Origin of the sequence: Rhizobium sp. Nf11,1 (assembly GCF_050587665.1) — a bacterium.
Taxonomy (GTDB): Bacteria; Pseudomonadota; Alphaproteobacteria; order Rhizobiales; family Rhizobiaceae; genus Rhizobium.
In genome coordinates this window covers 1-92,274 of sequence record NZ_JBOBHU010000023.1, presented here as the reverse complement: position 1 = coordinate 92,274, position 92,274 = coordinate 1, and the positions used below count along the sequence as shown (strand labels likewise).

Sequence of the window (92,274 nt, the reverse complement as noted above, 5' to 3'; positions counted from 1 at the left end):
GAGGCCAACGGCCGAAGCCTCGAAGGACGGGGGCGGGTGATGAGCAGCACCCCGCTTGCGGAGGAAGCACCGGTGGCCGACCCTCGTCCTTCGAGGCCCCTGCGGGGCGCCTCAGGATAAGGGCGGAGAGAGGTGTGGTCTCACGATGGCGGAGAGAGGGATGCGGCTTGCCTCGCCGGAGGCGGAGAGAGGGTGCGGCTTGCTTCAACGGAAGACGGAGCGGCGCGCCGAAGACGGCGGGCGCGTAGATAATGGCACAGTCCACCCCCTTCCCCGAACGCCGCTGTTTCCGCTTGAAACACTTCGTCAAGCATATTGGCATAAATCCATGGAGTACGGGTTTTTCTTTCACCCGCCCGCGACATTGCCGCTCGACACTCTTCTCGCAAAATCGGAAACGGAACAGGGATGAAAAAGTGCGCATGCGCGAAGCGTGATTCCATCCGGCCGCGGCGCTGATTGCTGCCCGGCCGGGCCTCTCATGTCGGGGAAAGCCTCACACCGCCCGCCGGGGCGGGCCATGTCAGAAAGCGTTGTTTTCCTGGCACAGCGCCCGGTGGACCTCGGTCCAGAACAGCGCCAAAGGGGTGTCGCCGTTGCGTTCGGCAACAAGGGCACGGATCAACGCTTCGGAACCTGCCATGTCCTGCCAGCTGGATTTCAGGCCTTTGGCGGCCTGTCGGCATTCGGCAATCTCGAACGGTCTCTTGCTGTCCATATGAGGTCTCCTCATGAAAGGCGCTAGCAGGCGGCGGCCGGATTGTCATTCCCCGCATATGTGGGGATGCCTTGTATTTATGACGGTGCTCGCGGTAAGATTGAGAGAACTGGGACAATGGAAATGACCGAGAATACCTACAGCGACAAGTTCGAACCCGCTTTCGAACAGATCAAGGCTGCAACCAATGTGGATGCCGCCATCCGTATTCTCCAGGCGGAATATGGTCTCGATTTCGTGACCTACCATCTCGCCCAGACGATCGCGAGCAAAATCGATTCCCCCTTCGTGCGCACCACCTATCCGGATGCCTGGGTCTCCCGCTACCTCTTGAACAGCTATGTGAAAGTCGATCCGATCGTCAAGCAGGGCTTCGAGCGCCAGCTGCCCTTCGACTGGAGCGAGGTCGAGCCGACCCCGGAAGCCTATGCCATGCTGGTCGACGCCCAGAAACACGGCATCGGTGGCAACGGCTATTCCATTCCCGTCGCCGACAAGGCGCAACGCCGCGCGCTCTTGTCGCTGAACGCCCGCATCCCGGTCGAGGAATGGGCCGCGCTTGTGCGCCGCTGCCGCAACGAATGGATCGAGATCGCCCATCTGATCCACCGCAAGGCCGTCTATGAACTGCATGGCGAGCATGATCCGGTGCCGACATTGTCGCCGCGCGAGATCGAGTGCCTGCACTGGACGGCGCTCGGCAAGGATTACAAGGATATCTCGGTGATATTGGGCATATCGGAGCACACGACGCGCGATTACCTGAAAACCGCCCGTTTCAAGCTCGGCTGCGCCACGATTTCGGCGGCCGCCTCGCGGGCGGTGCAGCTGCGCATCATCAATCCCTGAGAATCGAAATCGATTTTCCGAGGATCCGACGTGTCGCTTCAAATGCCGGAGGATCGTGATCCTTCCCGGCCGCGCCTCGTCTTCGCCTGCCGTGACCCAATACTCATACTTTTGGGCTAATCCCCCCATCTGAGGGGGCCCATCTGAGGGAATTTCCGATCCGGCACGCCTGAACCATTCTGCTCTCCACGAACTGCAAACGCTGGAGGGCAAAATGTTCGTTATCATTCAGGCACATGAATATCAGAAATACGCCGCCGTACTCGAGCAGATGTTCCGCCTGCGCAAGAAGGTCTTCGCCGACCAGCTCGGCTGGGACGTTCCCGTCATCGGCCCCTACGAACGCGACAGCTATGATTCGCTTTCTCCGGCCTACCTCGTCTGGTGCAACGACAGCCGCACGCGCCTTTATGGCGGCATGCGCCTGATGCCGACGACCGGTCCGACTCTTCTCTACGACGTCTTCCGTGAGACCTTTCCGGCCGCCGCCGATCTCGTGGCTCCGGGTATCTGGGAAGGCACGCGTATGTGCATCGACGAAGAGGCGATCGCCAGGGATTTCCCCAACATCGATGCCGGCCGCGCCTTCTCGATGATGCTGCTGGCGCTCTGCGAATGCGCGCTCGACCACGGCATCCACACGATGATTTCCAATTACGAACCCTATCTCAAGCGCGTTTACAAACGCGCAGGCGCCGAAGTGGAAGAACTCGGCCGCGCAGACGGCTACGGCAAGTATCCCGTCTGCTGCGGCGCCTTCGAAGTGTCTGACCGCGTGCTGCGCAAGATGCGCGCCGCCCTCGGCCTGACCCTACCCCTTTATGTCAGACATGTTCCGGCCCGCTCGGTCGTGACGCAATTCCTGGAGATGGCAGCATGAAACGCCTCATTGAAACCGCAACACCGAAAGACATCTCCGCGCTGGAGCGCCATGTCCTCGCATCCCGCGACATCGCCACGCAGATAGGGGATCCCTTCCTCTCCTATCTGCTTTCGATGGCGCTGTTCACGATCTACGAAAAGAAGGCTCAGCATGAGAATGAGGCGCTGAAGAGCAGCTTCGGCTGAGGGCGCGGGTCCCCTCCGCCGCGCCTGAAGAGGGGCACGCCTCCCAGCGCCTCGCGCGCGGCCGCAAAACCTGTCCCCGTTTTGCGGCTGCGCGCCCCCGGTCACCTCGGTTCGTCAACGCCTCAAGGACGTCAAGCCATCAGGGAATCGATCGTCGAAATCAGCGTATCGTGCAGATAGGGCTTGGGCAGGAAGGCGGTATTGGCAGGCAGGGCCATCGGATCGAGCCGCACCATGCCCGAGGTGATGATGATGCCGATATTCGGCCGCATCGCCCTCACCCGCTTGGCAAGCTGGATGCCATCCATCGATCCGGCCATGTTGACGTCGGTGAACAGGATATCGACATCCTGCCGACCCTTCAGCACCACCAGCGCCTCATCCGCATTCGCCGCCTCCAGCGCCACATGGCCGACATCCTCAAGCACATCGAGGATATTGAACCGGATCAGCGGCTCATCCTCAACGATGAGCACCACGGCACTGTTCGAAGCCACCATCTGCAATCGCCCTTTTCAGCGGAATATGATTCGAATAAGTGTTTCCGCCGTGCGAAGGTTCCAGTGCCTCTGCCCACGAAATATGCATCATCCACAGATGTTGCCCTGCCCGCTTGTGGCTCCCTGCAATTTGGGCTAGAGCGAACCGATGCCGTGGGAACCATTGCCCCGGCATCCAGGTGCCGGCTTCCGGCACCACGGCGTCGGACACCCGACGCTGAGGGCCTGTAGCTCAATGGTTAGAGCCGGCGGCTCATAACCGCTTGGTTGGGGGTTCGAGTCCCTCCGGGCCCACCATTTCTCTGGTTCGTTCCGGACGGAGCGACGGAACTCCAGTTACTCTTCTTCCGCTCCCCGACGTTTGGAGAGACGCTTAATCTACGAATCGGCAAGAGCTGATCGTACGCCTGTATCCACTTTTCGCGCCATCTGCTTAAATAACGACGCCAAACGCTGGAGATACGCCTCATTAATATCACGATTCAGCAATCCCTCCGTCGTTTTGCCATTGCGATGCACGCAGTCATGTCGCTTACGAACGGCGACTTCCAAGAACGATGTATCATCAGGAGCAGTCGGAAGCATCTCAAGACTGATCGCGTGATCGTAGTATTTCGCCACTTTCTTGAAATCGTGAAACGACTCCTCCTTGATCCTTTTAACCACCTGCTCCAACAGGATGTTCGAAGCCTTTGCAACATCCCGAAGAGTCCACTTTTGCTCATTGAATGAATTCATTCGTGTGCACAGCCGACGTCGCGCACGCTCTCCCGGTTCCCCCAGATGACTGACAACACTGAGAAGCCGGTCACTGAGAAACGCCTCTAGAATTGAGAACATTTGAACCAGGAGCATCCGATCGGCATCTGCCTGGTGTTCATAATCGCCGCCTAGCCGGGCGCGGACCCAAAACACCTGTTCCATTGCCGCATCGAAGACCGAGAGCGGATCAGGAGGCAGATCAAGTCCTTCAACATACTCGCTCGCTCTCTCCTGAGGGCTTCGTCGGTATCGCTCAGTGATAAATCGCACCAAGTTTTCGAGGAGTCCTGCCGCAAACACATACGTGTATGTTTCCGGAGGTTGGCGCCCGAGCAACTGAAGTGCTGGGTGAATTCCCACGTGAGCCGTTAGTGACCCAGCATCGTCCCCAAGCAATTCGGCGCGAGAGCGGATGCTCGATGAGCGCCAAACCCATCCAAGCAGCTTGATTTCGGCGTCATGGTCGCGCTCCCGCCCGCTAGGGGCTTTTCCATTCTCGGTAAAATTTCGGAGCAGAAACAACAACTCGGTGTCGTTAGTGCCAGTGAGAAGTATGTCGGCGAGATCCTGAACAACAGCAATGGCACTCGCCAGGCTCGCATCGCCAAGGCATTACGCGCGCCTAACAGTTCCCGCTCCAGCTGTGTTGCCTGAGGACGAACGCCGCGAATGAACCTGCACATTTCGATAATTAACTCGGTAGCCTCAGCTACCGAGAAAATCTTCCGCGGCTTTTCTCCTAGCAAGGATGCATTCATTTCTAAAAAGCCGGCCCTGAAACGCTTCTCAAGGTCGTCAGAATGCATAGCGGCAACTGTCTCCGATAGCATTCGTTCAACATCTGCTATGGCGACATCGTCGTCTTGGCCGATCTCATCAGTCGGTTTTCGAGCAATCTTGCGAAAAAGCTCCAGTGCATCATCAAAATAATTCGGACAAAAGGCGACAAGCTCACCAAAACCCATACCCGCATAAGCTAGCCAGTAACCCAAGCCCTCTGTACCATAATCTTCACGCAATCACTTTCTCCCTAAACGCTGCCCCCTACTGGCCAGACGCTTTGGTGCGTCTGTGATGAACCGCCTTCACTGTTTACTTAATCCCTAACTCCACACCTTTAGTAGCCTTGGGCCGACCGATTGTGTTCTTGAGCCAACATTCGGATTTTTTGGGAACATAGGAGAATGCTTTGCAAGTGTTGTCGCCGATACAAGCGGTGAAACACTGCAAATAGTTGCTGCCTCGTAGGCGCTTGTAGTCACCGCCGGGAAGATCAATGCCAGAATAACTGGTGCAATCAGACACGATCACATCGGCTGCCTTTGACGATGCATAGGAGGCCAACGCATCCGAATTCCGTATCAGGGCGACGACATTATCCTTCAGAAAGCAAACGCCGTGCTTGGTGTTGTAGGTAATCGCCTTACACTGGCTATCGCCTTCGCAAATCTCGTGGCACCCCGAATAAGTGACATCCTTAACGGCGCGGTAGTCGAAGCCGATCGCGTCGTAGCCGCGAGCATCGATGAATGAAGTCGTTGGCTGTGCGGGCAGATTGGTCGCCGCGCTTGGCATGCTGGCTGACACCTGTTCCTCTTTATCGCCGTAGCAGAGAATTTGGAACACTGAAGGGGTGATTTTATCCGCTAGGTCGGCTGTCGACAGCGGCTGCTGGTCTGCCGCCCTGTCGCCGGATTGGCCAGCGATTCCTGAGACTGCAGGAAGAGATCAGCAACCGAGGCGCGGATAGCAAAGTTCACGTTCTGTGCCGTGATGCCGATTTCGTCTGCAATGCCTTTCGACAACGTCGCACTGGTGATGCCCATAAGAAGGCCATCGCGGTCGACGACCGGTCCGCCGGAATTGCCCGGCTGGATCGGTGTCGAAATCTGGATGTAGCGTGTGTCGTTTCGAAGCCCCGCAAGCGCGTTGACATTGCCTGTGGTGACCTTAACCGAATCCGACAGCAGCGTTGCCAGCGGGAAGCCTATGGCTAGAATATCTTCGCCGAGCCGCGTCGGCGCACGACGAAAGACAAGTGGTTGCAACGGCTTCGCCGCGTCGACCCTCACCAGAGCTAGATCGTTGATGGCGTCAATCCGGGGGTCGGCGGCGTCACCCCTCCCCTTTATTTCGATGCGCTTGCATGCCTGCACGACATGCGCGTTGGTCAGCAGCCAGCCATCCGTAGTTACTGCGAAGCCGGTACCTGACGACGTCGGGCCGTCGGCGAGACATATGGAAGCAAGGGCAGCAGAAAAGAAGGCACTCAAGATTGAGCGGCGCACGGTTGTCATTAGTATATCCCCAGTTGTCTGGAGATTAGACCCTTGAGCGAGCGCATTTCAACCATCTCTTGCAGTCAAGCTTAATGGCATTGCCATGAAACGCAAAAGCCCCGCTGTCCTCGCGGGGCTTCTTTTCACCGACCAACGGGCCAGTTCTCAGAACTTCACGCCGATCCCGAACTTGAGTTCGTGCTGGTTGAGATCGACATCGACACCGAGAATGTCTTTCTCGCCGAAGTCATTATACCGATACTCGCCGCGGGCGAAGATGTTGTTCGTGATGGCAAAGTCGACGCCGGCGCCGACGGTGTAGCCGTTGAAGGTCTCCGTTTCCTTGTCTAGCCCCGGCAGGTCAACGTATCCGCGCGTAGCGGTCCAGCCAGCCGCGCCATAAAGCAGCGCTCTGTCAAAGGCGTAGCCCACACGACCACGAACAGCGCCGGCCCAATCGGTGCCGACGTCCGCCCCCAGCGCTTCCTCTTCGTTCCAATTGTATTCGAGGTTGCCCTCGATGCCGACAACGATGTTGTTGTCGAACTGGAAATTGTAACCTGCAAATGCACCGAAGACGCCGCCGTTGAAATCCTGGGAATCGCTGGCGCCGCCGGCGCTGAAGTCACCGTTTAGCCAACTGGCGCCGCCATCGATGCCGAGATACGGGCCTGACCAGGTGAAAACTGGCGCAGCCGCAACAGGGGCGGCTGGGACGTCCTGCACTGCATCCGCTGCAAAGGCGCTCGTTGCGACGAGTGCTAGAAAAGTGGTGGCGATCGTGAGCTTCATGTTCGTGACCCCATGTCTTGCAACACAACTGGAGGATACAGCCTCTTTCAACAAATAGCTGTAACGCCAAAGACACACTCGCATAACTGCACGGTAGAGAACATATCCGCCGAAGCGATCATGGCAAGTATCGCACCCTCTAATAACTGCACGAACGCCCATCGCTTGGCCTGAACCCACCACCGCAGGCCGGGTTGAGCGGCTGACTCTCGTAGTAGTAACCGCCGTCGATCGACGAAGTCTGGTCGATGTATCCTGATGATGTGCAGGCCGAAATGAGCGTGGCAAGGCTGATCAGCGTTCCGGTCGCGATCAATGCGAAAAATCGGTTCATCTGAGCTTCTCCTCGGGCATGGCTTCCACCTAAACCGTACAATTTACACGCCGCGGTGCAGAGAGCATTGATCTGCGGCAATCGACTGCCTCCGGCGGGTTCTTGTCACGCCAAAGTGATCGCTTTTCTACCCGCTTTTTCATGACCATCCGCTGTCACATAACTGTCATGCAAAATTGCCCGTTGTTAAGGCAGCCTGCGCAAAATATATGCCGCCAGCTAACAAAAAAAAGAATGAGTGAACTGCCATGAGCCTACAGAAACTTTTCAATCGCAATCTCCTGACCCGTTTTGTTGCCGGTCTCGGTGCGGTTCCCCAGCGCATTCGCGAAGCCCGCGAAGAGCGTAAGCCCGCGATCCATCCCTCCTTCATGGATGATTTCGGCGCCTGAGGCGCGGCGGGTCCTTCGATCCGCTCCCGGGCTTCGGCCGCTGGTCTTGCAGGATTTTATCCCAAGACCGTTTCACAGATCTGCGCGACAGCGTCAGCCGCCCAATGCCCCGGCCGCCGGGTGAGGTACAAGACCTCGCCTGGGCTGCCGCGCATTCTCAGTTTATCGCAGGTGCAGACGGTTCGCCCCAGCTGGAAATGGGTTGACCGGCCTTGGTCGCCACCCTGGCGTCGTAGAGTGCCAGCGAAGCCTGGAGCTGGCGCATATCATTGCAGCGGTTGATGATGCCGCCGATATATTGCACGCAGTCGCTGGCGCTGCCCTGCACCGAGCCCGTGGCCCAATCCTTGACGATCCCGTCGGCGCCGACCAGGAAATAGGAAAGCCGGTTATTCTCTGAAATCGTGGAGCTGCCGACCAGGCCGACGAAGTTCGTGCCGGTCTCGGTCCTGGCGGCGGGCGCCATATGTCGGTAGATCGTCATGCCGTTCTTCAACGGTGTTGCGCCGATCATCGGCCCGAAGCTTGCTTCGGAGCCGGAGAGCCGCGCCATCGGCGATTGACCGAGATTGGCGACCTCCACATAGGGTTTGCCCAGCGCATAGCTGGTGTATGAGCGGTTGGCGGCGTTTTCGGCCTTTTCTGCCACTTGGCTGCAGCCCATCAAACACATGGCGAGGCCGATCGAAAAAATTGTCATAAAGCGCATGCTGCCCCCTTGCCGGACATGGCGTGTCCGGAAGCCCCTGTTGCTTAACCCGCCGTCATTGCTAGCAGCTTTGCGGGATTTGGGAAGGTGAGCGTTGGAAGATGCAGGAATGCAGGCCTTCCGTGCCACGCCCCTTTGCCCTGCCGGGCATCCCCCCCACAGGTGGGGAGATCATAAGTGGCGAAATCTTCGCGTCTCTCCAGCGTTTCGCCGGGCTGAACGCTGATCGTTTGGCGGGCGATCGCACACCCAGCCAATCCCCCGCTTGTGGGGTAGATGGCCGGCCAGAGCGGGCGGCCACGGAACGCCTACTCCTCCCACGCTCACATTTTTCTCCCGATCCGTCACCGCCCCCTTCCCTTCCGCCGCAATAGCTTCACAATCAACCGACAGAAAGCTCATCGGGATACGACAACTAGGGAATGAAACATGGCGCCGATTCTGTCCAAGACACTTGTGATGACTGCCCTTCTGGCCCTGCCGCTCGGCAGTGCCGCGCCTGTATTGGCGCAGGAAGCAAAGCCGCGTGAGGCGGTGATTTCGGTGACGGGCGATGGCGAATCGTCCTTGGCGCCCGATATGGCCGTCGTCAATCTCGCCGTCGTCAAGCAGGCGAAGACCGCCCGTGAAGCGCTCGACGAGAACAACAAGGCGATGAATGACGTGCTGAAGGCGCTGAAGGACGGCGGCATCGCCGAGCGCGACCTGCAGACCTCGGGCTTCTCCATCCAGCCGCAGTTTAATTATCCGCAGCCGGTCGATGGCCAGCAGCAGCAGCCGCAGCTGATCGGCTACCAGACTATCAATTCGGTCACTGTGCGCCTGCGCGATCTTTCCAAGCTCGGCCAGGTGATCGACCAATCGGTGACACTCGGCATCAATCAGGGCGGCGACATCCAGTTTACCAACGACAAGCCGGATGCGGCGCTCGAAGAGGCGCGCAAGAACGCCGTCGCCGAAGCCGTCAAGAAGGCGAAAACGCTGAGCGAAGCCGCCGGCGTCAAGCTCGGCCGCATCATCGAAATCAACGAGAATGAGCCGCGCCCGCTGCCGCAGCCCGTTTATCGCGCCACGATGATGAAGGAAGCCGACGCTGCCGTTCCCGTCCAGGGCGGCGAGAACAATTACACTGTCAGCGTCACCGTGACCTTCGCCATCGAGCAGTAAACGGAAGCGCGGCGCGTCTTTTGACGCCGTGTGCTGACTGCTGGCGGCCGCCTGCTAGCGCCGATGCCCCTCACCCTAACCCTCTCCCCGTTCTGACGGGGAGAGGGGACGTGCCCTACGAGAGCTCAGCGGGGAACAGAGAGCTAGCGAGATATCCCCTTCGCCCCGCCGGAGCGGGGAGAGGTGCCGGCAGGCGGATGAGGGCTGATCTCGTTATTTTCATCGACAGGACAGCCGCGGCACAAGGCCCAGGAAACGGAGCTCCTGCCTTTAAACTGAACGCCGCGCGCCCTTCCAGGCGCGCGGCTTTGGAATCTCACAAAGAAACCGCCCGTGCCGGCTCAGCGAGACGGGCGCAGGACAATCAGCGACGCAAAGCGGGGCAGCCGCGGACGTTGGCGAAGCTCATTTCATCGGGGCCGCGGCGGGTCCAGCCCTGAACGATGACGCGGCGCGGGGTGATGTCGACGACGCGCGGGCGGCGGAAGCCCCAATCGCGGGCGAGATCTTCCGCCAGCCGCGGATCGCAGCCGCGCGGGCGCCGGCCGAAGCCCGGCGGCGGAGGCGGACGGCGATAATCGCGCGGCGGATCACGATCCTGATCGCCGATAATGATACTAAATTGAGCGGCCGCCGGGACCACCGTGCCGGCAAGAGTGCCTGCGGCAAGCATGGCGGCAAGACCCGCCTTTGCCAGAAACTGCATCATCGAAAAACCTTTCGTTCCATAGTCGGTGCGGTCGAGCCGCCCTCCCCACTCTCCGCATCACGCCGAGGCGTCAGTGGAATCACTTATACAAATCGGAGAAGAGACGGCTGAAAGTGTCGCCGTCAAGGCGAAAGGGCAAGCGCACATAGGCGCTTGCCGTGCAATATTCAACGCCGGATCAGCGGGCAGCCGCGGACATTGGCGAAGACCATCCTGTCCCAGCCGCGACGATCGCGCCCGGCGACGACGACGACACGCGGCGACATGCGGGTGATGTGGGCTCTGCGCAGGCCGTAATCGCGCGCCTTGCGCACGGCGTGCATCGGCGAGCAGCCGCGGATTGGACGATAATATTGCGCCTCGACGATGAAGTTCGTCTGCGGCCCTGCGGCTGCCGCCGTGGAAACAGTGGCCGGAATGGATGAGAGGGCGAGCACTGCGGCAAGGCAAGCCTTGGTGAGGAAATGCGTCATGGAGTGTCTCCGTCGATTGGTCTTTTAAGCTCTCCCATAAGGGATTGCCTCGACACTAAATGCGGCAAGCTGAATGCTGTTCGAACCGACCATTCAGTTTGCATTCACAAGAAGATGAGCGGTTTTTGACGGCTCTTCTTTCGATCGGGATTCGCGTGATCTCTCGTCTGAAGGAGATCGCTCATCACCCGCCCCCTCCTTCGAGGCTCCGGCCTATGGCCTACGCGCCTGAGGATGAGGGCTGATCGTGGTGCCATGGGGCTGGTGGGCTGATCGGTGTGCCGCGTGGCCGATGGCTGATCGCCGTGCCATAGCCTCGGCAAGGACGCACGGCGCTCTCAGGCCCCGAGATGCAGCACGATTTCGCGCTGGTGCGGCCGGTCGCGGTGTTCGAAGAGATAGAGGCCCTGCCAGGTGCCGAACGTCAAGCGTCCCCTGGCGACCGGAATGCCGATCGACACCTGCGTCAGCGCCGCTTTGATATGCGCCGGCATGTCGTCCGGCCCCTCGGCCCTGTGCACGACCCAGCCCATCGAGGGGTCGGAGGCCGGCGGCACGAGCCGACGGAAGAAGGCGAGAAGATCGGTGCGCACGTCGGGATCGGCGTTTTCCTGGATCAGCAGTGAACAGGATGTGTGGCGCACGAAGACGGTGAGAAGCCCCTCCTCCCGTCCCGAGGCGCGGACGAAGGCCTCCGCCCGATCGGTGAATTCGTAAAGTCCCTGGCCGCGCGTGGACAGGGTGAGGATTGTCTGGGGCACGGGCGCTCTCCGTCTCGCAATGACATTGCCCGCGAGTTGGAGCGCCGTGACGGCCAAGTCAATGGCCCACGAATGGGCAGATCGATGCCCGCCATCGGTTAAGGCCCATTCACGAGCTTGAGGATGAGCTGCTGGATGTTGCCGCCGTCGCCCATTTCGACCTTGTCGAAGTCGCGGCCGCGCTGGCGCTGCTTTGCGGAAATCTCGCCGAGGCGCCGGGTCAGCTCGACCCTGATCTTCTTGCAGTCGGGGTCGTCGGCAACGGTGAAGCCGACGCTCATCGACTCGATTTCCCTAACCATGTCCTTGATGGTTTCGCCGTGCACCCGCTCATGCGCGGCAACGCCTGAAATGAAGCCATCCCAGCTGCTCTTGACGGCTGGCGGCAGCCCGGCCGAGGGCTGCGGCAGTGTGTAGGTGATGATGAGCTTCGGCCGATTGGTGACGATGGCGCAGGCATTGCCCTGCGGCTCGTACTTGCGGGTCCAGGTGAGCTTGAACGTTGTATGCGCGATGACCCTGCCCGTCACGCCGGCTTTGGGGCCCTGTGCCCCGATCGATTGATAAAGTTCGGCGCCGGTCTTGCCTGAAATCGAATAGGGCCGCACCTCCTCGATCGCCTGCCATTCGCTCTGCGCCGCGGCCGGTAATGCGGAGAAAACTGCCGCCAACAGGTTGGGTAGAAAAGTCTTCGTCACGCATCGTCCCGCCAAGTGATTCCCGCCACCCTAACGGCGCCGTTCCTCCCTTTCAACGCGCATGCGATGCGGCAGATATCAGCGCGGCTCTCTGGAGATGCTGAGATAGGCGGGGTCGAATTCGGCGATCTCCTGCAGGCGTTCCCAATCGACGATGGTGATCGTTCGGTTCTCCCAGGTGAAGGCGCCCTCGCGCCTGAGAGCCTGCAGCGTCTTGTTGAGGTGGACCACCGATATGCCGAGCACGTCCGCCATCTCGATCTGCGTCAGCGGAAACTGAAAGCTTTCGCCCCGGGTGCGCCTGACGACCTTCAGCCGCATGAAGAGTTCGCAGACGAGATGGGCGATCTGGGCGCGTTTGGAGCGCCGCCCCATGGCGACGATCCATTCCCGGTGAATGGCGCCGTCGACCAGCGTGTCGAGCCAAAGCAGCCGCGTCAAATGCGGCATGCGCTCGGTGATCGCCCTCAAGTCGGCATGATCGGCCAAAGCGACGTGGCAGGGTGAGAGCGCAACGATGCCATGATCCATTACCTTGACGGGAAAAGCATGGAGGTCGACAAAGTCGCCGGCAACATGAAGTGCGGTGATCTGCCGGCTGCCGTCCGCCATCACCTTGTAGCGCGCCGCGAACCCATCGAGCAGCAGCGTGCTGAAGGGCGGCCGGCTGCCTTGGGAAACGAGATCTTCTCCGACGGCGAATTGCCTGTCCTTGACGAGGATCGACCGAAGAAGGTTTTCCTCCTCGTTTGATAGCACATCACGGCTTCCAAGGTTCAGCAACAAGGGTTCAATCACGGTCCTGTCTCCCGCTATCGCAAGGGCTCCGGGCCGTCTCGGTGCAACCTGTATTTTCTATAGGAATCAAGGCCTAGCCTCGGGAACAATTGTCTTCATTGGTTATTTCCTCTCTGACGCGCAGGAAAGAACATGGCTCGCTACTATTTCGATCTACACAACGGGGAAGGTCCGACCCGCGACGAGCACGGCACCGAGCTCAAATCTCGTGAAGACATCCCCAAAGAGGTGACCCGCATCCTGCTGGACGTGGCGCGAGACGAATTGCCGGCAGGTGACCGCATGACGATTGCCGTTACCGTCCGCGACGAGCGCGGCGATCCTGTCACAGTCGCCAGTCTCGTCTTCAGCAATGAATGGGTCGACGTCATTCGATGACGGCCTCTGGATGCCGGCGGGTCCCATATAGGCATCAATCCAACTGTTCGATGGATGCGCTCTAGCTCCTTGCTTTCATGCATGTCGTCATCCGCACACTTCCGGGAGCGACATGCATTAAGACCCACCCCGGCGGGCGGCAATTAAATTTGACATAGTTCCGCGAGTGGCCCGAAAGCGTCGACGGGCATTTCTCCGGTTGAGGTCCGATCGCTTCTATTTCGCGATCTCTTCCAGAATCAGCCGAATTTCCGCAAGCGGTTTGCGGCTTTCGTCGAAAAGTTCGACCGAAAGCATGTTCAAAGGCGCAGTGGGCAGGCCTTCGGCTGCCATTTCCGCGAGGACCCTTCGCGCCTCTGCCTTGGCAGCCTCGACGGATTCGAATTCGTATCCGGTCTCGGTGCCGACACCATCGCGATCGAAGAGCTGGAAGTGGAATTTCGGCACGGCATGCTCCTTCGATGATGCCCCTAACGATGCTGAAGGCGACAGGTTCCGGCCGAACGATTTTCAGCGCCCGCCATCCGGCGATCCTCAGAAAGCGCCGGCCTCGGGCGAAGCCAATTCCTCGATTGCGTCGACACGGTCGGGATAGAAGGCGAGATGGTCCTTGATGTTGCTGACGGCGGCATGCGGGGCTTCGTAGGTCCAAACCGCGTTCTCGGAGCGTTTGCCGCCCAAAGCAATACTGTAATAAGAGGCATCGCCCTTGTAAGGGCAATGTGTGGCGTGATCGGTGCGCTGAAGCAGCGACATGTCGACATCCCTGCGAGGGATATACTGGACCGGCGGATAGGAAGCCTCGCGCAGCGTCAGCGCGTTGCGGCTGTCGGCAATCGTCCGGCCGGCGACGGTGACGACGACGCGGCAGGGATTGTGCTCGACGGTGATCGGATGGTCCGGCCCCGGAATCTTGATCGACTTGTCCAACATGGGTTCGTCTCCAGAAGATAAGGATGCCCCTGAGATAGGGCGCGCATGCCGCCGGCCCAAGCCCCGAGCGTTTCCTTCCCTTACACCTGGAATGCGAAACGCGGCGATGCCTGACTGAGGGCGGCGGTCGCCGCTGTCACCGACCAGTGACGCGCGAGCGCATCCGCGAGCGTCGCAACCAAGCTGGCGGTATCCTCGCCGGCCCCGGCATGCAGCGCCTCGGCGACGATCAGCACCGAGCGCGTCGTCTCCCGCACCGCCGACAGGCCGCTCTGCCGGTGCGTCCAGCGGCGGGCATGTGCTCTGCCTTCGTCATCCGCGAAGATCACCTCGTCCGGCTCCGGATGTTCGCTTTGACCGCTGAAGGTGAGATATGTCTCATGCCCCGTTGCATGCCGCACCTGAAGATCGCCGGCAATGTTTTCCGTGTCGAAGACGGCGACAGGAATGGCAAAGGCGAGCGAAATCGCATTGCAGAGATCGATGAGCGGATGAAGGCGCGGCAGGGCGTGCTCCTGGCGGAAGCGACGCAGAAGCGCCTCGGATGCCGCGCGATACTGCGTCGGCTTCAAGCCCATGCGGGAAAAGCCGCGCCGCCATGCCTGGATCTCCGGGAATTCGCTTTCCTGGGCTTCCGCGAGGCGGGCCTCGGCAATCGCGCTGAAACTTGCGACCGCCTCTTCGACGTCAGCTACCGCATCAATGCCTTCGGCAAAAAGCGCGCCGGCGCGAAGCTCCGGAAAAACCTGCCATATCGCGTTGGAATGGCTGAACTGCATGATCATTTCCCTTCGATGAATTTCCTGTGGCTTCCTGCAAAGGCAAGCCCGAACACGGCCGCCAGCACGCAGGCAATGCCGGCAATCTGGTTGAAGCCGATCGGCTCGCCGAGAATGACGAAAGCGAGCATGACGGCCGAAATCGGCGCAAGCGCGGTGAAGAGCGCGGCTTCCGTGCCGCTCACCCTCTCTGCCCCCGCATACCAGAGCAGAAAGCCGCCGACGGTCGGCACCAGAGCATAATAGACGACGGCAGCGGCAGCACTGGCTGAAAACCCATGCGTGAGGGGCGCCTCGAAAATGGCCGGAACGATCGAGACGGCGAAGCCGATGCCGGTCATCAGCGTCGACTGGGCAAGCGGCGGAATGTCGACGGTCAGCCGCTTGTTCAACAGAATGAACAAGCCCTCGCAGATGACCGCGAGAAAAATCAGCAGATTGCCGGCAAGCGAACCGCCGGTCGCCTCCGGTGTGAAGGCGATCGAAAACACGCCGACGCTCGCCAGCGCCACGGCCAGAAGCAGGGCGCGCCCCGGCCGTTCGCGCAGCAGCAGGATCGAAACCGCCGCCGAGACCACCGGCAGCGTGCCGATGATGACGCCCGCATCGGCGGCCGAGGTGAGGCTGAGGCCCGATATCAGCAGCGTCGTATAGCCGACACTGCCGGCGCCGGCCTGAATGACGAGGATGAGACGGTCATACCTGGAGAGCTTCGGCAACCGGGTTCCGCTTGCCCGCATCAGTAGGAAGAAGACGGGAAGAGCGAGGGCGAAGCGCAAGGCGGTGGCGGTAGAAGGCGGCAGTCCCGAAGCAATGATCTTACTCGCGATGACAGTGCTGCCGACCGTCAGCATGGCGAGCGCCAGATAGAAATAACCTTGAACCTGTCTCGACATTCCGCGCCTCCGATTGGATGCGCCGAAGAAACAGCAGCGGTCGGTCGGGGTCTTGAACGAAATTGCAGGGCGTATGAATCGAAGCAAGGCGGCCAGCGCCGTCCTTCGAGGCCGGAGAGAGGTGGGAGCCTGCGAAGCCGCGGGCATCCACGATCAGCCCTGATCCTGAGGCGCGTAGACCAAGGGCCGAAGCCTCGAAGGACGAGGCGGGTGGCTGCGTCTCGGACCTCAGAGAAAAGCGCCGGCGTAAAGCCGGGGCGACAGGCCGTATTTGCGCACGAAGACACGCGTCATATGGCTCTGGTCGGCAAAGCCGCTGGCAAAGGCGGCTTCGGCAAGCGGCGTGCCCTGAGCGATCAGCCGCCGGGCGATATGGATGCGGGCCTGGATGAGATAGGCATGCGGCGTCAATCCGGTCGCCCTGGCGAAGCCGCGCAGCAGCTGGAAGCGGCTGAGGCCGCTCTCCCTGGAAAGGTCGGCAAGTGAGACGGCGGCAAGAGGATCGTCGTCGATCAGATCCCGCGCCGCACGGATGGATGACGGCACCGGCGGCCTCTCTTCGCTGCCGCCGCCTTCGCGCATGACGTCGGCGACGAGTTGCAGCAGCAGTTCCTCGCAAAGCAGCCCGTCGGCAGCACTCGCGGTCGCGTAAAACAGCGTTTCGAAGCGGCCGGCCATAGCCGCATCGCGAATGACAGGATGCGGGATTTCCGAGCGCCCTGGACCGATCTCCTGCGAGAGGCCGGTGACGATCTCGGGATCGAAATAGAGGATGCGCCACGACCGGCGCTCGCCGATCGGCGCGCCATCATGCACCTCATTCGGATTAACGGTGATGATATCGCCGGCCTCCGCCTCCACCATGCCGCGCCCGCTGAGCGATTTCTGCGCCCCCGACGACACGAGGCCGATGCCGAACTGCTCATGCGTGTGCCTGGCGAAACTGTGAGGCGTTTCGGCTTCCACCGCTTCGACGCCTGGAAGCGCCGAGCGCAGCATCCTGAACTGGTTTTTCGGCATTTGACATCCGCAGGTTCGATGCCGGCAACTCTGCCAGCCAAGCCCTGATGACGCAACCGTCTAGAAGAACTCGTCGAGCAACTGATAGTAACCGAGCCTTGCCGGATCAGGCGCCGGAAGGCCGTAACAATCGAGAAATGGCTGCACCAGCGCCTTGCCGAAATTATCGGCGATGCTGCGGCAGGCGAGCGCGATATCCTGATAGCGGTCGGCGATGCCGAGGCGGCTGCAATCGATATAGCCTGAGAATTGGCCGTGTAGAGCGACGAAGTTCGGGAGGCAGGCGTCGCCATGGGTGACGACGAGATCCTCGCTGCCCGGCCTCATGCTCTCGAGCTCAGCAAAAAGCTCGGCGGCGCTCTTTCCCAGCCGGGCCGGATCGAAATCCTCCTCATCGACGATTCCAGCTTCCATACGGGCCTTGGCCGCCGGCAGGCGTTTTTCCAGGCGGTGATCGAACGGACAGGAAGTGATTGGCAGGCGATGAAGATCGAGCAGTGCCTCCGCCAGCAATTCGATGCGCGCCAGGGGCGCCAGCGCCGAAGCACTGGCGAGATCGGTTCCCGGCAGAGCGCTGAGCAGCAGCCAGTTACGTTCGTCGTCGCTTTCACGGGCGATCACCTCCGGGCAAGGCAGGCCGGAGGCCTTGAGCCAGGCGAGCCGGGCCGCCTCATCGGCAAGTTCGCCGAACGGCCCTGCCGCCTCGACCTTCAGATAAAGCGCCGGCAGGTTCTCGCCTTCCAGGCGGAAGACGCTCGCCGCCGAACGGCCGAGCGTATCGCGCTCTATCCGGTAGCCGGACAAGCGGGCGCCGAAAGGTCCTGCAGGCAATGTCTTGAAAGATGTCAATGAATCGTTTCGGCTGGGGCTGCTTCGAGCAGGATCTCGAACGCCTCTTCGAGCGCCGCCACCAGGATATCGGTCAGCTCGTCGCCTTTGTTTTCCAGGAACAGCACGCTGACGGCTTCGTCCTGGCGCTCAAGCAAACGCTCGATCTCGTTCGACATATCATTGTCCCTTCTTCACCGTACCATCACGGGCATGGTGAGAGGCTAGATGCGGTTCCTTGCGTGTAGCTTGGTGCTGGAGCAGGCTTGTGCCACGTGAACGTCAGTATTTCAGAAAGCCCCGGCTTTTCCATTGGCTTTTTGGAATCTTGTCTCCAACGTCGAAGCGGAAGGATATTACCTTCCTGGCATCATTGTCGACTTCGCATATCAAGGTAACGTCGTACCATGAGCCTGAACTTTGGAAGGCGCCGCCCGTGCCGTTAAGAATATTCCCTTTGATGGCACGCGAGAAGGAAGGCAGGAAATCCGGCTTATACCGCCCCGGAGCATGGATCAGTTGCTGTTGAAGTTCGGTCAGGCAGAGCGCATTGATTCGGGTGCCTCGAGGCAGATTGTTGATTGCGGTCTTAATCATCGGATCGGAAGTGACCCTGTCCGAATATAGCACCTCAGCTTGGGTAAGCTCTTCGGCTTTCTTTCCAGCTTCCGTCACAGGAGGTGGCGCTGACGCAGATTCGTTTGTGCGTTCCGCTTGCTCGAATTTCGTCTTTGCTTCGTCCGGTTCTGTGGCAGCCGGCCCTTTCTTTTCAGGATTGATTTCAGCGGTTTGCACCTGAGGGAGCTCGATATCCTTAGGCATTGGATTCGCCGCAGGAACCGTCTTCTGAACTTCAGACTTTTCGGATTGCCACGGCTCAACGGGCGCGTTCGCTGACTTCACGCCGGCAATGGATGGCTTTCGTGTTTCCGCGTGCTGCGGCAACGCCTGTTGCCTCTGTCCCAACACAGTATCCTTGTCCGAAAACTCAAGAACCGAACGAGAGATGCTTTGCATCGGGGTGTTCAGCTCAGGTTTTGCAGCTTCCGTTTGAGGCGGCGGCGGTGGAGGCGGCGGAGGCGCCTTCTTAGCCTCTTGCGGCGGCTTCGGCTCCGGCGGCTTTTCCTCGGCCTTTTTCTCCTCCGGCTTCTTCTCCTCCGGCGGCGGGACGAGCTCGACCTTCACGCTCTCGTCCTCCGGGGGCTTCGGCTCGATCTTTGGCAGGCCGAAAATAAGGAGGGCAACGACCGGCACATGCAGAAGCACGGACACACCGATACCCCAGCGGATTTCGGGCCGCCGTTTTACCGTTTCGTGAGTCGTCTCTGCCAGGTCCACGTCGTCTGTCACAGCAGCGATGTGCCCTTTAAAGCCGGCAGCATCAAGCCGCAAAAGCAAAAAACCTCGTGATCGCGCCGAAGCCATCCGCTGGCCGGCGCGCCATCCGTTCTCTTCTCGGACTTGGACAACGGGCCACTCACGAGCGGGGCCGAGGCCGCGCCCTTGATCGGGAGAGGCGCTGAAATTCTGCATGCGTTAGCTGAGCGAGCCGATGATCTCTCGATAGGCAGCCTCCGGGAATGCCTTCAGTGTCTGGGTGCGGACATTGCCGGCCATCGCCAGCGAAAGGCCAAATCGCGCCATGACGGCATCGTCAGGCGCTTCGCAGACAGCCACCATGTCGTGGCCGCCCATCGTCAGAAAGAACTGGTTGAAGGAGCCGCCCATGTCGCCTAGCAGTTTCTTCGCCGCATCCAGCCGTTTTGACGAGTCGCGAACAGTGCGCACGCCTTGGTCCGTCCAGTTGATCAACACAATGTAAGTGGTCATTTTGCACCTCCCAACGGAGGATTCGCCCGACACGGGCATACATCGGTCCTCGCTCGCGCATCGCGATCGATTTCCTCCCCCGTGACCGGACTATAATCTTGTCACCACTGAGCGACAAGAAAGCCGCCGGGATCATTGGTATTAATCACAAAAGCAAAAGCCGGGCACGACGCCCGGCTTTCCAATCATGACGGCAATTTCGAAGCCTCAGCTGTCGAGGAACGAGCGCAGCTTGCAGGTTCTTAGCTGTCCAGAAAGCTTCTCAGCTTTCTCGAGCGGCTCGGATGCTTGAGTTTGCGCAGCGCCTTCGCCTCGATCTGGCGGATACGTTCACGGGTGACCGAGAACTGCTGGCCGACCTCTTCGAGCGTGTGGTCGGTGTTCATGCCGATGCCGAAACGCATGCGCAGCACACGCTCTTCGCGCGGCGTCAGCGAGGCGAGAACACGCGTCGTCGTCTCGCGCAGGTTCGCCTGGATGGCGGCGTCGATCGGCAGCAGCGCGTTCTTGTCCTCGATGAAATCGCCGAGATGCGAATCTTCTTCATCGCCCACCGGGGTTTCGAGCGAGATCGGCTCCTTGGCGATCTTCAGGACCTTGCGGACCTTTTCGAGCGGCATGGCGAGCTTTTCGGCCAGTTCTTCCGGCGTCGGCTCGCGGCCGATCTCGTGGAGCATCTGGCGCGAGGTCCGGACGATCTTGTTGATCGTCTCGATCATATGCACCGGAATGCGGATCGTGCGGGCCTGGTCGGCGATCGAGCGAGTGATCGCCTGACGGATCCACCATGTCGCATAGGTCGAGAACTTGTAACCGCGGCGGTATTCGAACTTGTCGACCGCCTTCATCAGGCCGATATTGCCTTCCTGAATGAGGTCGAGGAACTGCAGGCCGCGGTTCGTGTACTTCTTGGCGATTGAAATGACGAGGCGAAGATTCGCTTCGACCATTTCCTTCTTGGCGATGCGGGCCTCGCGCTCGCCCTTCTGCACCATGTGCACGATGCGGCGGAATTCCGAGATCGAGATGCCGGTTTCCGTCGCGAGATTCTGGATCTCCTGGCGGATGTCGCGGATCGTCGTATTCTCGGCCTTGGCGAATTCCTTCCAGCCGCGAGCGGCCAGATTGCCGATCGACTTCATCCAGTTCGGATCGAGCTCGGCGCCCTGATACTGCTCCAGGAAGGAGTCGCGCTTGACGCCGTAGGATTCGGCCAGACGCAGCAGGCGGCCTTCGTTCTGCACGAGGCGCTTGTTGATGTCATAGAGCTGCTCGACCAGTGCATCGATGCGGTTCTGGTTGAGCGACAGCGACTTGACCGCCTTGATCAGCTCGTCCTTGAGCTCCTTGTAGCGGCGCTCCTGGGCGGACGACAGCGTACCGGTGGCGGCAAGGCGCTGCTCGACCTGCTGGTCCTGCAGCTTGCGCAGCTTCTTGTAGGTCTCGGCGATGATGTCGAGCGTTTCCATGACCTGCGGGCGCAGCTCGGCTTCCATCGCCGCCAGCGACAGGTTGGATTCGTCCTCGTCCTCTTCCTCCTCTTCCGGAGGCAGGCCTTCGCCGCCGACATCGGTAATGTCGTCGTCGCCGGAGCGGGCGCGCCGGGTCTTTTCCTTCTCTTCCGCCGCCTTGCGGTCGGCCTCGATCTTCTCGGGGCTCTGGAACTGCGGCGCGGCCTTGGCTTCCGGACCGGAGTAGGTCGTCTCGAGATCGATGATCTCGCGCAGCAGCGTCGTGCCTTCGTTGAGTTCGTCGCGCCAGATGATCAGGGCCTGGAAGGTCAGCGGGCTCTCACAGAGGCCCGCGATCATCGTCTCGCGGCCGGCTTCGATCCGCTTGGCGATAGCGATTTCGCCTTCGCGCGACAGAAGCTCCACCGAGCCCATCTCGCGCAGATACATGCGCACCGGGTCATCGGTACGGTCGGTCGGCTCTTTCTTCTTGGCGGTCGCAAGCGCGGTGCCGGCCGAAGGCGCGAGTTCGCCGCCTTCGCTGTCCTCATCGCCGCCGGCGTCGTCGTCATCGCCACCGCCGGAAGCACTGGCCTCTTCGGCTTCCTCGTCCTCGATGACGTTGATGCCCATGTCCGACAGCATCGACATCGTGTCTTCGATCTGCTCGGAGGTCACTTCTTCGGACGGCAGGACGGCGTTCAGCTCGTCCATCGTCACGTAGCCGCGCTTCTTGGCGGCCTTGATCATCTTCTTGACCGCGTCGTCGGAAAGATCGAGAAGAGGGCCGTCGCTTGCGCCGTCGCGTTCGACTTCCGCGTCTTCGTTCTCTTTGACCTTGGTTGCCATTTATATCGTCGCCTTCCTGACGCTATCCAATCTCGCTACGGTGAATGGGCCGTCTCAGGGCCTGACGCGCCGCTCGCGTCGCCCTTGAATCACCTGAGCCCACCTAACGGGATGACATTTAAAGTCTGATTAACCACGATCGCCGGTACCGGACAGCAAAGCTTTCTTGCCTTTGGATTTCCGGCCATGGTTGCGCGATCCGCCTTGACCCTGTTCACCGTTTCAACAAGTCGAACGGTGATTCCCACATTTTTTGTTCTCGTCAAGCTTTTCCAGCAAAAAAGCCCGCGAAAACTCGGAAAAAGCCTTATCCACAGGCTTTGAACCGCGGCTGCGATTGCGAACCTTATTTAAGAAGCAGCAAACAAAAGACAAGGGCGGCCTGAATTTTGCCCGCCGCCCCAGTTGTTCCGGCCATTTCCTGAAATTGTGCCGACGGTATATTCGCCCGATCCGGGCAAATATTGGCTAACGAGCCTGGCCGTCGTAAGGCGTCACCTTCAGCGCGCCGAGATCGATCGCGGGAATGCAGCGCAGATTGATCGAAGCCATCACGGCACCGCTCGGCGCCACGCCCTCGCCGAAGGGGGCGATGCCGCAATTGGCGCAGAAAATGATGAGAGCATGTCGTCTTCCCTCACATCCAGTCCATCACGACCTTGCCCGAATTGCCCGACCGCATCGCCTCGAATCCGTCGCGGAAATCGTCGATTTTGATACGATGAGTAATAATGGGTGAAAGATCGAGGCCACCCTGTACGAAGGCGATCATCTTGTACCAGGTCTCGAACATCTCGCGGCCATAGATGCCCTTGAGATTGAGCATCTTGAAGATCACCTTGTTCCAGTCGATCTCGAAACCAGCCGGCGCGATGCCGAGAATGGCGATCTTGCCGCCATTGTTCATCTTGTCGATCATGTCGCGGAAGGCGGGTGCTGCGCCCGACATTTCGAGCCCGACGTCAAACCCTTCCGTCATGCCGATCTCCTTCATGACGTCGGCGAGGTTTTCCGTCGATGCATCGACGACATGGTCGATGCCGAGCTTGCGCGCCAGATCCAGGCGGTGCGGATTGATGTCGGTGATAACAACCTTGCGGGCGCCGGAACGCTTGGCGACCAGTGCTCCCATGATGCCGATCGGCCCGGCGCCGGTGACGAGCACGTCCTCGCCGACAAGATCGAAGGAAAGTGCGGTATGCACGGCATTGCCAAAGGGATCGAAGATCGCGGCGATCTCGTCTGAAATATCGTCCGGGATCGGCACGACATTGCTTTCGGGAATGCAGACGAACTCTCCGAACGAGCCCGGCCGGTTGACGCCGACGCCGAGCGTGTTGCGGCAGAGATGCCCCCTGCCCGCCCGGCAGTTGCGGCACTTGCCGCAGACGATATGCCCCTCGCCGGAAACGCGCTCGCCGACATGATAGCGGGTGACCGCCGAACCGATCTCGGCGATCTCGCCGGAAAATTCATGGCCAACCACCATCGGCACCGGAATGGTCTTCTGCGCCCACTGGTCCCAGTTCCAGATATGCACGTCGGTGCCGCAGATCGCCGATTTCTTCACCCGGATGAGCACATCGTTCGGCCCGACTTCCGGCACCGGCACATTCTCCATCCAGAGCCCGACTTCCGGCTTCGACTTCACCAGCGCCTTCATCATGTTCGACATATCTGTATTCCTTGGCTCCGTATCTGTCGCAGCCCTTCATCCGCCTGCCGGCACCTTCTCCCCACGCGCGTGGCGAAGGAGGTATGCTGCACCGGCTTCCTTACCCTCGACGCTGCGTTAGGCAGGTCCCCTCTCCCCGCCAGCGGGGAGAGGTTTAGGGTGAGGGGCAACAACGATCATTCTCAAATCACACCCAATTCCCGCCCGGCCTCGGCAAAAGCCGCAATCGCCCGCTCCACATCCGCCTTCGAATGCGCCGCCGACATCTGTGTGCGGATGCGGGCCTGGCCCTTCGGTACGACAGGGGAGGAAAAACCGATCACATAGATCCCCTTCTTCAGCATCAGGCTTGCCATGTCCTGCGCGAGCTTGGCATCGCCCAGCATGACGGGAATGATCGGATGGCCTTCGCCGGCGAGCTTGAAGCCGAGCCTAGTCATCTCGCTGCGGAAGAGATCGGCATTGTAGGAAAGGCGCTGGCGCAGGGCATCGCCGTTTTCGATGAGGTCGAACACCTTGAGCGAGGCGGCGGCGATCACCGGCGCCAGCGTATTCGAAAACAGATAGGGCCGCGAGCGCTGCCGCAGCCATTCGACGATCTCGGCCTTTGCCGAGGTATAACCGCCGGAAGCACCGCCGAGCGCCTTGCCGAGCGTGCCGGTGATGATGTCGATCCGGCCCTCGACGCCGCAATATTCCGGCGAGCCGCGGCCATTCTTGCCGACGAAGCCGACGGCATGGCTGTCGTCGACCATGACCATCGCGCCATATTTTTCGGCGAGGTCGCACACACCTTGCAGATTGGCGATGATGCCGTCCATCGAGAAGACGCCGTCGGTGGCGATCAGCTTGAAACGGCTGCCCTCGGCTTTTTTCAGCTCTTCTTCCAGCGCTGCCATGTCGTTGTTGGTGTAGCGGAAGCGCCTGGCCTTGGAGAGACGCACGCCATCGATGATCGAGGCATGGTTCAGCGCGTCGGAGATGATCGCATCCTCTTCGCCAAGCAGCGTTTCGAACAGGCCGCCATTGGCGTCGAAGCAGGAGGAATAGAGGATCGTGTCTTCCATGCCGAGGAAGGCGGAGATGCGCGCTTCGAGCTGCTTGTGCTCCTCCTGCGTGCCGCAGATGAAGCGCACCGAGGCCATGCCGTAGCCATAGCGGTCGAGCGCCCTCTTGCCGGCCTCGGCCAGCTCCTCGTTGTCGGCGAGGCCGAGATAGTTGTTGGCGCAGAAATTCAGCACCCGCTCGCCGGAAACAACGGCGATTTCGCCTGATTGCTTTGAGGTAATGACGCGTTCGGACTTGTAGAGGCCGGCATCCCTAAGAGAGGCAAGCTCAGCTTGCAGGTGGGAGAGAAATGCTTTTGTCATTGTAAACGCCCTTTTCCCCAAACATCGTCCGATGGGCGCTGCAATTAACACAAAGCAAGTGCAGATGTCGCCGATCCGGTACGAAATATTTTCACAACGAAAGGTCCGCGGCGAGAGAAATTGAAATGAATATTCAAAAGTGATATCTGTATATGCAGAAGGAATATCAACATGGCGCTTTACATTCGAGATCCTGAAGTAGACGAGCTTGCGAGTGAATTGCAGCGCCTGACCAAGGCCGCGACAAAAACCGACGCCGTGCGAACGGCCCTCCATCATGAGCTTACGCGCGCGCGGCAAAGCCGGCCGCTGCATGAACGCCTCATGCGCGCAAAATCGCTGGCGGATGCGATGGGAGCAAACGACCCGTCATTCGACATGAAGAAATTCAGCGACGAGATGTGGGGTCGCTGATGTTTATCGACGCATCGGCGATCGTCGCCATTCTCGCGCGAGAGCCCGGTCATGAAGAACTCGAGAAAGCCTTGGCGGCATCGGACGATTCCATCATGCACATCTCGCCCCTTGTCCGCTTCGAAGCCATCCAGGCGCTCGCACGGCAGAAGACGCCGACAGGCCGGAAGACAACACCCGAACTCCTGCGGGCATCAGCCGAAGCGGTTGATGCATTCGCCGAAGATCTGCTTCTCGAAGAGATTTCGATCTCGCATGAGGTCGGCGAAGATGCACTGTCTGCAAGCATGCGCTATGGAAAAGTCATCGGTCATCGGGCAGACCTGAATTTCGGCGATTGCTTTGCCTATGCTTGCGCCAAGGCGCTGAAAACGCGCCTTCTCTACAAAGGCAACGATTTTCTCTACACAGACCTTGCCTGAACCCAATTTCTCAAAGATCGGAACCATCGCCGATCTCCACGAGACCATACTGCTCCGGATAACCGGGCTATTCATCGTGCGAGAGAATGATCTCCAGGAACGCGTCGCCATAGCGCTCAAGCTTCGATTGCCCGACGCCTGATACGCCGAGCAATTCCTTGCGGCTGCGCGGCCGTTCCGTCGCAAAAGCGATCAGCGTCGTATCGGGGAAGACGACGTAAGGTGGCACGCCGAGCGATTTGGCGATCGCCATGCGCTCGGCTCTCAACGCCTCGAAAAGCGTGCCGTCGGCGCCCGACAGGCCCGACTTGCGCTCGCTGCGCTCGGCCTTCTTCGTACGCCGTTCCGATGCCGGCCGGTCCTTGCGGAAGAAGACCTGCCGTTCATGCTTGAAGACGGCGCGCGCCTCCGGCTCCAGCTTCAGCGCCCCATAGGCCTCATGATCGATACGGATCAGCCCCATGGCGAGCAGCTGGCGATAGACGGATTGCCAAGTCCGCGCCGGAATGTCCTTGCCGGCGCCGAAGACCGGCATATCGACATGACCGAAACGCTCGGTCTTTTCGTTGATGTTACCGACCAGCACATCGATGACATGACCGGCGCCGAACCGCTCGCCGGTGCGGTAGACCGCGGCCAGCGCCTTGATCGCCGCTTCCGTGCCATCCCAGGTCTCGACCGGCTTCAGGCAGGTGTCGCAATTGCCGCATTGGCCGGCATGCGCCTCGCCGAAATGGGCAAGGATCGCCTGCCGACGGCAGGAGGCGGTTTCGCAGATCGCCAGCAAGGCGTTGAGCTTGGCGCGCTCGACCCGCTTGATTTCGTCTGCGGCGTTGCCCTCGTCGATCATGCGGCGGCGCTGGATAACGTCGGCCATGCCATAGGCCATCCAGACCTCGGACGGCAACCCGTCTCGGCCGGCGCGCCCGGTTTCCTGATAATAGGCCTCCACCGAACCCGGCAGGTCGAGATGGGCGACATAGCGCACATTCGGCTTGTCGATGCCCATGCCGAAGGCGACGGTCGCGACCAGGCAGAGGTTTTCCTCCTTGAGGAAAGCGTCCTGATTGGCGTCGCGAACCGCCCGGTCCATGCCGGCGTGATAGGGCAGCGCGCGGATGCCCTGCCCGTTCAGCCACTCGGCCGTATCCTCGACCTTGGCGCGCGACAGGCAATAGACGATGCCGCTGTTGCCCTTATGGCCGGAGAGGAAGCGCAGCAGCTGCTGGCGCGGCTGGTCGCGCTCGACGATTTCATAGGCAATATTCGGCCGGTCGAAGCTGGTGGTGAAGATTTCGGCATTGCCCAGCCCCAGCCGCTCGATGATATCGTCACGCGTGTGCGGGTCGGCCGTTGCCGTCAATGCCACGCGGGGCACGCCGGGATACTGTTCGCCGAGCCGGCCGAGCTCGCGATATTCCGGGCGGAAATCATGGCCCCATTGCGAGACGCAATGGGCCTCGTCGATCGCAAACAGCGCAATCTTCTCACTGGCGACCAGCTCGCGAAAACCGTCCGTCAGGATGCGCTCGGGCGTGACGTAGAGAAGGTCGAGCTTTCCAGCCGAAAGCGCACGGCGAACCTCGACGAACTCCTCGCGCGACAGCGACGAATTGAGTGCCGCAGCCCTGATGCCGAGCTGCTTCATCGCCTCCACCTGATCGCGCATCAGCGCAATCAGCGGCGAAACGACGATGCCGACGCCGTCACGGCAAAGCGCCGGGATCTGGAAGCAGAGCGATTTGCCTGCACCTGTCGGAAAGAGCACCACGGCATCGCCGCCTGAAACCACGTGCTCGACCACCTCCTGCTGCTTGCCGCGGAAGGAGGAATAACCATAGACCTGTTTCAGGATGTCGAGCGGCGAGCGGCCGGCGGAAAACAGCGTATCGGAAGCGGAAAAACCGGGCTCATTGCGTTTGCTGAGCGGCATCAGTGGTTCGCCGCCCCTTTGACACGGCCGGAAAGCACGCCGAAGCCGTCGATAATCGCCTCCTGGTTCTCGAGGCGTACGCCTTCGAGATGCACTTCCTGCTGCGCCCGTATCAGCTGAATGATTGCCTCGCCGTCGCCGGCTTCGGTCGCCAGCGCAATCTCGCGTTCGAGTTCCATCTTCTGCCGGCGCAGCGCCTTCGCCCGTTTGTGGAAGGCGAGCGCCTGACGATAGCCTTCACGAGCATCCTCCATCGCCGCCTCCTCGGTTGCCGTCCAGAGCCTCGCATTGCGCACCTGCTGGTCGAGACTCTTGATGAGCGGACCGAAACCTTCGAATTCCAGCCGCTCAGTCAGATATTCGCGCGTCAGATGCGGACCGGCGACGGCAGCGGCTGCGCCAAGCATCGCCGACCAGAGCCGCTGCAGCTCGCGGCTGTCATATTCAATCGCGGCGATTTCATCATAATCATCGATCATCAGGGCCGGATGATTGACGATGGTGAGCGCAAGCACGCTTTCGCGCAACGCCGTATTGTCCCGGTGTCCGCGCACGGGGCCCGAGCGGGCGAGCCGATCGGAAATCAGGCTGGGGCTTTTCGGTCCTGCCTTGGCCGCATTGTCGCGGGCGTTCCGGGGGCTGCTGCTGAAACCGCGCCGCCCGCCACCGTTGCGGTTCTGGAACTGCGGCTGGAAGAAGGCATTCAGCCGGTCGCGAATATCCTGCTGGTAATGACGGCGCACATTCTCGTCGGCGATGACGGCGACGAGCTGCTTCAGCCGCGCTTCGAGCTCGGCGCGCGCCTCGGGCGTATCGAACTTGCCGGTGTTGATCTCCCGGCTCCACAGCATCTCCGAAAGCGGCTTTGCCTGACTCATCACCTTGTCGAAAGGCGCGCGTCCCTCGTCGCGCACGAGGTCGTCCGGATCCTTGCCGTCAGGCAGAAGCGCGAAGCGGACGGAACGGCCGGGTTTCAGATGCGGCAGCGCCAGCTCGGCGGCGCGATTGGCGGCGCGAATGCCGGCGCCGTCGCCATCGAAGCAGAGCACCGGCTGCGGCACCATCTTCCAGAGCAGCTCGAGCTGGTTTTCGGTGAGCGCAGTGCCGAGCGGCGCAACGGCGTTTTCGATACCGGCCTGATAGAGCGCGATCACGTCCATATAGCCTTCGACGGCGATGATGGTGCCGCTCGCATTGTCATCCTGATCGCCGCGGCCAAGCCCTTGTATGGCGCGGCGCGCTCGGGCGAAATTGTAAAGGACATTGCCCTTGTGGAAGAGCTCAGTCTCGTTGGAGTTCAGATATTTCGCCGGCGCATCTGATGACATAGCGCGGCCGCCGAAGGCGATCACCTTTTCCCGGGACGAAAGAATCGGGAACATGATGCGGTCGCGGAAACGGTCGTAGGAGACCGGCACGTTTTCATGAACAACCAGGCCGCAGGCCTCGATCTGCTCCTTGGAAACGCCTTTGCCCGCGAGGAATTCCTTCAGCGCATTACGGCTGTCAGGCGCATAACCGAGTCGGAAGGTCTCGATGGTACGCCCCGTCAGCCCGCGATCGCGCAAATAGGCGCGCGCCTTTGCGCCATTGGCCGTCTGCAGCTGGTCCTGGAAGAAGCTGGTCGCCATTTCCATGACGTCGATCAGCGAGCCGCGCTCCTTCTCGCGCTTCTCCATCGCGGCATCGGCAAGCGGCATCGGCACGCCGGCCATGTCGGCGATCTGCTGCACCGCCTCAGGAAAACTCAAGCCCTCCAGCTCCGTCAGAAAGCGGAAGTGATCGCCGGTGACGCCGCAGCCGAAGCAGTGATACCGACCCTTTCGGTCCTCGCAGTGGAAGCTCGGCGATTTCTCGCCATGGAAAGGGCAGCAGGCCCAGTAGTCGCCCCGCGAGACATTGGTCTTACGCTTGTCCCAGCTGACGCGGCGCGCAATCACGTTCGAAATCGGAACGCGGTCGCGGATCTCATCGAGAAAGGTGTTCGAAAAGCGCATTTATCCCTCTTGGCCAAGCTCCATATAAGCTGCTTTGCCGCACCATGCCACGAAACTCGTCAGGAAAACCCGCTATTCACAGGCAAGTGCACCCGACGTCCGCGGCGCCAGTTATCCAATCAACAACTCGTGACCGACCCCTGCGACAGGGTGCGACATTATTGTCGCCGAACGTCTGTGAAGCCGGGCACTGGAGGTGCTTCGGCATGAGCGAGATCGTTCGACCGAGTTGAATTAAATCTTTCCAAAACAGTCACTTATCGCAGCCGCCGCTTGGGCGCCCTTATCCTCGCGGCGCTTGTCGAACCTTCGCTTCGAAGTCCTCTCGAAGCGCCTTTTTCGGCAATCATTATTTTTTTGTAATTTGAACAGACGGCCGCACCGCAATAGGTTTGATCTCAACAAAGCGATCCCCGAGCGAAGCACCATCCCTACCCCCGGCGCCGCTTCGCAAGGGTGCCTTTGCAAATACCCTCCGGCTTGGGCCTCAGCCCTGCGTTGCCGGCGGAAGCAAAGAGCAAGAAGGCAGGAGCGCCCCCAGCTCCTGCCTTCTTAAATTTTAGGCTCAGTTGCCAACTCTCCCTTTGAAATTAACCGCTTATCGACGGAACCGTTGACAGACGGCGCGTGAATGAAAGATGTTGCGCCGAACTCCTGGACCCTTCCCAATGGCTTTCACCGCGGAAAATCTTGCAGCAGACGATCGCTTTCTCGCTGCGATCCTCCATTGCGCCAATCAACTGCTTGCGATCTATCGCGAGAGCCCGCGCATCGCATCGATTTTCGCCGCGCAGCAGCGCTGGTTGATGGCCCATGCCGGCTTCGCACTTCATTACGGTCATCCTGACGACGGCCAGAGCGGTAGCCTCTATTCCGGCCGCTTTGTCGATTTCGCAGTCAAGAATGACATCGCCAGCCGCAACACGGCCGCGGCCTTCATGCAGGAAATGCTGGCCTATCGTTTCCTGCGTGTGGTGCCTGGACCTGACAAGCGCACACGCTATCTGGAACCGACCGAAATCGCCGAACAGCATTTCATCCGATGGCTCGTCACCCATATGATGATCCTCGACAGCCTCGACGGCGGCGAACGCGCCGACCAGATCACCGCCGACCCCTCCGCGACAATGGCTGCGATTCAGCCGCGGATCGCAAGGGCGATCATCGGCAGTGAGTACGTGCGCAATCCGGGCCCCACCTTCAACCTCTTCAACTGGGCGAATTCCGGCGGACTGGTGATGGATTACCTGATCTCCCGCCTTCCGCAATTTCCTCGGGCGGCCGAGCGCGTCGTTATCGGCCCACTGTCGCTCCGGGAGCTCCGCGAGCAATTCATGATTTCCAATACCCACCTGAAGCGGCTTCTGACCCAGGCCACGACCATGGAAAGCGTCGGCTGGACAGAACCTTCGCGCAAGGGCGACTTCTGGCTGTCCCGGCGCTTTATCCTCGAATATTGGAACTACCAGGCGGCGAAGTTTGCGATCGTCGATGCCGCCGCCGAGGCCGTGCTCGGACCTGCGGTCCGTGAAGAGCCGCAGGCGAGACGGGCCATCTGAGGCTTATCCGTTCAAAAGCTCCTTGACGGTTGCCGATGCCTTGGCGAAATCCATCTGGCCGGCATAACGCTCCTTGAGCGCCGCCATCACCTTGCCCATGTCCTTGACGCCGGCAGCACCCGTGTCGGTGATGATCGCCGAGATATTGGCGCGCACTTCGCCGTCGGAAAGCTGCTTCGGCATGAAGTCCTGAATGACGGCGATTTCCGCACGCTCCTTGGCAGCGAGCTCCGGTCGGGAATTCTCCTCATAGATCTTTGCCGATTCGTCGCGCTGCTTCACCATCTTGGCGAGGATCTGCAGAATCTCGTCGTCGCTCGCCTGCTCCTTGCCGGTACCGCGATTGGCGATGTCGCGGTCCTTGATCGCCGCCTGAATCAGCCGAACGGTCGACAGCCGCTCCGAATCCTTGGCCTTCATCGCCTCTTTCAGATGGGTGGCGAGTTGATCGCGCAGCATGTCTTCACTCCTTTTTTGATGCCGCTTCATAAACCACGCCGATGCGACGGATCAAATAAATTGCGCGATCGGCGCGATAAAGCGCAAGAAAACGGCCGCAATCCCGGCTACAAAGATTGACGCTCAGCGATTGCGTGGCTATTTACCGCCACCTGCACCAAAATTCGTGATCAGGCCTGAAGCGCGCGGCATTGCCGTGCCGACACGTCTGCGAGATCAAATGGCGACGAGCGCGGCTAAGCGCATCGGCCGCCGGAAACGGGATGAAGATGACCGCAACAGCACCCTGGACAACCGAAAAGCCGACCGCCCTGCTCGTTCTTGCCGACGGCACGGTGATCGAAGGCAAGGGCATCGGCGCCACCGGCAAGGTCCAGGCTGAAGTCGTCTTCAACACGGCGCTGACCGGCTACGAAGAGATCATGACCGACCCCTCCTATCTCGGCCAGATCGTCACCTTCACCTTTCCCCACATCGGCAATATCGGCACCAACGACGAAGATATCGAGGACCTGACGCCTGCCGCCCGCCACGGCGCCGTCGGCGTCATCTTCAAGGCCGACATCACCGACCCCTCGAACTACCGCGCCGCCAAGCATCTCGACCAGTGGCTCAAGGCCCGCGGCATCATCGGCCTTTGCGGCATCGACACGCGTGCGCTCACCGCCTGGATCCGCGAGAACGGCGCCCCGAACGCGGTGATCGCCCACGACGCCAACGGCGTCTTCGACATCGAGGCGCTGAAGGCCGAAGCCAAGGCCTGGAGCGGCCTGGAAGGTCTCGATCTTGCCAAGATCGCCTCGTCCGGCCAGTCCTCACAATGGGCGCAGACGCCGTGGGTCTGGAACCAGGGTTACGGCGAACTCGGTGCGGCGGATGCGAAATATCACGTCGTCTGCCTCGATTACGGCGTCAAGCGCAACATCCTGCGCCTGTTTGCCGGCCTCGACTGCAAGGTGACCGTCGTGCCGGCAACAACGAGCGCCGAAGACGTGCTCGCCTTACAGCCGGACGGGATCTTTCTCTCGAACGGCCCCGGCGATCCGGCGGCAACCGGCGAATATGCCGTGCCTGTCATCAAGACGCTTGTTAAGACCGATATTCCGGTCTTCGGCATCTGCCTCGGCCACCAGATGCTCGGCCTCGCCTTGGGCGCCAAGACCGAAAAGATGCACCAGGGCCATCACGGCGCCAATCACCCGGTCAAGGATCACACGACGGGCAAGGTCGAGATCGTCTCGATGAACCACGGCTTCGCGGTCGACTCGAAGTCGCTGCCCGACGGCGTTGAAGAGACTCATATTTCGCTTTTCGACGGCACCAATTGCGGCCTGCGCGTGCTTGGCAAGCAGGTCTTCTCCGTCCAGCACCATCCGGAAGCCTCTCCCGGCCCGCAGGACAGCCATTATCTCTTCCGCCGCTTCGTCAACATGGTGCGCGAGAAGAAGGGCGAACCGGCGCTTGCAGAGCGCTAGTTCAAGAAGTGCCGGTTTCGCAAACTCTGCCAAACCGGCAGCCACCAACGTAATGTGGCATCTCTTGAAACTTGAAAGACAGCTATCAGAGAAAGGACCGCTATCTGCTTGCCCATAGCGTCTTTTTTCTTTGTTGAAGGATAGAGCTGCTTTGCGCCGCAAGTAGAGGGCGACTTCGCAGCTTCCTGAAAGCAGACCTTGATGGCAGATTGCGCTGGAGGTGGTGGTTACGCCGGCACCGGCTGTTGTTCATCTTCCGCCGAAATGGCGAACAGGTTCAAGATCGGGCATTGATCACTCATCATTGTACGACACCGGCCTTGCGTAGCCCCTCCATGGCGAGATCGAAATCGGCGGGGTTCTTGAAGGGCAAGACTTTGCGGCGGTATTCCAAGGAGAAGTCGGGATTAACGCGCAGCACCTCTTGCCACGTCGCCCGAGCCTCTTCGAACCGGCCGAGGTGTCCGTAACAGGCGGCCAGAAGCGCGCGCGAGACGTCGGTGACGGGATTGCGGCTCACGCGCTGCATCAACAATTCAACGGCCTCTTCGTACCTTCGCAGTTGAAACCAGGCCCAGGCCTGAAAGTGGAGAACGACATCCGGAAAATACGGGTTCAAGATCCTCGCCCGATCGAAACAGGCGAGTGCCTCGTGGGATCTGCCTGAATAGAGAAGTGCCTCGCCGAGGCTGACCTGCCCTTCGGCGAAGTTCGGGTTGAGGCCTATCGCACGCTCGGCCTCGCCTATGGCTCTATCGTGCTGCCGTGAGTAAAGCCTGACGACACTCAATGCCCAGTGCGCCACGGGGTCGCTCTCATCCCGCGCCACCGCCAGCATCGCAGCCTCTTCGGCCTGCTGGAGCGAGCGTTGCGGCGACGCGCTCCACCGGTTCAGGTAGTCGAGCCCATGGGTAAGGGCGAGAAAAGCATGTGCCGAGGCGAAGTTGGGGTCCAGTTCGACGGCATGTTGCAAAAGATCGCGGGCGTCGCTGTTCGTTTGCTTCGTCAGCCGGTGCCACAGCTCCCGGCCACGCAGGAAGCAGTCATAGGCCTCGGGCTGACCGGTCTGGCCCGGCACCAGCCTTTTCCGATCACCTTCTGTCAGGTTGACCGCCAGTGCGTCGACGATCTGCTGCGTGACATCGTCCTGAACCGCGAAAATGTCGGTCAGGTCTCGATCGAACCGCTCCGCCCATAGATGCCCGCCGGTGGTCGCGTCGATGAGCTGCGCGGTGATGCGTACCCTGTTGCCTGCTTTGCGCACACTGCCCTCAAGAACATGCCGCACGCCGAGCTTCGTGCCCACCTCCTGCACGTGGACGTTCCTGCCTTTGAAGGTAAATGACGAATTGCGGGCGATGACGAAGAGCTGCGACAACTTCGATAGCGCCGTGATGATGTCTTCCGAGATGCCGTCGGCGAAGTAGTCCTGTTCGGCGTCACCGCTCATGTTGGCGAAGGGCAGGACGGCGATCGACAGCTTCGGCGACGTTGCCCTCGCAGGTGGACTCGTTGCGGTTTCCGAGGTGGCGGCTGCATTGGTCCCGGCGCTGCCGACTTGCAGCGAATAGACGCGGATCGGTTCGGCAATGTTCTTGAGTTGCGTGTTGCCGAGATCGCTGACCGAGAGGTCGAGCCTCGCCTTGACTTGGCGATAGGCATCCTCGGACAGGCAGATCGCGCCTGCCGCGGCGACGCCCTCCAATCGCGAGGCGATGTTGACGCCGTCGCCCATCAGATCGCCATCGCTTTCCTCCACGACGTCGCCCAGATGAATACCGATCCGAAACTCGATGCGACGGTCCTGCGGCACGCCGTCATTGCGCTCCAGCATACCGTTCTGCACCTCAATGGCACAGCGCACGGCGTCCACCACGCTGCGGAACTCGACCAGCGCACCATCGCCGGTGCGCTTCACCACCCGGCCATGGTGCACGGCGATCGTCGGATCGATGAGATCGCTGCGCAGTGCCCGTAACCTCGCCAGGGTGCGGTCCTCATCGGCGCCGGCAAGCCGGCTGTACCCGACCACGTCTGCGGCCAGGATTGCAGCCAGCTTTCGGTTCTCGCTCATGGCGCGGTCTCCTCACTTCCAGGATAGCAGGGAGACAGAAGGCAAGAAAGAACTTCTAGCCGCGGCTTGGAGCGATCTTGGCTGAGATCGACTTGTCCAATCGCTCATCGACGCACCCGACGTTGAAGCTGCACGCAATGCCTGCTCTGTCGTTCCTTGAAGCCGAGCCAGCAACCGCTTCTGGCGCACCGTTGCATCAAGCTTGGACAATGTCCCCGAAACAGGAAAGGAATGGACATTCGACCGGCCCCTGCCCTTTCACTATTGACCTCAACCATGCTTGAGGAATTACAGAACAACCCGCAGATCCGATGCAGGAGATATAGATGAGCGGAGCTTTCTATTGTGTCGACAAGTTCATCGTGCCGGCGGCGGCGCGTGAGGAATTTCTTGTCAAAGTGATGATGACCCACAAGCTGCTGGAGGCACAGGAGGGCTTCATCGATCACCGGGTGCTGGAGCAGGTCTCAGGTCCCGGCGAATTCAATTTCGTTACCATCGCCGAATGGAAAAATACCGAAGTCGTCGAGCGTGCGCGAGCAGCCGTGACGGCCGCCCACAAGGCCGCAAATTTCGATCCGCAGGAAATGTTCTCGCGTCTCGGCATTCGAGCCGATATCGGCAGTTACAAGCCTGTCGCGGCCTGAGGGCAAGGACGCCGGCTCAGACGCCGGCGATCGCGCCCTCCCGGCGAACGAGAAGATAGAAGCGTCCGCAGAGCATGGCGGCGGCCGCCGCCAGCCCTACGAGGAAGCCGAACCAGATGCCGATGCCGCCCAGACCCAACGGAAAAGCGAAGGCCCAGGCTAGGAAGAAGCCAATCGGCCAGTAAGCTATCAGCGCCATGATCATCGGCACGCGCGCGTCCTTCAGGCCGCGCAGCAGTCCATTAGCGATCACCTGCAGCCCGTCGACCAGTTGGAAAAGCCCGGCAACGACGATCAGCGGCCCGGCATAGGAGAGCACCTCGGGCGCCTCGGGCGAACTGACGTCGAGGAACCAGCTGCCGAGGAATTGGGGCATTGTGGCAAAGAGCACCGAGCCCACCGCCGAAATGGCGCAGCCGAGGATGAACACCATGATCGAAGCCCGCACCAGCCCGTCATAATCGCCCTGCCCGTGGGCGACGCCCACGCGCACCGTCGCCGCCTGGCTGAGGCCTAGCGGGATCATGAAGGCGATCGAAGCCCATTGCAGGGCGATGCCGTGGGCGGCGAGTTCGATCGTGCCGATATAGCCCATCAGCAGCGAGGCCACCGTGAACAGGCTGACCTCGGCAAGGATAGTGACGCTGATCGGGAAACCGAGCCGGATGACTTCCAGCAGCGCATGCCAGTCGGGCTTCCAGAACCGCACGAAGATCTCGTAGCGGCGCGTCTCCTCCCGCCTCTGCACGAAGGCAAGGATGAAGAGGAAACCAGCCGTCTGCACCACGACCGATACGATCGCCGCACCCTCGAGCCCCATCGCCGGAAAGCCGAAATGGCCGAGCACGAGGGCATAGGCGAAGAACGCGTTCATCACCAGCGTCACGATGGTGACGTTGAGGATGATGCCTGCCTTGCCGATGGCGCTGACCAGCGCGCGCATCACGTTGAAGAGCAGTGCCGGCAGCACGCCGAACTGACCGATCATGATATAGCCATGCGCGAGCTTGGCTACCTCCGGCTTCTGCTGCGCGAAGAGCAGGATTTGCTCGGAATTGAAGAAGGCGGGCTGCATGACGGCCCAATATCCAATCACCACCCACAGACCCATGCGCAGCGATCGGCGCACAGAGACGACGTCGCCGCGGCCATAGGCCTGCGCCACCATCGGAATGACGGCGATGGCAAAACCCGAACCGAAGATGAGGATGGTGAAGAGGAATTGAGCCGACAGCACCATCGCTGCCAGATGCTCGGCGCCGAGGCGGCCGACGATCATCACGTCGGTGGTATTGATGCCGAGCTGAGCGAGCTGTGCGCCGATCAGCGGAATGCCGAGCGCCAGTGTTGCACGAAAATGCGCACCCCAACGATTATCGTTTGTCGGCGCAAGGCTGCGCGCGTCGATCGGCGTGTCCATGACACCAGTCCTGTGATTGAGATCTGCAACGCCGCGTAGTGGGCGCAAAAATATCACTCGGGCTTAAATCAAAGCCCCGCAAAGAACTACCCCAAAACAGGCAGATGATGAAAAATTCATCATACCATCACCATTTCTGATTGGTTCAGCCCACACCTTCCAGCGCCTCGGCCGGCTCCCCGGCTCGAACCCTCGTGAGAAATATCCCGGCGGCCACAACAATGAGCACAGCAGCCGTGAGATAAGGCGCACCGGCAAAGGTGACGGGCGCCTCAGGCCGCGTGAAATAGCCGAACATTTGCGTGAAGATCAATGGCCCGACAATGGTGGTGATGCTGCTGAGGCTGGTCAGCGCGCCCTGCAACTCGCCCTGCGCCGAAGGCGGCACCTTGCCGGCGGCAATGCTGCGCAGCGCCGGATCGGCGACGTTTTCGATGACGGTCGCCACGATGACGACATAGACCACCCAGCCCTCCCAGGCGAAGGCATAGCCGGTCAAGCCTGCAGCCGAGAAACAGAGGCCGAGAAGCGCGGTCTTCCACTCGCCAAGCACAGGCACGATCCGCGGCAGGACAAGGCCCATGACGAGCGCAGCACCGATGCCGTAAATGCCGAGCGACAGGCCGATCTGGCCCTCGCTCCAGCCGTAGCGGTAGGTGGAGACGAAGGACCAGACCGAGGGATAAACGGCATGCGCCAGGAAAAACAGGAACATGACGAGGCTGACCCCGCCGATGCCAGGGTAATGGCGCATCTGGCGCAGCGCGCCGAGGGGGTTGGCGCGTTTCCACTCGAAGCGGCGGCGGTTTTTCGCCTCCAGCGTTTCCGGCAGCAGAAAGCAGGCGGCGATGAAATTGAGAAGCGACAAAGCGGCAGCGCCGAGGAAGGGCACGCGTGGGCCGAATTCCCCGAGGAATCCGCCAATGACAGGGCCGATGGTAAAGCCGACGCCGAAGGCGATGCCGATCAGTCCGAAGTTCTTCGCGCGGTTCTCCTCCGTGCTGATATCGGCGATATAGGCCGAGCAGGTGGCGAAGCTGCCGCCGCTGATGCCGGCAAGCACGCGGCCGACGAACAGCATCCAGAAGCTGGTGGCGATGCCGCAGATGAAGTTGTCGATGGCGAAGGTCAGCACCGAAAGCAGAAGGATCGGCCGGCGGCCGAAGCGGTCGGACAGGTTTCCCAGCAACGGCGCGAACAGGAACTGCATGCCGGCATAAACGAGCATCAGCCAGCCGCCATCAATCGCCGCATCGCTGACGCTGCCGCCGGTCAGCTGCTCCAGATAGGCGGGCAGCACCGGCATGATGATGGCGATGCCGATAATGTCGAGGAAGAGGATGACGAAGACCAGGAAAAGGCCGCGGCGAACGAATCTCGGATCAAGCATGAGGCATCTCTACAGCAGCTGTTTCTGAAAAGACGATCTCCGTCGCCGGAAAGTGACATAGCTCAGAAAAGAAGCTGAAACAATCGGTGAACAACTGGAAGCATCTCAGGAGTTCTACGGGAAAATCGTCAGGGCCTCAACCGCTAGACGTGCGCCGTCGTTCCGGCGAATCGTAGCGATAAAACTCCCTTGCAATCGCCGCGACGGCATCCAGATCAATCCAAGCGGAACACTCATTGTGCATTTCCCCGCACAGCCTGTTCCACTCCGTCCGATTATCGCCCGGATGCGAAGACGGTAGAACAGCCTCGACGGCGTCGCGCCGGCGCGGCTGCCCGATCACGCCGCCACGGCGCAATAAAGGAGAAGACAATGCAGACCTATCGTTTAGGACAGACCGGACCCGATGTCTCGGCCATTGGCCCCGGCTGCATGGGCATGTCGGGCATGTATGGTCCCGCCGACCGCGCGGAGAGCATTGCGACGATCCATGCCGCGCTCGATGCCGGCATCAACCTGCTCGACACCGGCGATTTCTACGGCATGGGCCATAACGAAACGCTGATCGGTGAGGCATTGAAGGGCCGCAGGCGCGAAGACGCCGTCCTCAGCGTCAAGTTCGGCGCACTTCGCGATCCCGCGGGGGGATGGAGCGGCATTGATGCCCGCCCGGCCGCCGTGAAGAACTTCCTCGCCTACACGCTGCAGCGCCTCGGCGTCGACTATATCGATATCTACCGCCCTGCCCGCCTGGATCCGGATGTGCCGATCGAGGACACAGTCGGCGCCATCGCCGATTTGATCAGGCCGGTTACGTCAGACATATCGGTCTGTCGGAAGTCGGCGCCGACACGATCCGCCGCGCCGCAGCCACCGCCCCGATCGTCGATCTGCAGATCGAATATTCACTGATCTCGCGCGGGATCGAGGATCGCATCCTGCCGACGACGCGTGAACTCGGTATTTCGGTCACCGCTTACGGTGTGCTTTCGCGCGGCCTGATCAGCGGCCACTGGCAGAAGGGCCAGGCCGCCGCTGGGGACTTCCGTACCCATAGCCCGCGCTTCCAGGAAGGCAATATCGATCAGAATCTCGCGCTGGTGGACAAGCTGCGCGAGATCGCCCAGGCAAAGAGTGTCTCGGTCGCCCAGATCGCCATCGCCTGGGTCGCCGCCAAGGGGAAGGATATTGTTCCCCTCATCGGCGCCCGCCGCCGCGTTCAACTGACCGAGGCGCTCGGCTCCCGCGCGGTGCAATTATCTCCGGAGGATTTCGCAGCCATCGAACGCGCCGTCCCGAAGGATGCGGCCGCGGGCGGGCGTTATCCGGAGCATATGCTGCAGCATATGGATAGTGAGGTAAGGCGCGAGGTGGGGTACAGCCCCTCACCCTAACCCTCTCCCCGTAAACGGGGCGAGGGAAGGTGCCATACGAGACTTGAGCGGGAAACCGAGAGGCCGCGGCATATCCCCTTCGCCCCGCATGCGGGGAGACGGTGCCGGCAGGCGGATGAGGGGGGCATTTCAAACCGGCCCCGAAAACGTATCACACGCCGTCAGCTGTCCGCTGTCGAAACCGCGCTTGAACCATCTGACGCGCTGCGCCGAGGTGCCGTGGTTGAAACTCTCGGGCACGACGTAACCTTGCGAGCGCTTCTGCAGCGTATCGTCGCCGATCTGCTGTGCGGCATTCAGCGCCTCCTCGAGATCGCCCGCCTCCAGGATACCCTTCTGCTGGGTATACTTGCCCCAGATGCCGGCGAAGCAATCGGCCTGCAGCTCGACGCGGACCGACATCTTGTTGGCCTCCTCCTCGCTCATGCGCTGACGGGCCTGGTTGAACTTCGGCAGGATGCCGAGCAGGTTCTGCACGTGATGGCCGACCTCATGCGCAACGACATAGGCTTCGGCAAAATCGCCAGATGCGCCGAAGCGATCGGACAGCTCCTGGAAGAAGGCCGTATCGAGATAGACCTTATGATCTCCAGGGCAATAGAACGGACCGGTCGCGGCAGAGGCGAAGCCGCAGGCCGACTGCGTCTGGTCGGAGAAGAGTACGAGCCGAGGCTCCTCGTAATCCCGGCCCTGTGCCTGGAAAATGCCGTTCCAGGTATCCTCGGTCTCGGCAAGGACGGTCCGCACGAAAGCGGTCATTTCGTCATTGGCGGGGGTGCGGGCGCCGGATTCGCTCTGCTCGTAGCCGGGGCCGCTGGATATGCCCCCGGTGTCCAGCACCTGCATCAGGTCGATGCCCATCGCCTTGAAGATCAGATAGATGACGACGAGGAAGATGATCGTGCCGATGCTCAAGCCACCGCCGGCGCGGCGAACACCGCCACCTGAGGGAAAGCTGAAACCACCGCCGCGGCCAAAACCGCCGCCGGTGGGCTCGCCGCGACGATCCTCGACATTGTCGGACTGACGCCGGCCTCTCCATTCCATCTTCGTTCTCCCCGCCAATCCCGATGCTTGTCATCAATGAATTTATATAACCGTCAGCAGGAGGAATTCCAGCGGCTTCAACCGCATGCAATAATAGGCGGTTGCACGGCTCCTCGGCTGCAAACTTGACGGACGGGATATTGTTCCCTCAGCCCATCGGCCCCAGCCATGCGTCTCCCATCACGTAAAGAAGATGCGTCAACCGCTTGACGCGACTCCTGCTTTCGCTCTTCCTGATAGAAGTGGAGAATGCGGGAGGAGATGGCGATGAAGGCGGTGCGCCTGCAAGCGACAGGACAGTTGCAGCTTTGTGAAGTCGAAAAACCGACACCGCGCCCGGCTGAATTGCTCGTCCGAATCGAGGCCTGTGGGATCTGCGGCACCGACCGCCATATCTTCCACGGCGAATTTCCGTCGAAGCCGCCGGTGACGCTCGGCCATGAATTCGCCGGCATCGTCGAGACCGTCGGACCTGATGTGACCGATTTCCGCCCCGGCATGCGTGTCACCGGCGATCCGAACATTTCCTGCGGCGGCTGCGAGGAATGCCGACGCGGCCGAGTCAATCTCTGCCGGAACCTGCAGGCGATCGGCATTCACCGCGACGGCGGCTTTGCCGATTATGTCTGCATGCCGCAAAGCCAGGCCTTCGCGCTGCCGACCGATCTTGATCCGCTCCACGGCGCCTTCTGCGAACCACTCGCCTGCTGCATCCACGGCGTCGATCTCGCCGGGCTGCATACCGGCGCTTCAGTCATCGTACTCGGCGGCGGCGTGATCGGCCTGCTCACGGTTCAACTAGCAAGGCTCGCCGGCGCCACCCGCGTCATTCTGGTGACGCGCAGCGCCGAAAAACGACGCTTGGCCGAAATCCTCGGCGCCACGGCAACGGCCGATCCAGGCGACGGCGATATCGTTGCCCGCATCACCGCCGCAGACGGATTGCTGCCCCGCGGCGCCGACGTCGTCTTCGAATGCGCCGGCGTCGCTGAAACCATGCAACAGGCGCCGCGGCTTGCCCGCCGCGGCGGCACTGCCGTCATTCTCGGCGTGATGCCGCAGGGGGCAAAAATCGAGATCGAGCCCTTTGACCTGCTGTTTCGCGAAGTCAGGCTGATAAGCTCCTTCGTCAACCCCTTCACCCATGGCCGCGCCGCCGATCTGATCGCCTCCGGCAGGATCAAGGTCGAGCCGTTGATCTCGCGCAGGATTGGGCTTGCAGAAGCCCCAGACGCGATCGTCAATCCGGCGCGCAGTGGCGAAATCCGGGCACTCGTCATCCCCGGCCGGGAATAGGCGTCCGCGCCGGTTCGAATTCCTGTCGATTCCGCGATTTATGGGGTTCCGTTTGCAAATACATTTGCCTATAAGCCGCTTCTAGCCTGAAAAGACCCAGCATGCGCAACCGACCCGGTGATCTCCCACCCTGGCCGGTTTTCTGCGCAGCCAGAAAATGGATATCGCCATGCCGAAGCGCCAAGACATCAAATCGATCCTCATCATCGGCGCGGGACCGATCGTCATTGGCCAGGCTTGCGAATTCGACTATTCCGGCACCCAGGCCTGTAAGGCTTTGAGAGAGGAAGGCTACCGCGTCATCCTCGTCAACTCCAACCCGGCGACGATCATGACCGACCCCGGGCTGGCAGACGCAACTTACGTCGAGCCGATCACCCCGGAAGTCGTCGCGAAGATCATCGCCAAGGAGCGCCCGGACGCGCTGCTGCCGACCATGGGCGGCCAGACGGCACTGAATACAGCCCTATCCCTGAAGCGCATGGGCGTGCTCGACCGCTACAATGTCGAGATGATCGGCGCCAAGCCGGCGGCCATCGACATGGCCGAAGACCGAGCGCTGTTCCGTGAGGCTATGGCACGCATCGGCCTTGAAACGCCGCGCTCGATGCTGGCGAACGCCACCGACATCAAGGATTTGGACCGCAAGACGCACGAAGCCGAGCGCACCAAACTGCGCGAAAGCCTCTCCGGTCCCGACCTCGACAAGGCGCTGGACGAGCTGGAAAACCAGTGGAATCTTGGCGAGAGCGACCGCAAGCAGCGCTACCTGAACCATGCCATGGCGATCGCCGCCCAGGCACTCGACCATGTCGGCCTGCCCGCGATCATCCGCCCCTCCTTCACCCTCGGCGGCACCGGCGGCGGCATTGCCTACAACCGCTCGGAATTCTTCGAGATCGTCGGCGGCGGTCTCGATGCTTCGCCGACCACTGAAGTGCTGATCGAAGAATCGGTGCTCGGTTGGAAGGAGTATGAAATGGAAGTGGTCCGCGACAAGGCGGACAACTGCATCATCATCTGCTCGATCGAGAACATCGATCCGATGGGCGTTCATACCGGCGATTCCATCACCGTCGCTCCGGCGCTGACGCTGACCGACAAGGAATACCAGATCATGCGCAACGCCTCCATCGCGGTGCTGCGCGAGATCGGCGTCGAGACCGGCGGCTCGAACGTCCAGTTCGCCGTCAATCCGAAGGACGGCCGCCTCGTCGTCATCGAAATGAACCCGCGCGTCTCGCGCTCCTCGGCACTCGCTTCCAAGGCCACCGGCTTCCCGATCGCCAAGGTCGCCGCGAAGCTCGCCATCGGCTACACGCTCGACGAGTTGGAAAACGACATCACCGGGGGCGCAACGCCGGCTTCCTTCGAGCCGTCGATCGACTATGTCGTCACCAAGATCCCGCGTTTCGCCTTCGAGAAATTCCCCGGCGCTTCGCCGGTCCTGACGACGGCGATGAAATCGGTCGGCGAAGTCATGGCGATCGGCCGCACCTTTGCCGAATCGCTGCAGAAGGCGCTGCGCGGCCTCGAAACCGGCCTGACCGGCCTCGACGAAATCGAGATCCCCGATTTCGAAGAAGGCGAATCCAGCCAGAACGCCATCCGCGCAGCCATCGGCACGCCGACGCCGGACCGCCTGCGCATGGTCGCCCAGGCGCTGCGCCAGGGCCTCAGCATCGAAGAGGTGCATGAAGGCTGCAAGATCGATCCCTGGTTCATTGCCGAACTCAAGAATATCGTCGACATGGAAGCCCGCATCCGCGAGCATGGCCTGCCCGGCGATGCCGCGAACCTGCGCATGCTGAAGGCCATGGGTTTCTCCGACGCGAGGCTGGCGACCCTGACCGGCAAGCGCCCGAAAGAAGTCGCGGAACTCCGCAACAGCCTGAACGTGCGTCCGGTTTTCAAGCGTATCGACACCTGTGCGGCCGAATTCGCTTCGCCTACGGCCTATATGTATTCGACCTACGAGACGCCCTTCGTCGGCGCCGCCCGCTCGGAAGCTCAAGTCTCCGACCGCAAGAAGGTCGTCATCCTCGGCGGCGGCCCGAACCGCATCGGCCAGGGCATCGAGTTCGACTATTGCTGCTGCCATGCCGCCTTCGCGCTGAAGGATGCCGGCTATGAAGCGATCATGATCAACTGCAACCCTGAAACCGTCTCGACCGACTATGACACGTCGGATCGCCTCTACTTCGAGCCGCTGACGGCCGAAGACGTGATCGAGATCCTGCGCGCCGAACAGGAGAAGGGCGAAGTCGTCGGCGTCATCGTCCAGTTCGGCGGCCAGACGCCGCTGAAGCTCGCCGAGGCGCTGGAGAAGAACGGCATTCCGATCCTCGGCACAGCGCCTGACGCGATCGACCTCGCCGAAGACCGTGACCGCTTCCAGAAGCTTCTGATGAAACTCGATCTTAACCAGCCGAACAACGGCATCGCCTATTCGGTCGAGCAGGCCCGCCTCGTCGCCGCCGAAATCGGCTTCCCGCTCGTCGTGCGCCCGTCTTACGTGCTCGGCGGCCGCGCCATGCAGATCCTGCATTCGGAAGGCCAACTGCAGACCTACCTTCTCGATACGGTTCCGGAACTGGTGCCTGAGGATATCAAGCAGCGTTATCCCAACGACAAGACCGGCCAGATCAACACGCTGCTCGGCAAGAATCCGCTGCTCTTCGACAGCTACCTCACTCACGCGATCGAAGTCGACGTCGACTGCCTCTCCGATGGCACCGACGTCTATGTCGCCGGCATCATGGAGCATATCGAGGAAGCCGGCATCCACTCCGGCGATAGCGCTTGTTCGCTGCCGCCGCGTTCGCTGCCGGTCGAACTGCTCGACGAGTTGGAGCGCCAGGCCAAAGCCATGGCCAAGGCGCTCAATGTCGGCGGCCTGATGAACGTCCAGTTCGCCATCAAGGACGGCACTGTCTACGTGCTCGAAGTCAATCCGCGCGCCTCGCGCACCGTGCCCTTTGTCGCCAAGACCATTGGTGCGCCAATCGCCAAGATCGCCGCCCGCGTCATGGCCGGCGAGACGCTCGACGCGACCTTCGCCGCCTATGGGCAGAAGCCCAATCCGCGTAAGCTCACCCACATCGCTGTCAAGGAAGCCGTCTTCCCCTTCGCCCGCTTCCCCGGCGTCGACACGCTGCTCGGCCCGGAAATGCGCTCGACCGGCGAAGTGATCGGCCTCGACACCGATTTTGCCCTGGCCTTCGCCAAGTCGCAGCTCGGCGCCGGCGTCGAGTTGCCGCGTGATGGAACAGTCTTCGTCTCCGTGCGTGATGAGGACAAGGCGCGCGTGCTGCCGGCGATCCGCATCCTCGTCGAAGAAGGCTTCAAGGTGCTGGCAACCGGCGGCACCGCCCGCTTCCTTGGCGAAAACGGCATCACCGCCACCAAGATCAACAAGGTCCTGGAAGGCCGTCCGCACATCGAGGACGCGATCCGCAACCGCCAGGTCCAGCTCGTCATCAACACCACGGACGGCAACAAGGCGATCTCGGATTCCAAGTCACTGCGCCGCGCGACGTTGATGCAGAAGGTGCCCTATTACACGACGATGGCCGGCGCCGAAGCCGCCGCTCAGGCGATCAAGGCGCTGAGGGCGGGCAATCTCGAAGTCCGGCCGCTGCAGAGCTATTTCGCCTGACATGAGAGCAATTCCAGCAGAACTGTGCCGCAGTCTTGCTGGATTGCGTAAAAACAACGAGATAGCGCCATCGCTTAATGGGCGCTGGCGCTATCTCGCCGGAATCAATTTATCCGCCTAAGACCATAAGCCGCTGAATTTCCGTCATATCCTCGCGAAACCGCGCCAGTTCCTCTGCCTTCAGCCGCTCGTCAGGAATGCGCAGCAGATAGGATGGATGCACGGTGACGAAGAGCGTACGCCCTCCTTCGATCGCCATCGCCCTTCCCCTGACATCCTGCAGCTGTTCTTTCACGTCGGTCAGCGCCGCAAGCGCCGTCGCCCCCATTGCGACGATCAGTTTCGGCTTAATCAGCGCCAACTCCCGATCGAGCCACCAGCGGCAATGCTTCACCTCGCTCATATTGGGCTTCTGGTGGATGCGCCGCTTGCCACGCGGCTCATACTTGAAATGTTTGACCGCATTGGTGACGTAGAGCCTCGATCGGTCGATGCCGGCCTCTGCTATCACCTGATCGAGAAGCCTGCCGGCAGGTCCCACGAAGGGGCGGCCGGCAATATCCTCCTGGTCGCCCGGCTGCTCGCCGACAAACATCACCTGCGCATCGCGCGGCCCCTCCCCGAACACGGTCTGGGTGGCATTGGCATGCAGCGGACAGCGCGTGCAGACGGCGGCTTCCGCGCGCAGTGCTTCCAGCGTGCCCGCTGGAGCCTCAGGTTCTGCGGGGAGATTGCGTGCCGCCTGCTGCAAGCGGTCGTGGAACGGCAGCGATAGCGTCGCCTCCCGCGCCGCCATCTCCCGCACCTTGCTTTCGGCCGATGCAATCAAGCCAGGAATGAGATCCGCCTCCGGCAGGTTCTTCCAGTACTTCTTCGGCATCTCCGCCTGCATCGCCTTCACCTTCAATCGCGCCGGGTTGAAGATATTGGCGTAGTAGGTACGCCAGAGCTCGTTGGTGGCATCGCTGAGATTGGGCTTTTCACACGGCTCGTCGGCAATTGTCAGGCGCTCGCCCTCCCAGGCGGCCGACCCCTTGGGCGTAGCAATCAGCCAGTCCATGTCGTTGAAGCGCCGCTGGAAAAAGGGAGCCGTGCGTCTGACGATATGATGGTCCGGCTCGAACCAGGCGATAAATTTTCGACGTGCCGATGATACCGCACCTACTTCCTTGAAACGGACGAAGGCTGTCATCTTGTGCGCGTCACGCCGAACATTCTTCGCCATCAGCCTGGCCCGCACGACATCCTCATCGGAAGCCACTTCAAGCAGTCGCCGGTCCAATTGCAGCCGCCAGAGCAGACGGTAAAGCAGGGAAAATCGCGCCGGATCGGAATGGCAGAGAACCGTCTCCGCAAGCTCGATGAAAGCGGGCGGCACCGTCATCGGCTTGCGTGATGTCGCAGGCTCCGGCGGCATGGCATCGCGTTGAAACGAAAGATCGGCCTCAGCGCTTTTTTCGCGCCAGTCGATCTCCTCGGGCAATATGCCGGCGGCTGCCAGGGCGCGCGCGGCATCCCGCCATTCGCCTAAATCTCCGCGTCCCGCAAGCACGACCCTGCGCATCACAGCAACGACAATTGTTCAGGCTGCGGCTCAAACATGGCGCGCAGGTCCGGGCGGTCGATCAGCCGTCGGGGCGACCAGCCTTCCGCTGAGATGAAGGCTTGAACTTTCTTGACCGAGACGCCGAGCCGCGAGAGATCGTCGAGCCGCAGGCGGCGAAAACGGCGCGCCGAAACGATCGCCTTCACCGTCCTGGTGCCGAGACCCGGAACACGCAGCAACCGCTCGCGCTCGGCCTTGTTGATGTCGACCGGAAATTCGCCCCGGTTGGCAAGCGCCCACGCAAGCTTCGGATCGAGATTGAGATCGAGCATGCCGCCCGCCTGGTTTGCAGTGATTTCCTCGATGCCGAAACCGTAGAACCGATACAGCCAGTCTGCTTGGTAGAGCCGGTGTTCTCGCATCAGCGGCGGTTTGATCAGCGGCAGGTTTTTCGACGCGTCGGGGATGGGGCTGAAGGCGGAGTAATAGACGCGCTTCAGGCCATAGCTGCTGTAAAGCCGGCCGCTGCTCGCAAGGATCGTCGCATCATTGGCCCCATCTGCGCCGACGATCATCTGCGTGCTCTGGCCGGCCGGGACGAAACGCTGTCGTTTCCTCGTCTTTAATGTCGGCTCACTGGCCGCCTCGATCTTGAGCCGAAGGTCCCCCATCGATCGCCTAATACTGGCAGGCTTCTTCTCCGGTGCGAAACGGGAAATCCCGCTATCGGTCGGCAGTTCGATATTGAGCGACAGCCTGTCGGCATGAAGCCCCGCCTCCTCGATCAGATGCGGCGACGCCTCAGGGATCGCTTTGAGATGGATATAGCCGCGGAAATTGTGGGTTACCCGCAGCTCACGCACGATGCGGACCAGCTCCTCCATCGTGTAATCGGAAGAGCGAATGATACCGGAGGACAGGAAGAGGCCTTCGATATAGTTGCGGCGGTAGAATTCGAGCGTCAGCCAGACGACCTCCTCCGCGGTGAAGCGTGCCCGCTCGACATTGCTAGAGGAGCGATTGACGCAATAGGCGCAGTCATAGATGCAGAAATTGGTGAGCAGGATCTTCAGAAGCGAAATGCACCGCCCATCCGGAGCATAGGCATGGCAGATGCCGGATCCCTCGGTCGAACCCAATCCGCCGCTTCTGCTCGAATCGCGTTTCACCGTGCCGCTGGAAGCACAGGAAGCATCGTATTTCGCGGCGTCTGAAAGGATGGCCAAACGTTCGGTTAGCGACTTCTTCATTAGAATGTTCACTATATGTTCTTGGCTGCAAAGTCAATCCCGACGTCCCCGCTTCTGCCCCGTTTTGGCGCACATCACCTGACGTACCAGCGGGTTGGGTTTCATTTATGCGAATTTTCTGGAAATCAGCCGTGGCGATCTGCTATAAGCATGCAACTATGATTGTGGCACGGTTCCGAAGCTCCCCTTCGGGACCTGTTTTCTTTTGTGTGTGCCTGACTGTGCTGACGCAAGACGGGCGGCCGCAAGGAGTGAAGGACAGAAAAATGGTTGATAAGGTACCAATGACACAGGGTGGTTTCGTCAAGCTGCAGGAAGAACTGCGCTGGCGTCAGCAGGAAGAGCGTCCCCGAATCATCGAGGCGATCGCCGAAGCCCGTGCTCATGGCGACCTTTCCGAAAATGCCGAATACCACGCCGCCAAGGAAGCCCAGAGCCACAACGAGGGCCGCATCACCGAGCTGGAAGACCTGACGGCGCGCGCCGAGGTTATCGATCTCACCAAGATGTCGGGCGACAAGATCAAGTTCGGCGCCAGGGTGAAGCTCGTCGACGAGGACACCGAGGAAGAAAAGACCTACCAGATCGTCGGCGACCAGGAAGCCGACGTCAAGGCCGGCCGCATCTCCATCTCCTCCCCGATCGCCCGTGCGCTGATCGGCAAGGAAGTCGGCGATTCCATCGAGGTCAACGCGCCCGGTGGCTCCAAGGCCTACGAAATCCTCCAGGTTTCCTGGGGCTGATCGCCCGCCAGACATGAGATCCATCCTTGCCGGACATTCGTGACGTCGAGATCATCGCGCCCAATTTCAAGCGCCGGCTCTCCGGCGTCACCTCGACCATCGTCCAGCTCATCCCGTGCCAGATCCGGCTTGGCATGCGCATAGCAACGCTCGGGCCGGGCCTGCCGGAGGGCCTGCCAAAGCTGAGTTGGGCGCAGCTTTTCGGGCTCTGGCGCCCGCCGGCCCGGCGCCGTCACCGCGTCTGGCACGCCCGCCGCAACAATGAGATGGCCGTCGGCATCCTGCTTCGTCATGTCCTGCGCATGCCGCTGAAGCTGCTCTTCACCTCGGCCGCGCAACGCCGTCACACCGCCTATACGAAATGGCTGCTCCGCCGCATGGATGCGGTAATCGCGACCAGCGACCGTTCCGGCTCCTTTCTCGAGGTGCCTCACACGGTCATCCAGCATGGCGTCGACCTTTCCTTGTTCCACCCGCCGGAAACGGCCGACGATGGCATTGGCGCCACCGGGCTGCGCGGACGCTATCTCGTCGGCTGCTTCGGCCGCGTGCGCCATCAGAAAGGCACCGATCTCTTCGTCCAAGCGATGATCGAACTCTTACCGCAGCACCCCGAATGGACGGCCGTCGTCTCCGGCCGCGTGACGGCGGAGCACACCGACTTCGGCGAAAAGCTCAAGGCCGATGTCGCCGCCGCGGGCCTCGCCGACCGAATCCTTTTCCTCGGTGAAGTGCCCGATATCAAAATCTGGTATCGCCGTTTGACGCTTTACGTAGCCCCTTCCCGCAATGAGGGCTTCGGTCTGACGCCGCTCGAAGCCATGGCCTCGCGGACCGCGGTGGTGGCATCGGACGCCGGCGCCTATGCCGAACTCATCGCCGAAGGCGAGACCGGCGCGGTGGTGGCTGCGGGCGATGGCGAGGCGCTGACGCGGGCCATCGCCCCTTACATCGCAAATCCAACTCTCGCGATTGCCCATGGCGAGAATGCGTTGCGCCACGTCAGGTTGAATTTCGCTCTGGAGAAGGAAGCACGCGCGATCGGCGCCGTCTACGATCGCCTACTCGGCGATAATCGCGGCTGAGCGGAACGAGATTTAGCAAAAAGCGAACGGCCCATCACATGACGGGCCGCTGCAAATATCCAAGAAGGGCGAACAAAGCCGCCTTTTATTCCGCCGGCTGAAGCGTCACAGCCGGGACGCCCTCTTCCGTCTGGCCGCCGAGAGCTGCGGCGAGTTGCGCGGTATCCAGTTCCTTTTCCCAGCGTGCCACGACGATCGTCGCGACCGCATTGCCGACGAGGTTGGTCAGCGCCCGGCATTCCGACATGAAGCGGTCGATGCCGAGGATGAGCGCCATGCCGGCGACCGGCACGGAGGGCACGACGGAGAGCGTCGCGGCAAGCGTGATGAAGCCGGCGCCGGTGATTCCAGCAGCCCCCTTCGAGCTCAGCATCGCCACGAGCAGCAGCAGGATCTGATCACCCCAGGAGAGCTGGATGCCGGTTGCCTGGGCAATGAAGAGGGCGGCCAGCGTCATGTAGATATTGGTGCCGTCGAGATTGAAGGAATAGCCTGTCGGGATGACGAGGCCGACGACCGAGCGCTTGCAGCCGGCCTTTTCCATCTTGTTCATCAGCCCTGGCAGTGCGGCCTCGGACGACGAGGTGCCGAGAACCAGCAGCAGCTCTTCCTTGATGTAGCGCAGCAGCGCCAGGATCGAGAAGCCGTTATAGCGGGCGACGGCGCCGAGCACGACGAGTACGAAGAGCAGCGAGGTGATGTAGAAGGTGCCGATCAGCATGGCGAGGTTGGCGATCGAACCGATGCCGTACTTGCCGATGGTGAAGGCCATGGCGCCGAAAGCACCGATCGGGGCGGCCTTCATCAGGATGGCGACAAGTTTGAAGACAGGAGCCGTCAGCGCATTGAGGAAGGTCACGACCTGCTCACCCTTTTCGCCGACCATGGCGAGCGCAATGCCGAACAGCACCGAGAAGAACAATACCTGCAGAATATCGCCATCGGCAAAGGCGCCGACAATCGTCGTGGGGATGATGTTCGTGAGGAAGCCGACGATGCTCTGCTCATGCGCCTTCTCGGCAAAGGTGGCGACGGCCTTCGGGTCGAGCGAAGCCGGATCGATATTCATGCCGGCGCCGGGCTGAATGACATTGGCGACGACCATGCCGATGACGAGCGCCAAGGTCGAGAAGGTCAGGAAGTAGAGCATTGCCTTGCCGGCGACGCGGCCGACCTTCTTCAAGTCGCTCATGCCGGCAATACCGGTCGCAACCGTCAGGAAGATGACCGGCGCGATGATCATCTTGACGAGTTTGATGAAGGCATCGCCGAGCGGCTTCAGCTGCGTGCCGAGTTCGGGGTAGAAATGGCCGAGCAGGATACCCGCGGCGATGGCGGCGAGAACCTGAACGTAAAGATGGGCATAAAAGGGTTTTCTGCGCTTGCTGTCCGCGACTGCATCGAATGGTGCTGCGATCATGATGTCCTCCTAAAGGCTCGTCCGGAACGAACTCCGGCCTCCCGAGCCGTTCGCTTCACTCCAACAGCTCAGCCGTTGTTGCCATCTCTTTCGCAAGCGCCGTGCCAGTTTCGAGTAGCCTTTCTAGAGCGTTGTATTTCCTGCATAAAAACTTTCCATAGGCCCTTGGGTCTTTAAGGAGATGCGAAAAACCACACAAATCTATTTGCGTCTCGTGCGGAAAGATGCACAAATCCCCCATGTCCTTGTCAGTCTCGCAAAGGCCTTGGCCCTCCTTGCCCTTGCAGCACCGCATCCGCCGGATGTGGTGGGCCTATGCAGTGCTCGCCCTCTCGGCCGTCCTCGCAAGCCTCTGGGTCAGCGGCGAGATCGGCCGGCGCCGGGCAGAGGCGGCCCTGGAGGAACAAGCACGCACCGATGCGAGGATGAATGTAGCGCTGCTGCGCACGGTCCTCGAAAAATACCGGGCGCTGCCCTTCGTGCTGTCGCAGGATACCGCGCTCGGCGCCGCCTTGGCGGGGCGCGACGCCGCCACGTTCGATGAGCTCAGCCGGAAGCTGGAGACGCTGGCTGCCGGCACGAAGGCTGCCGTCATCTACGTCATAGACAAGAACGGCATCACGGTTTCGGCCAGCAATTGGCGCGAACCGACGAGCTTCGTCGGCAATGACTATCGTTTTCGCGAATACTTCCAGGGCGCGGTCACCGAAGGACAGGCCGAACATTTCGCGCTCGGGACGGTCAGCAAGAAGCCGGGCCTTTATATTTCCCAGCGGATATCAGGCAGCAGCGGTCTTCTGGGCGTCGTCGTCGTCAAGGTGGAATTCGACGATGTCGAGGCGGATTGGAATGCCTCGGGCGCACCGTCCTACGTCATCGACGATCGCGGCATCGTCCTCATAACAAGCGTTCCCTCATGGCGGTTCATGACGATCGGCCGGATCGCCGAGGATCGGTTGACGGCGATCCGCGAGAGCCTGCAATTTGGTGATGCGCCGCTTCAGCCATTGCCACTCGATATCGTCCGACATCTGGGCGACCGGCTTGACGTCGTCGAGATCGTCATGCCCGGCGGCGCCGGAAAAACCAGCTTCCTTGGGGTCGCGATGCCAGTCCCCGCGACCAGGTGGCATCTGCAGCATCTTGTAGCGCTGGGGCCGTCCGTCGATGCGGCGGTCCGCGAAACGCGCATGCTGGCGCTGCTCTTGCTTTTGCCGCTTCTGGCCGGCGCCGCCTTCCTCCTGCGCCGCCGCCAGACGATCACGCTCAGGATCTTCAGCGAACAGCAGGCGCGCGAAGAACTGGAACGGCGCGTAGCCGAGCGGACGCTCGATCTCAGCCAGGCGCGGGATCGCCTGCAGGCCGAGATCACCGGTCACCGCAGCACGGAGCAGAAGCTCCAGGCGGTACAGCAGGATCTGGTGCAGGCCAACCGGATGGCAATCCTGGGCCAGGTGGCCGCCGGCGTCGCCCACGAGATCAACCAGCCGGTGGCGACCATCCGCGCCTATGCCGACAATGCCCGCACCTTCCTCGAGCGCGGCCAAACCGCGCCTGCCGGCGAAAATCTTCAGAACATCGCAGCGCTGACGGAGCGCATCGGCACGATCACCGAGGAGCTGAAGACCTTCGCCCGCAAGGGCCGCAGCAGTGCCGAGCCGACAGGCCTGAGGGAAGTCATCGAGGGTGCGGTGATGCTGTTGCGCAGCCGCTTTGCCGGCCGCATGGATACGCTTGACATCGAGCTGCCGCCGGCCGCGCTGCAGGTCATGGGAAACCGGATCCGCCTCGAGCAGGTGCTCATCAATTTGCTTCAGAACGCCCTGGAGGCAGTGGCGCCGAAGGCTGAGGCGGGGCGTGTCGAGGTCAGAACATCAACCGATGCGGACATGGTGACCCTGACGGTCGTCGACAACGGCCCCGGCATTTCGCCTGAAATCCGCAAGGGCCTGTTCACCCCGTTCAACACATCAAAGGAGAGTGGCCTCGGCCTCGGGCTCGTCATCTCCAAGGATATTGTCGGCGATTACGGTGGCCGGATAGAGGTTGAGAGCGATGGCGAAGGAAGCCGGTTCATCGTTCATCTGAGGAAGGCTTAGGTCATGGACACACGGAGCCCGGTTGCGCTGATCGACGACGACAGGGACCTGCGCCGCGCCACAGCCCAGACGCTGGAGCTCGCCGGCTTCTCCGTTTTCGCCTATGACGGCGCCAAGGCGGCGCTGGCGGACCTGCCGGCGGACTTCGCCGGCCCCGTCGTCACCGATATTCGCATGCCCGAGATCGACGGGCTGCAACTCTTCGCCATGCTGCAAGGCATGGATGCCGACCTGCCGGTGATATTGATGACCGGCCACGGCGATATTCCGATGGCCGTACAGGCCATTCAGGATGGCGCCTATGATTTCATCGCCAAGCCCTTCCCTGCCGACAGGCTCGTCCAGAGCGTGCGCCGCGCCAGCGAAAAACGTCGGCTCGTTCTGGAAAACCGCATGCTGCGCAAAGCAGCCGAAGATGCGCAAGAGACTTTGCCGCTGATCGGCCAGACGCCCGTCATGGAGAATCTCAGAAAAATTCTTCGCCACATCGCCGATACCGACGTCGACGTGCTCGTTGCCGGCGAGACCGGCAGCGGCAAGGAAGTGGTCGCGCAGATCCTGCATCAGTGGAGCCACCGCCGGAAAGGCAATTTCGTGGCGCTGAACTGTGGGGCGCTCCCCGAAACCGTCATCGAAAGCGAGCTGTTCGGCCACGAGGCCGGCGCCTTTACCGGCGCGCAGAAGCGCCGCACCGGCCGAATCGAACATGCAAGCGGCGGCACGCTTTTCCTCGACGAGATCGAGAGCATGCCTCTGGCCACACAGGTCAAGATGCTGAGAGTGCTGGAGATGCGCGAAATCACCCCGCTCGGCACCAACGAAGTGCGCCCGGTGGATCTGCGCGTCGTCGCAGCCGCCAAGATCGACCTCGGCGATCCCGAGGTGCGCGGCGATTTTCGCGAGGATCTCTATTACCGGCTGAATGTCGTGACGATTTCCATTCCGCCGCTGAGGGAGCGCCGCGACGATATTCCTCTGCTGTTTTCCCATTTCGCCGCCCGCGCGGCCGAGCGCTTCCGCCGCGATGTCCCGCAGCTTTCAGAGAATGTTCGGCGGCGTCTTGTCACCCACGCATGGCCGGGCAACGTCCGCGAGCTCTCCCACTATGCCGAACGGGTGGTGCTGGGCGTTGAGGGCGGCGGAGCGACGCTCGTTTCCCCGCAGCCGACCGGCGGCACGTTGCCCGAACGGCTGGAACGCTATGAGGCGGAGATCATCCGCGACGCGCTTTCGGCGAATGACGGCGACGTGCGCCGCACCATCGAAGCGCTCGGCATTCCGAGAAAGACCTTTTACGACAAGCTGCAGCGCCACGGCATTAACCGGGGCGGCTATGCCTCGCGCAAATAGACTGTGTCAGACTTCGACCAGTCCCAGCTTCTTCACCTGCCGGATCGTCAGCATGGTGCGTACGGTGTCGACATGTTCGTTCGCCGTCAGAATCTCGATGACGAAATCCTGGAAATGGGTGAGATTTTCCGCCACGCAATGCAGCAGAAAATCGCTGTCGCCCGAGACCATCCAGGCCTGGCGCACCAGCGGCCATTCGGTGGTGGCGGCGGCAAACGCCTTGAGGTTGCCTTCCGACTGGTGTTTGAGGCCGACCATACAGAAAGCAACCAAATCGAAGCCGAGCTTCGGGCTGTTCAGCATGGCGTGATAGCCCTCGATGATGCCGGCTTCCTCGAGCTTGCGCACCCGGCGCAGGCAGGGCGGCGCCGATATGCCGACACGGTCGGCGAGTTCGACATTGGTCATGCGGCCGTCGGCCTGCAGCTCCCGGAGGATCTTTATGTCGATGACGTCGAGTTCCGTGCGACCCACATCGTGGCCTTTCTTTAATTCTTCGCGGCGAGCTTCTATATAAAGCGGCGGAATACGCAAGAAAGTTTCAAGCCGATGACGGATTCTTGCACAGCAAGGCGATTTGCCTTGTTGGTAATGCAAGGCTGCCCTTGAATAAAAGCATTGGACGTTCATAAATGGCGCATGGACCGCGAAACGGCCGTAATCGCACTTTAGCCGCCGCCCTCCTGCCAGTCGAAAGGAAATGACATGCCCGCCCGCCACACAAAGGTGCTCATCATCGGTTCCGGACCTGCGGGCTATACTGCCGCGGTCTATGCCGCGCGCGCCATGCTGAAGCCGGTTCTGATCGCCGGCCTCGAACAGGGCGGCCAGTTGATGATCACCACCGATGTCGAGAACTATCCCGGCTTTGCCGATCCGATCCAAGGTCCGTGGCTGATGGACCAGATGCTGCAGCAGGCAAAACATGTCGGCGCCGAGATCATCAATGATCTAGTGACCGAAGTCGACACCAACCAGCGCCCCTTCGTCGCCCGCACCGACAGCGGCCAGGTCTGGACCGCCGATACGCTGATCATCGCCACCGGCGCCAAGGCCAAGTGGCTCGGCATCGAGAGCGAACAGCATTTCCAGGGCTTCGGCGTTTCGGCCTGCGCCACCTGCGACGGCTTCTTCTATCGCAACAAGGATGTCATCGTGGTCGGCGGCGGCAACAGCGCCGTCGAAGAGGCGCTCTACCTCTCCAACATCGCCAAGTCGGTGACCGTCGTTCACCGTCGCGATTCTTTCCGCGCCGAAAAGATCCTGCAGGAGCGCCTGTTCGCGAAGGAAAACGTCAAGGTGTTGTGGAACACCGAAGTGGCCGAGATCACCGGCACGCCGGCCAAGCCACCGATGCCGCAATCCGTATCCGGCGCTCGCCTGCGCGACGTCAGGACCGGCGCGATCACCGAAATGCCGGTCGACGGCGTCTTCGTCGCCATAGGTCATGCCCCGGCAACCGAGCTGTTCAAGGGCAAGCTGAAGCTCAAGGACAATGGCTATCTCTGGACGGCGCCTGATTCGACCGCGACCAGCCTGGAAGGGGTCTATGCCGCCGGCGACGTGACCGACGATACGTTCCGCCAGGCGATTACCGCCGCCGGCATGGGATGCATGGCAGCACTCGAAGCCGAGCGCTACCTGACGGGCCACATGCCCGTCGCCGTGGCCGCGGAGTAAAACCGGCATGAGGGGTGGGGGAATGCCATTGGATTGGGACAAGCTGCGTATCTTCCACGCAGCTGCCGAGGCGGGTTCGTTCACGCATGCGGCTGATAAACTGCATCTGTCCCAATCCGCCATCAGCCGCCAGGTGAGCGCGCTGGAGCAGGATGTCGGCACCAAGCTGTTTCACCGCCATGCGCGCGGCCTGATCCTGACGGAACAGGGCGAACTGCTCTACCGCACCGCCCATGACGTGCTGCTGAAGCTCGAAACCGTCAAGATGCAGTTGACCGAGACGACCGAGACGCCGTCCGGCAAGCTGCGCGTCACCACGACTGTCGGCCTCGGCCAGGGCTGGCTGACCGACAAGATCCAGGAATTCCTGCAGCTTTATCCCGATGTGCAGATCCAGCTTATCCTCGACAATGAGGAAGTGGATGTGAACATGCGCCACGCCGACTGCGCAATCCGCCTTCGTCAGCCGCAGCAGTCCGACCTCATCCAGCGCAAGCTCTTCACCGTGCACATGCACGTCTATGCGGCACCTTCCTACATCAACCGCCATGGCGAACCTCAGAAGATCGAGGACCTCGACAATCACCGCATTATCACCTTCGGCGAACCGGCGCCGAGTTACCTGCTCGATGTCAACTGGCTCGAAGTGGCTGGCCGTTCGTCCGACAACAAACGGATCCCGCATCTCCAAATCAACAGCCAGACTTCGATCAAGCGCGCCTGCCTGCTCGGAATCGGCGTTGCCTGCCTGCCGGACTATATCGTTGGCCGCGATCCTGGCCTTATTCAGCTGCCGATCAATGCCGACGTACCGTCGTTCGACACGTATTTTTGCTATCCTGACGAAATCAAGAATGCCGCCAAGCTGAAAGCTTTCCGCGATTTCATTGTCAGCAAAGCCAGAAACTGGAATTTTTAAGCCAGATTTATGGAATGATTTCCATACTATGCGGTGAGCGCATGACTGGCATGCACAAATGAGGGTTGCCGTTTGCCCATTAAACCACCATATCGCACATAGCTGATGCACATGGTGGCTTTTCCTCCCAGTTCCACCGCATTAGCTGTTCCCCTCTGGAGGTTTTTGAACCTTCACACTTATAAGGGCCCTGGTTTTCCAGCGGCCCTCTTTTTTTGCCTTGCCGCCTCGACAAATGCCGCGCCGCAAAAAATTTGTGCGGCGCATAGCAGGCATGCACAAAAAAGCATTGAAACCTGCCTAAGGAAGCACCATATCCAACTCAGCTGATGCACTTCGTGGTTTCTCTCCCAGTTCCACCGCATTAGCTGTTCCCCTCTGGAGGTTATTGACCTTCACAATTCAAAGGGCCCTGGTTTTCCGGTGGCCCTCTTTTTTTGCCCAAAATTTGCTCAATCGACAAAAGCCGCCGCCTCACTTGTCCGTGATTTGCATATCGGCATTCAACGATCAATATATCGTTCAAACACGATTTATAGTTCGGCAAACAACGATGGACAAAGACGAGATTATCAAGGCCCTCGCCCACCCCACCCGGATGGACATTCTGAGCTGGTTGAAGAATCCCGAGGAACATTTCCCCACGCAGGAGCATCCCTTTGAAATGGGCGTCTGCGCCAGCCAGTTCGAGCGCTGCGGCCTATCTCAATCCACCGTCTCGGCTCATCTCGGAACCCTGCAGCGCGCCGGCCTCGTCACCACCAGACGCGTCGGCCAGTGGATCTTCTACAAGCGCAACGAAGAAGCGATCGCCGCTTTCCTCAAGCAGCTGACACAGGATCTCTAGAATGCCCTTCTCGTCACCCGCGTTCCACTCGCCGCAGCCCTGAAGGCCTCATCGGCCGGGTGCGACGGCGTTCACCTATCTCTCCGCTAAGGGCCGGGCCGCCCTCGCCCGGCAGAGTGATCCTCCCGCAAAAGAAAGGACCATCATGGCCAAGCTTTTTGAACCCACCAAGGTTGGCGACATCTCAGTCAACAACCGCATCGTCATGGCGCCGCTCACCCGCAACCGCTCGCCGGGTGCTATCCCCAATGACCTCAATGTCGAATATTACCGCCAGCGCGCCACCGCGGGTCTGATCATCACCGAAGCGACCGCGATCACCCATCAGGGCCAGGGTTACGCCGACGCGCCTGGCCTTTACAGCAAGGAAGCGCTCGACGGCTGGAAGCGGGTGACCGACGCCGTCCACGCAGCCGGCGGCAGGATCGTCGTCCAGATGTGGCATGTCGGCCGCATCTCGCACACGACGCTGCAGCCGGACGGCGGCAAGCCGGTCTCCTCGACCAATCGTATCGCCAAGGCCAAGACCTATCTGGTCAATGCTGACGGCAGCGGCAGCTTTGCCGATACCTCTGAGCCGCGTGCGCTCGAAACTTCCGAAATCCCCGGCATCATCGAGGATTACCGCAAGGCAGCCCGCGCCGCCATCGGTGCAGGCTTCGACGGTGTCGAGATCCATGGCGCCAATGGTTATCTGCTCGATCAGTTCATCCGCGATGGCGTCAACGACCGCACCGACCAATATGGCGGCTCGATCGAAAACCGCACCCGCCTCACCTTCGAGGTCGTCGATGCGATCGTGAAGGAAATCGGCGCAGGCCGCACCGCAATCCGCATTTCGCCGGTAACGCCCTCTGGCGAAAGCTACGATTCCAATCCGCAGGCGACCTTCACCCATGTCGTCGAGGGGCTGGCCAGATACGGCCTCGCCTATATCCACGTCATCGAAGGCCAGACCGGCGGCGACCGTGATTACCGGCAGGGCGACAACCCCTCCTTCGATTACAAGGCGCTGCGCCAGGCTTATGAGAAGGCCGGCGGCAAGGCCAGCTGGATGGTCAATAACGGCTATGACCGCGATCTCGCAATGGACGCCGCCGAAAGCGGCCGCGCCGATCTGATCGCCTTCGGCAAACCCTTCATCGCCAATCCCGATCTCGTCGAAAGGCTAGCAAAGAACCTGCCGCTCAACACGCCCGACCAATCGACCTTCTACGGCGGCACCGCCAAGGGCTATCTCGACTATCCCGCCCTCGAAAAGGTTGCCTGAGGCTGCCTGAGTACGAATCGAGAAATTCCGCCGAGAGGCGGGATTTCTCAGGATGGTGAAACAAACTGCTCCAACCCCGGCACGTCACCTCGGCCTTGTGCCGAGGGTCTCAGCCGATCCAATTAAGCGACTGAAAATAAATGTTTTCCTCCCAGGCAATTGCCGTGGTCAGATGCTCGGCACAAGGCCTGGCATGGCGGAGGAGACTTTGTCGAAAAACGCAGAAATCTTGCCGAGAGGTGGAATTTCTGCGTTCAATATCCCTATATGGACGCATGTTTGCTCCCTATCTCGATCGCTGGTCGCTCATATCGGACGGCGAGCCCATCATCACCCATTCGAGCCGTCTGCTGCCGGTCCTCTGGCAGGACAGACCCGCCATGCTGAAAGTGGCGACGGATATCGACGAACGATACGGCGCACTGTTGATGCAGTGGTGGGAGGGCGACGGCGCGGCTCATGTCTACGCACACGAAGGCGACGCTGTGTTGCTGGAAAGGGCAACCGGGAAACGCTCCCTGCTTGTCATGGCGATGGACGGAGAAGACGACGAAGCGAGCCGCATTCTCTGCCGCACCGCCGCGCGGCTGCATGCGCCGCGCGAAAGACCGCTCCCCGATCCCATTCCCCTCACCCGCTGGTTCCGTGATCTCGAGCCGGCCGCCGGCAAACATGGCGGCACGCTTGCCGATTGCTCTGCGATCGCCAACGCCCTCCTTGCCGATCCGCGCGATCTCGCCGTCCTCCACGGCGATATCCACCACGGCAACATTCTCGATTTCGAGGAGCGCGGTTGGCTGGCGATCGATCCGAAACGGCTCCACGGCGAGCGCGGTTTCGATTTCGCCAATATCTTCGCCAACGAGGAATTGCCGTCGATCACCGACCCCGCCCGCTTTCGCCGCCAGCTCGCCATCGTCTCTGCGGAGGCGGGGCTGGAGCCGAAGCGGCTGCTGCAATGGATCGCCGCCTATTCCGGCCTTTCCGCCGCCTGGTTTCTTGGCGACCCCAATATCGAACAGGCGGAGACTGCCTTGAAGGTCGCGCGCATCGCGCTGGCCGAGCTGGCGGCCTAAGGCGCCTTCTGCAGCGTATGCCCGATAAAGGCGGCCGCGGTGTCACGATGCGCTTCGGGCAGGCAGCCGAGCGCCACGAGTGAGGCTCTTACCGCCTCGTCGATCGGTGTGCGCGGCTCCTCGCCAAGTTCGGCCACAAGCTTCGCGTTGTTCATCCTGAGCGGCACTTTCCAGAGATAGCGCATCTCGTTGATCTCCCGCATCAACGGAATGAAGGGCGCGGCGAGCGGCACGATCCACCAGGGAAACCGCCTGATCTTCGCCTTGCCGCCGGCGACACGCTTGATCGCTTCTGCCATCTGCATGCCATCCGCATCCCAGAAGCCATCCATGTGATAGATGGCGAAGGACGGCAGCCGATCGGCCCGCTCGATGAGTTGGGCGATGGTTTCCGCCATATCCGGCAGATAGGTCCACTGATGGCCGATGCCGCGTCGCCCCGGATTCTTGATGGTGCCGAGCGGCTTGCCCGGCGTCACCAGCCCCGATGAGAACCAGCTATTGGCCGTTGCGCCCGGACCGAAGAAATCGCCGGCACGGACGATGATGGCACCGGTGCCCGATTGCGCGGCCGCCTTCAGTCTCTTTTCCATCTCGACCCGGATCGCTCCCTTCTTTGTAAGGGGACACTGTGGGCTTTCCTCCGTCGGCGACTGCAGGGCATCGGGACCGAAATTATAGACGTTGCCCGGCAGCACGATGCGGGCACCGGCGATGCGAGCGGCAGCGATCGTATTGTCGAGCATCGGCAGCACCAGCCTTTCCCAATCGCGATAGCCGGGCGGATTGACCGCGTGGACAATCAGGCCAACACCTTCAGCCGCCTCCAGCACGTCGCCGGCATTCATCGCGTCGCCCTGCACCCATTCGAATGCCGGCTCGTTCTTCGACGCCTTGGCGGCGTCACGGTTGAGCGCCCTGATGCGCCAGCCACGGGCCAGAAGCTTGCGCGCAATCGCGCCGCCGATGCCGCCGGTCGCGCCGAGAACCAGTGCCGTGATCTTCGTCTCTCCATTCATCGCAATCATCTCCTTCAATTGCACGAGATGACTATGCTCCTGCTTCCAGATAAACAAAATTGACGAAATAATTAGCTCAGCTATACAAAAACATATGACGCTCGAACCAAGCTGGGATTTCTACCGCAGTTTCCTGACCGTGCTCCAGCAGGGGTCGCTTTCGGCGGCTGCGCGCGAACTGGGGCTGACCCAGCCGACCATAGGCCGTCATGTCGATGCTCTGGAACAGGCGATCGGCGCCGAGCTCTTCATCCGGTCGCCGAACGGCCTCCTGCCGACCGACGCCGCACAGGCGCTGAAACCCTATGCCGAAACTCTGTCGGCAACCGTCGCTGCCCTTTTGCGCACGGCATCCGGTGAGCGAGAGAAGGTAGCCGGAACGGTCAGAGTCAGCGCCAGCGAGGTCGTCGCCGTCGAAGTCTTGCCTCGGATTCTCGGGCCGCTGCAGGAAGCCTATCCCGAACTCCACATCGAGCTCTCGGCATCCGATGCGATTGAAGATCTGGTAAATCGCGAGGCCGATATCGCCGTGCGCATGGCCGAGCCACAGCAGCGTACTCTCATCGTGCGCCGCATCGGCGACATCCCGATCGGCTTCTACGCCCACCGCCGGTATCTCGAACGGCACGGCATTCCGCAAACCATGGCGGACCTCGCCACCCACCGGCTCATCGGCTTCGACCGGCAGACGGCCTACGTCCGCATGGTGATGCAACGCTATCCGGCGCCCGAAGGCATCAAATTCGCCTACAGGACCGACAGCAATCTTGCCCAGCTCTCTGCAATCCGCGCTGGCGTCGGCATCGGTCTCTGCCAGATCGGACTGGCACGGGAAAACCCCGACCTCGTGCATGTCCTTCCCGATGCGTTCGAGATTCCGCTCGGCACATGGGTGGTCATGCACGAAAGCTTGAAGACCTCACCGCGCTGCCGCGCCACGTTCGACGCGCTGGTCAAGGGCCTCCGGGCCTACCATCATCACTCGACCGGCGCGTAAGTAGAAAACGAGATCGATTTTTGGTGAGAATCATGGGCAATCTCGCAGCTCCTATGGAGATGACGATGCACAAGCCGGTTGAACTCGTGAGTTATGACAGGGAATGGCCGGAAGCTTTCCAGCGCATCCGAGCCAGGCTGCTGGCCTTGCTGCCGCAGGCGCTCGCTATCGATCACGTGGGCAGCACCGCCATACCTGATATGACCGCCAAGCCGCTCATCGATATCGACATCGTTCTTCCCGGTCTGAAGCATATCGAACCTGCGACGCAGGTGCTTCTCTCGGAAAACTACGAGCCCCGCGGCAATCGCTACGACGACGAGGTTTGGGCATTTTTGTCGAGAGATTCGGCGCCGGCGGAGCGGGTCTACCTTTGCCCGGCCGGCAACGGCACGCATCGAAACAGGCTGGCTTTCCGGGATTATCTCATCGCACATCCGGAGGCGGCGGCCGATTATGCCGCGCTCAAACGCAGGCTGGCAGCCGAATTCAGAATGGACGGCGATCGCTATACCGCTGAGGAGCGCGAATTTGTCGACACGATCGTCACGCGGGCATTGAAGGGATAGATCATGTCGCGCAAAAGTGTGCGCGATTTTGCGATAACGGCATGCGCGAAACAAAAGGCCCAAAGCGCAGCAAGCGAATTTGAAAGATCGCGACGCGCTTTAGGGTTGACGTCCCGCGCTCTGCGAGGCTCCGGCCATACGCTCCTGCCATAAGCCGTCGACCACCTCGGTTTCCGGTCGGTCGCCGCCCTCGGCATATTCCTCATGCCATTTGCCGTTTTCGTCCTGCCAGCTGATCTCGGCGGAATCGCCCCCGACCTGCTGTTCGGCCGCGACGATGCGCGCAGCTTCGAGCGCCTCGGCATGGGTCGGGAATGCCTCGGAATAGACGCCTCCCAGCCTGTAGGCCCAACCGCCGTCATGTGGCACGACTTCATAGACCACCTTGATCATGCATCCGTCTCCTCATCATCTTGTTGCGCATTCGCATGCTTCCGGACAGGGTCCGGATCATCGCGGCCGCGTGACGAGAATTCGAGGACGCCGCGATCTGCTTTCCGGCCCCGAGGGCGTCAGTATTCCATTAAACGCCCAAGACTGCAAATAGCAGAGTGCCACCGCTTGCTTCCCATCCGAAATCAGTGACTTACTTAAAAGCGTGAATCGCAACGGGAGCTGAGATTTGGGCATCGCGTCACGCCTTAAAGAGGAGAAGTTCCTGGTCACCGCACTCGTCGTCGCGCTGACCGCCCACCTTCTGGAGCATGCGGTTATGGAGATGGGGCGCGGCTTGGCGCTCGTCGCCGCCGCAGCACTCGTCGCCACCATCGTACTCGCCTCGATCCGCGTCGCCCATCATGCCGAACTGCTCGCCGTCAAGGTCGGTGATCCCTACGGCACGATGATCCTGACACTTTCGGCCCTCGCCGTCGAAGTCATCATTCTCGCTATCATGATGAGGGGCGAGAGCTCGCCAACCCTCGTGCGCGACACGATCTACTCAGCCCTGATGTTGGATATCAACGGCATCCTCGGTCTCGCAGCTCTCCTCGGCGGCCTCAAGCATGGGGAGCAGCCCTACAACGACAATTCGGGCAAGACCTACGGCGTGATGATCCTCACCGCCATGGGCATTTCGATGATCGTGCCGGAATTCGTGCCGAGCGATAAGTGGCACTATTATTCCGCCTTCACCATCATCGCGATGATCGCTCTCTACGGCCTCTTCCTGCGCATGCAGGTCGGCCAGCACAGCTATTTCTTCAGCTACAGCTACCCGCGCTCCGAGCGGAAGAAAGAAAGTCACCACGGACACGGCGCCGACGGACCGGCGGCCGTCTCGATCGCCACCATTCTCGTCGGCGTCGTCATTATCGGCCTGCTGGCGGAATTCATGTCGGCCTTCATGACCGAAGGCCTGCGCGACAGCGGCACGCCGATCGCGGTGACGGCCGTCGTCGTCGCGGCAATTTCGGCCGCCCCCGAAATCCTGACCGCCTTGCGGGCGGCGCTCAAGAATCGAATGCAGGCGACCGTCAACATCGCCATGGGCGCCTCGCTATCGACGGTGATCCTGACGGTGCCCGTGATGGAGGCGATCGCACTCTATACCGGCCAGCCCTTCATCATGGCGATGACCCCGGTGCAGACGGTGATGGTGACGATCACCTTGATTGCCGCCGCGATCAACCTCAACGACGGCGAGACAAACGCCATCGAGGGCATGACACATTTCATCCTCTTCGCCACCTTCGTCATGCTGACGGCGCTGGGGCTCTGAGGGCTCCTCCCCGCGGAGGAGGGGAAAGAACAGGCTGTTTAGGCGGGCTGTTGGGCGAAGAGCAGGCGTTCACGGGCTGCGAACCATTCCTCGGCGTAATCGTCGTTCTTGTATTCTTCGAAATACGGCCCGCCATCGGTGAAATGGACGTTCTTGGCATCTTCGCGGTAGTCGTATTCATTGACGAGGTAATTCCACGTCACCGGTAATTCGCCGATGAGGTCTTCATTCTCCAGCCATTTGAACTGATGCAGTTGCAGCCCGGTCGCGGTATTGACGTATTCGGGCGTCAGCGCGCGGCATTCGTCATTGTTGAAGAGGATGAGGCTCGACCAGTTCTTCTTTTCGTACTTGGTCTGCGTCTGACCGAGGAACTTGGTGTCGATCTTCGGCCGGTAATCGTGTTTGACGCACATGACGGCGTAACGCTCGTCGCGCAATGCCCAAAGCTCGGCGATATCGGCACGCATCAGCATGTCGCAATCCATGAAGATGCTCCAGCCCTCGTAACCACTGAGATAGGGCGTCAGGAAACGCGAGAAGGAGAACTCAGTGGATTGCAGCGCGTTGCGTTGGCGAGTGAAAATCCTGCCAAGATTGGAGAGCGCAATGGGCGAGAACTCGACCGGGATCGACGACTTCTCGATGATGCTCTGCACGAGAACGTGGTAGGCGACCACTTCCTTGGGATCGAATCCCACAAATATTCGGACGTTCTGTTGTTCCATTGTCCACCTTGATCGCCAGCATCGGCAACAGCTTTCTTCGCCACCCACGCCTGTTAGCTAAGGCCTGGGATAGTCATCCCTTCGACTTTTCGAGAAAACGCTGCTTGCGGGTTTTCGGTTTGAACCGCCGAAAGAAATTATCGACGGCGCGGATGAATTTAGTGACGGACATCAGCCTGTCGATCTGGCTGTTCGTATTGTCGAGCCGCTCCGACAGGACCTCAGCCGCAGTCATCGCGATCTCGATCGGCGGCACCTCGGGAAACCGTTTGGCAAGCGCCGAATAGGGGCTGGCATCGACGCCGCCCATCATCGAGATCGAACCCATTCGCGCAAAGAGACGCAGGAAAATCTGCTCGAATGTCCAATCGTGAACGTCGAACACCTTCCACTTCTCGCTCCGCTTCGCCGAAAAGCCGGCAAGCAGGATCTTGCCCGGCAACTGCAGATCGGCGAGCCACAGCGCTACCGCAAAGCCGCTCGTCGCGATCTTGCCGATCGGATAGAGATCGGCGAGCATTTGCGTCAGATCGAGGTGACGGGCTTTAGCGCCTTCGAAGCGGCTCTCCTCGCTGAAATTTTCCTCGACGGAGACCCGGATATTGACGACGCCGAGGAAATCGTCGCCGCCAAAGAAGCGCAAGACATCCGCCGTTTCGCGCCGGTGGACGATATGGGCGCCCATCACGTCGCTGCGGGCAACCAGCATGGAATGGCCGACGAAGGGTTCGTCGAGCACCTTATAGACCTTGTTGAAGAAGACGTAGAGCGCCGTCTCCGGCAATTCGCTCCGCAGCCGTTCGAGATCGACCGCCTCGCTGTTTGCTATTAGCACGATATGGGAGTAGCCCGACAACAGCGCCTTCCAAGCGTCCAGCGTCGGGAAATCGAAGCCGCCATCCGGAGCGGTCGTAGCCTTGTTATCGCTGGGGATTGATTCCATATCGGCTCACATGCACTTTCCAAAGACGATGCGCTCGGCCCGCCCGACTAGCTGTTGCTGAAATAGGCGCGCATCCGGGCAAGCCGCGTCAGGCCGCCGATCTGCTTTCCCACATGCGAGAGGAAGCCCGCCACTCGGTCCGTCGTCGACGGTTGCCTGCAGAAGGACGTCCAGGCTGTGTTGCGAAGATCTTCGGCATAACGATTGGCCATCCGCCGGTGCACCCAGGGAACGTTCGCCTGCCACGGCTTCTTGCGGCCGGTAAAATGAAAGATGGCCGGCCGGTCAACGAAAGGCAGCAGGCCCGTCTGCGTATTCCAGCGCGGATGGAGCACCAGCCAGTCGCCGTCGAAAGTGACGTTCAGCGCATCCTGGTCGTTGTTCTCAAACATGTGCGACCGCTCCTCGAAGATTTCCCGGGTTCTGGGGAAGAGCCCCCTCGCCCGGCAAGCCGACCAGTCGAACAGCAATACGCCAGCATTGAAGTAGCGGCCGCCCTCGCCCATGCCGATCTTGCGCTGGCGCGCGCCTGATTTCTCGGGAAAGGCCATGACATAGTCGTCAACGGCGGCAAGCGCCTTGCCTTGAAAATCAAGGATGAAGAGTTCATCGACCGGCGCAACCGCCAGCACGTCGGCATCGAGATAAAGCAGGCGCTCGACATGGCCTGGTATATCCCGATCCATATAGAGCCGCGCCAGCGTGGCGGCGGACCAGCGGCCCCGCGCCTGGAGGCCGGCATCTGGCGTCTTATAGGGCAACACCCTGATCGCCATATCGTGAAGCCGCCCAAAATTATCGACCTCGGCGACCTCGTGCGGCTTGAGGTCGATGCCGAGAAGCAGGAACTCTACACCGGCATTCGTAAGATTGCGCTTGACGGAAAGCAGAGTGCAGCAGGCGGCCGGGAGCATGTTAACGTCAGAACAGACGATGACGGCACTCTGCTGCAAAATCCGGCCCCCCGAAGCGGCAAATTGAACTTGATGCCGGATATCTAGTTGGTTTGGCGTCCGCCCGCAACCGCAGACAGCCCGTGCGACCGGCGCTCGCCCTCACGTTTTGAATCGAAATTCAACGACTTGCGAGGCAAAGCTGAATCTATGCGGCAACGCGTTGAATCGGGATGTGAGCTATAACCGCAGCCAACGCATCAGCCCGAAATTCGTTTCCAATATTCGCCAATGCTGCAGGCAAAAAAAGGCCCGCCGTCACCGGCAGGCCTTCGATCGATGTTACCGCCGTCCGTGTTACTTGCAGGCCGCGCAGAAGCGCTGGATGCGGCGGCAGGCTTCCTCAAGCAGATCTTCCGATGTCGCATAGGAGATGCGGAAATTTGGGCCGAGGCCAAAGGCGGAGCCGTGAACGACGGCGACACCTTCCGATTCCAGAAGCTCGGAAACGAAATCTTCGTCCGTCTCGATGACCTTGCCCGACGGTGCCGTTTTGCCGATCAGGCCGGCGCAGGACGGATAGACGTAGAAGGCGCCTTCCGGCACTGGGCAGACGATACCCTTGGCCTGGTTCAGCATGGAGACGACGAGGTCGCGGCGACCTTCGAAGATCTTCTTGTTCGCCGGGATGAAATCCTGGGTGCCGTTCAGCGCTTCGACAGCCGCCCACTGGGCGATCGACGTCGCGCCCGAGGTCTGCTGCCCCTGGATCATGTCCATGGCCTTGATGAGCTGGAGCGGGCCGGCGGCATAGCCGATACGCCAGCCGGTCATCGCATAGGCCTTGGAGACGCCGTTCATCGTCAGCGTGCGGTCATAAAGGCTGGGCTCGACCTCCACGGGCGTGACGAATTTGAAGTCGCCATAGGTCAGGTGCTCGTACATGTCGTCGGTCAGCACCCAGACATGCGGATGCTTCATCAGCACGTCGGTCAGCGCCTTCAGTTCGGCATGCGTATAGGCCGCGCCCGTCGGGTTGGACGGCGAGTTGAAGATGAACCACTTGGTCTTCGGCGTGATCGCCTTTTCGAGATCGGCAGGCTGGAGTTTGAAGTTATGCTCCTGGGTAGCCGAAACGAACACCGGCGTGCCGCCGCAGAGCGCCACCATCTCCGGATAGGACACCCAGTAGGGCGCTGGGATGACGACTTCATCGCCCGGGTTCAGCGTCGCCATGAAGGCGTTGAACAGGATATGCTTGCCGCCGGTGCCGACGATCGTCTGTTCCCAGGAATATTCAAGGCCGTTCTCGCGCTTGAACTTGGCGGCGATCGCCTTGCGCAGCTCAGGGATGCCGGAAACCGGCGTATACTTCGTCTCGCCACGGTTGATCGCGTCGATGGCAGCTGTCTTGATATTGTCTGGCGTATCGAAATCCGGCTCGCCTGCGCCGAGGCCAATGACGTCGCGTCCTTTCGCTTTCAGCTCACGCGCTTTCTGGGAGACGGCGATGGTGGCTGAAGGCTTCACACGGGAAAGAGCATCGGCAAGGAAGGCCATGATATCGGTCCTATTGGTTGAAACGGGCAGAAAGCCGGGACCGGAGTTCTGCGGTTAGCTCTATGTCCAATGTATGACGGCATTTCAAGCGCAAAGGCGTGATGGCGGCAATGATTCTTATTGATCGTTTTGCCGCACTGGCAAACCGACCCGCTCTCCATTTCGGCGCGGCTTGCGGCGCACGGTCGAAGCGCTCCGCAGCCAAGCGCGCTTGCTGCGGGATTTAGCTCAGCCTAATCTTCCTCCCGATCCGATGCCGGCGCGTATCGGGCGTCAGGGAGGGCACGGTTAGAAATGACGGACGTCCGGGAATTGAACCACGCCGAAGCTCGGCAATATCAGTAGCAGACGACAGGCCAGGACATCGCTCGCCGCAACTGGCTGAGCCTCGGTACGGCGATCCTGCCGCCACGAATAAGCCGTAACAAATGCAGCCCGCCGCCGCAATTCGGTCGCGAGGGCGCCGAGATCGAAGCTGCATCATTCGCTCATCCAAAATTGGTTATTGAGGGTAGGCCAATGTTTCTGGAAGATGAGTTCGCCATCGGGCGCATGCGCATGCGCCGGATCTCCATTTCATGTCTTGTCGCCATCACCGTTTTTGTCGCCTGCATCGCCGCGATGCTGGGACTTGCCTCCGCCGCCCGCGCCGAGACGCGGCAGGCATCCGGTCAGCTCGCGGCCTTTGTGCGGCCGAACGACGTCAATAGCGGTTCGCTGCTCTTTCCTTCGAAGGAACCGGGCTTTTATGTCGAAGCGCCGCGGCTGAAGACCGACGTCGCAATCAATATCTCCGGCCCGATCGCCAGGGTGAAGGTGACCCAGCGCTTCCAGAACCCGAGCCAGGGCTGGGTCGAGGGCACCTACGTCTTCCCGCTGCCCGACAATTCGGCCGTTGACGCGCTGAAGATGCAGATCGGCGAACGCTTCATCGAAGGCCAGATCAAGCCGCGCCGGGAAGCCCGCGAGATCTATGAGCAGGCCAAGGCCGAGGGCAAGAAGACGGCGCTGCTCGAACAGCAGCGGCCGAACATCTTCACCAATCAGGTCGCCAATATCGGCCCCGGTGAAGAGATCGTCGTGCAGATCGAATATCAGCAAACGGTCCATCAGTCCGGCGGTGAATTCTCGCTGCGTTTCCCGATGGTCGTCGCGCCGCGCTATAATCCGGCGCCGATCGTCCAAACCGTCGAGTTCAACAACGGCGCCGGCTTCGCAACGCCGAGCGACCCGGTGGAAAATCGGGAGAAGATCGAAGCCCCGGTGCTCGACCCTCGCGAGAATGCCAGGATCAACCCCGTCTCGCTGACCATCAACCTTGAGGCCGGCTTCCCGCTCGGTGAAGTCAAATCCTCATTCCACCACGTCGATATCGGACAGGACGGCGACCAGGCGAGAACGATCAGCCTGAAAGGAGACGCGGTTCCTGCCGACAAGGATTTCGAGCTCACCTGGAAAGCCGCTCCCGGCAAGGCGCCAAGCGCCGGCCTGTTCCGCGAAGCGATTGATGGCAAGACCTACCTACTTGCCTTCATCACTCCGCCCACCGCGCCGGATGCTCCAGTACCGTCAAAACGCGAGGTGGTCTTCGTCATCGACAATTCCGGCTCGATGTCCGGCCAGTCGATCGAACAGGCAAGACAGAGCTTGGCGCTTGCCATCTCCAGGCTCAACCCCGAGGACCGCTTCAACGTCATCCGTTTCGACGATACGATGACCGATTATTTCAACGGCCTCGTCGCCGCCACCCCCCATAACCGCGAAAAGGCCATCGCTTATATCAGGAGCCTGAACGCCGATGGCGGCACGGAAATGCTGCCGGCGCTCGAGGACGCGCTGCGCAACCAAGGCCCGATCGCAAGCGGAGCGCTGCGCCAGGTCGTATTCCTGACGGATGGCGCGATCGGCAACGAACAGCAGCTCTTCCAGGAAATCACCGCGAGCCGCGGCGATGCCCGCGTCTTCACCGTCGGCATCGGCTCGGCGCCGAACACTTATTTCATGACCAAAGCCGCCGAGGTCGGCCGCGGCACCTTCACCCAGATCGGCTCGACCGATCAGGTGGCAAGCCGCATGAGCGAACTCTTCGCCAAGCTGCAGAACCCCGCCATGACCGATATCGCCGCGACCTTCGAAGGCATCGAAGCCGAGGATATCACGCCGAACCCGATGCCCGACCTCTATAGCGGCGAGCCTTTGGTTCTGACAGCGGAACTGCCGCAGGACAAGGCTGCCGGAAAGCTGCAGATGGTCGGCAAGACAGCCAACCAGCCCTGGCGCGTCGAGATGGATATCGCCAATGCCGCAGACGGCAACGGCATTTCCAAGCTCTGGGCGCGACGCAAGATCGACGATTTCGAGGCCCGCGCCTATGAGCGCCAGGATGCCGCCGCGCTCGACAAGGACATCGAGACGGTGGCGCTTGCCCACCACCTCGTCTCGCGCGTCACCAGCCTGGTCGCCGTCGACGTCACGCCGTCGCGACCGGCAAACGAGCCGATCGGCTCGGCGAAGCTGCCGCTCAACCTGCCCGAGGGCTGGGACTTCGGGAAGGTCTTCGGCGAAAATTCTGTCCCACCCGGCGGCGCAGAGCGCCACGGCGCGGCTGCGCCTGATGGAAGCGCCGAACCGCAACAGGCCGCAGCCGCAACACAGGCTTTCGCCGCGTCGCCCGAGATCGCCAACCTGATGGCCGCTGCACCAACGGCGAAAGCCGCCACGCTGATCGCACAGAAGAGTTCGACCGTGAACCTGCCGCAGACGGCGACGCGCGCCGACGAGCAGATCATGCGCGGGCTGACCATGCTGCTGCTAGCGCTGGCGGCGGCGAGCGGGCTCGCCATCTGGCGCCGCCGCCTCAAGGGTCTCATCATGGCCGGAGCCAAGCGCAATGGTTTCTAGCAACAATCAGGAAGCGGCCGAATTCGAGCCGCTTCCGACCTATCTGGAACTCGCCATGGCCGCCGCCACGGCGCACGACATGCCGAAGCCACGGAGGAGAAAGGGGTTCTTCCTCTGGCGTCTTTCGCCGATCGAAAAGACGATCGCCTTCGCCATCGCCGGTCTTGCCTTATATGGTCTGGCGCTGATCGGCGACGGTTTCCTGCTGAAGGCGAAGGCAGAAATCTCTCAGGTCCTGCTGAAGCGTGCTTTTGCCGCCGAACTGAGCGGCAAGGAGACGAAACCCTGGCCCTGGGCCGATTTCACCACGATGGCCAGGGTGCGTGCGCCGCGCCTCGGCAAGGAGGCGATCGTGCTTTCCGGCGCATCCGGCGAGGCGCTCGCCTTCGGCCCGGCCTGGCTCGCCAATACACCGCAGCCGGGCGACGAGGGCACCTCCGTCATCGCCGCCCATCGCGACACTCATTTTCGCTGGCTGCAGTATATAAGGCCGGGCGATACGATCGAAGTTACCCGCCGCGACGGTAAGCTATTGACCTTCAAGGCCGGCCAAGGCCGCATTGCCCCCTGGGACGCGAGCGGCATCGACCCCGCCTCCGATGGCCGACGCCTCGTACTAGCCACCTGCTGGCCCTTCGATGCGACCGAACGCGGGCCGCTGCGCTACATCCTCGAAGCCGAACTGGTCGATGGTAACGCGACCGGCTCCGTTCAACCGGCAAACACAAAGCCGTTATTACAGACAGACTGAGGCTTGAAGCTCTGCCCTGCCCACTCCACGTTCCGGGTGGAGAGACGAGGGGGAAGCAAATGACGAGAATATCCGCCTTCCATTTCGCCGCGACGCTGATTCTGTTTGGCGCCACATCGGCCAATGCGGCCGATAGCGTCAACACGCAGGGTCCTACGGTTCGCGTCGAAAAACTGGCCGGTGGTCTCGAACACCCCTGGGCGGTCGAAGTGTTGCCCGACGGCGCCTATCTCGTCACCGAGCGGCCGGGCCGCATACGTATCATCCGCGATGGCAAGCTTTCCGAGCCGATCGGCAACGTGCCCAAGGTCAATGCCCGCGGCCAGGGCGGTCTTATGGACCTGGCGCTTGCCCCGGACTTTGCCACGAGCAGAAAACTCTATTTCACCGCCGCCATCGCTGACAAGCAGGGCTCCGGCACCGAGGCCTTCAGCGCGACGCTGTCTCCCGACGAAAAGAGGCTTCAGGCGGTCACGCCCATCTTTACCATGCGGCGCTTCACGTCAGGCAACATCCAATATGGCGCGCGCATCGCGATCGCCCGCGATGGCACGCTGTTCATCAGCGTCGGCGACCGCGGCGACCGCGACCGCTCGCAGGATTGGCAGGACGATGCCGGCTCTATCGTCCACATCAATGCCGACGGCAGCATCCCCGCCGACAATCCGTTCAAGGACGGCGGCAAGGCGCTGCCGGAGATCTGGTCGAAGGGCCACCGCAACCCGCAAGGCATCACCTTCGATGCGAAGGACGGCAAGCTCTACACCGTCGAACATGGCGCACGCGGCGGCGACGAGATCAATCAGATCGAAGCGGGCAAGAATTATGGTTGGCCGATCATCACCTACGGCCGTGACTATTCAGGCGCCGAGATCGGCGAAGGCACCGCCAAAAAAGGGCTGGAGCAGCCGCTGCACTATTGGGATCCTTCGATCGCGCCCGGCGCGCTCGCTGTCTATCGCGGCGCCATGTTCCCGGAATGGGACGGCGACTTCCTCGTCGCGGCGCTGAAATTCCAGCTGCTCTCGCGCATGCAGCGCGACGAGAGCGGCGCCTTCATCGCCGAGGAGCGCTTGTTCGAGGGCGACTACGGCCGCATCCGCGACGTCATTGTAGCGCCCGACGGCGCGCTGCTGATGCTGACGGACGAGGACGACGGCGCGCTGCTCAGGGTCTCGCGCGCTCAGGCCAACAACGGTTGAGCGGTCACAGCGCGCCGCGCAATTCCTTGCGAATGACGAATTTCAGCCCGGACCAGATCTCGTCGACTGCGCAGACCTTCACATCGACCAGGCCCGTTGGCAGCAGGAGCTCCCGCAGCACATCCTCGGTGATATCGGTGGGCACGCGTGAGCTCTTCTTCGGCCAGGAGATCCAGATCATGCCGTCGGGCTTCAGGACCCGGAACAGCGTCGGCGCCGCCGCTTCCAACACTACGCGGTCAGTCACAAATAGATGGACATAATCGAGCGCCCGCAAAAGAGTCTCGGGAAGCAGGCGGATGACCGAAGCAAAACCGCCGAAACCATTGATGTCGTCGATCGTTTCGGGAACCCCGAGAAGAGCGGCAGCCTGCCCATGCGCAAGCCCGAGCTTCCTGGCCAGCGGCGTACCGGAATAGCCTGCCATTCCGGATACCGCCATACCGCTCGCCGGCGTCTGTTTTTCGCGTTGCATGCCTCCACCTCAGCCATCAGCGCCAAGTCTTCGCCCTTGCCTAGAGGAAAGGCAACTGCTAACCGCTCGAACAGATCTCCCTTCCTCATCGAGGACGACATGACGCGCATTCAGGCGAACCTCCTCCTGTTGCTTGCAGCCGCCATCTGGGGCGGCGGCTTCGTCGCGCAGTCGACGGCGATGAAGGCGATCGGCCCCTTCTGGTTCATCGCCTTACGTTTTGCCGTCGCCACATTGGCCGTCTTGCCTTTCGTTCTTCTGGAAGTGCGCAAGGCAGAGGTGAAAACCAGCGCGCGCCATGCCAAGCTCTATATCCTCACCGGCCTTGCCCTTTTCAGCGGCGCCGCCACCCAGCAGGTCGGCCTGCAGACGACGACGGTGACGAATTCCAGCTTCATCACTGGCCTCTATGTCGTCTTCGTGCCGCTCATTGCCGTGTTTTTCCTGCGCCGTGCCCCGCATTGGATCATCTGGCCGGGCGCGCTGATGGCGCTCGCCGGCATCTATCTCCTGTCCGGCGGTCATCTCTCGGCGCTCACCTCAGGCGATCTCCTGACCGTGGCCTGCGCCGCCTTCTGGGCGATCCAGATCACCCTTGCCGGCATGACCGTCTCCGAGAGCGGAAGGCCGCTCGCGCTGGCCGCCACGCAATTTGCCGTCACCACGGCCTGCGCGTTAGCCGTTGCCGCAGCGGTCGAACCGATCAGCCTTTCGGCGATTTGGGCCGCAGGACCTGAGATCCTTTATGTCGGCATCTTCTCGTCCGGCTTGGCCTTCGTGCTGCAGGTGATTGCCCAGCGCTACACGACTCCGTCGCAGGCGGCGATCTTCCTTTCGTCCGAAGCGCTCTTCGGCGCATCGCTCGCAGCCCTGATTCTCGGTGAGTCGATGCCGGCCACCGGATATACAGGTTGTGCGCTAATGTTTATCGCTATGCTTGTAGTCGAGATCGTGCCCGGCTTTGCTCGCCGCCGCCTGTCAGCCGCCTGAACATGCGTCCAAATACGGGTGGAGCCGAATTCAAAAAAATTTTTAGGGAACTCGCTAGCCCGTTTACGTTGTATTTTTGGCAAAATCTGCCCGAAACTTACATTGCGGGCGATATAAATCGTTAATCATCTTCCATTCACGACGGAAATTTTGCGTTTTTGCGCAAACCAGACGTGGGCAGCAGTGTGCCCGGAAGGACACGTTAAAAAACTTTTGCTTGCCAAAATCCCTTAAACGCAGCACTCTCAGCGCGTTCGGGCATTTTGCGAGCATGGGAAGTCCTTAAGTATTTGCGCGCCGGGAACGCTAATATTCCGGTCAGCCGGTTCCAAACAAAGCAGGCGAAAGTCCTGCTTGGAGCAGGCCGAGGTAGAGGGGACCTTTTTCTCAAATTTCAAGACTTGCCTGCCAACGCCTCCCGCAAGGAGGCAATGCTATGATGCTGCCCGTGTGGATGGCGGGCAGAGAGAAAAGGACCTGACGCATGGCCGAGACTGGCACTGTAAAATTCTTTAATACCGACAAGGGCTTCGGCTTCATCAAGCCGGACCGGGGCGGCGCCGATATCTTCGTTCACATTTCTGCCGTACAGGCCTCCGGGCTGGCCGGTTTGACGGAAAACCAGAAGGTAAGCTTCGACACGGAGCCGGATCGCCGCGGCAAGGGCCCCAAGGCCGTCAATCTGCAGATTGCCGGCTGAGCCCTTAACAAGGCTGTCGAATTCGAGTTGAAGCCCGGCAGCAATGCCGGGTTTTGTCGTTCAGCCTTCGTTCAGCCAGAAATCTTTAGGACTGACACCATCGAGAAGGAACCGGCGTTCGGTTTCCGAGATTAGGACTTGATGCTTATGAACAGGCTCGCCAAAACTCTTCTGCTGACGGCAACGGCTGCCGCGCTTTCTCTCTCCGTCATCGGCGAGGCCTCGGCCGGTGACCACCACTGGCGCCATCATCACAACAACGATGCCCTCGTCGGTGGCGCTGTCGGTCTCGCCACCGGTTTGATTGTCGGCTCTGCTATCGCCAACGCCAATAATGGCCCTGTTTATGACGAACCCCGCTACATCGACCCGCCGTACGAGCCAGAATATTACGAGCCGGCTCCGGTCTATCGCGCTCCGCGCCGCGTCTATGTCGAGCAGCCGCAATATGTTGAACAGCCTAGATATTATGCGCCTGCGCGCGCGTCGGTGGAGCCCTGGTCACCGCAATGGGAGCGTTATTGCTCCTACCGCTACCGCTCCTTCGATCCCCGCAGCGGCACCTATATCGGCAATGATGGCCGCAGTCACTTCTGCACCGCCGGCTGATCTGCCAACACGTCATCGCGAAGCGCCGCTCTCCAGCGGCGCTTTTGTTTTTGCCTCGTTCAGCCCGCCTTCTTCTCCCAGGGCATCGCCCGCAACTCGGCATCCGGCTCGAAATCGGTCGAGACGCTGACCGCGCGCCATGCCCGATCGGCCTCGATGCGTGCCGCATCCGCCTTCTCGACATTGCGCACAGCATCGCTGCCGAGGAGCAACCGGAGCGGCGGTTGGTCGAGACCGGCAATGTGAATGACGACGGCGGCCGCTTTGGCAGGATCGCCAGGTTGACGGCCGTCATATTCACGCTGGAAGCGCACCGTGGCGCCGACCGTTTCCGCATAGTCCGCGCGCCCTTCGGCCAGCACCGTCGAGGGACCGGCGAAATCAGTTCTGAAACCGCCGGGTTCGACCACTGTCACCTTGATGCCGAATGGCGCGACTTCCTTAGACAACACCTCCGAAAAGCCCTCGACTGCAAATTTGGCTGCCGAATAGGCGCCACGTCCGGCCGGTCCGATACGGCCGCCGACGGATGAGAACTGGACGATATGGCCCGCACCCTGTTCGCGCATCAGGGCGATCACCGCCTTGGTCATGATAACAGTACCGAAGAGGTTGGTCTCGACCTGGGCTCGGAAATCGGCGAGGCTGGTATCCTCGATCGGACTGACATTGCCGTAGCCGGCATTGTTGACAAGCACGTCGATACGGCCGAACCGCTTCACGCCAGCTTCCACCGCGGCAGCTGCCGCTTCCTCGTCGGTCACGTCGAGCGCCAGCGTCAGCACCTGATTGCCATATTGTTCGGAAAGATCCGCAAGCCGGGCAGGATCGCGCGCCGTCGCCACCAGATTGTCGCCGGCGGCCAGAACCGCCTCCGCCAGCGCCCGGCCGAGACCACGCGAACTGCCTGTAATTAACCACACCTTCGACATCGGAAACCTCTCCTTGATTGGTTCCCCGAGCATGTAGGTCCTATTGTTCCCGATCGAAAGAAGGTACCAGAATGATCTATACACACCTCGAGGTAACTGAAGTGGCCGGCGACATATTCGATTTCTGCTGCAACATGACTGACGAGCAGGATGCACGGGCGCGCGCCTTGATAGAACGGGCGGCGGCGAAATGGCCACTGCGCATCCTGCACGCACTATCGGATGCCGGCGCACCCTTACGCTTCTCGCGCCTCATGGAGCGGATCGAGGGCATCAGCCAGAAAGTGCTGACGCAGACGCTGCGCACCCTCGAAAGCGACGGCCTCATTATTCGCACCCTCTATCCCGAGATTCCACCGCGCGTTGAATATGAATTGACGCCGCTTGGCCGCGACCTCCTCATGCAGGTCGTCACTCTCTGGCGTTGGATCGTGGAGCGCCTGGATGAGTTCGATTCGCGCAAGGCCGTGAAGCTGGCGGCAACGGACAATTAGGCCGGAATACGGATCGTTGCCCGTAAGCCCCCGAGCGGGCTGTCGCCCAGCGTGACGTTGCCGCCATGGCTGCGGGCAATATCGCGGGCAATCGCAAGACCGAGGCCGGTGCCGGATGCATCCAGGTTGCGGGCTGCGTCCAGCCGGAAGAACGGCTTGAACACGTCCTCGCGATTCTTTTCCGGAATGCCCGGCCCGTCATCGTCGAAGATAACAGTCAGCCACTTGGCATTGTGCTTGGCCTCGATCTCGAGCCTATTGGCATAACGGCGCGCGTTCGAGGCAAGGTTGGTGACGAGACGCGTGAACGCATTCGGCCTGACGGAAATGTCGTCGTCGCCTTCGATCGAATAGCTGAACTGCTTACGATGCAGGACGAAATCGGATTCCAGCTTGGCGAAGATCTCGCTGAGCTTCAGCTCGCCGACATCCTCTTCGACCTCGCCGCGGGCGAAGGCCATGTAGGCCTCCAGCATCGTCTGCATATCATTGACGTCGTCGTTCAGGCCATGCAGGTCGGGATTGTCGCCGGCGAGCGCCAGTTGCAGCTTGAAGCGGGTGAGAATGGTGCGCAGATCATGGCTGACGCCGGAAAGCATCGCCGTACGCTGCTCGATCTGCCGCTCGATGCGTTCACGCATCAGAATGAAGGCAAGGCCGGCGCGCCTGACCTCGTCGGCGCCGCGCGGATAGAAATTGTCGGGCTTCTGCCCTTTGCCGAAGCTTTCGGCAGCCCGCGCCAGCATCAGGATCGGCCGGATCTGCCCGCGCAGGAAGAGAATCGAAATGCCGATCAGCACCAGCGACGTGCCGACCATCCAGACGATGAAGATGTGGGTGTTGGAGGCATAGGTCTGACTGCGTTTGGCCAGCACCCGCAGGATTTTGTTCTCGAGCTTGATCCGGATTTCGACGAGGTTCGAGTTGCCAACCGTGTCGATCCAGAAAGGCCGGTGAATCTCGTCGGTGATCTCATCGCTGAGGATGCCGTCAAGGATCGAGAAGAAGGGCTTGACGCGCGGCGGCGGCAGATCGCCGTCCGGTTCAATCGAAATCTGCAGGTTAAGCTGATCGCGCGCGATGCGGATGATCTCACTATAGTCGGAATTCTGCGGATAGGTCTCGACGATCTCGATGATGGCGGCGATGTCGCGGGTGACGGCGAGCGACAGGCGCTCGGTCACCATTTGCCAGTGACGCTCCATGAAGACGGCGGCGACGACGGATTGCAGCAGCACCATCGGGATGATGATGATCAGCAGCGAGCGCGCGTAGAGCCCGGTGGGCAATCGGCGCCGCAGCCAGCGGACGATCCAGCGCCAGCCCGCCGCCGGAGCGCGGTCTTCCCGCCGCAAACTGTCCATTGTCACCATCGTCGGTCCCGGCCGTTCAGAGCGCGATACGGGAAAGTGTGAACCGTCCTCCGCATCATGCTCCACTTCTCAAATCTAGTCGATGCTCAGCCTGTATCCGATGCCGCGCACCGTCTGCAGCCAGACGGGATTGGCCGGATCATCCTCGATCTTGCGCCTGAGCCGGTTAATCTGCACGTCGATCGTCCGCTCGCCGACCTCTGTGTCATTGCCGATCAGTTCGTGACGGGGGATGGTGTCACCGGCGCGCCGCGCAAAGAGCAGCATGATTTCCTGTTCGCGATCGGTAAGCCGGATCACCTCGCTGGCTTTCTTCAGCTCCTTGCGTGTTAGGGAGAAAGTGTAGGGCCCAAACATGACCTGTTCGATCTTCAGCCCCTCACCGTTGGCATTGCGGCGCAGGATATTGTTGATGCGCAGGACCAGCTCGCGCGGATCGAAGGGTTTGGAGAGATAATCGTCGGCGCCGGCCTCAAGGCCTTCGATGCGATTGCCCGATTCCGCCAGCGCCGTCAGCATGATAATCGGCACGTTCTTGATGGCGCGAAGCCCGCGGGTGACGTCGATGCCGGATTCGCCCGGCATCATCACATCCATGATGATGAGATCGAAATCGAGACCGGCAAGTTTGCGCTGCGCCTCGGCGCCGTCGGCCGCGACAGTCACGCGAAAGCCGTTCTCCGCGAGATAACGATTGAGCAGCGCGCGGATACGGGAGTCATCGTCGACCACCAGCAGATGCGCCGCATCGTCGGAAATACCTGTCTTGACCGCCATTCAATCCGCCTTCTTTCTATCCCGCATGCCTCCAAGGAAGGCCTTCACGCCCTCCCGCACCTGCGCAGAGGCTCCTTCGAATGCCCGCTCAATGCGGCGCGATTGCGGCTCTGCAAGGGCAAGCGCCAGCTCGCGCCCCGATTTCGTCGGATAAAGCTTGCGCTGCCGCCGATCCTCAGGACCGGCCACCTGGCGAATATAGCCCGAATCGATCAGCTGTTTCAGCACCCTTGCAAGACTCTGCTTGGTGATCTTCAGTGTGTCGAGAAGATCAGCAACCGTCATGCCGGGATTGCGGTTGACGAAATGCACGACGCGGTGGTGCGCCCGTCCGAAGCCGCTCTTTTCGAGGATGGCGTCAGGATCAGAAACGAAGTCGCGATAGGCGAAGAAGAATAGTTCGATGATCTCGAAATCGATACCACCTGTATCCTCCATCGGCGTGGCCAACGGCTCCGGCTTGCCTGCTTTGGGACCGGTCTGTCGTGACACTCCACATTTCCTTTCTCGTTGCGCGCGTTGCGGGAAACTTCCGCATACATAGGTCAGCATTATTGACGTAAATTTACGCGGCTGCCAGCTTCACCGAACTTCGTGGGAGCCCGAGCTTATTTCGCAATTTCCCTGATATTTCTTTGGTAACCAAGGTCCGCCCGGAACTTCCGACGCAATAAGCAATTCCCCCGACGTCTTGGATAAAACGTAATGGGGACAACAATCAACAGGCATGGCGAGTGAAGCCCCGGCGGAGGTTTCGAATGGCTTCAAAGGCGGGACGAGGATTGCGCGAACGAGGCGGCCTGCCGACCGCCTCCTTTCATAGTTGCCGATGATCTTATTGATAGACGTAGACAATCCGGCGCGTACCTGGATCGACGAGGACGGGCCGGTCGTTGATCCTTGTGTAGCGATATTCGTAATCCGGAATGGTCTGGAAAGTCACGTCGGCAGGCACTTCCGCGCCGACGACCACATCGCCGCCAAGCCGCACCGTCTCGGTCGGATTGGTCTCGATATAGGTCCGCACCGTCTCCGGCGGAGTGATCGTTTCGACAGCTCCAACCGGCCCGATCAATTCATCGCCCGGCGCCGGTTGCGGGTCGGCCGGGACAACGCTGGCAGTCGACTCGTAGGTCACCACGGGAACGCCGATCTCGGCGCGATGCTGCTCGACGATAACCTGGTTGCCGCCGTAGTCCATCTGCAGATAATCCGCATAGACCCAGCCGCGCATGCCGTTGACGTCGACACGGCACCAGCGGCTACCTTCGATGCAGCCGTCGAGCACCGCGGTCGAACCGCGGGTGGCAAGGCCGACTGCCGGATATTGCGGGCCTGGACCTGCGCGGACGTTGAGATCGTTGACCGTGGTCGCCACCATCTCCGCCTGCGCCAGACCGCCGCTCGCCAGGAGCACGGCTCCAGCCAACAGGATGTTTCTCTTCAAGGTCATGTGAGCGTCTCCTTGGTTTCGATGGCCGGACAACGCGCGGCGTTCCACGATGTTCCGGCGCGCCCCGCCGGGGCAAAACGCCCCCTACAGATACGCCCTCACAAGCAATTGAAAAATTAGAATAAAACTTGATTTCGTCGACGCGTCGAACCGCGGAAGAGACCTATAAACTTGTGTTGCAGTCGGTCTTGCTGCCGTGAAACACGCGTCAAAGCAGAAGATTTGGGCTGTCCTCGCCGCCGTTTCGGACTATACCCTGAGCACCCGAGACACCCAAGCGAGGCACTTATGGGCATGCTCCAGGCCGGCATCATTCCGGTGACACCCTTTCAGCAGAACTGCACGGTCTTCTTCGATCCCGATACCCAGGAAGGCGTTGTCGTCGATCCGGGCGGCGACGTGCCGCTCATCCTTCAGGCGATCGAGAAAAGCGGCCTGACCATCAAGGAAATCTGGCTGACGCACGGTCATCTCGACCATGCCGGCGGCGCCGGGGAGTTGAAGGAAGCCCTCGGCGTCGACATAGTCGGCCCGCATCAGGATGACCTGCCGCTGCTGCAGCGCATCGAGACCCAAGCCGCGACGTACGGCATATCAGGATTGCGCAATGTTCTGCCGGACCGCTGGCTGAAGAACGGCGACAAGGTCTCCTTCGGCGCCCACGAATTCGAGGTCTATCACACGCCCGGCCATGCCCCTGGCCACGTGATCTATTTCAACCGCGCACAGAATTTCGCCCATCTCGGGGACGTGCTCTTCAACGGCTCGATCGGCCGCACCGACCTACCGGGCGGCAATCATCAGCAGCTGTTGGATTCGATCCGCGACAAGGTCCTGCCGCTTGGCGACGACGTCGGCTTTATCTGCGGCCATGGGCCCGGCAGCCGCATCGGTGACGAACGGCGAAGCAATCCGTACCTGCAGGAGATCAGGCCTCGTTGAGCATCCGATGCAGACACATCAGGCACCCGGCAAAATGGTGTGAGCCCATGCTCACATCATCTTCCTGCCGTTCGGCACCGGCTGTTCGACCGCCGCAAGCACGATCGCGCCATTCTCGTCCTCGAATCCCAGCGTCAGCACTTCCGAACGGAACGGACCGATCTGCCGGGGCGGGAAATTGACGACGCCGAACACCTGCCGGCCGATCAGGGTTTCCGGCGTATAATGCACGGTGATCTGTGCCGAGGATTTCTTGATACCGATCTGAGGGCCAAAATCGATGAGCAGCTTGAAAGCCGGCTTGCGCGCCTCCGGAAAAGGGCTGGCTTCGATGATCGTACCAACACGGATGTCGACACGCTCGAAATCGGCGTAGCTGATCTCTTCCGCCATGTGCATCTCCGTCAGCCGGCCAGTTCCTCGGCCCGCTTGCGCGCTGCCGCAAGCGCCTTATCGAACAGGGGCTGCATGCCGTTCTCCGCCATCAGCACGGCGAGCGCCGCCGCCGTCGTGCCGCCGGGAGACGTCACATTCTGCCGCAGCCGCGAAGCATCGTCGGGGGACTGGTGCAAGAGTTCACCAGCCCCCGCGACCGTTTCCCGCGCAAGACGCATGGCGAGGTCCGCCTGCAGGCCGAGCTTTCGGCCTGCCTCCGCCATACATTCGACGAGATAGAATACATAAGCCGGGCCGCTGCCGGAAAGCGCCGTCACGGCATCGATATCGGCCTCCGCAGGCACCCATTCGACCGGGCCGGAGACGCTGAGAAGGGCATGGACGCGTTTGCGTTGCGGATCGCTGACTCCTGAATTGGCAAAGGCCCCGGTCACACCGCGGCCGACCATAGCCGGCGTGTTCGGCATGGCTCGCACCATGGCGGCTTTGCCGAGATGTTTTTCGAGAAAACCGAGCGTCTTGCCGGCTGCCACCGAGACGACGACCGTCGCCGGCCCGACGGCGCTCTTCACATCAGGCAACACCGTCTCCATCACCTGCGGCTTGACTGCGAGAAACAAAACACTCGCCTTCAATTCCGTAGGGATCGCGGTCAGATGCGTCGCGCCGGCTTCCTTGATCGTCGCCAGCATCGCCGATGAAGGGCCTGGATCCACAACAATGACGGCGGAGCCCGGAACGCCGCTCTTCAGCCAGCCGGAGAGCATGGCTCCGCCCATGTTTCCGGCGCCGATCAGTACGACGGGACTTGCCGGGGAGAACGCCTTCGCCGGCATCTTATGCCTCGCCTACCGTTTCGAACAGCACGGCTTCCATCGCCTTCGCCGCGTCCATGCCGGACCAGACAACGAACTGGAATGCCTGGAAATAGGCTTCGCATGTGTCGAGCGCACTGGAAAGCAGCACCTCTACCTGGCGATTGGTCGGCTCCGCGCCCCCTGCAAGCAGCAGCGACTGCCTGAAGATGACGACATCTTCCTGACGCCAGAGATCGAAATGACCCATCAGGACCTGCCCGTTGATCGCCGAGAGCAGTTTGACCACCTCGTTGACCCTGATGTCGGGGACTTTGATATCGAAAGCGCAGCCAAGATGCAGCGCCTCGAATTCCTCCATCCAGGAAAAGGAAACATGATAGTCCGCCCAGCGTCCCTCGACCGTCATCGCGATCTCGTCCTCGCCGGACCGCTCGAACGACCAGTCGTTGTTGGAGGCCACGTACTCGATCATATCGACCGGGTTCGACTGACGCTCGACTTCCAATTCCATCAGGTTCATGCAGCACCTTCTTGACCGGAACGAATGCGGCTTAGCTTGGGATACGAACACAAGAAAGACACACGCAATACCGGAAACCACCATCGGATGATCGTTGAACCGCTGCCAGACTTAACGCAGATAACCTGCCCGGAGCTTACCAAGTCGCTTCGAATCATCATTTAAAATCAGTGTATAATGACCCTTGCCACCTGCCAGCCCCCAGAAGGGAAAATAGGGCAGGCCTGCTGTGGAAAGCACTTCGAAACTCAATTCAGAAGGGAGAATAAGCGACTCTGCGTATTGGCTTTTTTGGCAGTGTCCACAGGTGGAAAACTCACCTGGAATTTTTTGTGACAGATGCGGCGTGTGGCATGAAGGCAACGCCGCATCTGCACCTAGCTGGATTTAGTGGCCCTCGCCGGCGAGCTTGGCCTCCAACGCCGCGATACGGGCGACAAGCGCCTCGTTTTCATCGCGCGCCTTGATCGCCATCTCTCGCACGGCCTCGAATTCCTCGCGCTTGACGACGTCCATGCTGTTCAGCCAACGCTCGGCCTGGGCGTTGAAAGCCGTCTCGATCTCCTTGCGGACGCCCTGCGCGGCCCCTGCCGCATCGGTCATCAGCTTGGCGAACTCGTCCATGATGCGGTTCGTTCCGGTCGTCATGGCGTTTTTCTCCCTTCGCATAAGGTGAATTCAGCCCTTCGGGGCCTCGAAGATTGAGGTAGGGCTTCGCCACCCGCGATGCAAGCGCTTTGCGCGGGATAGCCTTATCCTGAAGCGGGCAGCCGAGGCGCGATCACGAACAATGCACTTGACCGTCCGGGATCGCGGCGGCATGTTCCGCCGACCTCAACGGATGGGAAAACCTTGCCGACAGCAGCCAATCTCCTTGCGATCATGCCTTTCCCGGACATCGATCCGATCGCTTTTTCGATCGGTCCGTTGGCGATTCACTGGTACGGCCTGGCATACGTCGCCGGTATCCTGCTTGGCTGGGCCTATGCGCGCCGCCTCGCCGCCAACGACAGCCTCTGGCCCGGCAATAGATCGCCGATGACGAAGACGCAGCTCGACGATTTCATCGTCTGGGCCGCCCTCGGCGTCGTGCTCGGCGGCCGTCTCGGCTATATCTTCTTCTATGACCTCTCCGCTGTCCTGCGCGATCCCATCCGCGCAGTCGAAATCTGGAACGGCGGCATGTCCTTCCACGGCGGCCTGACCGGCACGACGATTGCCATGATCATCTTTGCTCGCCGCAATGCCATTCCGATCTGGAGCCTGTTCGATATCGTCGCCGCCGTCGTTCCCTTCGGCCTGTTCTTTGGCCGCATCGCCAATTTCATCAACGGTGAGCTCTGGGGCCGGCTGACCGACGTCCCCTGGGCCGTGGTTTTCCCGACCGGCGGCCCCTTCGCCCGCCATCCGAGCCAGCTCTACGAGGCCGGCCTTGAGGGCATTGTTCTGCTCCTGGTGCTTGCCGCCCTCGTCTACGGCATGCGTGCGCTGAAAAGCCCTGGCTTCATCACGGGCGTCTTCGTCTGCGGTTATGCACTGTCGCGCATCTTCGTCGAGTTCTTCCGAGAGCCGGACGCCCAGCTCGGTTACCTCCTCGGCACGAACTGGCTGACCATGGGTATGGTCCTCTCCTCCCCGATGATCCTGCTCGGCCTCTGGGCGATCCTGCGGGCCCGCCGCCAGGCCGCGCCGCAGCTCTAAACCGGCAGGACGCGCGACATGACCACCGCTCTAGGCGAAAAGATCAAGGCGATCATCCAGGCCAACGGCCCGATCAGCGTCACCGACTATTTCTCGCTCTGCCTCGCCGATCCCGAGCACGGCTATTACCGCACCCGAGAACCCTTCGGCCGGTCCGGCGATTTTGTCACCGCGCCCGAAGTCAGCCAGATCTTCGGCGAGATGATCGGCGTCTTCGTCGTCCATGCCTGGCAGCGCCACGGCACGCCGGCAGATGTGCGCCTTGTCGAGATCGGGCCTGGCCGCGGCACGATGATGGCGGATATGCTGCGTGTCATTGCCCGCATCGCCCCGCCGCTCTTTGACACGATGAGAGTGCATCTCGTCGAAACCAGCGAGCGCCTGCGCGACGTCCAGAGCCAGACACTCGAAGCTTATGGCGAAAGGATCGCGTGGCATGGTGGCTTCGATGAGGTCCCGCCCGGCTTCACGCTGATTGCCGCCAACGAATTGTTCGACGCGATCCCGATCCGGCAGTTCGTCCGTACGCAAACGGGTTTCCGCGAGCGCATGGTCGGGCTTGACGCCGATGGCGAACTGACCTTTGCCGCAGGTGTCGCGGGCCTCGATCCTGCCCTACTGCCGGAACCGGTGCAGAACCTGCCGCTCGGCACGCTATTTGAGATCTCACCCGCCCGCCAGGCCGTGATGATGGCGATCTGCGAGCGGCTGCGCGCCTTCGGCGGCACGGCGCTGGTCGTCGACTACGGTCATCTCGTCACCGGCTTCGGCGATACGCTGCAGGCGGTGCGCATGCATGAATTCGACCCGCCGCTCGCCCATCCCGGCGAAGCTGACCTGACGAGCCATGTCGATTTCCAGCAGCTCGCCGAGACGGCACTGACGGCCGGCCTCCATCTGAACGGCGCCCTGCACCAGGGTGACTTTCTGACCGGCCTCGGCATTCTCGAACGCGCCGCAGCCCTCGGGCGTGACCGCGAGCCGCAGACCCAGCAGGTCATTCAATCGGCGGTCGACAGGCTTGCCGGCGCCGGTGAGGGCCGGATGGGTGAACTCTTCAAGGTGATGGCGGTCTCCCATCCTGCCGTCGATCTCATGCCCTTTCGCCCGGTGGATTGACAGGGCGCACGCGGCTGAGCCAACATCCGCGAAACAGGAACTTGAAGCGCGCCGCAGACGCGATGCGCTCGGGACAAAACAAACCCCTCGAAAACCCGGAATTACAGATGCAGGACGCGGCCTCTCCCGCACCGATCCAAAGCCCGCTGCTGAACGAAGCGACGGGCGGCACCATCCGCCACGGTTATTTCACCCGGGCCGGCGGTGTTTCCGAAGGGATCTATCGCGGTCTCAATGTCGGCCTCGGCTCCAATGACGAGCGCGGGAACGTCATGGAAAACCGCCGCCGCGTCGCCGCCTGGTTCGACCTGCCGCTCGAGCGGCTGGCAACTGTTCATCAGGTGCATTCGCCCGACGTCGTGACGATTGGCGCCGATTACGACGGCGCCCGCCCCGACGCGGACGCGATGGTGACGGCAGTTCCCGGCATTGCGCTTGGCGTGCTGGCCGCCGATTGCGGTCCGGTCCTCTTTGCCGACCCCGAAAATCGCGTCATCGGCGCCGCCCATGCCGGCTGGAAGGGCGCGCTGACCGGTGTTCTCGAAAACACCATTGCGGCCATGGAAGCCCTGGGGGCCGATCGCGCCAGCATACTGGCCTGCCTCGGCCCCTCGATCAGTCAGGCGAGTTACGAGGTCGGGCCGGAATTCGTCGATCGCTTCGTCGCCGAAAATCCGGACTACGAACGCTTTTTCAAGCCGTCCGCAACGCCGGGCCGCGCCATGTTCGATCTACCGGCGCTGACGATCGACAGGCTGACGCGGGCTGGTGTGCAGGCCGAAAACCTCGGGCTCTGCACCTATCCGGATAGCGAGCGCTTCTTTTCCTATCGCAGGACGACACATCGCAACGAGCCGGACTACGGCCGCCAGATTTCAGCGATATCAATCAGGGAGACTTGAGCAGAATGGCACTGCATTTCGAAAAGGCCGAGTTCGCAAGCCGGCTGGCACGCCTCACCGAGAAGATGAAGGAAGAAAAGCTCGATGCCCTGCTGCTCTTCGCCCAGGAAAGCATGTATTGGCTGACCGGCTATGACACCTTCGGCTACTGCTTTTTCCAGACGCTGGTCGTCAAGAGCGACGGCACGATGGCGCTGATCACCCGCTCGGCCGATCTCCGCCAGGCCAAACACACCTCGATCCTCGAAGACATCCACATCTGGGTCGACAGGGTCAATGCCGATCCGACGCTCGACCTGAAGAACCTCCTGGTCGAGATGGATCTGCTCGGCGCGCGCATCGGCGTGGAATATGATACGCACGGCATGACCGGCCGCATCGCCCGCCTGCTCGACGCGCAGTTGACCACTTTCGGCCAGATCGTCGACGCCTCCTATCTCGTCAGCCGTCTTCGTCTCGTCAAGAGCCCGACGGAGGTCGCCTATGTCGAGCGCGCTGCCGCTCTCGCGGACGACGCGCTCGACGCCGCAATCCGGCTAACGAAACCGGGCGCCGACGAGGCCGATATCCTCGCCGCCATGCAGGGTGCGGTCTTTTCCGGCGGCGGCGATTATCCCGCCAACGAGTTCATCATCGGCTCCGCTGCCGACGCCCTGCTCTGCCGCTACAAGGCCGGCCGCCGCAAGCTCGACGCCAACGACCAGCTGACGCTGGAATGGGCCGGCACCTATGCGCATTATCATGCCGCCATGATGCGCACGATCGTCATCGGCGAGCCGATGCAACGCCATCGCGAGCTCTACAATGCCTGCCGCGAAACCATTGAGGCGATCGAGACCGTGCTGAAGCCCGGCCACACCTTCGGCGACGTCTTCGACATCCATGCCAGGATCATGGACGAGCGTGGCCTTGCCCGACACCGGCTGAATGCTTGCGGTTATTCGCTCGGCGCCCGCTTCTCGCCCTCCTGGATGGAGCACCAGATGTTCCATGTCGGCAATCCGCAGCCGATCGAGCCGAACATGTCGCTCTTCGTGCACATGATCATTGCCGATTCCGATACCGGCACGGCAATGACGCTCGGACAGACCTACCTGACGACGGCGGATACGCCGCGCACACTTTCCCGTCATTCGCTCGATTTCATCGGCCTTTGAAGACCGGGACTGACCGGTGAGAATCCGGAATTGACAGAGGACCATCCCCGCCCGCATAAATCCGGGCGGGCTAATGCGATTGTGGGAAGGACGGATCACGGGATGACGCGAGCTGCGACTGTGCCCACGCTCCTGTTCGTCATGGCTCTGTTGACCGCCTGCAACACCACCGACGCGCTGACGCCGCAAGTCGGCATCGGCGAATCCTCCGGAGCTCCGCCGTCAAGTCCGGTGACGCAGGGCGAGGCAGAACGTCTGGCCGGCACCCGCCAGCCGGTTTTTGCCGGGAGCACACAGCCGAGTGGCTATCATCCGGTCTATGATCAATCGCAAAGAACCTATCGACCCGGCAGCGGCGCGCCCCCGACGACGATGCAGGAGCAGGCAGACGCGCTGTCGAGGAACGGCTCCTCGCCCGCCGCCTCCGCTCCAATCAAGGGACAGGCGCTGCCGCCGGCTATCGCCGGCGCCGGATCGCCAACACAGCCCGGCCAGCGGCTTGACGCGCAGCAACCGCAGCAGACCGCTGCCCTCACCCCCGGGACATCATCCGCGCGCGGCAATACCGTGCGCTTCCTGCCGATCATCGGGGCGCCGGTGCAAGCCGTGACTCCGCTCTCGCGCCAGCTCGGCGCCGAGGCGCGCGCCCACGGCCTTTCAATCAAGAGCTCGAACGACACGAGCAGCGATTACATCCTCAAAGGTTATCTCTCTGCCTTCAGTGACGACGGCAAGGTCACCGTCGTCTACGTCTGGGACATTCTCGACGGTGGCGGCGCCCGCCTGCACCGCATCCAGGGGCAGGAAAGCGTACCGACGGCCGCCGCCGACCCTTGGGCGGGTGTCCCGGCTTCGGTGATGCAGCAGATCGCCTCGAAAACCATCGCGGAATTCACCTCCTGGCGGCAAACTCAGGGCGGTTAGTCACAAACTTTTTGCAAATATGAAAGTCTGTGGCGCCTTTGCCCTTGCATTCACTGGGAAGCTGACTAAAAAGCGCGGCTATCAGCGCATAACAGGCGGACCAAAATGAAGGTTTTCGCAGGCAATTCGAACCGGCAACTCGCCGAAGCGATCTGCAACTATCTCAATGTTCCTTTGGGAAGAGCCAGTGTCCGAAGGTTTGCCGACCAGGAAATCTTCGTGGAAATCCAGGAAAACGTGCGCGGCGAGGACGTTTTCCTCGTGCAGCCCACCGCCTTTCCCGCCAACGACCACCTGATGGAGCTGCTGATCATGATCGACGCGATGCGTCGTTCGTCGGCACGCCGCATCACCGCCGTTCTTCCCTATTTCGGCTATGCCCGTCAGGACCGCCGCGCATCCGGCCGCACGCCGATCTCCGCCAAGCTGGTTGCCAACCTGATTACCGAAGCCGGCGCCGATCGCGTCATGACGCTCGATCTCCATGCCGGTCAGATCCAAGGCTTCTTCGATATACCCACAGACAACCTCTTCGCCCTGCCCGTGCTGACGCGCGACATCAAGAGCCATTATGACCTCAGCAATGTCATGGTCGTCTCGCCCGACGTCGGCGGCGTGGTGCGCGCACGCGCGCTCGCCAAACGGCTGGACTGTCTTCTGGCCATCGTCGACAAGCGTCGCGATCGGCCAGGTGAATCCGAAGTCATGAACATCATCGGCGACGTCACCGGCAAGGACTGCCTGCTGATCGACGACATCGTCGATTCCGGCGGCACCCTCTGCAATGCAGCCGACGCACTGCTCGCCCAGGGTGCCTCCAGCGTCACCGCCTATATCACGCACGGCGTTCTCTCGGGCGGCGCGGTCACCCGCGTCACCTCCTCGAAGCTGCGTGAGCTCGTCATCACCGATTCGATCCAGCCGACAACGGCGGTGCTTTCAGCGCACAATATCCGCGTCGTGACGACGGCCCCGCTGATCGGCGAAGCCATCAGCCGCACGAGCCAGGAAGAGTCCGTCTCCAGCCTCTTCGATTAAAAAAGCCTCCTCCGTCATGCCGAGCCTTGTGCCGAGCATCTGACCTCTGCAATTCCTTGGCAGGAAAGCATTATTTTCAGACATTTAATCGGCCGGCGCAGATCCTCGGTACAAGGCCGACGATGGCGTCACGGCTTTTGCAGTGGTTTGTCAGCAGCCTCAAGGCCGGCACAAGCCGGCCTC

At 61.1% G+C, this 92,274-nt stretch carries 90 protein-coding genes, 1 tRNA gene and 3 pseudogenes; 41 read left to right on the top strand and 53 right to left on the bottom strand.

Annotated elements, in window-relative coordinates; translation table 11 throughout:
- Positions 1 to 523: 523 nt before the first annotated feature.
- Positions 524 to 718, bottom strand: coding sequence for a hypothetical protein (locus tag ACQ7C1_RS26265; RefSeq protein WP_020921837.1), 195 nt, complete (start codon positions 716 to 718; stop codon positions 524 to 526).
- Positions 719 to 841: 123 nt separating this feature from the next.
- Here ACQ7C1_RS26265 and ACQ7C1_RS26260 point away from each other — a divergent pair, with 123 nt between their 5' ends.
- From ACQ7C1_RS26260 to ACQ7C1_RS26250, 3 genes are all read left to right on the top strand, one after another.
- The gene (locus ACQ7C1_RS26260; RefSeq protein WP_430960382.1) at positions 842 to 1,567 is read left to right on the top strand and encodes a LuxR family transcriptional regulator; all 726 of its coding nucleotides are present in this window, start codon (positions 842 to 844) and stop codon (positions 1,565 to 1,567) included.
- A 214-nt stretch (positions 1,568 to 1,781) separates the two neighbouring features.
- A complete protein-coding gene (locus ACQ7C1_RS26255) occupies positions 1,782 to 2,447 on the top strand; it encodes an acyl-homoserine-lactone synthase (RefSeq protein ID WP_085778842.1) in 666 nt (221 codons plus the stop codon).
- Complete coding sequence (locus ACQ7C1_RS26250; RefSeq protein ID WP_097597906.1) at positions 2,444 to 2,635, top strand: hypothetical protein; 192 nt, start codon at positions 2,444 to 2,446, stop codon at positions 2,633 to 2,635. The genes ACQ7C1_RS26255 and ACQ7C1_RS26250 overlap by 4 nt, the downstream gene beginning before the upstream one ends.
- A gap of 131 nt (positions 2,636 to 2,766) precedes the next feature.
- Here ACQ7C1_RS26250 and ACQ7C1_RS26245 read toward each other — a convergent pair whose 3' ends face one another.
- Entirely contained in the window at positions 2,767 to 3,135 is a 369-nt protein-coding gene (locus tag ACQ7C1_RS26245) for a response regulator (protein WP_430960381.1), read from the bottom strand.
- Positions 3,136 to 3,356: 221 nt separating this feature from the next.
- On the opposite strand from ACQ7C1_RS26245, the gene ACQ7C1_RS26240 reads away from it, so the two are divergent.
- A tRNA-Ile gene (locus ACQ7C1_RS26240) sits at positions 3,357 to 3,432 on the top strand.
- An 81-nt stretch (positions 3,433 to 3,513) separates the two neighbouring features.
- Here the strand turns inward: ACQ7C1_RS26240 and ACQ7C1_RS26235 are convergent.
- The 5 genes and pseudogenes from ACQ7C1_RS26235 to ACQ7C1_RS26215 all read right to left on the bottom strand — a co-directional run bounded on the left by ACQ7C1_RS26235 (position 3,514) and on the right by ACQ7C1_RS26215 (position 7,302).
- The gene (locus tag ACQ7C1_RS26235; protein WP_430960380.1) at positions 3,514 to 4,197 is read right to left on the bottom strand and encodes a hypothetical protein; all 684 of its coding nucleotides are present in this window, start codon (positions 4,195 to 4,197) and stop codon (positions 3,514 to 3,516) included.
- A 68-nt stretch (positions 4,198 to 4,265) separates the two neighbouring features.
- Complete coding sequence (locus tag ACQ7C1_RS26230; RefSeq protein WP_430960379.1) at positions 4,266 to 4,916, bottom strand: hypothetical protein; 651 nt, start codon at positions 4,914 to 4,916, stop codon at positions 4,266 to 4,268.
- Positions 4,917 to 4,989: 73 nt separating this feature from the next.
- Positions 4,990 to 6,194: pseudogene (locus tag ACQ7C1_RS26225) on the bottom strand (trypsin-like peptidase domain-containing protein).
- Positions 6,195 to 6,341: 147 nt separating this feature from the next.
- Positions 6,342 to 6,968, bottom strand: a complete 627-nt coding sequence (locus ACQ7C1_RS26220; RefSeq protein WP_085778845.1) for an outer membrane protein — start codon at positions 6,966 to 6,968, stop codon at positions 6,342 to 6,344.
- A gap of 139 nt (positions 6,969 to 7,107) precedes the next feature.
- Positions 7,108 to 7,302, bottom strand: a complete 195-nt coding sequence (locus tag ACQ7C1_RS26215; RefSeq protein WP_085778846.1) for a hypothetical protein — start codon at positions 7,300 to 7,302, stop codon at positions 7,108 to 7,110.
- Between the two features lie 248 nt (positions 7,303 to 7,550).
- On the opposite strand from ACQ7C1_RS26215, the gene ACQ7C1_RS26210 reads away from it, so the two are divergent.
- Positions 7,551 to 7,694 carry a hypothetical protein gene (locus ACQ7C1_RS26210; protein ID WP_168296739.1) on the top strand — a complete coding sequence of 48 codons (144 nt, stop codon included), beginning with the start codon at positions 7,551 to 7,553 and terminating at the stop codon, positions 7,692 to 7,694.
- 157 nt (positions 7,695 to 7,851) lie between these two features.
- On the opposite strand, the gene ACQ7C1_RS26205 is transcribed toward ACQ7C1_RS26210, so the two are convergent.
- Entirely contained in the window at positions 7,852 to 8,403 is a 552-nt protein-coding gene (locus tag ACQ7C1_RS26205; protein WP_430960378.1) for a hypothetical protein, read from the bottom strand.
- Between the two features lie 429 nt (positions 8,404 to 8,832).
- On the opposite strand from ACQ7C1_RS26205, the gene ACQ7C1_RS26200 reads away from it, so the two are divergent.
- The gene (locus tag ACQ7C1_RS26200) at positions 8,833 to 9,570 is read left to right on the top strand and encodes an SIMPL domain-containing protein (RefSeq protein ID WP_430960377.1); all 738 of its coding nucleotides are present in this window, start codon (positions 8,833 to 8,835) and stop codon (positions 9,568 to 9,570) included.
- Between the two features lie 364 nt (positions 9,571 to 9,934).
- Here ACQ7C1_RS26200 and ACQ7C1_RS26195 read toward each other — a convergent pair whose 3' ends face one another.
- The 5 genes from ACQ7C1_RS26195 to ACQ7C1_RS26175 form a co-directional block, all read right to left on the bottom strand.
- Positions 9,935 to 10,279: a hypothetical protein gene (locus tag ACQ7C1_RS26195; protein WP_097596884.1), complete on the bottom strand. Its 345-nt coding sequence runs from the start codon at positions 10,277 to 10,279 to the stop codon at positions 9,935 to 9,937.
- Positions 10,280 to 10,446: 167 nt separating this feature from the next.
- Positions 10,447 to 10,752: a hypothetical protein gene (locus tag ACQ7C1_RS26190; protein ID WP_430960376.1), complete on the bottom strand. Its 306-nt coding sequence runs from the start codon at positions 10,750 to 10,752 to the stop codon at positions 10,447 to 10,449.
- 338 nt (positions 10,753 to 11,090) lie between these two features.
- Positions 11,091 to 11,513 carry a secondary thiamine-phosphate synthase enzyme YjbQ gene (locus tag ACQ7C1_RS26185; protein WP_430960375.1) on the bottom strand — a complete coding sequence of 141 codons (423 nt, stop codon included), beginning with the start codon at positions 11,511 to 11,513 and terminating at the stop codon, positions 11,091 to 11,093.
- A gap of 98 nt (positions 11,514 to 11,611) precedes the next feature.
- On the bottom strand, positions 11,612 to 12,211 hold the full coding sequence (locus ACQ7C1_RS26180; RefSeq protein WP_430960374.1) for a DUF922 domain-containing Zn-dependent protease: 600 nt from the start codon (positions 12,209 to 12,211) through the stop codon (positions 11,612 to 11,614).
- A 78-nt stretch (positions 12,212 to 12,289) separates the two neighbouring features.
- Positions 12,290 to 13,009, bottom strand: coding sequence for a Crp/Fnr family transcriptional regulator (locus ACQ7C1_RS26175; RefSeq protein ID WP_097596887.1), 720 nt, complete (start codon positions 13,007 to 13,009; stop codon positions 12,290 to 12,292).
- A 132-nt stretch (positions 13,010 to 13,141) separates the two neighbouring features.
- Between ACQ7C1_RS26175 and ACQ7C1_RS26170 the strand changes: the two genes are divergently transcribed.
- Entirely contained in the window at positions 13,142 to 13,387 is a 246-nt protein-coding gene (locus ACQ7C1_RS26170; RefSeq protein ID WP_011426184.1) for a DUF6894 family protein, read from the top strand.
- Between the two features lie 216 nt (positions 13,388 to 13,603).
- Here ACQ7C1_RS26170 and ACQ7C1_RS26165 read toward each other — a convergent pair whose 3' ends face one another.
- From ACQ7C1_RS26165 to ACQ7C1_RS26105, 13 genes and pseudogenes are all read right to left on the bottom strand, one after another.
- Positions 13,604 to 13,834 carry a DUF6894 family protein gene (locus ACQ7C1_RS26165; protein WP_020921849.1) on the bottom strand — a complete coding sequence of 77 codons (231 nt, stop codon included), beginning with the start codon at positions 13,832 to 13,834 and terminating at the stop codon, positions 13,604 to 13,606.
- An 87-nt stretch (positions 13,835 to 13,921) separates the two neighbouring features.
- Positions 13,922 to 14,320: a DUF427 domain-containing protein gene (locus ACQ7C1_RS26160; protein ID WP_183706683.1), complete on the bottom strand. Its 399-nt coding sequence runs from the start codon at positions 14,318 to 14,320 to the stop codon at positions 13,922 to 13,924.
- Positions 14,321 to 14,400: 80 nt separating this feature from the next.
- On the bottom strand, positions 14,401 to 15,099 hold the full coding sequence (locus ACQ7C1_RS26155; RefSeq protein ID WP_430960373.1) for a B3/B4 domain-containing protein: 699 nt from the start codon (positions 15,097 to 15,099) through the stop codon (positions 14,401 to 14,403).
- Between the two features lie 2 nt (positions 15,100 to 15,101).
- Positions 15,102 to 15,995 carry a DMT family transporter gene (locus ACQ7C1_RS26150; protein WP_430960372.1) on the bottom strand — a complete coding sequence of 298 codons (894 nt, stop codon included), beginning with the start codon at positions 15,993 to 15,995 and terminating at the stop codon, positions 15,102 to 15,104.
- Positions 15,996 to 16,223: 228 nt separating this feature from the next.
- Positions 16,224 to 17,015, bottom strand: coding sequence for an AraC family ligand binding domain-containing protein (locus ACQ7C1_RS26145; protein WP_430960371.1), 792 nt, complete (start codon positions 17,013 to 17,015; stop codon positions 16,224 to 16,226).
- 60 nt (positions 17,016 to 17,075) lie between these two features.
- The gene (locus ACQ7C1_RS26140; protein WP_430960370.1) at positions 17,076 to 17,864 is read right to left on the bottom strand and encodes an APH(3')-II family aminoglycoside O-phosphotransferase; all 789 of its coding nucleotides are present in this window, start codon (positions 17,862 to 17,864) and stop codon (positions 17,076 to 17,078) included.
- On the bottom strand, positions 17,861 to 18,022 hold the full coding sequence (locus ACQ7C1_RS26135; RefSeq protein WP_430960369.1) for a hypothetical protein: 162 nt from the start codon (positions 18,020 to 18,022) through the stop codon (positions 17,861 to 17,863). Before ACQ7C1_RS26135 ends, ACQ7C1_RS26140 begins: the two co-directional genes overlap by 4 nt.
- A gap of 103 nt (positions 18,023 to 18,125) precedes the next feature.
- Positions 18,126 to 19,376: a DUF930 domain-containing protein gene (locus ACQ7C1_RS26130; protein WP_430960368.1), complete on the bottom strand. Its 1,251-nt coding sequence runs from the start codon at positions 19,374 to 19,376 to the stop codon at positions 18,126 to 18,128.
- Positions 19,377 to 19,379: 3 nt separating this feature from the next.
- Positions 19,380 to 19,673 carry a GYD domain-containing protein gene (locus tag ACQ7C1_RS26125; RefSeq protein ID WP_011426192.1) on the bottom strand — a complete coding sequence of 98 codons (294 nt, stop codon included), beginning with the start codon at positions 19,671 to 19,673 and terminating at the stop codon, positions 19,380 to 19,382.
- Between the two features lie 242 nt (positions 19,674 to 19,915).
- Positions 19,916 to 21,973, bottom strand: a complete 2,058-nt coding sequence (gene rpoD, locus ACQ7C1_RS26120) for an RNA polymerase sigma factor RpoD (RefSeq protein WP_430960367.1) — start codon at positions 21,971 to 21,973, stop codon at positions 19,916 to 19,918.
- Positions 21,974 to 22,441: 468 nt separating this feature from the next.
- Positions 22,442 to 22,585: pseudogene (locus ACQ7C1_RS26115) on the bottom strand (GFA family protein); the annotation flags it as partial.
- Positions 22,586 to 22,610: 25 nt separating this feature from the next.
- On the bottom strand, positions 22,611 to 23,648 hold the full coding sequence (gene tdh / locus ACQ7C1_RS26110) for an L-threonine 3-dehydrogenase (protein WP_097596894.1): 1,038 nt from the start codon (positions 23,646 to 23,648) through the stop codon (positions 22,611 to 22,613).
- Between the two features lie 182 nt (positions 23,649 to 23,830).
- Positions 23,831 to 25,018, bottom strand: a complete 1,188-nt coding sequence (locus ACQ7C1_RS26105; RefSeq protein ID WP_430960366.1) for a glycine C-acetyltransferase — start codon at positions 25,016 to 25,018, stop codon at positions 23,831 to 23,833.
- Positions 25,019 to 25,189: 171 nt separating this feature from the next.
- Between ACQ7C1_RS26105 and ACQ7C1_RS26100 the strand changes: the two genes are divergently transcribed.
- Both ACQ7C1_RS26100 and ACQ7C1_RS26095 read left to right on the top strand, forming a co-directional pair.
- Positions 25,190 to 25,432 (top strand): type II toxin-antitoxin system VapB family antitoxin, encoded by a 243-nt coding sequence (locus ACQ7C1_RS26100; protein WP_430960365.1) that lies wholly within the window; start codon positions 25,190 to 25,192, stop codon positions 25,430 to 25,432.
- Positions 25,432 to 25,854 carry a type II toxin-antitoxin system VapC family toxin gene (locus ACQ7C1_RS26095; RefSeq protein ID WP_183706166.1) on the top strand — a complete coding sequence of 141 codons (423 nt, stop codon included), beginning with the start codon at positions 25,432 to 25,434 and terminating at the stop codon, positions 25,852 to 25,854. The genes ACQ7C1_RS26100 and ACQ7C1_RS26095 overlap by 1 nt, the downstream gene beginning before the upstream one ends.
- A 67-nt stretch (positions 25,855 to 25,921) precedes the next feature.
- Here the strand turns inward: ACQ7C1_RS26095 and recQ are convergent, their stop codons facing one another.
- Entirely contained in the window at positions 25,922 to 27,787 is a 1,866-nt protein-coding gene (recQ, locus tag ACQ7C1_RS26090) for a DNA helicase RecQ (protein ID WP_430960364.1), read from the bottom strand.
- Positions 27,787 to 29,784, bottom strand: a complete 1,998-nt coding sequence (gene dnaG / locus ACQ7C1_RS26085) for a DNA primase (protein ID WP_183706170.1) — start codon at positions 29,782 to 29,784, stop codon at positions 27,787 to 27,789. The genes recQ and dnaG overlap by 1 nt, the downstream gene beginning before the upstream one ends.
- Before the next feature lie 668 nt (positions 29,785 to 30,452).
- Here dnaG and ACQ7C1_RS26080 point away from each other — a divergent pair.
- Positions 30,453 to 31,343 carry a hypothetical protein gene (locus tag ACQ7C1_RS26080; RefSeq protein ID WP_430960363.1) on the top strand — a complete coding sequence of 297 codons (891 nt, stop codon included), beginning with the start codon at positions 30,453 to 30,455 and terminating at the stop codon, positions 31,341 to 31,343.
- A 3-nt stretch (positions 31,344 to 31,346) separates the two neighbouring features.
- Here the strand turns inward: ACQ7C1_RS26080 and ACQ7C1_RS26075 are convergent, their stop codons facing one another.
- Complete coding sequence (locus ACQ7C1_RS26075; protein ID WP_430960362.1) at positions 31,347 to 31,802, bottom strand: GatB/YqeY domain-containing protein; 456 nt, start codon at positions 31,800 to 31,802, stop codon at positions 31,347 to 31,349.
- Positions 31,803 to 32,071: 269 nt separating this feature from the next.
- Here ACQ7C1_RS26075 and carA point away from each other — a divergent pair, with 269 nt between their 5' ends.
- Positions 32,072 to 33,277, top strand: a complete 1,206-nt coding sequence (gene carA, locus ACQ7C1_RS26070) for a glutamine-hydrolyzing carbamoyl-phosphate synthase small subunit (RefSeq protein WP_430960385.1) — start codon at positions 32,072 to 32,074, stop codon at positions 33,275 to 33,277.
- 301 nt (positions 33,278 to 33,578) lie between these two features.
- Here the strand turns inward: carA and ACQ7C1_RS26065 are convergent, their stop codons facing one another.
- Positions 33,579 to 35,351 (bottom strand): adenylate/guanylate cyclase domain-containing protein, encoded by a 1,773-nt coding sequence (locus ACQ7C1_RS26065; RefSeq protein ID WP_430960361.1) that lies wholly within the window; start codon positions 35,349 to 35,351, stop codon positions 33,579 to 33,581.
- Between the two features lie 326 nt (positions 35,352 to 35,677).
- Here ACQ7C1_RS26065 and ACQ7C1_RS26060 point away from each other — a divergent pair, with 326 nt between their 5' ends.
- Positions 35,678 to 35,998, top strand: coding sequence for an antibiotic biosynthesis monooxygenase family protein (locus tag ACQ7C1_RS26060; protein ID WP_430960360.1), 321 nt, complete (start codon positions 35,678 to 35,680; stop codon positions 35,996 to 35,998).
- 16 nt (positions 35,999 to 36,014) lie between these two features.
- Here the strand turns inward: ACQ7C1_RS26060 and ACQ7C1_RS26055 are convergent, their stop codons facing one another.
- Together ACQ7C1_RS26055 and ACQ7C1_RS26050 are read right to left on the bottom strand one after the other, a co-directional pair.
- A complete protein-coding gene (locus ACQ7C1_RS26055) occupies positions 36,015 to 37,418 on the bottom strand; it encodes an MATE family efflux transporter (protein WP_430960359.1) in 1,404 nt (467 codons plus the stop codon).
- 145 nt (positions 37,419 to 37,563) lie between these two features.
- On the bottom strand, positions 37,564 to 38,808 hold the full coding sequence (locus ACQ7C1_RS26050) for a TCR/Tet family MFS transporter (protein ID WP_097596902.1): 1,245 nt from the start codon (positions 38,806 to 38,808) through the stop codon (positions 37,564 to 37,566).
- Between the two features lie 372 nt (positions 38,809 to 39,180).
- Between ACQ7C1_RS26050 and ACQ7C1_RS26045 the strand changes: the two are divergent.
- Positions 39,181 to 40,202: pseudogene (locus ACQ7C1_RS26045) on the top strand (aldo/keto reductase).
- A gap of 129 nt (positions 40,203 to 40,331) precedes the next feature.
- Here the strand turns inward: ACQ7C1_RS26045 and ypfJ are convergent.
- Positions 40,332 to 41,249, bottom strand: coding sequence for a KPN_02809 family neutral zinc metallopeptidase (gene ypfJ, locus ACQ7C1_RS26040; protein ID WP_430960358.1), 918 nt, complete (start codon positions 41,247 to 41,249; stop codon positions 40,332 to 40,334).
- 267 nt (positions 41,250 to 41,516) lie between these two features.
- Here ypfJ and ACQ7C1_RS26035 point away from each other — a divergent pair, with 267 nt between their 5' ends.
- Both ACQ7C1_RS26035 and carB read left to right on the top strand, forming a co-directional pair.
- On the top strand, positions 41,517 to 42,545 hold the full coding sequence (locus tag ACQ7C1_RS26035) for a zinc-dependent alcohol dehydrogenase family protein (RefSeq protein ID WP_430960384.1): 1,029 nt from the start codon (positions 41,517 to 41,519) through the stop codon (positions 42,543 to 42,545).
- Between the two features lie 169 nt (positions 42,546 to 42,714).
- Positions 42,715 to 46,203, top strand: coding sequence for a carbamoyl-phosphate synthase large subunit (gene carB / locus ACQ7C1_RS26030; RefSeq protein WP_430960357.1), 3,489 nt, complete (start codon positions 42,715 to 42,717; stop codon positions 46,201 to 46,203).
- A 109-nt stretch (positions 46,204 to 46,312) separates the two neighbouring features.
- Here carB and ACQ7C1_RS26025 read toward each other — a convergent pair whose 3' ends face one another.
- Together ACQ7C1_RS26025 and ACQ7C1_RS26020 are read right to left on the bottom strand one after the other, a co-directional pair.
- Positions 46,313 to 47,767, bottom strand: coding sequence for a UdgX family uracil-DNA binding protein (locus ACQ7C1_RS26025; protein ID WP_430960356.1), 1,455 nt, complete (start codon positions 47,765 to 47,767; stop codon positions 46,313 to 46,315).
- Positions 47,767 to 48,999 (bottom strand): putative DNA modification/repair radical SAM protein, encoded by a 1,233-nt coding sequence (locus ACQ7C1_RS26020; RefSeq protein WP_430960355.1) that lies wholly within the window; start codon positions 48,997 to 48,999, stop codon positions 47,767 to 47,769. The genes ACQ7C1_RS26025 and ACQ7C1_RS26020 overlap by 1 nt, the downstream gene beginning before the upstream one ends.
- Positions 49,000 to 49,265: 266 nt before the next feature.
- Here ACQ7C1_RS26020 and greA point away from each other — a divergent pair, with 266 nt between their 5' ends.
- Positions 49,266 to 49,742: a transcription elongation factor GreA gene (greA, locus tag ACQ7C1_RS26015; RefSeq protein ID WP_085778873.1), complete on the top strand. Its 477-nt coding sequence runs from the start codon at positions 49,266 to 49,268 to the stop codon at positions 49,740 to 49,742.
- Positions 49,743 to 49,768: 26 nt separating this feature from the next.
- Positions 49,769 to 50,827, top strand: coding sequence for a glycosyltransferase family 4 protein (locus ACQ7C1_RS26010; RefSeq protein ID WP_430960354.1), 1,059 nt, complete (start codon positions 49,769 to 49,771; stop codon positions 50,825 to 50,827).
- An 85-nt stretch (positions 50,828 to 50,912) separates the two neighbouring features.
- Here the strand turns inward: ACQ7C1_RS26010 and ACQ7C1_RS26005 are convergent, their stop codons facing one another.
- Positions 50,913 to 52,247, bottom strand: a complete 1,335-nt coding sequence (locus tag ACQ7C1_RS26005) for a dicarboxylate/amino acid:cation symporter (RefSeq protein WP_221112158.1) — start codon at positions 52,245 to 52,247, stop codon at positions 50,913 to 50,915.
- 224 nt (positions 52,248 to 52,471) lie between these two features.
- Here ACQ7C1_RS26005 and ACQ7C1_RS26000 point away from each other — a divergent pair, with 224 nt between their 5' ends.
- Positions 52,472 to 54,346, top strand: a complete 1,875-nt coding sequence (locus tag ACQ7C1_RS26000; RefSeq protein WP_430960353.1) for a sensor histidine kinase — start codon at positions 52,472 to 52,474, stop codon at positions 54,344 to 54,346.
- A gap of 3 nt (positions 54,347 to 54,349) precedes the next feature.
- Positions 54,350 to 55,696 (top strand): sigma-54-dependent transcriptional regulator, encoded by a 1,347-nt coding sequence (locus tag ACQ7C1_RS25995; RefSeq protein WP_430960352.1) that lies wholly within the window; start codon positions 54,350 to 54,352, stop codon positions 55,694 to 55,696.
- 6 nt (positions 55,697 to 55,702) lie between these two features.
- Here ACQ7C1_RS25995 and ACQ7C1_RS25990 read toward each other — a convergent pair whose 3' ends face one another.
- Positions 55,703 to 56,170: an Lrp/AsnC family transcriptional regulator gene (locus ACQ7C1_RS25990; RefSeq protein ID WP_064695956.1), complete on the bottom strand. Its 468-nt coding sequence runs from the start codon at positions 56,168 to 56,170 to the stop codon at positions 55,703 to 55,705.
- Positions 56,171 to 56,401: 231 nt separating this feature from the next.
- Here ACQ7C1_RS25990 and trxB point away from each other — a divergent pair, with 231 nt between their 5' ends.
- The 5 genes from trxB (at position 56,402) to ACQ7C1_RS25965 (ending at position 61,488) form a co-directional block, all read left to right on the top strand.
- Positions 56,402 to 57,376: a thioredoxin-disulfide reductase gene (trxB, locus tag ACQ7C1_RS25985; RefSeq protein ID WP_430960351.1), complete on the top strand. Its 975-nt coding sequence runs from the start codon at positions 56,402 to 56,404 to the stop codon at positions 57,374 to 57,376.
- Positions 57,377 to 57,398: 22 nt separating this feature from the next.
- A complete protein-coding gene (locus tag ACQ7C1_RS25980) occupies positions 57,399 to 58,295 on the top strand; it encodes a LysR family transcriptional regulator VtlR (RefSeq protein ID WP_085778879.1) in 897 nt (298 codons plus the stop codon).
- Between the two features lie 553 nt (positions 58,296 to 58,848).
- Entirely contained in the window at positions 58,849 to 59,142 is a 294-nt protein-coding gene (locus ACQ7C1_RS25975; protein WP_097596912.1) for an ArsR/SmtB family transcription factor, read from the top strand.
- A 145-nt stretch (positions 59,143 to 59,287) separates the two neighbouring features.
- On the top strand, positions 59,288 to 60,412 hold the full coding sequence (locus ACQ7C1_RS25970) for an alkene reductase (protein ID WP_430960350.1): 1,125 nt from the start codon (positions 59,288 to 59,290) through the stop codon (positions 60,410 to 60,412).
- A gap of 275 nt (positions 60,413 to 60,687) precedes the next feature.
- Entirely contained in the window at positions 60,688 to 61,488 is an 801-nt protein-coding gene (locus tag ACQ7C1_RS25965) for an aminoglycoside phosphotransferase family protein (protein WP_430960349.1), read from the top strand.
- On the opposite strand, the gene ACQ7C1_RS25960 is transcribed toward ACQ7C1_RS25965, so the two are convergent.
- Positions 61,485 to 62,507 (bottom strand): NAD(P)H-binding protein, encoded by a 1,023-nt coding sequence (locus ACQ7C1_RS25960; protein WP_430960348.1) that lies wholly within the window; start codon positions 62,505 to 62,507, stop codon positions 61,485 to 61,487. The genes ACQ7C1_RS25965 and ACQ7C1_RS25960 overlap by 4 nt on opposite strands.
- 94 nt (positions 62,508 to 62,601) lie before the next feature.
- Between ACQ7C1_RS25960 and ACQ7C1_RS25955 the strand changes: the two genes are divergently transcribed.
- Together ACQ7C1_RS25955 and ACQ7C1_RS25950 are read left to right on the top strand one after the other, a co-directional pair.
- Positions 62,602 to 63,504: a LysR family transcriptional regulator gene (locus ACQ7C1_RS25955; RefSeq protein ID WP_430960347.1), complete on the top strand. Its 903-nt coding sequence runs from the start codon at positions 62,602 to 62,604 to the stop codon at positions 63,502 to 63,504.
- Positions 63,505 to 63,563: 59 nt separating this feature from the next.
- Positions 63,564 to 64,073 carry a GrpB family protein gene (locus tag ACQ7C1_RS25950; RefSeq protein ID WP_430960383.1) on the top strand — a complete coding sequence of 170 codons (510 nt, stop codon included), beginning with the start codon at positions 63,564 to 63,566 and terminating at the stop codon, positions 64,071 to 64,073.
- A gap of 99 nt (positions 64,074 to 64,172) precedes the next feature.
- Here the strand turns inward: ACQ7C1_RS25950 and ACQ7C1_RS25945 are convergent, their stop codons facing one another.
- A complete protein-coding gene (locus tag ACQ7C1_RS25945; protein ID WP_085778883.1) occupies positions 64,173 to 64,466 on the bottom strand; it encodes a DUF2188 domain-containing protein in 294 nt (97 codons plus the stop codon).
- 229 nt (positions 64,467 to 64,695) lie between these two features.
- On the opposite strand from ACQ7C1_RS25945, the gene ACQ7C1_RS25940 reads away from it, so the two are divergent.
- A complete protein-coding gene (locus ACQ7C1_RS25940) occupies positions 64,696 to 65,793 on the top strand; it encodes a calcium:proton antiporter (RefSeq protein WP_430960346.1) in 1,098 nt (365 codons plus the stop codon).
- Positions 65,794 to 65,831: 38 nt separating this feature from the next.
- Here the strand turns inward: ACQ7C1_RS25940 and ACQ7C1_RS25935 are convergent, their stop codons facing one another.
- The 4 genes from ACQ7C1_RS25935 to ACQ7C1_RS25920 form a co-directional block, all read right to left on the bottom strand.
- A complete protein-coding gene (locus ACQ7C1_RS25935; protein ID WP_285191466.1) occupies positions 65,832 to 66,521 on the bottom strand; it encodes a glycosyltransferase in 690 nt (229 codons plus the stop codon).
- A gap of 73 nt (positions 66,522 to 66,594) precedes the next feature.
- A complete protein-coding gene (locus ACQ7C1_RS25930; RefSeq protein WP_430960345.1) occupies positions 66,595 to 67,464 on the bottom strand; it encodes a 3-deoxy-manno-octulosonate cytidylyltransferase in 870 nt (289 codons plus the stop codon).
- Between the two features lie 47 nt (positions 67,465 to 67,511).
- Positions 67,512 to 68,417 carry a glycosyltransferase family 8 protein gene (locus ACQ7C1_RS25925; RefSeq protein ID WP_183704775.1) on the bottom strand — a complete coding sequence of 302 codons (906 nt, stop codon included), beginning with the start codon at positions 68,415 to 68,417 and terminating at the stop codon, positions 67,512 to 67,514.
- Between the two features lie 297 nt (positions 68,418 to 68,714).
- The gene (locus ACQ7C1_RS25920; protein WP_430960344.1) at positions 68,715 to 69,917 is read right to left on the bottom strand and encodes a pyridoxal phosphate-dependent aminotransferase; all 1,203 of its coding nucleotides are present in this window, start codon (positions 69,915 to 69,917) and stop codon (positions 68,715 to 68,717) included.
- A gap of 519 nt (positions 69,918 to 70,436) precedes the next feature.
- Here ACQ7C1_RS25920 and ACQ7C1_RS25915 point away from each other — a divergent pair.
- The 3 genes from ACQ7C1_RS25915 to ACQ7C1_RS25905 are packed head-to-tail and all read left to right on the top strand — an operon-like array spanning position 70,437 to position 74,771.
- A complete protein-coding gene (locus ACQ7C1_RS25915) occupies positions 70,437 to 72,818 on the top strand; it encodes a marine proteobacterial sortase target protein (protein WP_430960343.1) in 2,382 nt (793 codons plus the stop codon).
- On the top strand, positions 72,808 to 73,569 hold the full coding sequence (locus ACQ7C1_RS25910) for a class GN sortase (RefSeq protein WP_430960342.1): 762 nt from the start codon (positions 72,808 to 72,810) through the stop codon (positions 73,567 to 73,569). Before ACQ7C1_RS25915 ends, ACQ7C1_RS25910 begins: the two co-directional genes overlap by 11 nt.
- A gap of 59 nt (positions 73,570 to 73,628) precedes the next feature.
- The gene (locus ACQ7C1_RS25905; RefSeq protein ID WP_430960341.1) at positions 73,629 to 74,771 is read left to right on the top strand and encodes a PQQ-dependent sugar dehydrogenase; all 1,143 of its coding nucleotides are present in this window, start codon (positions 73,629 to 73,631) and stop codon (positions 74,769 to 74,771) included.
- Between the two features lie 4 nt (positions 74,772 to 74,775).
- On the opposite strand, the gene ACQ7C1_RS25900 is transcribed toward ACQ7C1_RS25905, so the two are convergent.
- On the bottom strand, positions 74,776 to 75,246 hold the full coding sequence (locus tag ACQ7C1_RS25900; protein WP_430960340.1) for a DUF3052 domain-containing protein: 471 nt from the start codon (positions 75,244 to 75,246) through the stop codon (positions 74,776 to 74,778).
- A gap of 99 nt (positions 75,247 to 75,345) precedes the next feature.
- Between ACQ7C1_RS25900 and ACQ7C1_RS25895 the strand changes: the two genes are divergently transcribed.
- The 3 genes from ACQ7C1_RS25895 to ACQ7C1_RS25885 all read left to right on the top strand — a co-directional run bounded on the left by ACQ7C1_RS25895 (position 75,346) and on the right by ACQ7C1_RS25885 (position 77,545).
- On the top strand, positions 75,346 to 76,236 hold the full coding sequence (locus tag ACQ7C1_RS25895) for a DMT family transporter (RefSeq protein WP_430960339.1): 891 nt from the start codon (positions 75,346 to 75,348) through the stop codon (positions 76,234 to 76,236).
- 484 nt (positions 76,237 to 76,720) lie between these two features.
- Positions 76,721 to 76,936: a cold-shock protein gene (locus tag ACQ7C1_RS25890; protein ID WP_003561293.1), complete on the top strand. Its 216-nt coding sequence runs from the start codon at positions 76,721 to 76,723 to the stop codon at positions 76,934 to 76,936.
- Between the two features lie 147 nt (positions 76,937 to 77,083).
- Complete coding sequence (locus ACQ7C1_RS25885) at positions 77,084 to 77,545, top strand: BA14K family protein (RefSeq protein WP_085780142.1); 462 nt, start codon at positions 77,084 to 77,086, stop codon at positions 77,543 to 77,545.
- 59 nt (positions 77,546 to 77,604) lie between these two features.
- Here ACQ7C1_RS25885 and ACQ7C1_RS25880 read toward each other — a convergent pair whose 3' ends face one another.
- Positions 77,605 to 78,477, bottom strand: coding sequence for an oxidoreductase (locus ACQ7C1_RS25880; RefSeq protein ID WP_430960338.1), 873 nt, complete (start codon positions 78,475 to 78,477; stop codon positions 77,605 to 77,607).
- 71 nt (positions 78,478 to 78,548) lie between these two features.
- On the opposite strand from ACQ7C1_RS25880, the gene ACQ7C1_RS25875 reads away from it, so the two are divergent.
- Complete coding sequence (locus tag ACQ7C1_RS25875; RefSeq protein WP_430960337.1) at positions 78,549 to 78,971, top strand: winged helix-turn-helix transcriptional regulator; 423 nt, start codon at positions 78,549 to 78,551, stop codon at positions 78,969 to 78,971.
- On the opposite strand, the gene ACQ7C1_RS25870 is transcribed toward ACQ7C1_RS25875, so the two are convergent.
- From ACQ7C1_RS25870 to ACQ7C1_RS25855, 4 genes are all read right to left on the bottom strand, one after another.
- The gene (locus ACQ7C1_RS25870; RefSeq protein WP_430960336.1) at positions 78,968 to 80,344 is read right to left on the bottom strand and encodes an ATP-binding protein; all 1,377 of its coding nucleotides are present in this window, start codon (positions 80,342 to 80,344) and stop codon (positions 78,968 to 78,970) included. The two genes, ACQ7C1_RS25875 and ACQ7C1_RS25870, sit on opposite strands and share 4 nt — an antisense overlap.
- Before the next feature lie 75 nt (positions 80,345 to 80,419).
- On the bottom strand, positions 80,420 to 81,121 hold the full coding sequence (locus ACQ7C1_RS25865; protein WP_430960335.1) for a response regulator: 702 nt from the start codon (positions 81,119 to 81,121) through the stop codon (positions 80,420 to 80,422).
- On the bottom strand, positions 81,122 to 81,613 hold the full coding sequence (locus ACQ7C1_RS25860; protein ID WP_020921896.1) for a MarR family winged helix-turn-helix transcriptional regulator: 492 nt from the start codon (positions 81,611 to 81,613) through the stop codon (positions 81,122 to 81,124).
- Between the two features lie 343 nt (positions 81,614 to 81,956).
- Positions 81,957 to 82,574 (bottom strand): DUF1236 domain-containing protein, encoded by a 618-nt coding sequence (locus ACQ7C1_RS25855; protein WP_011426253.1) that lies wholly within the window; start codon positions 82,572 to 82,574, stop codon positions 81,957 to 81,959.
- Positions 82,575 to 82,862: 288 nt separating this feature from the next.
- Here ACQ7C1_RS25855 and ACQ7C1_RS25850 point away from each other — a divergent pair, with 288 nt between their 5' ends.
- Positions 82,863 to 83,516: an MBL fold metallo-hydrolase gene (locus tag ACQ7C1_RS25850; RefSeq protein ID WP_097596936.1), complete on the top strand. Its 654-nt coding sequence runs from the start codon at positions 82,863 to 82,865 to the stop codon at positions 83,514 to 83,516.
- A 51-nt stretch (positions 83,517 to 83,567) separates the two neighbouring features.
- Here the strand turns inward: ACQ7C1_RS25850 and ACQ7C1_RS25845 are convergent, their stop codons facing one another.
- From ACQ7C1_RS25845 to ACQ7C1_RS25830, 4 genes are all read right to left on the bottom strand, one after another.
- The gene (locus ACQ7C1_RS25845) at positions 83,568 to 83,909 is read right to left on the bottom strand and encodes a tRNA-binding protein (protein WP_085778898.1); all 342 of its coding nucleotides are present in this window, start codon (positions 83,907 to 83,909) and stop codon (positions 83,568 to 83,570) included.
- An 11-nt stretch (positions 83,910 to 83,920) separates the two neighbouring features.
- Positions 83,921 to 84,748 (bottom strand): pyrroline-5-carboxylate reductase, encoded by an 828-nt coding sequence (gene proC, locus ACQ7C1_RS25840; RefSeq protein ID WP_430960334.1) that lies wholly within the window; start codon positions 84,746 to 84,748, stop codon positions 83,921 to 83,923.
- Between the two features lies 1 nt (position 84,749).
- Entirely contained in the window at positions 84,750 to 85,250 is a 501-nt protein-coding gene (locus ACQ7C1_RS25835) for a YbjN domain-containing protein (RefSeq protein ID WP_004680153.1), read from the bottom strand.
- 387 nt (positions 85,251 to 85,637) lie between these two features.
- The gene (locus ACQ7C1_RS25830) at positions 85,638 to 85,898 is read right to left on the bottom strand and encodes an accessory factor UbiK family protein (RefSeq protein ID WP_430960333.1); all 261 of its coding nucleotides are present in this window, start codon (positions 85,896 to 85,898) and stop codon (positions 85,638 to 85,640) included.
- Between the two features lie 204 nt (positions 85,899 to 86,102).
- On the opposite strand from ACQ7C1_RS25830, the gene lgt reads away from it, so the two are divergent.
- The 6 genes from lgt to ACQ7C1_RS25800 all read left to right on the top strand — a co-directional run bounded on the left by lgt (position 86,103) and on the right by ACQ7C1_RS25800 (position 92,091).
- Complete coding sequence (lgt, locus tag ACQ7C1_RS25825; protein ID WP_097596940.1) at positions 86,103 to 86,951, top strand: prolipoprotein diacylglyceryl transferase; 849 nt, start codon at positions 86,103 to 86,105, stop codon at positions 86,949 to 86,951.
- Positions 86,952 to 86,969: 18 nt separating this feature from the next.
- Positions 86,970 to 88,070 carry a class I SAM-dependent methyltransferase gene (locus ACQ7C1_RS25820; protein ID WP_430960332.1) on the top strand — a complete coding sequence of 367 codons (1,101 nt, stop codon included), beginning with the start codon at positions 86,970 to 86,972 and terminating at the stop codon, positions 88,068 to 88,070.
- Between the two features lie 107 nt (positions 88,071 to 88,177).
- Positions 88,178 to 88,972: a peptidoglycan editing factor PgeF gene (gene pgeF, locus ACQ7C1_RS25815; protein WP_430960331.1), complete on the top strand. Its 795-nt coding sequence runs from the start codon at positions 88,178 to 88,180 to the stop codon at positions 88,970 to 88,972.
- A gap of 5 nt (positions 88,973 to 88,977) precedes the next feature.
- Positions 88,978 to 90,129, top strand: coding sequence for a M24 family metallopeptidase (locus ACQ7C1_RS25810; RefSeq protein ID WP_430960330.1), 1,152 nt, complete (start codon positions 88,978 to 88,980; stop codon positions 90,127 to 90,129).
- Between the two features lie 102 nt (positions 90,130 to 90,231).
- Positions 90,232 to 91,053 carry a hypothetical protein gene (locus ACQ7C1_RS25805; RefSeq protein WP_430960329.1) on the top strand — a complete coding sequence of 274 codons (822 nt, stop codon included), beginning with the start codon at positions 90,232 to 90,234 and terminating at the stop codon, positions 91,051 to 91,053.
- 105 nt (positions 91,054 to 91,158) lie between these two features.
- Complete coding sequence (locus ACQ7C1_RS25800; RefSeq protein ID WP_011426263.1) at positions 91,159 to 92,091, top strand: ribose-phosphate pyrophosphokinase; 933 nt, start codon at positions 91,159 to 91,161, stop codon at positions 92,089 to 92,091.
- The last annotated feature ends 183 nt before the right edge of the window (positions 92,092 to 92,274 follow it).

What these genes read in the sequence shown, in the direction of transcription:
- ACQ7C1_RS25800 (WP_011426263.1), top strand. Translation starts at nt 91,159, where the DNA reads ATGAAGGTTTTCGCAGGCAATTCGAACCGGCAACTCGCCGAAGCGATC.
- ACQ7C1_RS26005 (WP_221112158.1), bottom strand. Translation starts at nt 52,247, where the DNA reads ATGATCGCAGCACCATTCGATGCAGTCGCGGACAGCAAGCGCAGAAAA.
- ACQ7C1_RS26205 (WP_430960378.1), bottom strand. Translation starts at nt 8,403, where the DNA reads ATGCGCTTTATGACAATTTTTTCGATCGGCCTCGCCATGTGTTTGATG.
- ACQ7C1_RS25915 (WP_430960343.1), top strand. Translation starts at nt 70,437, where the DNA reads ATGTTTCTGGAAGATGAGTTCGCCATCGGGCGCATGCGCATGCGCCGG.
- ACQ7C1_RS25930 (WP_430960345.1), bottom strand. Translation starts at nt 67,464, where the DNA reads ATGGAATCAATCCCCAGCGATAACAAGGCTACGACCGCTCCGGATGGC.
- ACQ7C1_RS26200 (WP_430960377.1), top strand. Translation starts at nt 8,833, where the DNA reads ATGGCGCCGATTCTGTCCAAGACACTTGTGATGACTGCCCTTCTGGCC.
- trxB (WP_430960351.1), top strand. Translation starts at nt 56,402, where the DNA reads ATGCCCGCCCGCCACACAAAGGTGCTCATCATCGGTTCCGGACCTGCG.
- ACQ7C1_RS25970 (WP_430960350.1), top strand. Translation starts at nt 59,288, where the DNA reads ATGGCCAAGCTTTTTGAACCCACCAAGGTTGGCGACATCTCAGTCAAC.
- ACQ7C1_RS26065 (WP_430960361.1), bottom strand. Translation starts at nt 35,351, where the DNA reads ATGAGCGAGAACCGAAAGCTGGCTGCAATCCTGGCCGCAGACGTGGTC.
- proC (WP_430960334.1), bottom strand. Translation starts at nt 84,748, where the DNA reads ATGCCGGCGAAGGCGTTCTCCCCGGCAAGTCCCGTCGTACTGATCGGC.
- tdh (WP_097596894.1), bottom strand. Translation starts at nt 23,648, where the DNA reads ATGTCGAACATGATGAAGGCGCTGGTGAAGTCGAAGCCGGAAGTCGGG.
- ACQ7C1_RS25805 (WP_430960329.1), top strand. Translation starts at nt 90,232, where the DNA reads ATGACGCGAGCTGCGACTGTGCCCACGCTCCTGTTCGTCATGGCTCTG.
- ACQ7C1_RS25965 (WP_430960349.1), top strand. Translation starts at nt 60,688, where the DNA reads ATGTTTGCTCCCTATCTCGATCGCTGGTCGCTCATATCGGACGGCGAG.
- ACQ7C1_RS25810 (WP_430960330.1), top strand. Translation starts at nt 88,978, where the DNA reads ATGGCACTGCATTTCGAAAAGGCCGAGTTCGCAAGCCGGCTGGCACGC.
- ACQ7C1_RS26050 (WP_097596902.1), bottom strand. Translation starts at nt 38,808, where the DNA reads ATGCTTGATCCGAGATTCGTTCGCCGCGGCCTTTTCCTGGTCTTCGTC.
- rpoD (WP_430960367.1), bottom strand. Translation starts at nt 21,973, where the DNA reads ATGGCAACCAAGGTCAAAGAGAACGAAGACGCGGAAGTCGAACGCGAC.
- ACQ7C1_RS25835 (WP_004680153.1), bottom strand. Translation starts at nt 85,250, where the DNA reads ATGAACCTGATGGAATTGGAAGTCGAGCGTCAGTCGAACCCGGTCGAT.
- ACQ7C1_RS25875 (WP_430960337.1), top strand. Translation starts at nt 78,549, where the DNA reads ATGATCTATACACACCTCGAGGTAACTGAAGTGGCCGGCGACATATTC.
- pgeF (WP_430960331.1), top strand. Translation starts at nt 88,178, where the DNA reads ATGCAGGACGCGGCCTCTCCCGCACCGATCCAAAGCCCGCTGCTGAAC.
- ACQ7C1_RS26190 (WP_430960376.1), bottom strand. Translation starts at nt 10,752, where the DNA reads ATGACGCATTTCCTCACCAAGGCTTGCCTTGCCGCAGTGCTCGCCCTC.
- ACQ7C1_RS26265 (WP_020921837.1), bottom strand. Translation starts at nt 718, where the DNA reads ATGGACAGCAAGAGACCGTTCGAGATTGCCGAATGCCGACAGGCCGCC.
- ACQ7C1_RS25975 (WP_097596912.1), top strand. Translation starts at nt 58,849, where the DNA reads ATGGACAAAGACGAGATTATCAAGGCCCTCGCCCACCCCACCCGGATG.
- ACQ7C1_RS25905 (WP_430960341.1), top strand. Translation starts at nt 73,629, where the DNA reads ATGACGAGAATATCCGCCTTCCATTTCGCCGCGACGCTGATTCTGTTT.
- ACQ7C1_RS26245 (WP_430960381.1), bottom strand. Translation starts at nt 3,135, where the DNA reads ATGGTGGCTTCGAACAGTGCCGTGGTGCTCATCGTTGAGGATGAGCCG.
- ACQ7C1_RS25945 (WP_085778883.1), bottom strand. Translation starts at nt 64,466, where the DNA reads ATGATCAAGGTGGTCTATGAAGTCGTGCCACATGACGGCGGTTGGGCC.
- ACQ7C1_RS25900 (WP_430960340.1), bottom strand. Translation starts at nt 75,246, where the DNA reads ATGCAACGCGAAAAACAGACGCCGGCGAGCGGTATGGCGGTATCCGGA.
- greA (WP_085778873.1), top strand. Translation starts at nt 49,266, where the DNA reads ATGGTTGATAAGGTACCAATGACACAGGGTGGTTTCGTCAAGCTGCAG.
- ACQ7C1_RS26210 (WP_168296739.1), top strand. Translation starts at nt 7,551, where the DNA reads ATGAGCCTACAGAAACTTTTCAATCGCAATCTCCTGACCCGTTTTGTT.
- ACQ7C1_RS26250 (WP_097597906.1), top strand. Translation starts at nt 2,444, where the DNA reads ATGAAACGCCTCATTGAAACCGCAACACCGAAAGACATCTCCGCGCTG.
- ACQ7C1_RS25955 (WP_430960347.1), top strand. Translation starts at nt 62,602, where the DNA reads ATGACGCTCGAACCAAGCTGGGATTTCTACCGCAGTTTCCTGACCGTG.
- ACQ7C1_RS26060 (WP_430960360.1), top strand. Translation starts at nt 35,678, where the DNA reads ATGAGCGGAGCTTTCTATTGTGTCGACAAGTTCATCGTGCCGGCGGCG.
- dnaG (WP_183706170.1), bottom strand. Translation starts at nt 29,784, where the DNA reads ATGCGCTTTTCGAACACCTTTCTCGATGAGATCCGCGACCGCGTTCCG.
- ACQ7C1_RS26035 (WP_430960384.1), top strand. Translation starts at nt 41,517, where the DNA reads ATGAAGGCGGTGCGCCTGCAAGCGACAGGACAGTTGCAGCTTTGTGAA.
- ACQ7C1_RS25830 (WP_430960333.1), bottom strand. Translation starts at nt 85,898, where the DNA reads ATGACGACCGGAACGAACCGCATCATGGACGAGTTCGCCAAGCTGATG.
- ACQ7C1_RS26260 (WP_430960382.1), top strand. Translation starts at nt 842, where the DNA reads ATGACCGAGAATACCTACAGCGACAAGTTCGAACCCGCTTTCGAACAG.
- ACQ7C1_RS26155 (WP_430960373.1), bottom strand. Translation starts at nt 15,099, where the DNA reads ATGCAGTTCAGCCATTCCAACGCGATATGGCAGGTTTTTCCGGAGCTT.
- ACQ7C1_RS25880 (WP_430960338.1), bottom strand. Translation starts at nt 78,477, where the DNA reads ATGTCGAAGGTGTGGTTAATTACAGGCAGTTCGCGTGGTCTCGGCCGG.
- ACQ7C1_RS26105 (WP_430960366.1), bottom strand. Translation starts at nt 25,018, where the DNA reads ATGACAAAAGCATTTCTCTCCCACCTGCAAGCTGAGCTTGCCTCTCTT.
- ACQ7C1_RS25885 (WP_085780142.1), top strand. Translation starts at nt 77,084, where the DNA reads ATGAACAGGCTCGCCAAAACTCTTCTGCTGACGGCAACGGCTGCCGCG.
- ACQ7C1_RS25910 (WP_430960342.1), top strand. Translation starts at nt 72,808, where the DNA reads ATGGTTTCTAGCAACAATCAGGAAGCGGCCGAATTCGAGCCGCTTCCG.
- ACQ7C1_RS26195 (WP_097596884.1), bottom strand. Translation starts at nt 10,279, where the DNA reads ATGATGCAGTTTCTGGCAAAGGCGGGTCTTGCCGCCATGCTTGCCGCA.
- ACQ7C1_RS26055 (WP_430960359.1), bottom strand. Translation starts at nt 37,418, where the DNA reads ATGGACACGCCGATCGACGCGCGCAGCCTTGCGCCGACAAACGATAAT.
- ACQ7C1_RS26000 (WP_430960353.1), top strand. Translation starts at nt 52,472, where the DNA reads ATGCACAAATCCCCCATGTCCTTGTCAGTCTCGCAAAGGCCTTGGCCC.
- ACQ7C1_RS26170 (WP_011426184.1), top strand. Translation starts at nt 13,142, where the DNA reads ATGGCTCGCTACTATTTCGATCTACACAACGGGGAAGGTCCGACCCGC.
- ACQ7C1_RS26100 (WP_430960365.1), top strand. Translation starts at nt 25,190, where the DNA reads ATGGCGCTTTACATTCGAGATCCTGAAGTAGACGAGCTTGCGAGTGAA.
- ACQ7C1_RS26125 (WP_011426192.1), bottom strand. Translation starts at nt 19,673, where the DNA reads ATGACCACTTACATTGTGTTGATCAACTGGACGGACCAAGGCGTGCGC.
- ACQ7C1_RS26160 (WP_183706683.1), bottom strand. Translation starts at nt 14,320, where the DNA reads ATGTTGGACAAGTCGATCAAGATTCCGGGGCCGGACCATCCGATCACC.
- ACQ7C1_RS26020 (WP_430960355.1), bottom strand. Translation starts at nt 48,999, where the DNA reads ATGAAGAAGTCGCTAACCGAACGTTTGGCCATCCTTTCAGACGCCGCG.
- ACQ7C1_RS25960 (WP_430960348.1), bottom strand. Translation starts at nt 62,507, where the DNA reads ATGAATGGAGAGACGAAGATCACGGCACTGGTTCTCGGCGCGACCGGC.
- ACQ7C1_RS25890 (WP_003561293.1), top strand. Translation starts at nt 76,721, where the DNA reads ATGGCCGAGACTGGCACTGTAAAATTCTTTAATACCGACAAGGGCTTC.
- ACQ7C1_RS25850 (WP_097596936.1), top strand. Translation starts at nt 82,863, where the DNA reads ATGGGCATGCTCCAGGCCGGCATCATTCCGGTGACACCCTTTCAGCAG.
- carB (WP_430960357.1), top strand. Translation starts at nt 42,715, where the DNA reads ATGCCGAAGCGCCAAGACATCAAATCGATCCTCATCATCGGCGCGGGA.
- ACQ7C1_RS25870 (WP_430960336.1), bottom strand. Translation starts at nt 80,344, where the DNA reads ATGGTGACAATGGACAGTTTGCGGCGGGAAGACCGCGCTCCGGCGGCG.
- ACQ7C1_RS26145 (WP_430960371.1), bottom strand. Translation starts at nt 17,015, where the DNA reads ATGCCGAAAAACCAGTTCAGGATGCTGCGCTCGGCGCTTCCAGGCGTC.
- ACQ7C1_RS25995 (WP_430960352.1), top strand. Translation starts at nt 54,350, where the DNA reads ATGGACACACGGAGCCCGGTTGCGCTGATCGACGACGACAGGGACCTG.
- ACQ7C1_RS25950 (WP_430960383.1), top strand. Translation starts at nt 63,564, where the DNA reads ATGACGATGCACAAGCCGGTTGAACTCGTGAGTTATGACAGGGAATGG.
- ACQ7C1_RS26025 (WP_430960356.1), bottom strand. Translation starts at nt 47,767, where the DNA reads ATGCGCAGGGTCGTGCTTGCGGGACGCGGAGATTTAGGCGAATGGCGG.
- ACQ7C1_RS25845 (WP_085778898.1), bottom strand. Translation starts at nt 83,909, where the DNA reads ATGGCGGAAGAGATCAGCTACGCCGATTTCGAGCGTGTCGACATCCGT.
- ACQ7C1_RS25980 (WP_085778879.1), top strand. Translation starts at nt 57,399, where the DNA reads ATGCCATTGGATTGGGACAAGCTGCGTATCTTCCACGCAGCTGCCGAG.
- ACQ7C1_RS26215 (WP_085778846.1), bottom strand. Translation starts at nt 7,302, where the DNA reads ATGAACCGATTTTTCGCATTGATCGCGACCGGAACGCTGATCAGCCTT.
- ACQ7C1_RS26220 (WP_085778845.1), bottom strand. Translation starts at nt 6,968, where the DNA reads ATGAAGCTCACGATCGCCACCACTTTTCTAGCACTCGTCGCAACGAGC.
- ACQ7C1_RS26255 (WP_085778842.1), top strand. Translation starts at nt 1,782, where the DNA reads ATGTTCGTTATCATTCAGGCACATGAATATCAGAAATACGCCGCCGTA.
- ACQ7C1_RS25895 (WP_430960339.1), top strand. Translation starts at nt 75,346, where the DNA reads ATGACGCGCATTCAGGCGAACCTCCTCCTGTTGCTTGCAGCCGCCATC.
- carA (WP_430960385.1), top strand. Translation starts at nt 32,072, where the DNA reads ATGACCGCAACAGCACCCTGGACAACCGAAAAGCCGACCGCCCTGCTC.
- ACQ7C1_RS25855 (WP_011426253.1), bottom strand. Translation starts at nt 82,574, where the DNA reads ATGACCTTGAAGAGAAACATCCTGTTGGCTGGAGCCGTGCTCCTGGCG.
- ACQ7C1_RS26135 (WP_430960369.1), bottom strand. Translation starts at nt 18,022, where the DNA reads ATGTCGAACGAGATCGAGCGTTTGCTTGAGCGCCAGGACGAAGCCGTC.
- ACQ7C1_RS25935 (WP_285191466.1), bottom strand. Translation starts at nt 66,521, where the DNA reads ATGGAACAACAGAACGTCCGAATATTTGTGGGATTCGATCCCAAGGAA.
- ACQ7C1_RS26080 (WP_430960363.1), top strand. Translation starts at nt 30,453, where the DNA reads ATGGCTTTCACCGCGGAAAATCTTGCAGCAGACGATCGCTTTCTCGCT.
- ypfJ (WP_430960358.1), bottom strand. Translation starts at nt 41,249, where the DNA reads ATGGAATGGAGAGGCCGGCGTCAGTCCGACAATGTCGAGGATCGTCGC.
- ACQ7C1_RS25865 (WP_430960335.1), bottom strand. Translation starts at nt 81,121, where the DNA reads ATGGCGGTCAAGACAGGTATTTCCGACGATGCGGCGCATCTGCTGGTG.
- recQ (WP_430960364.1), bottom strand. Translation starts at nt 27,787, where the DNA reads ATGCCGCTCAGCAAACGCAATGAGCCCGGTTTTTCCGCTTCCGATACG.
- ACQ7C1_RS26130 (WP_430960368.1), bottom strand. Translation starts at nt 19,376, where the DNA reads ATGCAGAATTTCAGCGCCTCTCCCGATCAAGGGCGCGGCCTCGGCCCC.
- ACQ7C1_RS26075 (WP_430960362.1), bottom strand. Translation starts at nt 31,802, where the DNA reads ATGCTGCGCGATCAACTCGCCACCCATCTGAAAGAGGCGATGAAGGCC.
- ACQ7C1_RS26150 (WP_430960372.1), bottom strand. Translation starts at nt 15,995, where the DNA reads ATGTCGAGACAGGTTCAAGGTTATTTCTATCTGGCGCTCGCCATGCTG.
- ACQ7C1_RS25920 (WP_430960344.1), bottom strand. Translation starts at nt 69,917, where the DNA reads ATGGCCTTCCTTGCCGATGCTCTTTCCCGTGTGAAGCCTTCAGCCACC.
- ACQ7C1_RS25820 (WP_430960332.1), top strand. Translation starts at nt 86,970, where the DNA reads ATGACCACCGCTCTAGGCGAAAAGATCAAGGCGATCATCCAGGCCAAC.
- ACQ7C1_RS26095 (WP_183706166.1), top strand. Translation starts at nt 25,432, where the DNA reads ATGTTTATCGACGCATCGGCGATCGTCGCCATTCTCGCGCGAGAGCCC.